This is a genomic window from Streptomyces lusitanus (assembly GCF_042647945.1).
Lineage (GTDB): Bacteria > Actinomycetota > Actinomycetes > Streptomycetales > Streptomycetaceae > Streptomyces > Streptomyces pseudogriseolus.
In genome coordinates this window covers 57550-171677 of the sequence record NZ_JBHRWL010000011.1, presented here as the reverse complement: position 1 = coordinate 171677, position 114128 = coordinate 57550, and the positions used below count along the sequence as shown (strand labels likewise).

At 72.2% G+C, this 114128-nt stretch carries 94 protein-coding genes, 3 tRNA genes and 3 pseudogenes (2 of these 100 only partly in view); 48 read left to right on the top strand and 52 right to left on the bottom strand.

Features of this window, described 5'->3' with window-relative positions; all coding sequences use genetic code 11:
• The 5 genes from ACFOSY_RS18725 to ACFOSY_RS18705 all read left to right on the top strand — a co-directional run.
• Nucleotides 1–571, top strand: the end of a protein-coding gene (locus ACFOSY_RS18725; protein WP_394308227.1) for a DUF6545 domain-containing protein. The gene continues 656 nt to the left of window position 1, outside the view; only the last 571 of its 1227 coding nucleotides appear in the window; its start codon lies beyond the left edge, outside the window; the stop codon is at nt 569–571.
• Between the two features lie 109 nt (nt 572–680).
• The gene (locus tag ACFOSY_RS18720) at nt 681–1181 is read left to right on the top strand and encodes a toxin (RefSeq protein WP_394308225.1); all 501 of its coding nucleotides are present in this window, start codon (nt 681–683) and stop codon (nt 1179–1181) included.
• On the top strand, nt 1178–2365 hold the full coding sequence (locus ACFOSY_RS18715) for an MAB_1171c family putative transporter (RefSeq protein ID WP_394308222.1): 1188 nt from the start codon (nt 1178–1180) through the stop codon (nt 2363–2365). The genes ACFOSY_RS18720 and ACFOSY_RS18715 overlap by 4 nt, the downstream gene beginning before the upstream one ends.
• Nucleotides 2366–2396: 31 nt before the next feature.
• Complete coding sequence (locus ACFOSY_RS18710; protein WP_394308220.1) at nt 2397–3596, top strand: MAB_1171c family putative transporter; 1200 nt, start codon at nt 2397–2399, stop codon at nt 3594–3596.
• Complete coding sequence (locus ACFOSY_RS18705) at nt 3586–4983, top strand: FAD-dependent monooxygenase (RefSeq protein ID WP_394308218.1); 1398 nt, start codon at nt 3586–3588, stop codon at nt 4981–4983. Before ACFOSY_RS18710 ends, ACFOSY_RS18705 begins: the two co-directional genes overlap by 11 nt.
• Before the next feature lie 255 nt (nt 4984–5238).
• On the opposite strand, the gene ACFOSY_RS18700 is transcribed toward ACFOSY_RS18705, so the two are convergent.
• Together ACFOSY_RS18700 and ACFOSY_RS18695 are read right to left on the bottom strand one after the other, a co-directional pair.
• Nucleotides 5239–6090: an SMP-30/gluconolactonase/LRE family protein gene (locus ACFOSY_RS18700; protein ID WP_394308216.1), complete on the bottom strand. Its 852-nt coding sequence runs from the start codon at nt 6088–6090 to the stop codon at nt 5239–5241.
• Nucleotides 6087–6860, bottom strand: coding sequence for an IclR family transcriptional regulator (locus tag ACFOSY_RS18695; RefSeq protein WP_031018777.1), 774 nt, complete (start codon nt 6858–6860; stop codon nt 6087–6089). Before ACFOSY_RS18695 ends, ACFOSY_RS18700 begins: the two co-directional genes overlap by 4 nt.
• Before the next feature lie 155 nt (nt 6861–7015).
• On the opposite strand from ACFOSY_RS18695, the gene ACFOSY_RS18690 reads away from it, so the two are divergent.
• On the top strand, nt 7016–7639 hold the full coding sequence (locus ACFOSY_RS18690) for a hypothetical protein (RefSeq protein WP_394308213.1): 624 nt from the start codon (nt 7016–7018) through the stop codon (nt 7637–7639).
• Here ACFOSY_RS18690 and ACFOSY_RS18685 read toward each other — a convergent pair.
• Together ACFOSY_RS18685 and ACFOSY_RS18680 are read right to left on the bottom strand one after the other, a co-directional pair.
• A complete protein-coding gene (locus tag ACFOSY_RS18685; RefSeq protein WP_394308211.1) occupies nt 7617–8492 on the bottom strand; it encodes an ATP-grasp domain-containing protein in 876 nt (291 codons plus the stop codon). The two genes, ACFOSY_RS18690 and ACFOSY_RS18685, sit on opposite strands and share 23 nt — an antisense overlap.
• A gap of 107 nt (nt 8493–8599) precedes the next feature.
• Nucleotides 8600–9307, bottom strand: a complete 708-nt coding sequence (locus ACFOSY_RS18680; RefSeq protein WP_394308209.1) for a FadR/GntR family transcriptional regulator — start codon at nt 9305–9307, stop codon at nt 8600–8602.
• A 179-nt stretch (nt 9308–9486) separates the two neighbouring features.
• Between ACFOSY_RS18680 and ACFOSY_RS18675 the strand changes: the two genes are divergently transcribed.
• The 6 genes from ACFOSY_RS18675 (at nt 9487) to ACFOSY_RS18650 (ending at nt 16122) form a co-directional block, all read left to right on the top strand.
• Nucleotides 9487–10887, top strand: coding sequence for an SLC13 family permease (locus tag ACFOSY_RS18675; protein WP_394308207.1), 1401 nt, complete (start codon nt 9487–9489; stop codon nt 10885–10887).
• Between the two features lie 74 nt (nt 10888–10961).
• Nucleotides 10962–12431, top strand: coding sequence for an acyl-CoA synthetase (locus ACFOSY_RS18670; RefSeq protein WP_394308206.1), 1470 nt, complete (start codon nt 10962–10964; stop codon nt 12429–12431).
• On the top strand, nt 12424–13770 hold the full coding sequence (locus tag ACFOSY_RS18665; RefSeq protein WP_394308203.1) for a carboxyl transferase domain-containing protein: 1347 nt from the start codon (nt 12424–12426) through the stop codon (nt 13768–13770). Before ACFOSY_RS18670 ends, ACFOSY_RS18665 begins: the two co-directional genes overlap by 8 nt.
• Before the next feature lie 235 nt (nt 13771–14005).
• Nucleotides 14006–15043, top strand: a complete 1038-nt coding sequence (locus ACFOSY_RS18660) for a rod shape-determining protein (RefSeq protein WP_394308200.1) — start codon at nt 14006–14008, stop codon at nt 15041–15043.
• A 171-nt stretch (nt 15044–15214) separates the two neighbouring features.
• Nucleotides 15215–15886, top strand: a complete 672-nt coding sequence (locus tag ACFOSY_RS18655) for an ANTAR domain-containing response regulator (protein ID WP_394308197.1) — start codon at nt 15215–15217, stop codon at nt 15884–15886.
• A gap of 65 nt (nt 15887–15951) precedes the next feature.
• Entirely contained in the window at nt 15952–16122 is a 171-nt protein-coding gene (locus ACFOSY_RS18650; protein ID WP_189408311.1) for a hypothetical protein, read from the top strand.
• A 40-nt stretch (nt 16123–16162) separates the two neighbouring features.
• Here the strand turns inward: ACFOSY_RS18650 and ACFOSY_RS18645 are convergent.
• From ACFOSY_RS18645 to ACFOSY_RS18635, 3 genes are all read right to left on the bottom strand, one after another.
• Nucleotides 16163–16239 (bottom strand) — tRNA-Ile (locus ACFOSY_RS18645).
• Nucleotides 16240–16428: 189 nt separating this feature from the next.
• Nucleotides 16429–16501 (bottom strand) — tRNA-Asn (locus ACFOSY_RS18640).
• Nucleotides 16502–16506: 5 nt separating this feature from the next.
• Nucleotides 16507–16579 (bottom strand) — tRNA-Asn (locus ACFOSY_RS18635).
• A 170-nt stretch (nt 16580–16749) separates the two neighbouring features.
• On the opposite strand from ACFOSY_RS18635, the gene ACFOSY_RS18630 reads away from it, so the two are divergent.
• The 4 genes from ACFOSY_RS18630 to ACFOSY_RS18615 all read left to right on the top strand — a co-directional run bounded on the left by ACFOSY_RS18630 (nt 16750) and on the right by ACFOSY_RS18615 (nt 22337).
• Nucleotides 16750–17055 (top strand): hypothetical protein, encoded by a 306-nt coding sequence (locus ACFOSY_RS18630; RefSeq protein ID WP_006129687.1) that lies wholly within the window; start codon nt 16750–16752, stop codon nt 17053–17055.
• Nucleotides 17056–17093: 38 nt separating this feature from the next.
• On the top strand, nt 17094–18545 hold the full coding sequence (locus tag ACFOSY_RS18625) for a xylulokinase (RefSeq protein ID WP_394308194.1): 1452 nt from the start codon (nt 17094–17096) through the stop codon (nt 18543–18545).
• A 130-nt stretch (nt 18546–18675) separates the two neighbouring features.
• A complete protein-coding gene (locus ACFOSY_RS18620) occupies nt 18676–20409 on the top strand; it encodes an ABC transporter ATP-binding protein (RefSeq protein ID WP_394308192.1) in 1734 nt (577 codons plus the stop codon).
• Complete coding sequence (locus tag ACFOSY_RS18615) at nt 20409–22337, top strand: ABC transporter ATP-binding protein (protein ID WP_394308190.1); 1929 nt, start codon at nt 20409–20411, stop codon at nt 22335–22337. Before ACFOSY_RS18620 ends, ACFOSY_RS18615 begins: the two co-directional genes overlap by 1 nt.
• A gap of 156 nt (nt 22338–22493) precedes the next feature.
• Here the strand turns inward: ACFOSY_RS18615 and ACFOSY_RS18610 are convergent, their stop codons facing one another.
• From ACFOSY_RS18610 to ACFOSY_RS18590, 5 genes are all read right to left on the bottom strand, one after another.
• Nucleotides 22494–23801 (bottom strand): RNA polymerase sigma factor, encoded by a 1308-nt coding sequence (locus ACFOSY_RS18610; RefSeq protein WP_394308188.1) that lies wholly within the window; start codon nt 23799–23801, stop codon nt 22494–22496.
• A gap of 138 nt (nt 23802–23939) precedes the next feature.
• Nucleotides 23940–25853, bottom strand: a complete 1914-nt coding sequence (gene dnaG, locus ACFOSY_RS18605; protein ID WP_394308186.1) for a DNA primase — start codon at nt 25851–25853, stop codon at nt 23940–23942.
• A 123-nt stretch (nt 25854–25976) separates the two neighbouring features.
• Nucleotides 25977–27242: an NAD(P)/FAD-dependent oxidoreductase gene (locus ACFOSY_RS18600; RefSeq protein WP_394308184.1), complete on the bottom strand. Its 1266-nt coding sequence runs from the start codon at nt 27240–27242 to the stop codon at nt 25977–25979.
• Nucleotides 27243–27355: 113 nt separating this feature from the next.
• The gene (locus ACFOSY_RS18595; protein WP_394308182.1) at nt 27356–28663 is read right to left on the bottom strand and encodes a deoxyguanosinetriphosphate triphosphohydrolase; all 1308 of its coding nucleotides are present in this window, start codon (nt 28661–28663) and stop codon (nt 27356–27358) included.
• A 176-nt stretch (nt 28664–28839) separates the two neighbouring features.
• Nucleotides 28840–29673: a sirohydrochlorin chelatase gene (locus ACFOSY_RS18590; protein WP_394308179.1), complete on the bottom strand. Its 834-nt coding sequence runs from the start codon at nt 29671–29673 to the stop codon at nt 28840–28842.
• A 160-nt stretch (nt 29674–29833) separates the two neighbouring features.
• Between ACFOSY_RS18590 and ACFOSY_RS18585 the strand changes: the two genes are divergently transcribed.
• From ACFOSY_RS18585 to ACFOSY_RS18575, 3 genes are all read left to right on the top strand, one after another.
• Nucleotides 29834–30574 carry a SanA/YdcF family protein gene (locus ACFOSY_RS18585; protein ID WP_394308175.1) on the top strand — a complete coding sequence of 247 codons (741 nt, stop codon included), beginning with the start codon at nt 29834–29836 and terminating at the stop codon, nt 30572–30574.
• A gap of 31 nt (nt 30575–30605) precedes the next feature.
• Complete coding sequence (locus ACFOSY_RS18580; protein ID WP_394308173.1) at nt 30606–30854, top strand: hypothetical protein; 249 nt, start codon at nt 30606–30608, stop codon at nt 30852–30854.
• Between the two features lie 152 nt (nt 30855–31006).
• Nucleotides 31007–33136, top strand: coding sequence for a molybdopterin oxidoreductase family protein (locus ACFOSY_RS18575; RefSeq protein ID WP_394308171.1), 2130 nt, complete (start codon nt 31007–31009; stop codon nt 33134–33136).
• A gap of 28 nt (nt 33137–33164) precedes the next feature.
• On the opposite strand, the gene ACFOSY_RS18570 is transcribed toward ACFOSY_RS18575, so the two are convergent.
• Nucleotides 33165–34811, bottom strand: a complete 1647-nt coding sequence (locus ACFOSY_RS18570; protein ID WP_394308169.1) for a M4 family metallopeptidase — start codon at nt 34809–34811, stop codon at nt 33165–33167.
• 198 nt (nt 34812–35009) lie between these two features.
• On the opposite strand from ACFOSY_RS18570, the gene ACFOSY_RS18565 reads away from it, so the two are divergent.
• The 5 genes from ACFOSY_RS18565 to ACFOSY_RS18545 all read left to right on the top strand — a co-directional run bounded on the left by ACFOSY_RS18565 (nt 35010) and on the right by ACFOSY_RS18545 (nt 39252).
• Complete coding sequence (locus ACFOSY_RS18565; RefSeq protein WP_394308964.1) at nt 35010–35423, top strand: gamma-glutamylcyclotransferase family protein; 414 nt, start codon at nt 35010–35012, stop codon at nt 35421–35423.
• 316 nt (nt 35424–35739) lie between these two features.
• On the top strand, nt 35740–36285 hold the full coding sequence (locus tag ACFOSY_RS18560; RefSeq protein ID WP_394308167.1) for a hypothetical protein: 546 nt from the start codon (nt 35740–35742) through the stop codon (nt 36283–36285).
• A 116-nt stretch (nt 36286–36401) separates the two neighbouring features.
• Entirely contained in the window at nt 36402–37049 is a 648-nt protein-coding gene (locus ACFOSY_RS18555) for a class F sortase (protein WP_394308164.1), read from the top strand.
• Between the two features lie 92 nt (nt 37050–37141).
• Nucleotides 37142–38278, top strand: a complete 1137-nt coding sequence (locus tag ACFOSY_RS18550; RefSeq protein ID WP_394308162.1) for a type IV toxin-antitoxin system AbiEi family antitoxin domain-containing protein — start codon at nt 37142–37144, stop codon at nt 38276–38278.
• Between the two features lie 53 nt (nt 38279–38331).
• On the top strand, nt 38332–39252 hold the full coding sequence (locus ACFOSY_RS18545) for a nucleotidyl transferase AbiEii/AbiGii toxin family protein (RefSeq protein WP_394308160.1): 921 nt from the start codon (nt 38332–38334) through the stop codon (nt 39250–39252).
• Between the two features lie 189 nt (nt 39253–39441).
• Here the strand turns inward: ACFOSY_RS18545 and ACFOSY_RS18540 are convergent, their stop codons facing one another.
• Nucleotides 39442–39681: a hypothetical protein gene (locus tag ACFOSY_RS18540; RefSeq protein WP_394308157.1), complete on the bottom strand. Its 240-nt coding sequence runs from the start codon at nt 39679–39681 to the stop codon at nt 39442–39444.
• Nucleotides 39682–40391: 710 nt separating this feature from the next.
• Here ACFOSY_RS18540 and ACFOSY_RS18535 point away from each other — a divergent pair.
• Nucleotides 40392–40556: a DUF397 domain-containing protein gene (locus ACFOSY_RS18535; protein ID WP_394308155.1), complete on the top strand. Its 165-nt coding sequence runs from the start codon at nt 40392–40394 to the stop codon at nt 40554–40556.
• An 11-nt stretch (nt 40557–40567) separates the two neighbouring features.
• Here the strand turns inward: ACFOSY_RS18535 and ACFOSY_RS18530 are convergent, their stop codons facing one another.
• From ACFOSY_RS18530 to ACFOSY_RS18520, 3 genes are all read right to left on the bottom strand, one after another.
• The gene (locus ACFOSY_RS18530; protein WP_394308153.1) at nt 40568–41428 is read right to left on the bottom strand and encodes a helix-turn-helix domain-containing protein; all 861 of its coding nucleotides are present in this window, start codon (nt 41426–41428) and stop codon (nt 40568–40570) included.
• 428 nt (nt 41429–41856) lie between these two features.
• On the bottom strand, nt 41857–42270 hold the full coding sequence (locus tag ACFOSY_RS18525) for a hypothetical protein (RefSeq protein ID WP_394308151.1): 414 nt from the start codon (nt 42268–42270) through the stop codon (nt 41857–41859).
• 54 nt (nt 42271–42324) lie between these two features.
• Nucleotides 42325–43107, bottom strand: a complete 783-nt coding sequence (locus tag ACFOSY_RS18520) for a sulfite exporter TauE/SafE family protein (RefSeq protein ID WP_006129669.1) — start codon at nt 43105–43107, stop codon at nt 42325–42327.
• A gap of 217 nt (nt 43108–43324) precedes the next feature.
• Here ACFOSY_RS18520 and ACFOSY_RS18515 point away from each other — a divergent pair, with 217 nt between their 5' ends.
• The 4 genes from ACFOSY_RS18515 to ACFOSY_RS18500 all read left to right on the top strand — a co-directional run bounded on the left by ACFOSY_RS18515 (nt 43325) and on the right by ACFOSY_RS18500 (nt 48138).
• Nucleotides 43325–44542 carry an NAD(P)/FAD-dependent oxidoreductase gene (locus tag ACFOSY_RS18515; protein WP_394308148.1) on the top strand — a complete coding sequence of 406 codons (1218 nt, stop codon included), beginning with the start codon at nt 43325–43327 and terminating at the stop codon, nt 44540–44542.
• On the top strand, nt 44542–47148 hold the full coding sequence (nirB, locus tag ACFOSY_RS18510; RefSeq protein ID WP_394308147.1) for a nitrite reductase large subunit NirB: 2607 nt from the start codon (nt 44542–44544) through the stop codon (nt 47146–47148). The genes ACFOSY_RS18515 and nirB overlap by 1 nt, the downstream gene beginning before the upstream one ends.
• Nucleotides 47145–47498 carry a nitrite reductase small subunit NirD gene (gene nirD, locus ACFOSY_RS18505; RefSeq protein WP_394308145.1) on the top strand — a complete coding sequence of 118 codons (354 nt, stop codon included), beginning with the start codon at nt 47145–47147 and terminating at the stop codon, nt 47496–47498. The genes nirB and nirD overlap by 4 nt, the downstream gene beginning before the upstream one ends.
• Nucleotides 47499–47715: 217 nt before the next feature.
• Nucleotides 47716–48138, top strand: coding sequence for an LAETG motif-containing sortase-dependent surface protein (locus ACFOSY_RS18500; protein ID WP_394308144.1), 423 nt, complete (start codon nt 47716–47718; stop codon nt 48136–48138).
• 49 nt (nt 48139–48187) lie between these two features.
• On the opposite strand, the gene ACFOSY_RS18495 is transcribed toward ACFOSY_RS18500, so the two are convergent.
• The gene (locus ACFOSY_RS18495) at nt 48188–48325 is read right to left on the bottom strand and encodes a hypothetical protein (protein ID WP_394308142.1); all 138 of its coding nucleotides are present in this window, start codon (nt 48323–48325) and stop codon (nt 48188–48190) included.
• A 336-nt stretch (nt 48326–48661) separates the two neighbouring features.
• Between ACFOSY_RS18495 and ACFOSY_RS18490 the strand changes: the two genes are divergently transcribed.
• Nucleotides 48662–49066 carry an excalibur calcium-binding domain-containing protein gene (locus ACFOSY_RS18490; protein ID WP_394308140.1) on the top strand — a complete coding sequence of 135 codons (405 nt, stop codon included), beginning with the start codon at nt 48662–48664 and terminating at the stop codon, nt 49064–49066.
• A gap of 169 nt (nt 49067–49235) precedes the next feature.
• Here ACFOSY_RS18490 and ppdK read toward each other — a convergent pair whose 3' ends face one another.
• Complete coding sequence (ppdK, locus tag ACFOSY_RS18485) at nt 49236–51983, bottom strand: pyruvate, phosphate dikinase (RefSeq protein WP_394308137.1); 2748 nt, start codon at nt 51981–51983, stop codon at nt 49236–49238.
• Nucleotides 51984–52520: 537 nt separating this feature from the next.
• On the opposite strand from ppdK, the gene ACFOSY_RS18480 reads away from it, so the two are divergent.
• Nucleotides 52521–54263, top strand: coding sequence for a CDP-alcohol phosphatidyltransferase (locus ACFOSY_RS18480; protein WP_394308135.1), 1743 nt, complete (start codon nt 52521–52523; stop codon nt 54261–54263).
• Here ACFOSY_RS18480 and dusB read toward each other — a convergent pair whose 3' ends face one another.
• Nucleotides 54264–55418, bottom strand: a complete 1155-nt coding sequence (dusB, locus tag ACFOSY_RS18475; protein ID WP_394308133.1) for a tRNA dihydrouridine synthase DusB — start codon at nt 55416–55418, stop codon at nt 54264–54266.
• 97 nt (nt 55419–55515) lie between these two features.
• On the opposite strand from dusB, the gene ACFOSY_RS18470 reads away from it, so the two are divergent.
• Both ACFOSY_RS18470 and ACFOSY_RS18465 read left to right on the top strand, forming a co-directional pair.
• On the top strand, nt 55516–56958 hold the full coding sequence (locus ACFOSY_RS18470; RefSeq protein ID WP_394308131.1) for an MFS transporter: 1443 nt from the start codon (nt 55516–55518) through the stop codon (nt 56956–56958).
• 336 nt (nt 56959–57294) lie between these two features.
• Nucleotides 57295–57501, top strand: coding sequence for a hypothetical protein (locus ACFOSY_RS18465; protein WP_394308128.1), 207 nt, complete (start codon nt 57295–57297; stop codon nt 57499–57501).
• Between the two features lie 15 nt (nt 57502–57516).
• On the opposite strand, the gene ACFOSY_RS18460 is transcribed toward ACFOSY_RS18465, so the two are convergent.
• From ACFOSY_RS18460 to ACFOSY_RS18450, 3 genes are all read right to left on the bottom strand, one after another.
• Nucleotides 57517–58104 (bottom strand): TetR family transcriptional regulator, encoded by a 588-nt coding sequence (locus tag ACFOSY_RS18460; protein WP_394308126.1) that lies wholly within the window; start codon nt 58102–58104, stop codon nt 57517–57519.
• A 25-nt stretch (nt 58105–58129) separates the two neighbouring features.
• Nucleotides 58130–59140, bottom strand: a complete 1011-nt coding sequence (locus tag ACFOSY_RS18455) for an aldo/keto reductase (protein ID WP_394308124.1) — start codon at nt 59138–59140, stop codon at nt 58130–58132.
• Between the two features lie 177 nt (nt 59141–59317).
• On the bottom strand, nt 59318–60700 hold the full coding sequence (locus ACFOSY_RS18450; protein WP_006129656.1) for a glycine--tRNA ligase: 1383 nt from the start codon (nt 60698–60700) through the stop codon (nt 59318–59320).
• A gap of 173 nt (nt 60701–60873) precedes the next feature.
• On the opposite strand from ACFOSY_RS18450, the gene ACFOSY_RS18445 reads away from it, so the two are divergent.
• The 4 genes from ACFOSY_RS18445 (at nt 60874) to ACFOSY_RS18430 (ending at nt 64044) form a co-directional block, all read left to right on the top strand.
• Nucleotides 60874–61860, top strand: a complete 987-nt coding sequence (locus ACFOSY_RS18445; protein ID WP_394308121.1) for a metal ABC transporter substrate-binding protein — start codon at nt 60874–60876, stop codon at nt 61858–61860.
• A 29-nt stretch (nt 61861–61889) separates the two neighbouring features.
• Nucleotides 61890–62660, top strand: coding sequence for a metal ABC transporter ATP-binding protein (locus ACFOSY_RS18440; RefSeq protein WP_394308119.1), 771 nt, complete (start codon nt 61890–61892; stop codon nt 62658–62660).
• Nucleotides 62660–63562 (top strand): metal ABC transporter permease, encoded by a 903-nt coding sequence (locus ACFOSY_RS18435; RefSeq protein ID WP_394308118.1) that lies wholly within the window; start codon nt 62660–62662, stop codon nt 63560–63562. Before ACFOSY_RS18440 ends, ACFOSY_RS18435 begins: the two co-directional genes overlap by 1 nt.
• Before the next feature lie 62 nt (nt 63563–63624).
• Nucleotides 63625–64044, top strand: a complete 420-nt coding sequence (locus tag ACFOSY_RS18430) for a Fur family transcriptional regulator (protein WP_006129652.1) — start codon at nt 63625–63627, stop codon at nt 64042–64044.
• A gap of 23 nt (nt 64045–64067) precedes the next feature.
• Here the strand turns inward: ACFOSY_RS18430 and ACFOSY_RS18425 are convergent, their stop codons facing one another.
• From ACFOSY_RS18425 to ACFOSY_RS18410, 4 genes are all read right to left on the bottom strand, one after another.
• On the bottom strand, nt 64068–64796 hold the full coding sequence (locus ACFOSY_RS18425; RefSeq protein WP_394308115.1) for a YoaK family protein: 729 nt from the start codon (nt 64794–64796) through the stop codon (nt 64068–64070).
• Nucleotides 64797–64919: 123 nt separating this feature from the next.
• The gene (locus ACFOSY_RS18420; RefSeq protein ID WP_394308113.1) at nt 64920–65753 is read right to left on the bottom strand and encodes an isoprenyl transferase; all 834 of its coding nucleotides are present in this window, start codon (nt 65751–65753) and stop codon (nt 64920–64922) included.
• A gap of 33 nt (nt 65754–65786) precedes the next feature.
• Nucleotides 65787–66536: a DNA repair protein RecO gene (gene recO / locus ACFOSY_RS18415; RefSeq protein ID WP_394308111.1), complete on the bottom strand. Its 750-nt coding sequence runs from the start codon at nt 66534–66536 to the stop codon at nt 65787–65789.
• A gap of 21 nt (nt 66537–66557) precedes the next feature.
• Entirely contained in the window at nt 66558–66773 is a 216-nt protein-coding gene (locus tag ACFOSY_RS18410) for a hypothetical protein (protein ID WP_369155888.1), read from the bottom strand.
• 690 nt (nt 66774–67463) lie between these two features.
• Here ACFOSY_RS18410 and ACFOSY_RS18405 point away from each other — a divergent pair.
• Both ACFOSY_RS18405 and ACFOSY_RS18400 read left to right on the top strand, forming a co-directional pair.
• Entirely contained in the window at nt 67464–68942 is a 1479-nt protein-coding gene (locus ACFOSY_RS18405) for an alpha/beta hydrolase (RefSeq protein ID WP_394308108.1), read from the top strand.
• A 156-nt stretch (nt 68943–69098) separates the two neighbouring features.
• Nucleotides 69099–69335 carry a hypothetical protein gene (locus tag ACFOSY_RS18400; protein WP_394308106.1) on the top strand — a complete coding sequence of 79 codons (237 nt, stop codon included), beginning with the start codon at nt 69099–69101 and terminating at the stop codon, nt 69333–69335.
• A gap of 39 nt (nt 69336–69374) precedes the next feature.
• Here ACFOSY_RS18400 and ACFOSY_RS18395 read toward each other — a convergent pair.
• From ACFOSY_RS18395 to ACFOSY_RS18365, 7 genes and pseudogenes are all read right to left on the bottom strand, one after another.
• Nucleotides 69375–69506, bottom strand: a pseudogene (locus tag ACFOSY_RS18395) (response regulator transcription factor); the annotation flags it as partial.
• 137 nt (nt 69507–69643) lie between these two features.
• A complete protein-coding gene (locus ACFOSY_RS18390; protein WP_394308105.1) occupies nt 69644–70807 on the bottom strand; it encodes a hypothetical protein in 1164 nt (387 codons plus the stop codon).
• Nucleotides 70808–70892: 85 nt separating this feature from the next.
• Nucleotides 70893–71930, bottom strand: a complete 1038-nt coding sequence (locus ACFOSY_RS18385; RefSeq protein WP_394308102.1) for an SCO2521 family protein — start codon at nt 71928–71930, stop codon at nt 70893–70895.
• 1 nt (nt 71931) lies between these two features.
• Entirely contained in the window at nt 71932–72894 is a 963-nt protein-coding gene (locus ACFOSY_RS18380; protein WP_394308099.1) for an SCO2522 family protein, read from the bottom strand.
• Nucleotides 72891–73808, bottom strand: coding sequence for an SCO2523 family variant P-loop protein (locus tag ACFOSY_RS18375; RefSeq protein ID WP_394308097.1), 918 nt, complete (start codon nt 73806–73808; stop codon nt 72891–72893). The genes ACFOSY_RS18380 and ACFOSY_RS18375 overlap by 4 nt, the downstream gene beginning before the upstream one ends.
• Nucleotides 73809–73811: 3 nt before the next feature.
• The gene (locus tag ACFOSY_RS18370; RefSeq protein WP_394308095.1) at nt 73812–75656 is read right to left on the bottom strand and encodes an SCO2524 family protein; all 1845 of its coding nucleotides are present in this window, start codon (nt 75654–75656) and stop codon (nt 73812–73814) included.
• 45 nt (nt 75657–75701) lie between these two features.
• Nucleotides 75702–76454, bottom strand: a complete 753-nt coding sequence (locus tag ACFOSY_RS18365) for an SCO2525 family SAM-dependent methyltransferase (RefSeq protein WP_394308092.1) — start codon at nt 76452–76454, stop codon at nt 75702–75704.
• Nucleotides 76455–76791: 337 nt separating this feature from the next.
• On the opposite strand from ACFOSY_RS18365, the gene ACFOSY_RS18360 reads away from it, so the two are divergent.
• A complete protein-coding gene (locus ACFOSY_RS18360) occupies nt 76792–77331 on the top strand; it encodes a GNAT family N-acetyltransferase (RefSeq protein ID WP_394308090.1) in 540 nt (179 codons plus the stop codon).
• Between the two features lie 118 nt (nt 77332–77449).
• Here ACFOSY_RS18360 and ACFOSY_RS18355 read toward each other — a convergent pair whose 3' ends face one another.
• Together ACFOSY_RS18355 and leuA are read right to left on the bottom strand one after the other, a co-directional pair.
• A complete protein-coding gene (locus ACFOSY_RS18355; protein ID WP_394308088.1) occupies nt 77450–78154 on the bottom strand; it encodes a TerB family tellurite resistance protein in 705 nt (234 codons plus the stop codon).
• Between the two features lie 190 nt (nt 78155–78344).
• A complete protein-coding gene (gene leuA / locus ACFOSY_RS18350; RefSeq protein ID WP_394308086.1) occupies nt 78345–80066 on the bottom strand; it encodes a 2-isopropylmalate synthase in 1722 nt (573 codons plus the stop codon).
• Nucleotides 80067–80395: 329 nt separating this feature from the next.
• On the opposite strand from leuA, the gene ACFOSY_RS18345 reads away from it, so the two are divergent.
• From ACFOSY_RS18345 to ACFOSY_RS18335, 3 genes are read left to right on the top strand one after another with little or no spacing between them, the layout of a single operon-like run.
• Nucleotides 80396–81466: a M4 family metallopeptidase gene (locus ACFOSY_RS18345; protein ID WP_394308084.1), complete on the top strand. Its 1071-nt coding sequence runs from the start codon at nt 80396–80398 to the stop codon at nt 81464–81466.
• 20 nt (nt 81467–81486) lie between these two features.
• The gene (locus ACFOSY_RS18340; protein WP_394308081.1) at nt 81487–81753 is read left to right on the top strand and encodes a protealysin inhibitor emfourin; all 267 of its coding nucleotides are present in this window, start codon (nt 81487–81489) and stop codon (nt 81751–81753) included.
• Between the two features lie 58 nt (nt 81754–81811).
• Nucleotides 81812–83122: a GH1 family beta-glucosidase gene (locus tag ACFOSY_RS18335; protein WP_394308078.1), complete on the top strand. Its 1311-nt coding sequence runs from the start codon at nt 81812–81814 to the stop codon at nt 83120–83122.
• Nucleotides 83123–83130: 8 nt separating this feature from the next.
• Here the strand turns inward: ACFOSY_RS18335 and era are convergent, their stop codons facing one another.
• Together era and ACFOSY_RS18325 are read right to left on the bottom strand one after the other, a co-directional pair.
• A complete protein-coding gene (gene era, locus ACFOSY_RS18330; protein ID WP_128126504.1) occupies nt 83131–84084 on the bottom strand; it encodes a GTPase Era in 954 nt (317 codons plus the stop codon).
• Nucleotides 84085–84184: 100 nt separating this feature from the next.
• A complete protein-coding gene (locus ACFOSY_RS18325; RefSeq protein ID WP_394308076.1) occupies nt 84185–87355 on the bottom strand; it encodes an FG-GAP-like repeat-containing protein in 3171 nt (1056 codons plus the stop codon).
• 372 nt (nt 87356–87727) lie between these two features.
• On the opposite strand from ACFOSY_RS18325, the gene ACFOSY_RS18320 reads away from it, so the two are divergent.
• Together ACFOSY_RS18320 and ACFOSY_RS18315 are read left to right on the top strand one after the other, a co-directional pair.
• Nucleotides 87728–95497: a ricin-type beta-trefoil lectin domain protein gene (locus ACFOSY_RS18320; protein ID WP_394308962.1), complete on the top strand. Its 7770-nt coding sequence runs from the start codon at nt 87728–87730 to the stop codon at nt 95495–95497.
• 27 nt (nt 95498–95524) lie between these two features.
• Nucleotides 95525–96205, top strand: coding sequence for a DUF6193 family natural product biosynthesis protein (locus ACFOSY_RS18315; RefSeq protein WP_394308074.1), 681 nt, complete (start codon nt 95525–95527; stop codon nt 96203–96205).
• Nucleotides 96206–96359: 154 nt separating this feature from the next.
• Here the strand turns inward: ACFOSY_RS18315 and ACFOSY_RS18310 are convergent.
• Nucleotides 96360–96882, bottom strand: a pseudogene (locus ACFOSY_RS18310) (site-specific integrase); the annotation flags it as partial.
• Nucleotides 96883–97116: 234 nt separating this feature from the next.
• On the opposite strand from ACFOSY_RS18310, the gene ACFOSY_RS18305 reads away from it, so the two are divergent.
• On the top strand, nt 97117–97617 hold the full coding sequence (locus tag ACFOSY_RS18305) for a hypothetical protein (RefSeq protein ID WP_394308072.1): 501 nt from the start codon (nt 97117–97119) through the stop codon (nt 97615–97617).
• A gap of 363 nt (nt 97618–97980) precedes the next feature.
• Here ACFOSY_RS18305 and ACFOSY_RS18300 read toward each other — a convergent pair whose 3' ends face one another.
• The 3 genes from ACFOSY_RS18300 to ACFOSY_RS18290 all read right to left on the bottom strand — a co-directional run bounded on the left by ACFOSY_RS18300 (nt 97981) and on the right by ACFOSY_RS18290 (nt 99897).
• Nucleotides 97981–98460: a hypothetical protein gene (locus ACFOSY_RS18300; protein WP_394308070.1), complete on the bottom strand. Its 480-nt coding sequence runs from the start codon at nt 98458–98460 to the stop codon at nt 97981–97983.
• 145 nt (nt 98461–98605) lie between these two features.
• The gene (locus ACFOSY_RS18295) at nt 98606–98959 is read right to left on the bottom strand and encodes a hypothetical protein (RefSeq protein WP_006129632.1); all 354 of its coding nucleotides are present in this window, start codon (nt 98957–98959) and stop codon (nt 98606–98608) included.
• Between the two features lie 38 nt (nt 98960–98997).
• Nucleotides 98998–99897, bottom strand: a complete 900-nt coding sequence (locus ACFOSY_RS18290; RefSeq protein ID WP_394308068.1) for a helix-turn-helix transcriptional regulator — start codon at nt 99895–99897, stop codon at nt 98998–99000.
• Nucleotides 99898–100007: 110 nt separating this feature from the next.
• Here ACFOSY_RS18290 and ACFOSY_RS18285 point away from each other — a divergent pair, with 110 nt between their 5' ends.
• On the top strand, nt 100008–101453 hold the full coding sequence (locus ACFOSY_RS18285) for an MFS transporter (protein ID WP_394308066.1): 1446 nt from the start codon (nt 100008–100010) through the stop codon (nt 101451–101453).
• Here ACFOSY_RS18285 and ACFOSY_RS18280 read toward each other — a convergent pair.
• The 6 genes from ACFOSY_RS18280 to ACFOSY_RS18255 all read right to left on the bottom strand — a co-directional run bounded on the left by ACFOSY_RS18280 (nt 101415) and on the right by ACFOSY_RS18255 (nt 107831).
• Nucleotides 101415–101783, bottom strand: coding sequence for an MmcQ/YjbR family DNA-binding protein (locus ACFOSY_RS18280; protein ID WP_394308063.1), 369 nt, complete (start codon nt 101781–101783; stop codon nt 101415–101417). The genes ACFOSY_RS18285 and ACFOSY_RS18280 overlap by 39 nt on opposite strands.
• A complete protein-coding gene (locus tag ACFOSY_RS18275) occupies nt 101780–103090 on the bottom strand; it encodes a hemolysin family protein (protein ID WP_394308060.1) in 1311 nt (436 codons plus the stop codon). The genes ACFOSY_RS18280 and ACFOSY_RS18275 overlap by 4 nt, the downstream gene beginning before the upstream one ends.
• The gene (gene ybeY / locus ACFOSY_RS18270; RefSeq protein WP_225655157.1) at nt 103087–103584 is read right to left on the bottom strand and encodes an rRNA maturation RNase YbeY; all 498 of its coding nucleotides are present in this window, start codon (nt 103582–103584) and stop codon (nt 103087–103089) included. The genes ACFOSY_RS18275 and ybeY overlap by 4 nt, the downstream gene beginning before the upstream one ends.
• 12 nt (nt 103585–103596) lie before the next feature.
• Complete coding sequence (locus tag ACFOSY_RS18265) at nt 103597–104667, bottom strand: PhoH family protein (RefSeq protein WP_031018859.1); 1071 nt, start codon at nt 104665–104667, stop codon at nt 103597–103599.
• A 592-nt stretch (nt 104668–105259) separates the two neighbouring features.
• Nucleotides 105260–106459 (bottom strand): carbohydrate kinase family protein, encoded by a 1200-nt coding sequence (locus ACFOSY_RS18260; RefSeq protein WP_394308055.1) that lies wholly within the window; start codon nt 106457–106459, stop codon nt 105260–105262.
• Nucleotides 106460–106523: 64 nt separating this feature from the next.
• Nucleotides 106524–107831, bottom strand: coding sequence for a glucarate dehydratase family protein (locus tag ACFOSY_RS18255; RefSeq protein WP_394308053.1), 1308 nt, complete (start codon nt 107829–107831; stop codon nt 106524–106526).
• A 395-nt stretch (nt 107832–108226) separates the two neighbouring features.
• Between ACFOSY_RS18255 and ACFOSY_RS18250 the strand changes: the two genes are divergently transcribed.
• Nucleotides 108227–109573, top strand: coding sequence for an MFS transporter (locus tag ACFOSY_RS18250; protein WP_394308051.1), 1347 nt, complete (start codon nt 108227–108229; stop codon nt 109571–109573).
• Between the two features lie 66 nt (nt 109574–109639).
• On the opposite strand, the pseudogene ACFOSY_RS18245 reads toward ACFOSY_RS18250, so the two are convergent.
• The 4 genes and pseudogenes from ACFOSY_RS18245 to ACFOSY_RS18230 all read right to left on the bottom strand — a co-directional run.
• Nucleotides 109640–109804 (bottom strand): annotated as a pseudogene (locus ACFOSY_RS18245) (AraC family transcriptional regulator); the annotation flags it as partial.
• A gap of 88 nt (nt 109805–109892) precedes the next feature.
• Nucleotides 109893–110798, bottom strand: a complete 906-nt coding sequence (locus tag ACFOSY_RS18240; RefSeq protein ID WP_394308049.1) for a ribonuclease Z — start codon at nt 110796–110798, stop codon at nt 109893–109895.
• 6 nt (nt 110799–110804) lie between these two features.
• A complete protein-coding gene (locus ACFOSY_RS18235; RefSeq protein WP_394308047.1) occupies nt 110805–111158 on the bottom strand; it encodes a histidine triad nucleotide-binding protein in 354 nt (117 codons plus the stop codon).
• 81 nt (nt 111159–111239) lie between these two features.
• Nucleotides 111240–114128 carry the 3' portion of a S41 family peptidase gene (locus ACFOSY_RS18230; RefSeq protein WP_394308960.1) on the bottom strand. The gene runs 255 nt beyond the window's last position, so only the last 2889 of its 3144 coding nucleotides appear in the window; its start codon lies beyond the right edge, outside the window — the gene reads right to left on this strand; the stop codon is at nt 111240–111242.

Here is a 114128-nt window from a genome sequence, read left to right as displayed (position 1 = left end):
CACCGCCGTGGGCGCCCGCTGGACCGGCAACGACCTGGACTGGCTCAGCCTGCACGTGGCCCCGGCGCTCGCCTGCCTGTCCGCCGTGTCCATCGCCGTCGGCTTCATCCTCCCGCACGCCGGCCAGTACCTGCACGAACGCTGGCGGATCCGTCTCGCCCACCACCGGTTGCGGCCGCTGTACCTGCTGATGTGCCAGGTGCACGGCGGCGGACTGCCCTTCGCGTGGCGGGCCAGCCCCGAACTGCGGCTCACCCGCCGGGAGACGTTCATCCGCGACGTGCTGCTGCCGCTGGCCCGCCGCACCGACGAGCGGCTGCGCGCGGACGCGTACGCCGCCGCCCTGGACCTGGGCTGCCCGCCGGAGCGGGCGCGGGCGGTGGCCGCGGCGGTGGCGATCCTCGACGCCGTCGAGGCGCCGCACGGCGCGGAGAGCGACCACGGCGCCGACACCACGGAGCTGCTCCGCGAGATCGCGGCCGTCTCGCGCACCCTGCGCCACCCCGAGCTGATCCGGGAGGTCCGCGCCCGCGCCGCGGCACCCGGGGACACCGTGGCGGTCACCGAGTGACCGCGGGAACCACGGAACTGGCCGAAACGGCCCGCGTCTTGGCATATTGCACAGGTGACCGAGCGACGCCCAGGGGAACAGGGAGACAGCGGTGCGTACCAGGAAGGAGATGCGTCGCCTCGCTGACGCCCTCATCGACCCCATCCGGGTGCGGGTCCCCGCGGACCCCGAGGTCCTGTTCGAGGCACTGGTCGCGTCCGTGAGCGCCTGGCGGGGACGCGAGGTGCACGTGCACCGGGCGGCCTTCCCGCCGCACACCGCGAGCGGCCTGTGGCTGGAGCGCGACACCCACGACGACGTGGTGGTGGACGAACGGGCCGCCGTGTGGCACCAGATCGTCATCCTCTGCCACGAGGTGTGGCACATGAACCGCCGCCCCGCCGACGCGCCCGCGCCCGCCGACGGCCGGCCCCGCCCGGTCGCAGCGCGCAGCGACTTCAGCCTCGCCGAGGAGCAGGAGGCGGACCGGTTCGGCATGCTGATGGGCCGCCGGCTGCGGACCTGGCTGGACACCTCGGCCGGCACCGCGCCCGCGGCCGAGCCGGGCGACCCGCAGGACCTGGCCGCACGCATCGGCGCCGCGCTCAACTACCGCGGGACCAAGAGATGACCGGCGGCCTGCTCAACTACGTGAGCTGCGGGGTGCTGTGGCTCGGACTGCTGGTCAAGGCGCCCGACCTGCTGCGGCACCGGCGCGACCCGTATCTGCGGGCCATCTGCGCGGTGCTGGGCCTGGCCGGGCTGTGCTTCTTCCTCGGCGCGCCGCCGACCGTCGGCGCCGTCAACCGGATCGGCGGGGTGCCCAACCTCGCGGCGCCCCTCACCTACGTGGCGATCACCGGATACTGCGCCGCCTCGCAGGTGCTGATCGTGCACTGGCGGGGCGGGCCCCGGGTGCGGCGCACCGCCCGCCGCTGGATCGTCGCCTACGCCGTGATCGTGGTGGGCATCACCGCCACGTTCGCCCTCGGCGAGGCGCCCGTGGAGCGCCGCACCGACCTGGACACCTACTACGCGACGACCCCGTACATCGCGCAGATGATCGTGCTGTACCTGCTCGCGCACCTCACCGCGGCCACCGTCACCACGGTGTCCTCGCTGCGCTGGGCGCGCCGGGTGGGCGGCGGGCTGCGGGCCGGGCTGCTGCTGCTCGGCGCGGGCGCGGGCTGCGGCGCCGGGTACAGCGTGTCGAAGCTGGTCGCGGTGGCCGCCCGCTGGACCGGGCGGGACTGGACGACGCTCGGCACCACCGTCTCGACGGCCGCCGCCGGACTCGGGGCGCTGCTCACGGTCGTCGGGGTGCTGGTGCCGCTGACCGTGCCCCGGGCGGCCGAGGCGCGGCGGGCCCGGCGGACCTACGCCCGGCTCGAGCCGCTGGAGCGGGCGCTGGACGACCTGCTGACCCGCCGCAGGCTGCGGCTGCCGCGGCCCCGCTTCGCCTCCCCGGCGACCCGGCTGATGTGGCGTCAGACCAGCATCCTCAACGCGCTCGGCCATCTCGACGCCTACTTCGACCGGGACCTGTTCGACCGCGCCCGCAGCGGCGCGCAGGCGGCGACGGACGACCCGGCGCGGGCCGAGGCCGCCGCCTGGGCCGCCGTGATCACCGCGGCGGTACGGCGCGAGGCCGACCCCGGCCTGCGCGTGCCGCCGTCGCGCGGCGCCGCCCGGCCGCCGGCGCCCGTGCCGGAGCCGGAGCTGCTGGTCCGCATCGCCGACGCGCTCGCCGGTCCCGCGCCCGCGCTCCCGGTGCCCGCCGTGCCCACCGGCACGCCGACGGCGGGCACCGCGTGAGCCGGGACGCGCGGGTGAGGAGGCGGCCCGTATGAGCCTCGTCGTGTATCTGGCGGCCTTCGTGTTCGGGATGACGTCGGTGCTGCTGCTGCGCCGGCCGCGCCGGGCGCTGCGCAACCCGCTGGCCGTCTCGACCTGCGTGTCGATCCTGCTCGGCGCGCTGGTCTTCGTGTGCGCCGCGCCGGCCACCCTGGCACGGGTCAACGCCCTCACCGGCGTCCCCAACTTCGGCGCCCCGCTGACCTACGGCATGATCTGCGCGTACAGCTGCGCGGTGCTGGTGCTGCTGATCAACTGGCGCGGCGGCCCGCGCGCGCTGGTACGGCGGCTGGTGCTGCGCTGCGTGGCCGTCTACGGGGTGCTGGTGGCCGCCGTGGTGGTGCTGTTCGCGCTGGCGGACGCGCGCACCGAGCGCCTCACCGACCTGGACACCTACTACGCGAGCACCCCGTTCATGCGGGAGATGATCCTGCTCTACCTGCTGGGGCACGCCGCCTCGATGCTGGTGATGTGCGCGGTCTGCGTGCGGTGGGCGCGGGAGGTGTCCGGGCCGCTGCGCACCGGGCTGCGGCTGATCATGGTGGGGGCGCTGGTCGACGTGGTGGGCTTCACGGCGGCCAAGTGCACCGCCGTGGCGGCCCGTTGGACCGGCCACGACCTGGACTTCCTGTCCACCACGGTGGCCCCGCCGATGGCGTCGCTGGCCGCGCTGCTGTGCTCCGCCGGGTATCTGCTGCCGTCCGCGGTCGCCCAGTGGCGGGCGTGGGGCGACCACCGGCGGCTGGCCCCGCTGTGGACCCTGGTGCGGTCGGTGTCCACCGCGCCCAAGCCGCCCACCGACTGGTGGCAGCTGCCGCTGGCGCGGCTCCAGTGGCGCGAGGTGTCCATCCACGACGCCCTGCTGGTCCTCGCCCCCTACTTCGACCACCGGGTCCGGACACGGGTCCGCGACGACGCCCTGCGCGCCGGGCAGCCGCCGCACCAGGCGCGGCTCGCGGCGGAGGCGGCGATGCTCGCCGACGCGGCGCGCCGGGCCGCCGCCCGCGAGGAGCCGCCCGAGAGCGCGGGCAGCTACCGGCTGCACGCCACCGAGGTGTCCGGCACCGGCGGGCTGGTGGAGCTGGCCCAGGCGCTGCACCCGCGGCCCGCCCGTACGTCCGCGCGCGACGGCGCGGCCCCGTCCTCCCTTTCCGGATCCGTGAGCGAACCCGAGGAGCCCCATGTCGCGTAGAGCTGTCGTCATCGGTGCCGGACTGTCCGGCATGCTGGCCGCGGCCGTCCTGTCCGCCGCGGGGGCGGACGAGGTGGTCGTGGTGGACCGGGACGAGCTGCCCGACGGTCCGGAGCACCGCAGGGGGCTGCCGCAGGGACGTCACGCGCATCTGCTGATGGCCGGCGGCCTGACGGCGATGGAGGAACTGCTGGAGGGCGCGGAGCTGCGCAAGCGGCTGCTGGCGGCCGGGGCCCACGAGATACCGCTGAACTCGGGCATGGTGGCGCTCACCCCCGAGGGCTGGCTGCGGCGCTGGCGGCGGGCCGGCCCGTCCATGCTGACCTGCACCCGGGCGCTGCTGGACTGGGTGGTGCGACAGGCGGTGCTGGAGCGGGCGCCGGTGCAGATCCGCAAGGCGGCCGTGGTGGGACTGACCGGCTCGGCGGGGCGGGTGCGCGGGGTGCGGCTGGCGGAGCCGGGCGGGGACACCGACCTGGACGCGGACCTGGTCGTCGACGCGAGCGGCCGCGGCACCCGGGTGGTGAGCTGGCTGGACGGCATCGGGGTGACCGGGGTGCGGGAACAGGCCGTTGACTCGGGCCTGGTGAACGCCTCCCGGCTCTACCGGGTCCCTGAGGGCGCGGAGGACTTCCCGCTGACGATCGTGCAGCCCAACCCGTACCTGGCCCGCGCCGGGCGCAGCGCGATGATCATGCCGGTCGAGGGCGGCCGCTGGCTGGTGAGCTGCGGCGGGACGCGCGGCGGGGAGCCGCCGGCCGACCCGGAGGGGTTCCTGCGGTACACGCTGGCGCTGCCCGACCCGATCGTGGGGCGGCTGATCTCGGGCGCGGAGCCGCTGGGCGACGTGCATCTGAGCCGCTCGACGAGCAATGTGCGCCGGTACCTGGAGAAGCTGCCGGCCTGGCCGGAGCGGTTCGTGGTGCTCGGCGACGCGCTGGCCACGTTCAACCCGGCGTACGGGCACGGGATGTCGGTCGCAGCGTTCGGGGCGCGGGTGCTGAGCCGGGAGCTGACCCGGGGCGGCATGACGGCGCCGGGACTGGCGCGGCGGGTGGTGCGGGGCGCGGCGCGGGCGGCGGAGCCGGCCTGGTCCATGGCCGTCAGCCAGGACCTGCTGTACCCGGAGGTGCGCGGCGGCGGGCGGCCGTCCCCGGCGGACCGGCTGGTGTCGGCGTACAGCCGCCGCATGATGCGGGCGGCGACCGGCTCGTTCACGGCCGCCTCGGTGATCTGGGACCTGATGAGCCTGCGCACACCCCCGACCCGCATGTTCCGCCCGACAGCGGCCCTGGCCGCCCTGGCGGGCCCCCCACTCCCCCCACTGACCGAACCCCCCCTGACGGAGCAGGAGCAAGCACTGGTCCGCCGCCTGGACCGCACCTAGCCGCGGGCAATCGTGCCGCCAAGGACGGCACGGGCGGCCGCGGCGGCACCCCGACGCACCCAGCCGCGGGCATACGTGCCGCCAAGGGCGGCACGGGTGGGCGCGGCGGCACCCCAGCAGCGCGGAGCACGCCACACGGCCCCCGCCCCGCGCCCACCCGCAGGCATGCGCGCCGCCAAGGGCGGCACGGGCGGCCGCGGCGGCACCCCAGCGGCGCCGAGCACGCCACACGGCCCCCGCCCCGCGCCCGCCCGCTCAGCCCGCGAACGCCGGCTGCGCCACCCCCTTGCCCGCCCCCGGCACCACCAGCAAAGACCCCGCGAGCGGAGGCGGCCCCGTGAGCCCCACCCGCGCCGTGGTGACGTAGAGATCGCTCAGCCCAGGCCCCCCGAACGCACAGCACGTCACCAGCGGAACGGGCAGCTCGATCACCCGGTCCAGCTCCCCGCCAGGGGTGTAGCGCCGCACCGCCGCCCCGTTCCACAGCGCCACCCAGACACAGCCGTCGGCGTCGACGGTGAGGCCGTCGGGGAAGCCCGCGCCCTCCTCGACGACCGCGAGCGGACGACGGCCGCCGATCGTGCCGTCCTCGCGGTGGTCGAACACGTCGATACGGCGGGTGGGCGTGTCGATGTAGTACATCAGCCGCCCGTCCGGGCTCCACCCCGTGCCGTTGCTCACCGTCACGTCGTCCAGCAGGACGCTCACCGCGCCGTCGCCGGTCACCCGGGACAACGTGCCGCCGCCGCGCGCCTCGTCGTAGCGCATGGTGCCCACGACGAGGCTGCCGTCGGGGGCGACGGCGGCGTCGTTGCCCCGGCGCCCGGGGACGGGCTCGCGGTGCAGCCAGCGGAAGGCGCCGTCGGGGTCGAGCAGGCCGACGCCGTCCCGCAGGTTCAGCACCAGACCGCCGCCCGCGCGCGGCTTGGCCGCTCCCACGTGCTGCTCGGTGCGGCGCACGGTGCGGCGGCCGGTGGCGGGGTCGTAGGTGTGCAGCCGCGCGCCGAGGATGTCGATCCACAGCAGCCGCCCGGTGGCCGGGTCCCAGGTGGCCCCCTCGCCCAGTTCCGCCTCCGCGCGGACCGCGACGTCGAACGCGAGTGTCATGCCATGCTCCTGTGGCCCAGCCGCTCGGAGAGTTCGGCGGCGCCCTTGACGGCGAGCTGCTCCAGCTCGCCCAGGCGCTCGTCGCTCCAGCGGATCATCGGTACGGAAATCGACAGCGCCGCGACCACCTGTCCGGTGCGGTCGCGCACGGGGGCGGCGACGCAGGACACGTCCGGGTTGGACTCACGGCTCTCCACGGCCACGCCCCGGGTGCGGATCCCGGCGAGGGTCTCGCGCAGGACGGCCGGGTCGGTGATGCTGTTCGGGGTCATCGCGGCCAGCTCCGCGCCGTCGGGGAAACGCGCGGCCAGTTCCTGCTCGGGGAGGGAGGCCAGCAGCATCTTGCCGACGGAGGTGCAGTGCGCGGGGAGCCGGCGGCCGGCGGCCGACACCATCCGCACGGCGTGCGTGGAGTCCACCTTGGCGATGTAGATGACGTCGGTGTCCTCCAGGATCGCCACGTGCACGGTCTCGTCGCAGGTCTCGGCGACGGACCGGGCGACCTGCTGGCCCTCGGCGGCGAGGTCCAGGTGCTCGGCGTAGCGGGCGCCCAGCTGGTACGGCCGTACGCCCAGCCGGTAGCGGCCGGGCTGGCCGGCGACCGGGACGATGTACTTGCGGGCGGCGAGCGTGGTGACCAGCTCGTGCACGGTGGTGCGCGGCAGCTGGAGCTTGCGCACGATGTCGGGGGCGGAGAGCGTGCCGTCCCCGTCGAGGAAGAGCTCGAGTATGTCGAGAGCCCGGGTCACGGCAGGTACGAGTCGTCCCACGACCGGCCCCCTCCTAGCTGTCTAGGCGCCTGCGTTCGATATACCAACAGACGATCGGCATGACGAACACAGGCTAGCCATAGCCGACCTCAGGGGGCAACGCCCCTCGAGGGGCCCGGACGGCCGCCGTACGCGGGAGCCTCCGGTGGGCGACGATGGGTCACGTGCCTTCCGGACGACGCCCACCCGAACCGTTCACCCCGTTCACCCCGTTCGATTTCCAGCTGGTGCTGCTGCGCCGCATGGCCGACCACAATCCCGGCCCGGTGGAGGACGCCCGGCGCACGCTGGGCGCGTCCCTCGCCGACATGCGGGAGGCCAACCGGCGCTGGCAGGCGATGGTCCGCTCGCCGCGCCCCCGCCCGGCGCTGTCCCGGTACCGCTCGGTGCTCGGCGAGCCGGAGTCACGCGTCCCGCGCCGGGTCGGCGACCTGGACTGCGAGGCGTGGCGGTGGCCGGTGCCGCTCTGGCCGGACCTGCGCTTCGAGGTGCTGACCCCGGCCGGCGGGGGCGCGGTGTGGAACGAGTGGCTGGTCCGCGCGCCGGACGCGCCCGCGCCCGCGCTGCGCACGCTGGAGGACCTCACGCCCTGGTCGTGCACGGTGGACGAGGCCGCCCGCGCCTTCGCCCCGGCCCGCCCGCTGGAGGGCTCGGCGCCCACCCGGTGGGGGCTGGCCTTCACCGCCCCGGACGCGCGGGGCCGGCGTCACGAGGTCGTCGCCGAGTTCACCTGGGGGCTGCTCCAGCGGACGGCCGTCAGCTCCCCGCCGCCTCGATGATCCGCTCCACGACGGCCGGGAGCGAGCCGGGGTGCAGCCACAGGAACAGGTTCGGCTCGACCAGCTCCAGCTCCATCACCCGGGGCCGCCCGTCGTCGCCGTCCACCAGGTCCACCCGCGCGTACAGCAGTTCCGGCGCGCCGGGCACGGCGGCCAACGCGGCTTCCGCGACGCCGAGTTCGTCGGCGGCAGGGGTCCAGGCGGTCAGCCCTGGGTGGGCCGTCTTCCGCCGGTCGTAGGGGGTGCCGGGGGCCAGGACCGGCCCCTTCCTGCTGGCGTGCAGCGGCGTCCCGCCGAAGAACTGGAGCGCCCGCTCCCCGCCGCTGTCGACGGCCCGCATGTACGGCTGCACCATCGCGGTGAACCCGTCGTCGTGCAGCCGCCGCACATGCCGTACGGCGGTGTCGTGCTCGTCGGGGGTGTAGCGGGCCGCGAACCGGGCGCCGGCGCCGGAGGCCGGCTTGACCACGAACTCGCCCGGACCGTCCGGGAGTTCCACCGCGTCCCCGGGCGCCAGATACCGCGTCTCCACCACGGGCACCCTGGCCGCGGCGAGGTCCGCGAGGTAGCGCTTGTCGGTGTTCCAGCGCACCACGTCCGCCGGATTGGCCAGCCGGGTCAGCGCGCCGCACCGCTCGGCCCACGCGGTGAACTCGGCCGCCCGCCAGCTGTAGTCCCAGGTGGAGCGGATCACGGCGAGGTCGAACCGGGCCCAGTCGACGCGGCCGTCGTCCCACACCTCGGCGGACGCCTGGGCCCCGGCCTCGTTCAACGCCCGCACCAGCACCGGGAGATCCCGGTCCTCGGCCACGTCGGGCCCGTCCGCACAGGTCACCAGCGCGACACGCACCACACCGCCTCACCCCTCCCTCGACTCGCCCGGCTCCCCCGACTTTCCCGGCCGTCCTGGCCGTCCCGGCTTCCGAGGAGGCTAACAACCCCCCGGCAGGGGGCGTGCGACTAGCGGTCCTCCTCCGGGTCCCAGTCGAGCAGGCGGACCTTGGCGACGGTGCGGACATGGCGGCGCATGGCGGCGGCGGCCTGGCGGGGGCGGCCCTCGGCGATCGCGTCGAGGATCGCCCGGTGCTGGGCCAGCGAGCGGTGGGGGCGGCCGGGCTGGCGCAGCGACTCGGTGCGGCTCTCGGCGATCTGCTCCGCGATGGAGCGCATGAACTCCGCGAGCAGGGCGCTGTGCGCGGCCGCCGTCACCGCCGCGTGGAACCGGCGGTCGCCCTCCACGCCCGCGCCGCCCGCGTCGATCTCCTCGGCCATGTGCGCGAGCGCGGACCGCATCGCGGACAGGTCGTCGTCCGTGCGCCGCTCGGCGGCCAGTTCGGCGAGCTTGGTCTCCAGGGCCTCCCGCGCCTCCAGCACGTCGGGCAGCCGGCGGCGCCGCTCCACCATCCGCTCGACCGGCTCGGCGTCGAGGCTGTCGCGGACCAGATAGGTGCCGCCGCCGTGCCGGGCCTCGACCAGCCCCTGCACCTCCAGCACGACGATCGCCTGCTTCACGGAGGCGCGGCTCACGCCGAGCCGCTGGGCCAGGTCGCGCTCCGGCGGGAGGCGGTCCCCGGCGCGCAGGCCGCCCTCGGCAACGTACTGGCGCAGCCGGTCCAGCACTTGCTCGTACAGCCGCTGTTTCGCCATCGGGCGCAGGGCGTCGGTCACGGCGGTCCCCCTCTCGCCGGGAGATTAGCACCGGGGCGCCCCGAGTGGCCGAGTGGCTGAGCCAATTCGTGCGCGACCCCTTGACGCGCCTCCGCGGGGGCCGCACGCTGTGCGACCGAACGGATTACGCCATTCCAGCGCCGCAAGTGGTTCAGCCACTCAGCCACTCGGGAGCCCGCATGTCCCCCGAACTCCTCTCCGTCCTCGTCCTCGCGGTGGTGTTCGTCATCGCCACCACCCGCTCCGTGAACATGGGGGCGCTCGCCTTCGCCGCCGCCTTCGGGGTCGGCACCCTCGTCGCCGACCTCGACGCGGACGGCGTCTTCGCCGGCTTCCCCGGTGACCTGTTCGTCGTCCTGGTCGGCGTCACCTACCTGTTCGCCCTGGCCCGCGCCAACGGCACCACCGACTGGCTGGTGCACGCGGCCGTACGGGCGGTGCGGGGGCGGGTCGCGCTGATCCCGTGGGTGATGTTCGCCCTGACCGGCGCGCTCACCGCGATCGGCGCGGTCAGCCCGGCCGCGGTCGCGATCGTCGCGCCGATCGCGCTGAGCTTCGCCTCCCGGTACGGCATCAGCCCGCTGCTGATGGGCGCGATGGTCGTGCACGGCGCCCAGGCCGGCGGTTTCTCGCCGATCAGCATCTACGGCTCGATCGTCAACGGCATCGTGGAGCGCGAGAAGCTCCCCGGCAGCGAGATCACCCTGTTCCTCGCCTCCCTGCTGGCGAACCTGGTCATCGCGGCGGTGGTGTTCGCCGTGTGCGGCGGCCCGAAGCTGTGGCGGCAGGGGGCGGTCGTCGAGACCGGGACCGCGGCGCCGAAGGGTGACGCGACGAAGGGTGACGCGACGAAGGGTGACGCCGGGACCGACAGCGACTCAGGGAGCGGTGCCGCCGGCAGCGGAACCGGCGGTGCGGGCACCCGTACCGCGCCCGCCGCCACGGTCACCCGCACCGACGCCGTCCCGGCCGCCGCCGTCCCGCTCACCGCCCCGGTCGTCGCCACCCTCGTCTGTCTGGTCGCCCTCGTCGTCGCCGTCCTCGGCTTCGACCTGGACGCGGGCCTCACCGCCATCACCCTCGCGGTCGTGCTCAGCACCGTCTGGCCGGACGACAGCCGCCGCGCCGTCACCGAGATCGCCTGGCCGACCGTCCTGCTGATCTGCGGCGTCCTCACCTACGTCGGCGTCCTGGATGAGATGGGCACCATCACCTGGGCCGGGGAGGGCGTGGGCGGCATCGGCGTCCCGCTGCTCGCCGCGGTGCTGCTCTGCTACATCGGCGCGATCGTGTCCGCGTTCGCCTCCTCCGTCGGCATCATGGGCGCGCTGATCCCGCTCGCCGTGCCCTTCCTGGCCCAGGGCGAGATCGGCGCGGTCGGCATGGTGGCCGCGCTGGCGGTGTCGGCGACGGTGGTGGACGTCAGCCCCTTCTCCACCAACGGCGCCCTGGTCCTCGCCGCCGCCCCGGACGTCGACCGCGAGCGGTTCTTCCGGCAGCTCATGGCGTACGGCGGGATCGTCGTCGCGGCGGTCCCGGCGGTGGTGTGGCTGGTGATGGTGGTACCCGGCTGGGGGTAGGACACCCTGGACCCGGCGGCCACCGGCCACGGCGACTGCAGCAACGTGACGACAGCGACCAAGGAGTACGACGCGTGTCCTCTCTCTTCCCGGCCCTCACCGACGGCCCGGCCGGCGCCCACGCCGGCCGTCCCGCCCTGCGCTTCGGCGAGCGCTCACTGACGTACGGGCAACTCGCCGCCGCGGCCGGCGCGGTGGCCGGGGACCTCAAGGGGGTGCGCCGGGCCGCCGTGTGGGCCACGCCGACCCTGGAGACGGCCGTCGCGGTCACCGCGGCCCTGCTCGCCGGGGTGGCCGTGGTCCCGCTCAACCCGAAGTCGGGCGAGCGGGAGCTGGGCCACATCCTCGGCGACAGCGCCCCCGACGTGCTCCTCGCCGCGCCCGGCGCACCGCTGCCCGACGCGTCGGCCGCCCTGCCCCGCGTCGACGTGGACCCGGCCCGCGGCGCCGACCCGGGTTCGGTGCCCGACGACCGGGAGCGCGACCCGGAGGACCCCGCCCTGATCGTCTACACCTCCGGCACCACCGGCCCGCCCAAGGGCGCGGTCATCCCCCGCCGTTCGCTCGCCTCGACGCTGGACGCCCTCGCCGACGCCTGGCGGTGGACCGACGCGGACGTGCTGGTGCACGGCCTGCCGCTGTTCCACGTGCACGGCCTGGTCCTCGGCACGCTGGGCCCGCTGCGCCGCGGCGGCGCGGTGCGCCATCTGGGCCGCTTCACCACCGAGGGCGTGGCCCGCGAGCTGAACGACGGCGCGACCATGCTGTTCGGCGTGCCGACGATGTACCACCGCATCGCGGAGGCGCTGCCCGCCGAACCGGACCTGGTGCGGGCGCTGTCCGGGGCCCGGCTGCTGGTGTCGGGCTCGGCCGCGCTGCCGGTGCACGACCACGAGCGGATCACGGCGGCGACCGGCGCCCGGGTCGTCGAGCGGTACGGCATGACGGAGACGCTGATGAACACCAGCGTCCGCGTCGACGCCGAGACCCGCCCCGGCTCGGTCGGCGTGCCGCTGCCCGGCGTCGAACTGCGGCTGGTCGAGGAGGACGGCACCCCGGTGACGTCGTACGACGGCGAGACGGTGGGCGAGATCCAGGTGCGCGGGCCGAACCTGTTCACCGAGTACCTCAACCGGCCCGACGCCACCGCCGAGGCGTTCACCGCCGACGGCTGGTTCCGCACCGGCGACATGGCGGTCCGCGACCCCGGCGGCGACGTCCGCATCGTCGGCCGCAAGGCCACCGACCTGATCAAGAGCGGCGGCTACAAGATCGGCGCGGGCGAGATCGAGAACGCGCTGCTGGAGCACCCGGGCGTCAAGGAGGCGGCCGTCACCGGGGAGCCGGACGCCGACCTCGGCGAGCGGATCGTGGCGTGGGTGGTGCCGGCCGACCCGCAGTCCCCGCCCGGCCTGGACGAGCTGGCGGACCATGTGGCCGCGCGCCTCGCCCCGCACAAGCGGCCCCGCGTCGTCCGCCATCTCGACGTGCTGCCCCGCAACGACATGGGGAAGATCATGAAGCGGGCGCTGACGCATGACTGACCGCGCCTCGGCGCGCGAGGCCCTCGCCCTGGTCACCGGCGGTTTCACCGAACTGCCGTACCCGGAGCGGGAGTCGGCGCCGGACGGCCCGCTCGGCTGGCCCGGCTACGACGCCGCCCGCGCCCGCGCGGCCGCACGCACCGGCGAGGACGAGTCCGTGGTCTGCGCGGTGGCGGACGTCGAAGGCACCCGGGCGGTGCTGATCGCGTTCGAGTTCGGCTTCCTCGGCGGCTCCCTCGGCGAGCGCACCGGCGACCGCCTGGAGGCCGCGTACGCGCACGCCGTGACGCACCGGCTGCCGCTGGTGTCCCTGGTCGCCACCGGCGGCAGCCGTATGCAGGAGGGCATGCTCGCCCTGACCCAGCTCCAGCGGGTGGCGCGTGCGTCGGCGCGCGCCCGGGAGGCCGGGCTGCCGCTGATCGCGGTGCTGCGGGACCCCACGACCGGCGGTGGCTGGGCCACCCTGGGCGCGGGCGCGGACGTCGTGCTCGCGCTGCCCGGCGCGCAGGTCGGCTTCGCCGGCTCCCGGGTCCGCCCGCCGGGCGCCGACCCCACGGCCTACACGGCGGAGGCGCAGGTCGCGGCGGGCGCGGCGGACGCGGTGGTCCGGCCGGAGGAGCTGCGCGCCACGCTCGGCCGCTGGCTGCGCCTGCTGACCCGCCCCTCCGCCGACCCGGCCCCGCCGCCGTTCGCCCTGGGCGCGGCGGACCTGCCGGCCACCGGCTGGGACGCGGTACGCCGCGCCCGCTCACCGCACCGCCCGCGCACCGCCGCCTATCTGGACGCGTACTTCACCTCACGCGTCACGCTCTCCGGCGACCGCTGCGGCGGCGCCGACCCCGACGGCATGCTCTGCGGCTTCGGCGACCACGAGGGCCGTACGGTCGCCTACGCGGCGCAGACCGGCACGGCCACCCGTCCCGCCGGCTACCGCACGGCCGCCCGCCTGGTCCGGCTGGCCGGCCGCCTCGGCATCCCGGTGCTGACCCTGGTGGACACCCCAGGGGCGGCCAACGACGCGGAGGCGGAACGGCAGGGCGCGGGCCCGGCCATCGCGGACCTGTTCGCCGCCGTCGCCGCCGCCCGCACCCCGCTGACCACCCTGGTCATCGGCGAGGGCGGCTCCGGCGGCGCACTCGCGCTCGCCGCGCCGCACAACACCTGGGCCACGCCGGACAGTTACTTCTCGGTGATCGCCCCGGAACTGGCGGCGGCCATCCTGAAGCGCCCCCCGTCGGAGGTCCGGCCCACGGCGGACGCCCTCCGCATCCGTCCGCAGGACCTGGTGGAGCTGGGGGTGGTACGGGGGATCGTGGGGCGGGGCCCCGAGAGTCCGTAGCCGGCCGACCGCCGCGCCGCCTGGAGACCCCTCGGTCCCGCCCGGCCCGAGACCATCTGTCACCTGGTCAGAAGGAGCTGCAAGGGCGTCAGCCCGTGCCCGTGGGCCCACGGCCCCCCGTTCGGCGGCCCCTCTCCCGGCCCCCCAGGAAAGGCGCCGCGCCCGCCCGGCGCGCACGATGCGAAGAGGCCCGCCGTCCGGCGGGCCTCCGGCCGCGCACTCGGGAGGAACTGCCGTGACCGCCAGTCTGGAGCAGCTGCGCCGCTGCCACTTCGCCGTCGACCTGGGCGCGGCCCGCACCCGGGTGTACGTGAAGGGCGCCGGCCTCGTCGTCGACCAGCCCTCCGTCGCCGCCGTGAACACCCGTACCGGAGCGCTGATCGCGGTCGGCGAGTTCGCGGAGAAGATGACGGGGCGCACCCCCGACTACATCCGCGTCGTCCGGCCCGTGACCGGCGGCACCGTCGTCGACATCGAGATGGCGCAGCGGATGCTGCGTCAGCTCATCGGCGACCGGACCCGCCGCGCCCTGCGCCGCAGGCCCCGGCTGCGGGCGGCGGCCTGCACCCCGCACGACGCCGACCCGCTCGCCCAGCGCGCCGCGATCGAGACGATGGTGGGTCTCGGCGCCCGCCGGGTGGAGCTGGTGGACACACTGATCGCGGCGGCCGTCGGCTGCGGGCTGCCGGTGGAGCGTCCCGAGGCCACCATGATCATGGTGTGCGGCGCGGCGGCCACCCAGGTGGCCGTGCTGTCGCTCGGCTCGATCGTGCGGGCCGAGCGCATCCCGGTGGGCGGCGAGGCGGTGGACGCGGCGATCGTGCAGCACCTGCGCCACCAGCACGAACTGATGCTGCCCAGCCAGTCCGTACGTCCGCTCCAGATCGCGCTGGAGGGGAACGGGCTGACCCCCGAGGGGCCGGAGGTCACGGAGATCCACGGCCGGGACGTCGCCACGGGGCTGGCCCGGTCGGTCAAGGTGGACACGGCGGCGGTGCGGCGCGCCATCCAGACGCCGCTGACCGCCGTGCTGGACGGCATCGGCAAGGTGCTGCGGGACTGCCCGCCCGACCTGGTCGCCGACCTGGCCGACCGGGGCATCATGATGGTCGGCGGCAGCGCCCTGCTGCCGGGCCTGGACCAGATGCTGCGTCAGGCGACCGGCATGCCGGTGCACATCGCGGAGCGCCCGGAGCTGTGCGCCGTGGAGGGGCTCGGCGCCATGCTGGAGGGCCGTATCGCCCCGATGGTCCTGGACCCCCTGGGCGCCTGAGACACATCTCCGTCGCCACAACGCACCTCCGGGCCTGCCCGCACCCCCACGGGCAGGCCCTCGTGCGTTCCCGGCCGTTCCCGCCGGGCGGTGTGTACCGCGGCTCAAGGTGGGCAGGCGCATCCGCAGCGCAGCACGCCGGCCACCCACGAGCACCGACAGGGCGGTGACATGACTTCCGCGGCTTCGTTCCCCCCGGGACGGCAGGACACCTTGGTCATCGGCGGTCGCATGGACGCGGACCGGGCGCTGCTCGCCCCGCGCGGGGAGCTGGTGCGCGGCTGCGCCCAGATGCTGGCCGAGAGACTGGCCGGGCTGCCCGCCGGCACGGCGCGGGTCGACCTGGACATGAGCGGTGTGCACTTCATGGACACCGCCGGTCTGGAGTTCCTGGAGGTGCTGCGCGAGCACGCGCGCCGGCGGTCCATGCCGGTCACGACGGCCCGCTGGAGCGGGCAGCCGCGCCGCATCCTGGAGCTGGCCGGGCTGGACACCACGGACCCGCTGCGCTCCCCCGCCCCGCGCCCGTCGCCCGCCGGGTCTGCGGTGGCGCTGGAGCGCCAGGAGCGGCTGCACCTGCTCCAGGAGGAGGTGGAGCAGCTGCGGCAGGCCATCGCCTCCCGCCCGGTCATCGACCAGGCGCGCGGCATCCTGATGGCGACGTACGGCTGCACCTCGGACGAGGCGTGGCACATCCTGCGGGAGGCGTCCCAGCTGTCCAACACCAAGCTGCGCGCCGTCGCCGAGTCGCTGACGGCCTGCGCGGAGGCGGAGGGCACTCCCCCGCCGCCGGAGGTGCGCACGGCCCTGGCCCGCGCCCTCGCCCGCCGCGCCGCGCGGTGACATCGCCGCGCGCGGGGTACTCGTAGTCGCCGTAACGACGGGCATCGCGACAGGGAGGCGGCACGATGAGCGAGCACACTCCGTCCCAGGCCGAGGGCGACCGGGACGACAGCGAATGGACCGTCCCCGACGTGGTGCACACGACGCCCTCGCAGGCGGAAGGGGAGCGCGACCCGTCGGACGCGCCGACGGCGTCCGACGACAACGCCGTACGGGGGACGCACGAGGGCGGGTGACCCCGGTGCGGCGAAGGCGGTTCCGCGGAACCTGACGTGGTGGTGGGGCGGGTGGGACTCGAACCCACGGCCGACGGATTATGAGTCCGCTGCTCTAACCGGCTGAGCTACCGCCCCATAGCGGCGTGTCGCGTACATGTGTGCGCGCCGTCTGCCGCAGCATAGCCGCTCATACGATCTCCTGCTTCGGATGGTCGGCTGCGTACGGGCCTGTTGACCATGAAGACAGCGCCGCGTCGCGCGCGGTTCCACCGGACTTGAAACCGGACATGAAAAAGGACCCCTTCGGGGTCCTCGTTCAGCATGCTCCCCCGACTGGACTCGAACCAGTAACCTGCCGGTTAACAGCCGGCTGCTCTGCCAATTGAGCTACGGAGGACCGAGCTCCCCCGACTGGACTCGAACCAGTAACCTGCCGGTTAACAGCCGGCTGCTCTGCCAATTGAGCTACGGAGGAATGCCTCGTTCTGCATCGAACGCACCCGCCTGGGTATCCGCCAGGGGGCGCGCGCTCGCTGCGACACATACATTAGCGCAAGCAGGGGGGTGCTCCGCCAATCGGTACTCCCCGGCCCGTCGCCGCGCCGGAGACCCACGCAGACTGGAACAACGGGAAGGGTGGCCGCCATGCGATACCGGCTCACGTTCGTCGCCGGAGTCGTCCTGGGTTACGTGCTGGGCACGAAAGCAGGGCGGGAGCGCTACGAGCAGATGAAGAGGTCAGCGCTTCAGCTGGCGCAGAACCCCGCGGTCCGCAACACGGCGGAGACCGCGGCCCAGCAGAGCCGTGACTTCGCCGACAAGGCGTACCACGCGGTGAGCGACAAGGTCGGCGACCGTATGCCCGACTCGGTCGCCCAGCGCGTGCACGCCCTGCGGGAGCGCACCGCCCACGGCCCGGCCGAGGACGACTGGGGCACGAGCAACACCTGACGGACACCGCATCTGTCCCCATGCGGCAAAATCGCCGTATGGGGATAGTCGCCGGGCTGGACAGTGCGCCCGATTTCACTCGCATCGTCGTCTGTGACACGGACACCGGGGGCGTGCTCAGGCAGGGGTACGCCCCGCACCCGGTGCAGGGTCCCGACGCCGGCCGCTCCTCGGACGTCGACCCGCAGGCCTGGCTGCTGTCCTTGGGCGAGGCCGCGAGCGGCGGACTGCTGGAGGGCGTGCAGGCCATCGGCGTGTCCGCGCAGGCGGGCGCGCTGGTGCCGCTGGACGCGCAGGGCAACACGGTCCGCCCGGCGATGACCGGGGGCGACAAGCGCGCGCAGGTCGCGGCGGCCGATCTGGTCGACGCGTTCGGCGGGCGTGAGTCGTGGGCGCAGGCCGTGGGCTGTGTGCCGGGCGCCGCGCAGCCGGTGACCAAGCTGCGCTGGATGGCCCGTACCGAACCGGAGAGCGCGGCGCGCACCGCCGTGCTGCTCCAGGCGCAGGACTGGCTGGTGTGGCAGCTGCTGGGCCGGCCGGTGCGCCGGACCACCGACCGGGGCGGCGCCTCCGGCACCGGCTACTGGGCGGCGGCCACCGGCGGTTACCGGCCCGACCTGGTGGAGCTGGCGCTCGGGCACCAGGCGATGCTGCCCGAGGTGATCGGCCCGGCCGACGCGGCCGGCACCACCCCCGAGGGGCTGATGATCTCCGCCGGCACGGCGGACACGATGGCGGCGGCGTTCGGGCTCGGCATCGGGCTCGGCGACGCGGTGGTGTCGCTGGGCGCGTCCGGCTCGGTGATGGCCGTGCACCCCGAGGCGCTCGTCGACCGCACCGGCATGATCACGTCGCTGGCCGACGCGACCGGCATGCACCTGCCCGTCGTCACCACGCTGAACGCGGTGCGGGCGCTGCGCGGCACCGCGGAACTGCTGGGGCTGCCGGACCTGGAGAGCCTGTCCGACCTTGCGATGAAGTCGACGCCGGGCGCGCACGGGCTGGTGCTGCTGCCGTACCTGGAGGGCGAGCGCACCCCGAACCTGCCGCACACCGCCGGGACCCTCGCGGGCCTGCGGCGGGAGTCGATGAAGCCGGAGCACCTGGCGCGGGCGGCGTTCGAGGGGATGCTGTGCGGGCTCGCCGACGCGCTGGACGTGCTGCGCGGCCGGGGCGTGGAGGTGCGGCGGGTGTTCCTGCTCGGTCCTGCGGCCGAGCTGCCCGCCGTACAGGCGGCGGCGCCCGCGCTGTTCGGGGCGCAGGTGGTCGTGCCGCAGCCCGCGGACTACGCGGCGACGGGCGCGGCCCGGCAGGCGGCCTGGGCGCTCGGCGTCTCGCAGGGCGTCCTCGATCCGCGGACCCCGCCGGTGTGGCCGGGTCCGGTGGCACAGGTGCTCGACCCGGGCGAGGAGCTGGCGGTCGGTCAGGCGGTGCGCCAGCAGTACGTGGCGGTGCGCGAGCAGATCCACCCCGGGGCGTTCCAGCAGTAGACGGAGGGCGTGCCAGCAGTAGGCCGCGGGCAAGGGCCCGTAAATGGGTTGAAGTAACGCGGGTGGAGTGTTCGACGATAGGGGCCAAGGGCAACCATTGGCCCCGCCAGTCCACTCCGAGAGATGCAGCGTGCTCATAAGACTTCTACGTGACCGCCTACGCCCCTACAAAAGACCCCTCGCCCTCCTGGTGGCCCTGCAGTTCCTCCAGACCTGCGCCACGCTCTACCTGCCCACGCTGAACGCGGACATCATCGACAACGGCGTCGTCCAGGGTGACACCGGTTACATCCTGGGTTACGGCGGTCTGATGATCGGCATCTCGCTGGCTCAGGTCGTCTGCAACGTCGGCGCCGTGTACTACGGGGCCCGGACCGCGGCCGCCCTGGGGCGGGACCTGCGCGCCGCGGTCTTCGACCGGGTGCAGTCCTTCTCCGCCCGTGAGATGGGCCACTTCGGCGCTCCGTCGCTGATCACGCGAACGACGAACGACGTCCAGCAGATCCAGATGCTCACCCTGATGGCGTTCACGCTGATGGTGTCGGCGCCGATCATGTGCGTGGGCGGTGTGGTGCTGGCGCTCGGCCTGGACGTGCCGCTGTCCGGGGTGCTGGTCGCGGTGGTGCCGGTGCTGGGCGTCTGCGTGACGCTGATCGTGCGCCGGCTGCGGCCGCTGTTCCGCGCCATGCAGAAGCGGCTGGACACGGTGAACCGGGTGCTGCGCGAGCAGATCACCGGCAACCGGGTCATCCGCGCGTTCGTGCGGGACGCCTACGAGCAGCGGCGGTTCCACGGGTCCAACACCGAGCTGACCGATGTGTCGCTGCGCGCCGGCAATCTGCTCGCGCTGATGTTCCCGGTGGTCATGACGGTGGTGAACCTGTCGTCGATCGCGGTGGTGTGGTTCGGCGCGCACCGCATCGACAGCGGCGGGATGCAGATCGGCGACCTGACGGCGTTCCTCGCCTATCTGATGCAGATCGTCATGTCGGTGATGATGGCCACCTTCATGTTCATGATGGTGCCGCGCGCCGAGGTGTGCGCCGAGCGCGTCCAGGAGGTGCTGGACACCTCCTCGAGCGTGGTGCCGCCCGCCGCGCCCGTCACCGAGCTGCGCCGGCACGGGCACCTGGAGCTGCGGGGCGCGGGCTTCCGCTACCCGGGCGCCGAGGAGCCGGTGCTGAAGGCCGTCGACCTGGTGGCGCGGCCCGGCGAGGTCACCGCCGTCATCGGCTCCACCGGCAGCGGCAAGTCCACGCTGCTGGGGCTGGTGCCGCGGCTGTTCGACGCGACCGAGGGCGAGGTGCTGGTCGACGGGGTGCCGGTGGCGGACGTCGACCCGGCGCTACTCGCCCGTACCGTCGGGCTGGTACCGCAGAAGCCGTACCTGTTCGCGGGCACGGTGGCGACCAATCTTCGCTACGGCAACCCGGACGCCACGGACGAGGAGCTGTGGCACGCGCTGGAGGTGGCGCAGGGCAAGGACTTCGTGGAGCGGCTGGAGGGCGGCCTGAACGCGCCGATCGCGCAGGGCGGGACGAACGTCTCCGGCGGTCAGCGCCAGCGCCTGGCGATCGCCCGGACGCTGGTGCAGCGCCCGGAGATCTACCTCTTCGACGACTCCTTCTCCGCGCTCGACTACGCCACCGACGCGGCCCTGCGCGCGGCGCTCGCGCGGGAGACGGCCGAGGCGACGGTGGTGATCGTCGCCCAGCGGGTGGCGACCATCCGGGACGCCGACCGGATCGTGGTGCTGGACGAGGGCCGGGTCGTCGGCACCGGACGGCACCACGAACTGATGGCGGACAACGAGACCTACCGGGAGATCGTGCTCTCCCAGCTGACGGAAGCGGAGGCGGCCTGATGGCGGGGCCTGGGGGCCGGATGACGGCCGGGGTCGCGCCCGGCCAGCGGTCGATCGACTTCAAGGGGTCCAGCAAGCGGCTGCTCGCCCGCTTCGCACCGGAACGGCTCACCATGTACGGGCTGCTGGCCTGTGTGGTGGTGAGCGTGGCGCTCAGCGTGGTCGGGCCGAAGATCCTCGGCCGGGCCACCGACCTGGTGTTCGCGGGCATCGTCGGCCGTGACATGCCGGAGGGCGCCACCAAGGAGCAGGTGCTGGAGTCGATGCGGGAGCGCGGCGACGGCCAGGTCGCCGACATGCTCCGCTCCACGGACTTCACGCCGGGTCAGGGCATCGACTTCACCGCGGTGGGACACGTCCTGCTGCTGGCGACGGCGGTGTTCGTGGCGGCCGGGCTGCTGATGGCGGCGGCGACGCGGCTGGTGAACCGGGCCGTGAACCGCACCGTGTTCCGGATGCGCGAGGACGTGCAGACGAAGCTGTCGCGGCTGCCGCTGTCGTACTTCGACAAGCGGCAGCGCGGTGAGGTGCTGAGCCGGGCCACCAACGACATCGACAACCTCGGCCAGACGCTCCAGCAGTCGCTGGGCCAGCTGATCAACTCGCTGCTCACCATCGTCGGCGTGCTCGCGATGATGTTCTACGTCTCCTGGATCCTCGCGCTGGTCGCGCTGGTGACGGTGCCGCTGTCGTTCGTCGTCGCCACCCGCGTCGGCAAGCGGTCGCAGCCGCACTTCGTGCAGCAGTGGCGCTCCACCGGCACGCTCAACGCGCACGTGGAGGAGATGTACACCGGGCACGCCCTGGTGAAGGTGTTCGGGCGGCAGGAGGAGTCGGCGCGGAAGTTCGCCGAGGAGAACGACGCGCTCTACGAGGCCGGATTCAAGGCGCAGTTCAACAGCGGTGTCATGCAGCCGCTGATGATGTTCGTGTCGAACCTCAACTACGTGCTGGTCGCGGTCGTCGGCGGTCTGCGGGTGGCCTCCGGGTCGCTGTCCATCGGTGACGTGCAGGCGTTCATCCAGTACTCGCGGCAGTTCTCGATGCCGCTGACGCAGGTCGCGTCGATGGCGAACCTGGTGCAGTCGGGCGTGGCCTCCGCGGAGCGGGTCTTCGAGATCCTCGACGCCGAGGAGCAGAAGGCCGACCCGTCGCCCGCCGAGCGGCCCGGACAGCTGCGCGGCCGGGTGGAGCTGGAGCACGTGTCGTTCCGCTACGACCCGGAGAAGCCGCTGATCGAGGACCTGTCGCTGACGGTCGAACCGGGCCGCACGGTCGCCATCGTCGGCCCCACCGGCGCCGGCAAGACCACGCTGGTCAACCTGCTGATGCGGTTCTACGAGGTGACCGGTGGACGGATCACCCTGGACGGCGTGGACATCGCGCGGATGTCCCGCGACGACCTGCGCTCCGGCATCGGCATGGTGCTCCAGGACACCTGGCTGTTCGGCGGCACCATCGCGGAGAACATCGCGTACGGCGCGTCCCGCGAGGTCACCCGGGAGGAGATCGAGGAGGCGGCCCGGGCCGCGCACGCCGACCGGTTCGTCCGCACCCTGCCCGACGGGTACGACACCGTCATCGACGACGAGGGCAGCGGGGTCAGCGCGGGCGAGAAGCAGCTGATCACCATCGCGCGGGCGTTCCTGTCGGACCCGGTGATCCTGGTGCTGGACGAGGCGACGAGCTCCGTCGACACGCGTACGGAGGTGCTGATCCAGAAGGCGATGGCCCGGCTGGCGCACGGCCGCACGTCGTTCGTCATCGCGCACCGGCTCTCCACGATCCGCGACGCGGACACCATCCTGGTGATGGAGAACGGCGCGATCGTCGAACAGGGCGCGCACGACAAGCTGCTGGCGGCGGACGGCGCGTACGCCCGCCTCTACAAGGCGCAGTTCGCGCAGGCGGTCACCGAGGTGGACTGACGCCTCTCGCCGGAGGGGCTGCGTCCAGCCCCTCCGGCGTTTGAGGAGCGGGGGTCCGGGGGCGGCGCCCCTTTCAGCCCCTCCGGCGCTCGAGGAGCGGGGGTCCGGGGGCGGCGCCCCCGGGACGGGACGGGAAGGGGCGGCGGCGAGGAAACCTCAGTCCAGATAGCCGCGCAACTGGTCCGCGTAAGCGTGATCGCGAAGCTTGTTCAGCGTCTTGGACTCGATCTGCCGTATCCGCTCACGCGTCACCCCGAACAGACGCCCGATCTCCTCCAGGGTGCGGGGCCGGCCGTCGACCAGCCCGTAGCGCAGCTGCACCACCTTGCGTTCGCGCTCCCCCAGCGTCGACAGCACCGCATCCAGATGCTGACGCAGCAGCAGGAACGCCGCCGACTCCACAGGGCTGGCGGCGTCGCCGTCCTCGATGAGGTCGCCGAGCGCGACGTCGTCCTCCTCGCCCACGGGCGCGTGCAGCGACACCGGCTCCTGGGCCAGCCGCAGCACCTCGCCCACCCGCTCGGGCGGCAGCTCCAGATGGGCGGCGACCTCCTGCGGCGTCGGCTCGTAGCCGCGCTCCTGGAGCATCCGCCGCTGGACGCGCACCACGCGGTTGATCAGCTCCACGACGTGCACCGGCACCCGGATGGTGCGGGCCTGGTCGGCGAGCGCCCGGGACATGGCCTGCCGGATCCACCAGGTCGCGTACGTGGAGAACTTGAAGCCGCGCGCGTAGTCGAACTTCTCCACGGCCCGGATCAGGCCGAGGTTGCCCTCCTGGACCAGGTCGAGCATGGTCAGCCCGCGCCCCACGTACCGCTTGGCCACGGACACGACCAGCCGCAGGTTCGCCTCGATGAGACGGCGCTTGGCCATGCGGCCCATGACGACGAGCCGGTCCAGGTCGTGCGCGAGCCGGCTGTCCAGGTCGGGGGTGAGGCGGAGCTTCTCCTCGGCGAACAGGCCGGCCTCGACCCGGCGGGCCAGCTCCACCTCCTCGGCGGCGGTGAGCAGCGGGATGCGGCCGATCTCCCGCAGGTACTGGCGGAACAGGTCGGAGGTGGGACCGCCGGTCTCCGGCCGCACCCGCGGGTCGACGGGCTCGGCCGGCTCCACGGCGTCCGGCGGCCCGGCCTCGACGGGGTCCTCTCCGTCCGGCGCGGGCGGCTCGGAACCGGTTCCGGTCCCGGTCCCGGGGCGCTGTCCGACGCGGCTCTGCGCGGGCATCGCCACCAGCAGATCCGCGTCCGGCTGTGCGCCGACGACGTCGGTGTCGGTCTGGGTGAGGGTCTGGGTCTGCACGGGGGCGACCTCCAGGATGATCGCTGCCTGGGGGTGGGGCAGCGGTACTTCAGGGGCGGAGTCGACGGCCTCGCCGCTGTCCGTCCCGTACGCGATGAGCGGAACCGCGGGGGTGTGCGACCCGTCGCCGACGGGCCGGCCGCGCTCCGAGGACTCAGGCACCGCCCCCAGTGTGGGGTACGACACATCGTCACCACGAGGGGCGTGCGATGACTTTTTGCGTCCGGCCCGTCACCGCCCGGTCATCCGGACGGCCCGGCGCCCGCGTGGGACACGGCGTGTGCGCGGGACGACGGGTGCCTACAGGGCCGCCGCGCCGTGTTCGCGCAGTGCCTGGTCGTACTGCTGGAGGACCCACAACTCGTTCTGCACGGCGGACTGTTCGGCCTGGTCGGCGTGGTTCGACAGGCGGGCGAGCTTGCCGTTGACCTCGCGGACCCGGCGCTCGACGGCCCGGCGCCGCACCCGGACCAGCACCTCGCCCGCGTACACCTCGTCGACCGCCCGGCGCATGATCGCCTCGACCGCCAGCTCCGTGACCATCGCGCGGACCGTGTCGTCGGGGGCCGCGTCGCGGACGCGGATCAGGTACTCCTGCGGGTCCTGGACGCCGTACTCGGCGCCGCCCGCGTCCAGGATCGCCTGGCGCACCGCCGCGTAGGGCGGGGCGGTGAACTCGTCGACGCCGTACGCGTCGAAGGCCGGCGAGACCAGCTCCGGCCGCTGGAGGGCGAGCTTGAGCAGCTCGCGCTCGGTGGCGAAGACCGGGTTGCGCAGGTTCAGGGCGGGGCCGCGGGGGGCGGCCGGGGCGGCGGCGTACTGCTGGGGGCCGCCGGCGCCGGGCCTGCCGCGCTCGGGGGCCGGGCCCTTGCCGCCGCGGTCGCGGGCCCAGCGGGCGAGCTGGGCGACCCGCTTGACCACGAACTGCGTGTCCAGGATGCCGAGCATCCCGGCGAGCTGGACGGCGACCTCGTGCTGGGCGCCGCTGTTCTTGATCCGGGCGACGACCGGCGCGGCCTCGTCCAGGGCGGCGGCGCGTCCGGCCGGGGTGTCCAGGTCGTAGCGGCTCACGATCTGGCGGAGCGCGAACTCGAACAGCGGGGTGCGCGGCTCGGCCAGGTCGGCGACCGCCTCGTCGCCCTTGGCCAGGCGCAGGTCGCAGGGGTCCATGCCGTCGGGCGCGATGGCGATGTACGTCTCGGCGGCGAACTTCTGGTCGTCCTCGAAGGCGCGCAGGGCGGCCTTCTGCCCGGCCGCGTCCCCGTCGAAGGTGAAGATCACGCGCGCCGAGCCGTTGTCCATCAGCAGGCGGCGCAGGATCTTGATGTGGTCGGAGCCGAAGGCGGTGCCGCAGGTGGCGATGGCGGTGGTGACGCCCGCGAGGTGGCAGGCCATGACGTCGGTGTAGCCCTCGACGACCACCGCGCGGGAGGACTTCGCGATGTCCTTCTTCGCCAGGTCGATGCCGTAGAGGACCTGGGACTTGCGGTAGATCGCCGTGTCGGGCGTGTTGAGGTACTTCGGGCCGTTGTCCGCCTCGTAGAGCTTGCGGGCGCCGAAGCCGACGACGTCCCCGCCGATGTCCCGGATGGGCCACATGAGCCGGCCGCGGAAGCGGTCGATGGGGCCGCGGCGGCCCTCCTGGGCGAGCCCGGAGAGCACCAGCTCCTTGTCGCTGAAGCCCTTGCCGCGCAGGAAGCGGGTGAGGTGGTCCCAGCCCTGGGGGCTGTAGCCGACGCCGAAGTGCACGGCGGCGGCCTGGTCGAAGCCGCGCTCGGCGAGGAAGACCCGGCCGGTCTCCGCCTCGGGGGCGGTCGCCAGCTGTTCCGCGTACCACTCGGCGGCCAGCTTGTGCGCCTCGACCAGGCGGATGCGCTCCCCGCGCTGGTGGGTCGGGTTGTACCCGCCCTCCTCGTAGCGCAGGGTGATGCCGGCCTGTCCGGCCAGGCGCTCGACCGCCTCCGAGAAGGAGAGGTGGTCGATCTTCATCACGAACGTGATGGTGTCGCCGCCCTCCTGGCAGCCGAAGCAGTGGAAGAGTCCCTTGCTCGGGCTGACCTGGAAGGACGGCGACTTCTCGTCGTGGAACGGACAGAGGCCCTTGAGGTTGCCGCCGCCCGCGTTGCGCAGCTGGAGGTACTCGGACACCACGGCGTCGATCGGGACCGCGTCCCGAACCGCCTTCACGTCCTCGTCGTTGATCCTCCCGGCCACGCGTGAATTCTACGGGGCTCCTGTGACATCTCCGGTCCGGGCAGCGCCCCCTCAGGGGCGCGGGGAGCGGCGCGACCAGCCACAACGAAGCCGCACCCGCGACGAAACAGCCCCCGGCACCCCCTAGGCGACCAGACTCTCCAACGGCACATGCGGATCCGCCAACGCCTCCGTGTCCACCGCCTCCCGCGACCGAATCAACCGCTGGATCGGATCCGTGACATCCCACACATTCACGTTCATCCCGGCCAGCACCCTCCCCTCCCGCACCCAGAACGCGATGAACTCCCGCTTCCCCGCATCGCCCCGGATGACCACCTGGTCGTAGGACCCGGGCGGCGCCCACCCCGAGTACTCCATGCCCAGGTCGTACTGGTCGGTGAAGAAGTACGGGACGCGGTCGTAGACCTCGTCCCGCCCGAGCATCGCCCGCGCCGCCGCCGGCCCGCCGTTCAGCGCGTTGGCCCAGTGCTCCACCCGCAGCCGGGTCGAGAACAGGCCGTGCGGGAAGGACGCGACGTCTCCGGCCGCGTAGATGTCCGGGTCGGACGTGCGCAGCCGCTCGTCGACGAGGACGCCCCCGCCGGACGCGGGGTCCGCCAGCTCCAGGCCCGCCGCCTCCGCGAGGGCGGTCCGCGGGGCGGCGCCGATCGCGGCGAGCACCGCGTGCGCCGGGTGCTCCTCACCGTCGTCGGTGCGGGCGGCGAGGACCATGCCGTCCTGGCCGGTGATCTCGGTGAGCGTGGCGCCGAAGTGGAACCGCACGCCGTGCTCGCGGTGCAGTTCGGCGAAGAGCATGCCGAGCTCGGGGCCGAGCACCGAATGCAGCGGGGTCTGCCCCCGGTGGACGACGGTGACCTCCGCGCCGTAGTGCCGTGCGGCGGCGGCGATCTCCAGGCCGATCCAGCCCGCGCCGGCGATCACCAGGTGGCCGTTGTCCCGGCCGAGGGTGGAGAGGACGCCCTTGAGGCGCTCGGAGTGGGCGAGGCGGCGCAGATGGTGGACGCCGACGAGGTCGGTGCCGGGGATGTCGAGCCGGCGGGGTTCGGCGCCGGTGGCGAGGAGGAGCTTGTCGTAGCGGACGGTGGTGCCGTCCTCGCCGAAGCGGACGGTCTTCGCGGCGCGGTCCACGGCGGCGACGGTCGCCCCCAGGTGCAGTTCGACGTCGTGCCGCGCGTACCAGCCGGGCTCGTGCACGAAGACGCTGTCGCGCTCCGCCGAGCCGAGGAGGTAGCCCTTGGACAGCGGCGGACGCTCGTAGGGGTGGTCGCGTTCGTCGCAGATCAGTATCACGCGGCCGGTGAAGCCCTCCGCTCTCAGCGTCTCGGCCGCCTTCGCGCCGGCCAGGCCGCCTCCGACGATGACGAAAGTCTGATCCGCGTCGACCACGTGATGCCTCCTTCGAGGGTTGCCACCAGCGAGCCTCCCGCACCGGGAAGGCCGCGGGAAGGGGGAGTGACCCGATCAGGCCACCTGTCTCATGTTCCGTCTCACGTCCTGTCTCACGTACGGGCGGTGAGCCGGGCGTGCAGCGAGCGGGCCGAGGCGTCCGTCAGGGACGCGATCTGGTCCACGACGACCCGCTTGCGGGCGCGGTCGTCGGGCGCCCGGTCGAACAGCGTGCGGAACTGCGGGTCCAGTCCGTCGGGCGCGCGGGCGGTCAGCGCCTGAGCCAGCTCCAGCACGACGACGCGCTGGTCGGCGCGGAGCCGCTCCTGCTCGGCGCGCTGCATGACGTACCGGTCGGCGACCGCCTTGAGGACCGCGCACTCCATGCGGGTGGGGCGCGGGACGACCAGCTCGGCCGCGTACCGGGTGAGGCGGCCGGCGCCCCACGCCTGCCGGGTGGCCGTCTCGGCGGCCAGGCAGAAGCGGCCGATGAGCTGGCTGGTGGCGTCCTTGAGGCGGGCCTGGGCGACGGCGGTGCCGTCGTAGCCGTGCGGCCACCACTCCTGGGCGAGCAGCCGGTCGAGGGCCTCGGCCAGCTCGGCGGGGTCGGTGTCCGCCGGGACGTACCGGCCGACGGCGACCGCGAAGACCGCGTCCCGCTCCGGGTCGGCGTGCAGGCAGTTGGGGTCGATGTGGCCCGCGTGCAGCCCGTCCTCCACGTCGTGGACCGAGTACGCCACGTCGTCCGCCCAGTCCATGACCTGCGCCTCGAAGCAGGTGCGGGTGCCGGGGGCGTCCTCGCGGAGCCACTCGAAGACGGGGCGGTCGTCGTCGTAGACGCCGAACTTCACCGACGCCGGGTCGGTGGGGTGGGCGCCGCGCGGCCACGGGTACTTGGTGGCCGCGTCGAGGGCGGCCCGGGTGAGGTTGAGGCCGACGGAGCCCTCGGGGGTGAACCGCTTGGGCTCGATGCGGGTGAGCAGCCGCAGCGACTGGGCGTTGCCCTCGAAGCCGCCGCAGTCCCGGGCGAACTCGTTCAGCGCCTGTTCGCCGTTGTGCCCGAACGGCGGGTGGCCGAGGTCGTGGGAGAGGCAGGCGGCCTCCACCAGGTCGGGGTCGCAGCCGAGGGCGGCGCCCAGCTCCCGGCCGACCTGGGCGCACTCCAGGGAGTGGGTGAGGCGGGTGCGAGGGCTGGCGTCCCACACCTGGGCCTGCTCGCCGGGGGTGACGACCTGCGTCTTGCCGGCGAGGCGGCGCAGCGCCCCGGAGTGCAGCACGCGCGCCCGGTCGCGCTGGAAGGCGGTGCGGCCCGGACGCTTGTCGGGCTCGGCGGCCCAGCGCTCGACGGCCGACGGGTCGTACCCGGCGGGCGGGAGGTGGTTCGCGGACGGGGCGGTCGTGCCGGTCGTGATGCCTTCCATGACCCGACAGTAGCCCCGGCCGGTGACATCCCGGACACCGGTGGCCGGGTCGGGCCGTCCGTCAGGCCGTCAGGGTCGGGCCGTCACGTCAGCGCCACGTCAGGCCGTCGCGTCGGGCCGTCAGGTCGGGCCGTCGCGTCGGGCCGTCGCGTCGGGCCGTCAGGTCGGACCGTCGGTCAGGCCGTCGCGAGGGCGGCCGTCCCGGCGACAGGGGCGGCCGTCCCGGCGACGGGGGCGGGCGTCCGCAGTGCCTGGTCGTAGCGGTGGAGCAGCAGGCGAGCCATCGCGGGGTGGGTGCCCAGCGGGTCGGAGACGGTGCCGGGCGCCGCGTCCGCGCACTCGGCGGCGAACCGTCCGGGCGCGGTGAAGCAGGAGGCGACGGCGACCCGGGTGCGTCCGCGGGCGGCGAGGGCGCGGACCGCATCGGTGACGGTGGGCGCGGCGGCGGAGGCGTAGGCGGGGACGACGGGCACGCCGAGCCGGGCGGCGAGCAGCGCGGCGATGCGCCCGGTGTCGGCGCGGGACGCGGGGGCGCGGGACCCCGCGGCGGCCAGCACCACGGCGCTCCGGCGGCGGTCGTCCGCGTCCCGGGGCGCCTGCCATCCCGCCTCGGTGAGCCGGGCGTGCAGGGCGTCGACGAGCAGGGGGTGCGGGCCGAGCGGGTCGGCGACGCGGGCGGGCAGGGGGGCCGCGGCGGCGGCGTCGGGGATGTCCCGGGTGACGTGGTGGCCGCGGCCGAACAGCAGCGGGACGAGCACGGCGGACCCGGCGCCGGACGCGGCCAGGGCGTCGAGGGTGCCGGGGAGCAGCGGGGCGTTCAGCTCGATGTGGCCCAGGTGCACCGGCAGACCGGGCCGCAGCGCGCGGACCCGCTCCAGCAGCCGCAGCGCGGTGGCCAGGGCGCGCGGGTCGCGGCTGCCGTGGGCCACCACGACGAGGGCGGGGGGCGGGGCGGCCGGGCGGTGCCGGGCGCCGGGGTGCGGGGGGTACTGCGTGGGATACGCCGTCATGCAGCGAGCGTGACCGGACGAGGTTGCCCTGCCGTTGCGCCGGGGTCACGCGTGTTTGCGGGGTGTTCACGCGGGGGCGGGGGGCGGTGTGAGGCGGCGACGCCCGTGAGCCCGGTCACAGGGCGCGAACCAGGGGCCCCGGCCGGGCGTCTACGGGGTCATGGACCGACCCGAGGAAGGCCGTCCGATTTCTCCGCTGCACCGCTTCGCCCTCCGGCGTCCGCGGCTGCCGCGCACCCGCGCGGGACGGCGGCGGCTGCTGCGAGGCGTGGTGGCGGTGTGCGTGCTGGCGCTGCTGCCGGCGACCTGGCTGCGGCTGAGCACGGGCGACCGGCTGCGCACCGTCGCCGACGTGCCGCGCACCGAGGTGGCCGTGGTGTTCGGCGCGGGCCTGTGGGACGGGGAGCCGTCGCCGTACCTCGCGCACCGGCTGGACGCGGCGGCGGAGCTGTACCGCGCGGGGCGGATCCGGGTGGTGCTGGTCACCGGCGACAACAGCCGGAAGGACTACGACGAGCCGGACGCGATGCGCGCCTATCTGACCCGGCACGGGGTGCCCGGCACACGGATCGTCAGCGACTACGCGGGCTTCGACACCTGGGACTCCTGCGTCCGCGCCCGGAAGATCTTCGGGGTGGACCGCGCGGTCCTGATCAGCCAGGGCTTCCACATCCGCCGCGCGGTGGCCCTGTGCGAGGCGGCCGGGGTCACGTCGTACGGCGTCGGGGTGGACGACCGCCACGACGTCACCTGGTACTACGGCGCCGCCCGCGAGGTGCTGGCGGCGGGCAAGGCGGCGTGGGACGCGGCGTTCCGCCCGGACCCGCACTTCCTCGGCCCGAAGGAGCGGGGGGTGGAGCGGGCCCTCGCCGACGCCCGGGACCCGGGGACGCCGGACTGACGACGGCGCGTGCTCCAGTACGTTCGGCGTCATGGCGGACACGACGCGCATCACGGTGACCCTCCCGACAAAGCTGGTCGCCGAGCTGAGGAAGCTCACCGACGACGTCTCCGGCTACGCCGCCGAAGCGGTGGGGCGCCGGCTGCGGCACCAGTTGCTCGGCGCTGATCTTCGGCGCCACCAGGAGGAGTACGGCGCCTTCACCGAAGAGGAGCTCGCGGAGGCCCGTTCCCGGATCCACGGCCACGCCGAGGCAGGCGACTCGGCGAGCACGGCGTGAGCGGGCGCGTCGAGACGGTCGCCTGGGACGCCGAGGGCCTGCCCGCCTCGACCGCGCCTCACCGGGCTTGCCCGGCGGCGGAGAGGGCACCGTGTCGCGGGTGTAACAGCGGTCGGCGTGGTGCGTAACACCGGCACCGCAGCCTGGGCCGTATGCGAAACACCGTGACGTCCACGCACTGCCCCTACTGCGCGCTGCAGTGCGGCATGAACCTGACGCCGGCCGCCGACGGGCGGGGCGTCGAGGTGAGCGAGCGCGCGGACTTCCCGGTGAACCGGGGGGCGCTGTGCGTGAAGGGGCGGACCGCGCCGGCGGTGCTGTCCTCGGCGGTGCGGCTGACCTCGCCGCTGGTGCGGTCGGCGGCGGGCACGCTGGAGCCGGCCTCCTGGGAGGAGGCGCTGGACCGGGTCGCCGAGGGGATCGGCGGCGCCCGCGCGCACCACGGCGCGGACGCGGTGGGGGTGTTCGGCGGCGGCGGACTCACCAACGAGAAGGCGTACGCGCTGGGGAAGTTCGCGCGGGTGGTGCTGGGCACCTCGCAGATCGACTACAACGGGCGGTTCTGCATGTCGTCGGCCGCCGCGGCGGGCAACCTCGCCTTCGGGCTCGACCGTGGGCTGCCGTTCCCGCTGGAGGACGTCCCGAGGACCGGCTGTGTGATCCTCGTCGGCTCCAACCCGGCCGAGACCATGCCCCCGGCGCTGCGCTACTTCACCGAGCTGAAGGAGAACGGCGGCACCCTGATCGTCGTCGACCCGCGCCGCACCCGCACCGCCGAGCAGGCCGACCTGCACCTCGCGCCGCGCCCCGGCACCGACCTCGCACTGGCCCTGGGCCTGCTGCACCTGGTCGTCGCCGAGGGGCGCACCGACGAGGCGTACATCCGGGAGCGCACGACGGGCTGGCAGGACACCCGGGCGGCGGCGATGGCGCACTGGCCGGAGTACGTGGAGCGCATCACCGGCGTCCCCGTTCCCCAACTGCGCGAGGCGGTACGGCTGTTCTGCGCGCCGGAGCACGCGATGGTGCTCACCGCACGGGGTCCGGAGCAGCAGGCCAAGGGCACCGACACGGTGAGCGCCTGGATCAACCTGGCCCTGGCGACCGGCCGCCCCGGACGCCCGCTGTCCGGGTACGGCTGTCTGACCGGGCAGGGCAACGGACAGGGCGGGCGCGAACACGGCCAGAAGGCCGACCAGTTGCCCGGCTACCGCAAGCTGACCGACCCGGCCGCGCGGGCGCACGTGGCGGAGGTGTGGGGCGTGGACCCGGACAGCCTGCCCGGGCCGGGCCGCAGCGCCTACGAACTGCTGGACGCGATGGGCACGGACATCCGCGCCCTGCTGCTGATGGGCTCCAACCCGGTGGTGTCGGCGCCGCGCGCCGCGCACATCGAGGAGCGGATCCGCTCGCTGGACTTCCTCGCGGTGTGCGACGTGGTGCTGTCGGAGACGGCCGCGCTCGCCGACGTGGTGCTGCCGGTCACGCAGTGGGCCGAGGAGACGGGCACCACCACCAACCTGGAGGGCAGGGTGCTGCTGCGCCGCCGTGCGGTGACGCCGCCGCCGGACGTGCGGAGCGACCTGGAGGTGCTGCACGAACTCGCGGCGCGGCTGGGCGGCGAGGGCAGCCCGGAGAAGCGTTTCCCGACCGACCCCGAGGAGGTCTTCGAGGAGCTGCGGCGGGCGAGCGCGGGCGGCCCGGCGGACTACTCGGGGATCACCTACCGGCGGCTGGCCGAGGAGAACGGGGTGTTCTGGCCGTGCCCCGCCCCCGAGGCGCCCGCCGAACCCGGTGAGCCCGCCGCCGAAGAGGCCCATCCGGGCACGCCCCGTCTCTTCCTCGACCGGTTCGCCACGGCGGACGGGCGGGCACGGTTCGTGCCTGTGTCGCACCGGGCTGCGGCGGAGGAGCCCGACGAGGAGTACCCGGTGCTGCTCACCACCGGGCGGGTCGTGGCGCAGTACCAGTCCGGCGCCCAGACGCGGCGGGTGGACGAGCTGAACGCCGCCGCGCCCGGCCCGTTCGTGGAGCTGCATCCCCGGCTCGCGCAACGGATCGGCGCCGCCGAGGGCGACCCGGTGGCCGTGGTGTCCCGGCGCGGGCGGGCGGTGGCCCCGGCCCGGATCACCACGGCGATCCGGGCGGACACGGTGTTCATGCCGTTCCACTGGGCCGGTGAGGGGCGCGCCAACACCCTCACCAACCCCGCGCTCGACCCGACGTCCCGGATGCCGGAGTTCAAGGCGTGCGCGGTACGCCTGGAGGCGGTACGCCCGTGAGCGCACCGCCTCTCGGACCGCCGGCGGGTCAGCCCACGCCCACCGCGCTCCAGGCCGCGGCGACCGCGTCGTACTCGGCGCCGCCCTCGCCGTAGAGGTCCGCCGCCGCCTTCAGGGTGGCGGTGCGGGCGCCGGCGTAGTCGGTCGACGAGGTCATGTGGACCGTCAGGGCCCGGTACCAGATCTTCCCGAGCTTGGCGCGGCCGATGCCGGTGACCGTGGAGCCGTCGCAGGTCGGGGAGTTGTGGGCGACGCCGCCCAGGGTCTTCGCGCCGCTGCCCTCGGCGAGCAGGTAGGCGAAGTGGTTGGCGACGCCGGAGGAGTGGTGGACGTCGAGGTCCTTGACGGAGGTGTCCCAGCAGTCCGCCGACAGCCCGTCCTTGGACGGCTCGTCCATGTACCGCAGGGCGTCCCGGCCGAAGCCGTCGCGGACGACCTCCTCGCCGATCAGCCAGTCGCCCGGGTCCTCGGGGTTGGCCGCGTGGAACTCCACCAGCGTGCCGAAGATGTCGGAGGTGGCCTCGTTGAGTCCGCCGGACTCGCCCGAGTAGGTCAGCCCGGCCGTCTTCGAGGTCACGCCGTGGGTCATCTCGTGCCCGGCGACGTCCAGGGCGACCAGCGGTCCCATCTGGGTGCCGTCGCCGTCGCCGTAGGTCATGCAGAAGCAGCGGTCGTCCCAGAAGGCGTTGTTGTAGGCGTTGCCGTAGTGGACGCGGTTGTACGAGCCCTTGCCGTCGCCGGCGATGCCCCGGCGGCCGTGCTCGTCCTCGTAGTAGTCCCAGGTGACGTTCGTGCCGTACTGGGCGTCCACGGCGACCGTGGCGCGGTCGGCGGTGGTGCCGGTGCCCCAGTGGTTGTCGGCGTCGGTGACGACGGGGGCGGGGGCGCGGATGACGCAGACGACGAGGACGCACAGGTCGGTGCCGTTGCCGGCGTCGCCGGTGTAGGTGCCGCCGCGGGTGGGGTCCTTCAGCTCGTACCCGGACGCGGTTCGCGTGGTCTCCAGGGGGACCGTGCCGCCGTAGAGGGACCTGCCGTCGCCGGTGGCGCTCTCCAGACGGTCCCAGGCGTCGATGCGGGCGCCGGTGTGCGCGTCGGTGAGGACGGTGCGGGCGACCGGGTTGCCGGCGGAGTCCTGGGCGGCGGCGTCGGTGCGCCAGGCGAGGCGGGGGGCGCCGTGCAGGGCGTCGACCACCAGCCGCGGGCGGGCGGTGAGCCGCTCGAGCGTCTCGCCGAGGTGGGCGGCGCGCAGCAGGTTCGCGGCGAGGTCGGCTGCGCGGGGCGCGGCGAGGCGCGGGGAGACGGTGGGCAGGTCGATCGCGGCGCGGGTGGCGCGGGTGACGTCGCGGTAGGACCCGTCGGGCGCGAGGTGCAGCACGAAGTCGCCGCCCAGCACGGGCAGTCCGCGGTAGGTGCGGTCGTAGCGGACGTGGCGGCTGCCGTCCTCGTCGACGACGACGTCCCGGACCTTGGTGTCCTGGGCGGCGGTGAGGCCGAGGGCGTCGGCGCGGTCGGCCAGGACGGAGGCGGCGGCGTCGATCGCGGCGGCACGGGTGGGGCGGTCGGCCGCGCCGGCGGTGGTGGGGGTGAGGGCGGCGGCCAGCAGGACGGCGCCGGTGACGGCGGCTCCTGCCGTGGCGGGACGGGGACGTCGGGCATGCCGTATCGGGCTCAAGCGGTCTCCTGGAACGGGCGCCCCGACGCGGTGGGGGGCGGGGCGGGGCGTGTGGTGCCCGCGATTCAAGTGGCGGCCCGAGTGTCATGTCCATAGCGCGAATGTGGGGGTGTGTGAGGGGAGAGAATCGTTCCCGCAAGGCTCCGGTGGCACTTCGGTGCAGAGGGGCTCCGCCGACCGTCCGCGCAGGTGAAGCGAGTGAACCTCCCCTTCTTCGTCTACGGCACCCTCCGCCCCGGCGAGGTCAACCACGACCGCTTCCTGCGCGGCCGCACGGCACACGAGGAGCCGGGCCTGCTGCGGGGCGCGGTGCTGTACGAGGGGCCCGGCTACCCGTACGCCGTCGAGGCGCCGGAGGGCGAGGTACGCGGCGAACTGGTCACCGCCCGGCCGGAGTCGTACGAGGAGCTGCTGGCGCTGCTGGACCGCCTGGAGGAGTACGTCCCGGGCGACCCGCGCAATCTGTACGACCGGGTGGAGCGGACGGTGGTGCGGGAGGCCGACGGCACGGCGGTCCGGGCGTGGGTGTACGTCGCCGCCCCGTCCGTGGCCGCCCGTCTGCGGGCGCGGGGGACGCGGGTGGAGGGCGGGGAGTGGAGGGGGGCGGCCTGAGGCGGTGCGGGTGCGTGTCCCCAGGGGTGGCCGCGTCGAGGGGCGGCTCGCCCGGTCAGCCCTTCGCCGCCCCGCCCGGCCCAATCCGCCCGCACGCCGCCCGGACGCCCGCTTCTAAGCCTCTGACCTGCGGAAATCCAGCGTCACGCACCGGCCCTCCGACTCGCCTGACACCCGTTCAGCCGCCGCCCTGACGCCCCCTCAGGGAGCGGTGACGGCGCGGGGGCACTTACCTCGGAGGGGCAGGGACGCGGTCGACGGCGGCACATGGGGGTGCCGCGGGCCGGGTCACCTCCGTGAGCTCGAGGGAGCATCGATGCGACGTACCGCCCGGCTGCTGACCGGCACGACCGGCGCCGCACTCGCCGTGGCCACCGCGGGGCTGCTCGCCGCCCCCGCGTACGCCGGGGAGGCCCCCGGCCCGTCGACCGCCGGTCTGCGGATGTACCCGTCGTCCGTCGCCCCGGGCGCGCAGGTCTCGGCGAACACCGCGGCGTGCGACGAGGAGGACACGGCGGCGGGTGACGCCACCGCCGTCGGGGCGGGCCGGTTCGCGCTGGCGCCGAGCACGCACGAGGGTGACGCGATCGGGCAGTTCCAGGTGCCGCCGAGCGCGCAGCCGGGGACGTACGAGATCGTCGTCGCGTGCGCCGGGAACGGGCGCCGGGTGACCGGGGACCTCGTGGTGACGCTGACCCCGGACGCGGAACAGGTGGTTCCCCGAGGAAGCGTGAAGACGGGGGTCGGTGGCGCGCTGGGCACCGACCCCGTACAGACCGCGGCAGGCGTGACGGCCCTCGCCGTCGCCGCCGCGGGCGGTACCTGGCTCCTGCATCGCCGGGCGAGAGGCGACGGGATCTGACGGGCATCCTCCGCTGCCCGTCCCGCAGGTACCGCAGGTCCCCTCCCCCTCCGGGTCCGACGCCCCTCGCGGCCCGGAGGGGGGCACGGGGACACGACTCGAGGTGAGGTCACCGCATGGGCGACAGGCTCCGCCGGACCGGGAGTCCGGGCAACGCGGCGATAGCCGCGGTCACGGTGTGCGCCCTGTGCGCGGGGGCCGTGCTGCTGCGGGACGGGCGGGGCGACGCCCCACCGCAGCCGTCCGCCGCGCAGGCCCACTCGGAACTCGACGCGCACGGCCCCGCGCGGTCCTCGGCGCCCGCGCTGCCGCCGTCGCCGCCCGACCGGGTGCGCATCCCCGCGATCGGCGTGGACGCGCCGCTGACCGGGCTGGGGCTGACCCCGGCCGGCTCCCTCGACGTGCCGCCCGCCGACCGCCCCGACCTGGCCGGCTGGTACGAGGCCGGCACCACCCCCGGCGAACGGGGCACCGCCATCGTCGCGGGCCACGTCGACAACGCCGACGGCCCGGCCGTCTTCTACTCCCTCGGCGCCCTGCGCAAGGGCAGCACGATCGAGGTGGACCGCCGCGACGGCACGGTCGCCGTGTTCACGGTGGACGCCGTCGAGGCGTACGACGCCCGCGACTTCCCCGACGCCAAGGTCTACGGCGCCGCGGCCCGCCCCGAACTCCGCGTCATCACCTGCGGCGCGGGCTACTCCCCCGCGACGGGGTACCGGGGCAACGTGGTGGTGTACGCCCACCTGACGGGGACGCGGTGACGGGGCCGGGACTCGGCCCGGTTTCCATGCGGCGCAGATTTTGTTACCTCCAGGATGCAACAAACTCTGCAAGATTATGTAATCTTCCTCGTATGGAGCGTGCTGAGCAGCTGGCGATCCTGTCCGGTGTGGCAGCCGATCAATGGGGCTTGGTGACCGCCGCCCAGGCCAAAGCACACGGCTTGAGCGCTGTGCAGCTCAAGCGCATGACAGAGGCCGGCTTGCTGGAGAACGTCGGCCGGGGCGTCTACGCCCTGTCGGCCGCAGGGCCGCCTCATCACCTGGAGATCAAGGTGGCCTGGCTCCGTCTGCAACCCACCGTACCGGCATGGGAGCGCCCCATCGGAGGCCCGGACTCGGGAGTCGTCTCCCACGCCTCCGCGTGCCAGCTGCACTCCCTCGGTGACATTCCCGCCCCGGACGTAGAGATCAGCGTGCCCCGCAGACGCACCACCACAGAGCCCTTCGTCCGACTGCGCACCGCCGACCTGCCCACCACGGACATCACCATGGTTGACGGTCTGCCGGTCACCACCCCGGCGCGCACCATCGTCGACCTCCTGCACGCCAAGGCTGACGGCGGTCACGTCGGCGGGGTGATCGCAGATGCGGAACGCCGTGACCTTGTCGACATCGACGAGCTGGCACAAGCCGTCCAGCCATACGCGCGCAAGTACGGCCTTCGCCGTGCGGCCACGGGATACGAGCTCATCGAGCACCTGGTGGGCCAAGCCGGCCGAATCCTGCACGCCCAGGAGGTGGCCCGCGCCGGTGAGGAGGGTCTTGCCGTCGGCATGGAACTCGGCGCGCGCGGGAGCGCTGCGGCCCTGGCGCCTTACCTCAACACGGAAGCCAATGCCGCCGAGGTCGTCAAGGCCGTCCTCGCAGGCCGGCCGCATGCTACGCGCAGCAACGCCCCGCTGCTCCACACCTTGGCGGAACGGCAGGGAGCGATCCGGGCGGCGCTCGACGCCGCCATGCCCGGCGTCCTCGGCAGTGGCGCGTTGCCGGCGGTGCAAGCCTTGAGGATGACGTCGGTGTTGTCGCCCGAAACTCGGCGCGTCTTGGGGCACTTGCTCACGTCTGGCCCGGCTACCGCTCAAGCGGTCCGTCCCCCGCAGCATCTGGACACCACGTCATCCGACGACAGTGGCGATGTCCCGGAGAGCGACTGCGAGCCGAAGGGAGAAGATCCGATCAAGTCGAACGACGAGCCCACCCCCCGCTAGAGTCAACGGCCCAGCACATCGGGTACCGCGAGGCCGGAGGAAGCGAGCCGCACGTGGGCAAGAACTACGCGAGTCCGTCAGCGTTCCGAGCGGCCCTGACCCAAGCCGCGAAGAACATGTCGAAGAAGACCGGCATGAGCGTCTCGGACCTCATGAAGATCTTCTACTTCAACCGTCTCGCCGCCCGGGTGTTCACCAAGGACCCGGTCGGCTGGCTCATCAAGGGCGGCCAGGCGCTCCTCGTCCGCTACCGCGGAGCCGCCCGACTCAGCCAGGACATCGACCTTCAGTGCGCTCACCCCGAGCGCACCGCGGAGGAGGCCAGGGAACTCGTCATCGACGCGGCCTCCCTCGACCTCGGCGACTACCTGCGGTTCGTACCCGGCAGGTTCCTGGGACACAGCGATGAAGGCCGAGGCGGCGCCCAGTACTTCACTGTCTTCCTCGGGCAGACCAACGTTGCCACCATCAAGGTCGACCTCGTCGTCGGCCGCACCCTGGCAGGCACCCCTGAGGTCCGCACCCTGCAGTCCGCCGTCGACATCGCCTGGCCCGTCGACTGGCCCGAAGTCCGCCTGTACCCCGTCATCGACCACATCGCTGACAAGATCTGCGCCATGTACGAGCGCCACGGGCAAAACGGCGAGCACGGATCCAATCGCTACCGTGACCTGGCTGACCTTCTCCTGATCAGCCAGCAGGAAACGGTGTCCGGCCAAGCTGTCTGCCAGGCTCTCCAACGGGAAGCAGAGCGTCGGCGCAACCTCGGAACCAAGGTCGTGCTCCCTGCCGCATTCGAGGCCCCCGGCACCGACTGGCACGACGGATACCCCGAGCAAGCGGCCATCGTCCTCGGTCTGCAAGGTTGCGGCACTTTCGACGCAGCGGCAACGGCAGCCGAGGCCTTCATCAACCCCATGCTCAACGGCACGGCACACGGTATGTGGGACCCGCACCGAGGGGCGTGGTCCTGAGCCCTCGGTCACCCTGAGCGCTGACCTGCTGGTGAAGAGCACATTGCCGCTGCAGCCTGCCGCCGACAGCACGACAGGCCGCGGAAGCCACGCAGGCAGCAATTGTGCGCGACGGACGGGCACGAGGTCGAAGTACGCGGCAGACGACTTCAGGGGCAGCGCGACTCACCTGCCCCCGAAGAAGAGACCTCAGCTGCGGCAGATGATGGCGGCGCCCGCCGTCATGCCGGAACTGGCTATCACGCCGGCCGTGGCTGCTGTCGCCGGGTCACCCGGCGCGATCACCACGGTCAGCAGGGCACAGGAAAGCGCCCCGATGACGATGACAAGAGCAACTGCGATCGCACCCCAGGAAGGGCGGCAGCCTCCGGTGGAATGATCGTGGTCCGGGCCGCGGACAAGGTCGGGTGATGTGGATTGCGTGTCCACGTACGCCTCCTGACGAACGGGGGGAGAAGTGGGACTCCCCAGTGACGAGGAAAGCACCGGTGGCAGCCGGCTTACTCTCAGATTCCCCGTGACTCCGGCGAAGGAATCGCTTCCGCTTTTTTCAAGTTCCCCCGGCATGGAGTTTATGTTCATCCATGCACTGACGTTCGTATTTGCATGCCCGGATGGAGGCCAGAGGTACAGAAGTATGCTAGACATGCGCGCGTGGCCCCGTATCACGCGCTCGGGGCCACGCCAGGTTATCCACTTGCCGGCGGCCTGCTGCCACAGGGAGTTCCACCAGTGCTTCCCTCACTCATCGGTCACAGTTGCCCTCATTCGGGCAACGACCGTTCGCGCTACGGTTCTCCCCCACATTGCCATGTGGCAAACCGGCTCATGCGGTTTGCGATCAGCGCAATGGTTTCGGCTGCCTTCGGCCACCTGCCACATCGCCGTCCGAGGTTCCGTCCGCCTTGCTTCCTTCACCATCCAGGAAGCGCTGCTACCGCCTGACACCCCGCAAGCACCGGTGCGACCTCCGCGTCCGGTAGCTCCGCGACGCCTCTCGCACGGTACGGCGCACACCCGATGCCATCATGCTCATCCCAAGCCGCGGAAGCGGTTGCCGCACAGCCAACCGATCGATCATACTTCCCCCACAGTCACAAGAAAAAGGAACAACAATGCTTCGTGTCAACGATTCTTGGGTGAAGAGCTCGTACAGTGAAAGCGGCGCCTGCGTCGAGGTGAAACTCGCCGCGGAGTTGCTCGTTCGCGATTCCAAAGTGCCCGCAATCGGCGCTCTCTCCTTCCCTGCGGACGCGTGGCAGAAGTTCCTCACCATTTTGCGGGAAGACACTCCCTCGTCGTGACGGCACACCTTTTATCCAGTCACTCCGCGTTCGCCGAACAGCACTTCTTCCGTTAACCTCTGCGCCAATCCTCGTTCTACAGACAGGAAAGCGTCCAGGTAGTCGGAAGGCTCCCGCCTGTCGATGCCCGGCACCCGCTCGTGTAGGAGCACCTCCCCCTCCGTGGTCTCCAGATATGCGACCGGGTCGCCGGTGTCGAAGGTGAACACTTGGTATGGCGTACGGAAGAAGGAGTACGCCCCCGCTGCGAAGGGCACGTAGTACACGGTCACGTTGGGCAGCTCATTCATCCTGAGCAGCGTCTCGCACTGCTGTCGCATGACATCTACCCCACCGATCGCTCGACGCAGCACCGCTTCGTCCAGGATGAAGAAGAAGCGCGCTTCCTCGGACGTGAGAATTTGTTGACGCCTCATGCGCAGCTCCACCCGCATCTCAGCCATCTCCACACTGTCTCCGTCGATGGCCTGAAGAATGGATCTCGCATACTCCTCAGTCTGCAGAAGGCCCGGCATCACGTTCCGTTCGAAGGCCCGGACGACCACGGCGGACTCCTCATAGGCGATGTACGCCTCGAGTTCCGGTGACATCACTCCTTTGTAAGGCGCGAACCACGGTGGCTGACGAGCGGCTCGAGCCAATTCGACCAGCTCCCGTCGCTCCTCCTCGGCCAAGCCGTAGCGATCCGCCAACGCCATGGCATCCGTGATGCTCACACCGATCTTGCCGTTCTCGATGCGGATCACTTTGGACGGCGACCAGCCAAATGTGTCAGCGACCTGCTGCTGTGTAAGTGCTGCCGACTCCCTGGCCCTCCGCAACCGGTCCCTCAGCATCTGGCGCAGAAACATCGGGTTTCTCGACACAGCCACGGTGAAAGCCCCCTCCGCCCATCCACCGCCTGACGCGGCAGCCGCCCCGTAACACGCGACATGACCCCTTCCACGCATGCGCCGGACCGCGTCCGGTCAGAGTGCGAACCGACACTCGGCCGCGCGTACGAAGCTGGTGTGGCGAGCCGTCACCCTCCCGACTGCGAGGTTGACCAACCGGCCATGGCCTTCGTCCACACGTCGACATGCTATGTAGCAGAGTCCTGGGACAACCCGCCGACGGCAAGATGGCGCAGGCATCACCCAGCCAACGTGAACGGCCGAGTGACGCCCCGCAGGGGCCCTCTCAGGCCCCTGTAGCCCAGGCGCTCCCCCTCCCCCACACTGCGGCGTATCGCGGTCGGACTTCCGCCGGCGCGTCCCCCGGCCTCCGACTGACCCTCACGGGTCCTGTGGCTGCCCATGCCTCAGCCCGACGCCCCACCCGGGCAGGACTCCGTGTCCGGGACCACCAGAAGGACCACCGGGTACGACGTGATCTGCTGGTTCGCCCCCGGCCTGCTGTCGCAGATGCGCCACGCCTGTGGGTCCACCACCTCGCGGTCCTTCCCGCTCGCGTCCTCGAAGCGGACCTGCGAGCCGTCCATCTGCTCCTGCGCCCGCAGCGCGTTGCCGCCGACGACGTCGGGCATCACGGCGGTGACGGGCCGGGCGGCGTCCGAGGCGGGCGCGGACGTCGGCGGTGTCGCCACCCGGTCCGGCTCGACGTTCGTCCCGCAGGCGGCGGCAGCCGCGCAGACGGCCGCGGCGGCGAGGAAGGCTCTCAGCGGTGCGGTGACCGTGGGTCTGGTGATGGCCGTGCCCCTCGTTGAGGTGATCATGTCCGGCTCAGTATCCCCACCCCGACGACCCCGCGCCTAGCCCCAGCCCCAGCCCTACCCCACCCACTGCTCGTACGCCATGTTCGCCACCAACGCGAACACCACCGTCAGCAGAACCACCCGCACGAAGCCGCTGCCCCGCTTCAGGGCGGTGCGGGCGCCCAGCATGCCGCCCGCGAGGTTGAACACCGCCATCAGCGCCCCGAGCTGCCACAGCACCGCGCCCTGCCAGGCGAACATGGCCAGCGCGCCGGCGTTGGTGCAGCAGTTGACGATCTTGGCGGTGGCGGAGGCGGTGACCAGGTCGAGGTGGAGCAGGGCGGTGAGCGCCAGGACGAGGAACGTGCCGGTGCCGGGGCCGATCAGGCCGTCGTAGAAGCCGATGCCCAGGCCGGCCAGGCCGATCGCGGCGAGGATCTGCCGGCGGGTCGCCGGGCCGGGCGCGGGCGCGGCGCCGAAGGCGGGCCGCAGGATGACGAAGGCGGCCACCGCCAGCAGCACCACCATGATCACCGGCTTGAGCACCTCGGTGCTCATCCCGGCCGCGAGGAACGCCCCGCCCGACGACCCGGCGAGGGCGGCCAGCCCGATCCGCACCGCCGTCCGCACGTCCACCGGCGCCTTGCGCGCGTACGTCACCGCCGCGCCCGTGGTGCCGACGATCGCGACCGCCTTGTTGGTGCCGAGCGCGTGCGCGGCCGGGGTGCCGGCGGGCAGGCCGAGCAGCAGGGCGGGGAGGAGCAGCAGCCCGCCCCCGCCCACCACGGCGTCGATCCAGCCGGCGGCGAGCGCGGCCACGCAGAGCAGGACGACCGTGGTCAGCGATATGTCGGGCATGGCCGTGAGCCTATGAAGGCGGTAGATGCTACGTCCATCAAGATGAGCGTTTGTTGAGGTTAGGCTCATCGAGCTCGCCTCACAACCTCACCTCACACCCGCCCCGCGACCGCCTCCGGAAGCCTCACATCCCGCGCCCACGGCCGCTGAGGGCAGCGTTCCGCGCGGGAAACAGAGGGGATGCCACCGGGTAACACCCGCCCCGCACGCTCAGGACATGACCTCGAACGAGCGTGTGGTGGTGATCGGCTCCGGCCTCGCGGGCGTACGTCTCGCCCGGCGGCTCGGCGAGCTGGGCACGCCCGTGACGCTGATCGGCGAGGAGGAGCACCCGCCGTACAACCGGGTGCTGCTCGCCGAGGTGCTCGCCGGGCGCTACCGGCCCGAGGTGATCGCCCTGCCCGCCCCCGCGGAGCTGGTCCGCGCCCGGGTCACCGGCATCGACCGGGACCGGCGGACCGTGACCTGCGCGGACGGTTCGGAGATCGCCTACGGGCGGCTGGTGCTGGCCACCGGTTCCAACCCCGTCCTGCCGCCGCTGCGCGGCCTGTTCACCGCGGACCACGAGCTGCCCGAGGGCGTGCACGCGTTCCGCACCCTGGACGACTGCCTGGGCCTGTCCGCCGCGGTGCGGCCGGGTGTGCGGGCCGTGGTCGTCGGCGGAGGGCTGCTCGGCGTGTCCGCGGCCCGCGCGCTGGCCGTGCGCGGCGCGCAGGTGGTCCTCGCCCAGCAGTCCGAGCGGCTGATGGAGCGCCAGCTCGACCCGGCCGCCTCCGCGCTGGTCCGGCGCCATCTGGAAGGGCTCGGCGTGGAGGTGCACACGGAGTGCCGGGTGCGGGACGTGCGCTGCGTCGGCGGCGCGGTCCGCTCGGTGGAGATGGCCGACGGCTACGCCCTGGACGCCGAGCTGGTGGTGCTCGCCTGCGGGGTGCACCCGAGGGTGTCCCTCGCGCAGGCGGCCGGCCTGGACGTGGCCAAGGGCGTCGTCGTCGACGACGAGCTGCGCACCTCCGACCCGTACATCCACGCGGTCGGCGACTGCGTCCAGCACGCCGGCACCGTGTACGGGCTGGCCACCCCGGCGCTGGAACAGGCCGACGCGCTCGCCGCCCTGCTCGCCGGGGACACCGCCGCCCGCTACACCGGCACCCGCTCGCTCACCCGGCTCACCCTGACCGGCCCGGACAGCCCCTTCGACCTGGCCGCGTTCGGCGAGACCGAGGTGCTGCCGGGCGACGACGTGGTGCAGCTCGCCGACGCCACCCGCGGCACCTACCGCAAGGTCGTGGTGCGCGACGACCGCCTGGTCGGCGGCGTGCTGGTCGGCGAACTCGGCACCGTCGGCGCGCTGGCGCGCGCCTGGGAGGGAGCAGAGCCGCTCCCGTCCGACGGCGGGCCCCTGCTCCACCTGCTCACCAACGACGGAGGCTCCTGATGCCCGCGGACACCTCGACCACCTCGACCATCGTGCTCGTCGGCCACGGCATGGTCGGCCAGCGCTTCCTGGAGGCGCTCGCCGAGCGCGGCCTGACCGCCACGCACCGCGTGGTCGTGCTGTGCGAGGAGCCGCGTCCCGCCTACGACCGCGTGCAGCTCACCTCGTACTTCTCCGGGCGGACGCCCGAGGAGCTGTCGCTGACGGACCTGGCGTTCCTCGAGGACCACGGCATCGAGCTGCGCCTCGGCGACCCGGCGGAGAGCGTCGACCGCGAGGCGCGCACGGTGACCGCCCGCTCGGGCCTGGTCGTCGGCTACGACGTGCTGGTGCTGGCGACCGGCTCCTACCCGTTCGTGCCGCCGGTGCCGAACAAGGACGCCGAAGGCTGCTTCGTCTACCGCACCATCGAGGACCTGCTCGCGATCGAGGAGTACGCGCGGAGGTCGACGACCGGCGCCGTGGTGGGCGGCGGTCTGCTCGGCCTGGAGGCGGCGGGCGCGCTCAAGGGTCTCGGACTCACCTCCCACATCGTGGAGTTCGCGCCGCGCCTGATGCCGGTGCAGGTGGACGAGGGCGGCGGCGCCGCGCTGCTGCGCACCATCGAGGGGATGGGGCTGAGCGTCCACACGGGTGTGGGCACGCAGGAGATCGTGGTCGGCGACGACGGCGCGGTCAGCGGCATGAAGCTGTCGGACGGCTCCGAACTCGCCACCGACCTGGTGGTGTTCTCCGCCGGTGTCCGCCCCCGCGACCAGCTGGCCCGCGACTGCGGCCTGGCGGTCGGCGAGCGCGGCGGCATCACCGTCGACGAGCAGTGCCGCACGGTCACCGACCCGCACGTCTTCGCGATCGGCGAGTGCGCGCTGGCCGCCGACGGCCGGGTGTACGGCCTGGTCGCGCCGGGCTACGAGCAGGCGGAGACGGCCGCGGCGGCCATCGCCGGGGACGCGTCCGCGTTCACCGGTGCCGACCTGTCGACCAAGCTGAAGCTGCTCGGCGTGGACGTGGCGTCCTTCGGCGACGCGCACGGCGCCGCCGAGGACTGCCTGGACGTCGTCTACTCCGACTCCCGCGCGGGCCTGTACAAGAAGCTGGTGATCGGCCGGGACGGCACGCTGCTCGGCGGCATCCTGGTCGGCGACGCGGAGGCGTACGGCACGCTGAAGGCCTTCACCGGCTCCGTCCCGCCGGTCTCACCGGAGTCGCTGGTGCTGCCGGCCGGCGCCGGGGCGCCCGTGCAGCTCGGCCCGTCCGCGCTGCCGGACGACGCGATCATCTGCTCCTGCAACAACGTCCGCAAGGGCACGATCCGCGAGGCCGTCACCGAGCACAGCTGCACCACGGTGCCCGAGGTGAAGAAGTGCACCAAGGCCGGTACGACGTGCGGCAGCTGCGTCAAGGTCCTCGGCCAGCTGATCAACGCCGAGCTTGAGGCGAGCGGCGTCGAGGTCGACAAGGGCCTGTGCGCCTGCTTCTCCCAGACCCGCGAGGAGCTGTACGAGATCGTCCTCGCCCTGCGCATCGCCTCCCACCGGGAGCTGCTGGACCGCTACGGCCGCGAGGAGGCGCGCGGTGGCGACGGCTGCGAGGTGTGCAAGCCGACGGTCGGCTCGATCGTCGCGTCCCTGGCGCCCGCGATCGGCGCGAGCACGTACGTCCTGGACGGTGAGCAGGCGGCCCTCCAGGACACCAACGACCACTTCCTGGCGAACCTGCAGAAGAACGGCTCGTACTCGGTGGTGCCGCGGATCCCCGGCGGGGAGATCGCGCCCGAGAAACTGATCGTGATCGGTGAGATCGCCCGTGACTTCGGCCTCTACACGAAGATCACCGGCGGCCAGCGGATCGACATGTTCGGCGCGCGGGTCGAGCAGTTGCCGCTGATCTGGGCCCGCCTGGTGGACGCCGGCTTCGAGTCGGGCCACGCGTACGGCAAGTCGCTGCGCACGGTGAAGTCCTGCGTGGGGCAGACCTGGTGCCGCTACGGCGTGCAGGACTCCGTCCGGATGGCGATCGACCTGGAGCTGCGCTACCGGGGGCTGCGCTCCCCGCACAAGCTGAAGTCGGCGGTCTCCGGCTGCCAGCGCGAGTGCGCGGAGGCCCAGTCGAAGGACTTCGGCGTCATCGCCACCGCGAGCGGCTGGAACCTGTACGTCGGCGGCAACGGCGGCGCCACCCCGCGCCACGCCGATCTGCTGGCGCAGGACCTCTCCGACGCCGAACTGGTCCGCCTGATCGACCGGTTCCTGATGTTCTACATCCGCACCGCCGACCGGCTGGAGCGCACCTCCACCTGGCTGGAGCGCGTCCCCGGCGGCCTGGACCACGTACGGGACGTGGTCGTCCACGACTCGCTCGGCATCTGCGACGAGCTGGAGTCGCTGATGGCCGCCCATGTCTCCCACTACCGCGACGAGTGGGCCGAGACGATCAACGACCCGGAGAAGCTGGCCCGGTTCGTGTCCTTCGTCAACGCCCCGGACACCCCCGACCCGGTGGTCGCCTTCGTCCCCGAACGCGACCAGATCAAGCCGGACCTGCCCCTGCTGAGCATCGGCCTGCGTCCCGCCGACGACGTCCTGGAAGGAAGCGCACAGCGATGACCCTGGCACTCGAGACGACCACCGGCCTGACCGTCCAACTCCGCCTGAGCGACGACTGGTTCGAGGTCTGCGGCCTGGACCGGATGATCCCGGGACGGGGCGTGGCCGCCCTGCTGCCCGACGGCCGGCAGGCCGCGGTGTTCACGGACCGCGCGGGCCGCCTGTACGCCATCGACAACCGCGACCCGTTCACGGGCGCGGCGGTCCTCTCCCGCGGCCTGACCGGCACCCACCGGGGCCGCCCCTTCGTCGCCTCCCCGCTCCTGAAGCAGCGCTTCGACCTGGAGACGGGCCGCTGCCTGGACGACGACACGGTCCACGTGGAGACGTACGAGGTCAAGGCGGCCTGAGCGGGCGGGCCGAGCGCACCGCCGGCCGTGCGGCACCCGGGTGGGGGACGGGAGCCGCACGGCCGGCGGCATTTCCCTGTAGCGGAGAGCTACCTTCCGGTCACGTCACGTTCGCATCACGGGAACTCCATATCCCCGACACAACTCCCACGCCCCAGTAACTTCGTCAGCCTCGCACCGTGCACACGCTTTCGTCCGTCCTGGGGGGCTCCTCACCATGATCCCGTTCCGTACCTCTGCCGCCGCGCTGCTCACCGCCGTCGCCCTGGCCGCCGTGCCGGCCACCGCCGTTGCCCACAGCGGCAGCCACCCGTTCGAGAACTGCACCGAGGCGTACGAGAACGGGTACAGCAACATCCCCGAGGGCGACAAGCACTACGGCGAGCACCTCGACCGGGACGGCGACGGCGTGGGCTGCGACCAGCCGCCCGCGGACTTCGTGCCGCACGAGGAGAGCGACGACGACGGCGGCGCGGGCGCCGGGGCCGGCGGCGGCGCGGAGGAGAACGGCGGCGGCGCCGACCTCGCCGAGACCGGCGGCAGCGACACGACCCCGTACATCGCGGCGGGCGGCGCGGCCGTCGTACTGCTCGGCGGCGGCCTGATGATCGCCGCCCGCAAGCGCCGCGAGAACCGCTGACCCACCCCAGAGGGGGCCGGACGCCCGGGCGTCCGGCCCCCTCTGGCTTTCAGCGACAGCAGCAGGGGCCCCGGTTGCCCTTGCGGCGCCGCACACGGCCGCGCCACCCGGCCGGGGTCGTCAGCAGCGTCCAGCCGGGCGCCCCCGGCCCCGAGGCGTCCACCTCGTCCGCGCGCTCCATGGACACCACGCCCTCCCGCGTCCCGGCACTTCCAGCGCCAGTTGGGCGCGTACCGCACGGCTCCGACGAGGGACGCCACCGCCCCGCCCCTCGCTCCCCGCCGCGGTGTTCCGCGCCCCGCTCCGGAACCGACCGAGCCCCGTACGGCCGCCCTGACCTGGCCTGCCCGGCCCAACGGCGGGAAGAAGCCCCTCCGTTCGTGGCCTTGCGCCACGGTTCCGTCACATCACGTTCACATCACAGGTCGCTCGTGACCCTCCGCAGCGCACCCGAACCGCCAGTAACTTCGTCACGCCACATCCGGCCATCGGCAACCCGCACTCGGACTTGGGGGCATTTGCCATGCACCTGACACGGATTTCTCTCACCATCCTCGCCGCCCTCACCCTGGCCGCCCTTCCCGCCACCGCGTCGGCCCACGACGGGAACCACCCGTTCAAGACCTGCGCGGAGGCGTACGACCACGGCTACGCGAAGATCTCCAGCGGGGACGACCACTACGGTCCCGCCCTGGACCCTGACGGTGACGGCGTCGCCTGCGACGAGCCGCCCGCCGGCTTCATCCCCCGCGACGACACCGAGGTCGACGGGACCACGACTCCCGTCGCCGACACCACCCCGGCCGCCACGAGCGACGCCGCCGGGTCGGACGACGGCGTCACGACCTACGTGATCATCGGCGTCTCCGCCGTGGTCCTCCTCGGAGGCGCCGTGCTCGTCTCCGCCCGCCGCCGCCGCGACACCTGACCGCCCCACAGGGCGCGTCGCGCGTACGACGGAACACGACGTGACACGACGGAAGGGGCGGCACCCCCGCACGGGTGCCGCCCCTCCTTCGTGATCCGGAGCCGTCGCCGATCGGTGAGGGTGGTCGGGTGACAGACGACGGCTCCGGGGTACGCGCGCCCCGGAGGGCTCAGCGGTGGTCGCTGCCCGCCGCGGTGACGGCCGCGCGGCCGGCCTCCAGGCGGGCCACCGGGATGCGGAACGGGGAGCAGGAGACGTAGTCCAGTCCGACCTCGTGGAAGAAGTGGACCGACTCCGGGTCGCCGCCGTGCTCGCCGCAGACGCCGAGCTTCAGGTCGGGCCGGGTGGCGCGGCCCGCCTTAGCCGCGGACTTCACCAGGGAGCCCACGCCGTCCTTGTCGATCGTCTCGAACGGCGACACCCCGAAGATGCCCTTCTCCAGGTAGGCCGTGAAGAAGCTGGCCTCCACGTCGTCCCGGGAGAAGCCCCACACCGTCTGGGTGAGGTCGTTGGTGCCGAAGGAGAAGAACTCGGCGGCCTCCGCGATCTGACCGGCGGTCAGCGCGGCGCGCGGCAGCTCGATCATCGTGCCGATGGCGAGCTTCAGCGTGGTGCCGGTGGCCTCCTCGACCTCCGCGACGACCTTGTCGGCCTCCTCGCGGACGATCTCCAGTTCCTGCACCGTGCCGACCAGCGGGATCATGATCTCCGCGCGCGGATCGCCCTTGGCCGCCTTGCGTTCGGCCGCCGCCTCGGCGATCGCGCGCACCTGCATGGTGAACAGGCCCGGGATGACCAGGCCGAGGCGCACACCGCGCAGGCCCAGCATCGGGTTCTGCTCGTGGAGGCGGTGCACGGCCTGGAGCAGCCGCAGCTCGTTCTCGTGCGGCTCCTGCCGGGACTCGGCGAGGGCGACGCGGACCGACAGCTCGGTGATGTCGGGCAGGAACTCGTGCAGCGGCGGGTCGAGCAGGCGGATGGTGACGGGCAGGCCGTCCATCGCCTCGAACAGCTCGACGAAGTCCTTCTTCTGGAGCGGCAGGAGGGCCTTCAGCGACTCCTCGCGCTCCTCCTGCGTGTCGGCCAGGATCAGCCGCTCCACCAGCTCGCGCCGGTCGCCGAGGAACATGTGCTCGGTGCGGCACAGGCCGATGCCCTGGGCGCCGAACCGGCGGGCGCGCAGCGCGTCCTCGGCGTTGTCGGCGTTGGCCCGTACCCGCAGCCGGCGCTTGCGGTCGGCGAAGGCCATCATCCGGTGCACGGCCTCGACCAGCTCGTCGGCGTCGTCGGCGCCCGGGTGCATCCGGCCCTCGAAGTACTCCACGACCGGCGAGGGCACGACCGGGACCTCACCCAGGTAGACCTTGCCGCTGGAGCCGTCGATGGAGACGACGTCGCCCTCCTCGACGACGTGCCCGCCGGGGACGGTCATCCGGCGGCGCTTGGTGTCGACCTCCAGCTCCTCGGCGCCGCAGACGCAGGTCTTGCCCATGCCGCGGGCGACGACGGCCGCGTGGGAGGTCTTGCCGCCGCGCGAGGTGAGGATGCCCTCGGCGGCGATCATGCCGTCCAGGTCGTCGGGGTTGGTCTCGCGGCGGATCAGGATGACCTTCTCGCCGGAGCGGGACCACTTCACGGCGGTGTAGGAGTCGAAGACGGCCTTGCCGACCGCGGCGCCCGGGGAGGCGGCGATGCCCCGCCCGACCTGCTCGACCTTGGCGCTCTCGTCGAAGCGCGGGAACATCAGCTGGGCGAGCTGGGCGCCGTTGACCCGGCACAGGGCCTCGGCCTCGTCGATCAGGCCCTGGTCCACCAGCTGCGTGGCGATGCGGAAGGCCGCGCCCGCGGTGCGCTTGCCGACGCGGGTCTGGAGCATCCACAGCCGGCCGCGCTCGATGGTGAACTCGATGTCGCAGAGATCCTTGTAGTGGTTCTCCAGGGTCTCCATGATCTGCATGAGCTGGTCGTACGACTTCTTGTCGATCCGCTCCAGCTCGGCGAGCGGGACCGTGTTGCGGATGCCCGCGACGACGTCCTCGCCCTGCGCGTTCTGCAGGTAGTCGCCGTAGACGCCCTGGTGGCCGGAGGCGGGGTCGCGGGTGAAGGCGACGCCGGTGCCGGAGTCGGGGCCGAGGTTGCCGAAGACCATGGAGCAGACGTTGACGGCGGTGCCCAGGTCGTGCGGGATGCGCTCCTGGCGGCGGTAGAGCTTGGCCCGGTCGCCGTTCCAGGAGTCGAAGACCGCCTTGATGGCGAGGTCCATCTGCTCGCGCGGGTCCTGCGGGAAGTCCCGGCCGCACTCGGTCTTGACGATCTTCTTGAACTTGGTGACGAGCTTCTTGAGGTCGGCGGCCTCCAGCTCGGTGTCCACCGTGACCTTCTTGGCCGTCTTGGCCGCCTCGAGCGCGTCCTCGAACAGCTCGCCGTCCACGCCGAGGACGGTCTTGCCGAACATCTGGATGAGGCGCCGGTAGGAGTCCCACGCGAACCGGTCGTCGCCGGCCTGCTTGGCCAGGCCCTGCACGGACTTGTCGGAGAGGCCGATGTTGAGGACGGTGTCCATCATGCCGGGCATGGAGAACTTGGCGCCGGAGCGGACCGACACGAGGAGGGGGTCGTCGGCCTGGCCGAGCTTCTTGCCCATCCGCTGCTCGAGCGCCTCGAGGTGCGCACTCACCTCGTCACGCAGTGCCGCCGGTTCCTCGCCACTGTCGAGGTAGGTCTTGCAGGCCTCGGTGGTGATGGTGAAGCCGGGTGGCACGGGGAGACCGAGGTTGGTCATCTCGGCGAGGTTGGCGCCCTTGCCGCCGAGCAGGTCCTTGAGGTCCTTGTTGCCCTCGGTGAAGTCGTAGACGAACTTCACGCTCTCAACGCTCGTGCCCGGCTGAGCTACGTGGGGATCTTTGTTTTCCGACACGGGTCTCGACTCCTCGAGGACGCGGTGGCTGCCCTGACGGCGAGGAATGTACCCAGATCAAAGGCGTCTGGGTACGTCCACTTGTGCGTCGTGCGCCTGTCATCGGCCGAGCGCCAGCGGATCGAAAGTCAAAGCTTGGCAAGCCGTCGGCGCCCGGTGTTTTCACTTCTTGAACGCGGAGCACCTCCCGTAACCGCTTGAGGTGCTCATGTGAGCGTCTTGAACCACGTTTGATTTCGCCCGATGAACGATCATCGGGTGGCACTGAGTGCCATCCTTAGAGTAGTGCAGCCTCCCAAGATCCGCTCATCTGAGCGCAACTCCTATCAGGGGTGGCGAGAATCACGCTGCCACACGACGCCCGGTTCCACCATGCGGACCCGGGCAACGAACCCTCCGACCCGGCGGACACACGCTCCGGGCCCGGCAGGATGAACGCTCCGGCCCGCCGGCCCGTACCGACTGGAGGCGGATCCGGACCCCCACGCCGGATCCGCCTCCCGCCTCACCGGTTTCGGTACGGAAGGAACCTCCGGGTTGCCTGTCTTCACTCGCGTCCTCACGCGCCTGCGCGCCCTCCGTGTTCCCACGCGCCTGCGGGACACACGTCTCCTCACCCGCCTGCGCCACGCACGCGACGCACATCCCTCCGCCGACCGCGCCCTGACTCTGACGGGGCACGTCCTCGCCGCCGTCCTGGTGCTCGGCGCCCTGCTGATGCCGAACACCGCGCCGGGCCTGCGCCCCGACCGCTTCACCCGGATCCCCGCCGAGGCGATCGTCGGGGCGGTCCTGCTGCTCGCCCTGCCGCGCCGGCCGCGCGTGATCTTCGCCGCGCTCTACGGGGCGGCCCTCGGCATGCTCACCGTGCTCAACCTGCTGGACATCGGCTTCACCGAGTACCTGGGGCGCGGCTTCAACCTGGTCCTCGACTGGGGCCTGCTGGACGACGCCCTGTCCTACGTGCGGGACTCCATGGGCGGCTTCGTCGCCGACGCCGCCGCCGTCGGCGCGGTGCTGCTCGCGCTGCTCCTGGTGGTCGTCATGGCGCTGGCCACGGTGCGGCTCGGCAACGTGCTGGCCCGGCACCGCTCCCGCGCCGGCCAGGGCGCCCTGGTCGCGGGCACCGTATGGATCACGTGCGCCTCGCTGGGCCTCCAGATCTCGGGGCTGCCGGTCGCCTCCGACCGCGCCGCGGACACCGTGCGCGGGCAGGCGCGGCGGGTGGTGGACACCCTGCGCGACGAGGCGGCCTTCGCGAAGGAGGCCCGGACCGACCCCTTCGGCGCCACCCCGCCGAACCTCCTCCTGCCGGACCTGCGCGGCAAGGACGTCGTCATCGCGTTCATCGAGAGCTACGGCCGGGTGGCCGTGGACGACCCGCTGATCGAGCCCGGCGTCACCCGCACCCTCGACTCCCGGGGCGCCGCGCTCGCCGCGGCCGGTTACCAGGCGCGCAGCGGATGGCTGACCTCGGCGACGTACGGCGGGAGCAGCTGGCTCGGGCACTCCACCAGCCTGTCCGGCCTGTGGATCGACAACCAGCAGCGGTACCGCACCGCCACCAACAGCGACCGGCTGACCCTCACCGCCGCCTTCCGCAAGTCCGGCGCGTGGGACACCGTCGGCATCATGCCGGGCGTGCAGAAGACCTGGCCGGAGGCGGAGTGGTACGGCCTGGACACGGTGTACGACTCCTCCGAGATGGGCTACAAGGGCCCGAAGTTCAGCTGGTCCACGATGCCGGACCAGTACGCCCTGGAGGCGTTCGAGCGTCTGGAGCACGGCAAGAAGCGGAAGCGGCCGCTGATGTCGGAGGTCATCCTCACCTCCAGCCACCAGCCGTGGGCGCCGGTCCCGGAGATGATCGACTGGGAGGACCTGGGCGACGGCTCGGTCTTCGACGCGATCGAGGAGGACGGCCGGGACGCGTCCGAGGTGATGGCCGACTCCACCGAGTCCCGCAAGGAGTACGGCAAGTCCATCTCGTACTCGGTGACCGCCCTCACCGAGTGGCTGGAGCGCTACGGCACCGACGACACCGTGGTGGTGTTCCTCGGCGACCACCAGCCGATCGCCCGCGTCACCGGGCACACCAAGAACCGGGACGTGCCGGTGACGATCGTCGCCAAGGACCCGAAGGTGCTGCGGGCGATCGACGGCTGGCGGTGGACGCCCGGCCTCAAGCCCGCCGACGACGCCCCCGTGTGGAAGATGGACGCCTTCCGCGACCGCTTCCTGACCGCCTACGGATCGGTGCCCCGCCCCACCAAGGGCTGATCAGCCGCCGGAGGTGTCCAGCTCGGCGTCCTCGCCGACGCCCGCGCAGTCGTAGGGGTCCTTCAGCCAGCCGTCCGGCAGCACCACACGGTTGTTGCCGGACGTCCGGCCGCGCGGGCCGTCGGCGCCGGCCGGCCAGGGCTGGTCCAGGTCCAGCTCGTCGAGCCCGGCGCGCAGCTCCTCCAGCGTGGAGGTGACCGCGAGCCGCCGGCGCATCTCGGAGCCGACGGCGAAGCCCTTCAGGTACCAGGCGACGTGCTTGCGGAAGTCGATGACCCCGCGCGACTCGTCGCCGATCCACTCCCCGAGCAGCGTGGCGTGCCGCGCCATCACGTCGGCGACCTCGCGCAGGGTGGGCCGCACGAAGTCCTCCGTGCGGCCCTCGAAGGCCGCGACCAGGTCGGCGAAGAGCCACGGCCGGCCGAGGCAGCCGCGCCCGACGACCACGCCGTCGCAGCCGGTCTCCCGGACCATGCGCAGCGCGTCGGCGGCGGACCAGATGTCGCCGTTGCCGAGCACCGGGATCTCCGGGACGTGCTCCTTGAGGCGGGCGATGGCGTCCCAGTCGGCGGTGCCGCCGTAGTGCTGGGAGGCGGTGCGGCCGTGCAGCGCGATCGCGGTGACGCCCTCCTCGACGGCGATGCGGCCGGCGTCCAGGTAGGTCAGGTGGTCGTCGTCGATGCCCTTGCGCATCTTCATCGTGACCGGCAGGTCGCCGGCGCCGGCGACGGCCTCGCGCAGGATGGCGCGCAGCAGGTTCCGCTTGTAGGGCAGGGCGGAGCCGCCGCCCTTGCGGGTCACCTTGGGCACCGGGCAGCCGAAGTTGAGGTCGATGTGGTCGGCGAGGCCCTCCTCCGCGATCATGCGGACGGCCTTGCCGACGGTCGCCGGGTCGACGCCGTAGAGCTGGATGGAGCGCGGCTGCTCGGACGCGTCGAACCGGATGAGCTGCATGGTCTTCTCGTTGCGCTCGACCAGCGCCCGGGTGGTGATCATCTCGCTGACGAACAGGCCCTTGCCCCCGCTGAACTCTCGGCACAGGGTGCGGAAGGGCGCGTTGGTGATCCCGGCCATGGGGGCGAGCACGACGGGCGGTTGCACGGCGTGCGGGCCGATGGACAGCGTCGTGTTCACGGTCGGCGAGGCAGTGGGCATTCCCCCATTGTCCCGCATGCCGCGGGGCGCTCGGCACAATGATCGTGTATCGGTCATTAGTTAGCCGCACTATCGACACGGGCGTACGATGGCGCACATGCCCGAGCTCAGCCATGGCCGCCGCATGCTGGTGCTCGCGATCTGCTGCATGAGCCTGCTGATCGTGAGCCTGGACAACACGGTCCTGAACGTCGCCCTTCCCTCCCTCCAGCGGGAGCTGGACGCGAGCACCTCGGGACTTCAGTGGACCATCGACGCGTACACGCTCGTGCTGGCCTCGCTGCTGATGCTGGCCGGCTCGACCGCCGACCGGATCGGCCGCAGACGGGTCTTCATGGCCGGCCTGGTGGTCTTCACCCTGGGCTCGCTGCTGTGCTCGCTCGCCCCCGACCTGAACTGGCTCGTCGTGTTCCGCATGGTGCAGGCGGTGGGCGGTTCGATGCTCAACCCGGTCGCCATGTCGATCATCACCAACACCTTCACGAACCCTCGTGAGCGCGCCCGCGCGATCGGGGTGTGGGGCGCGGTGGTCGGCCTGTCGATGGCCGCGGGGCCGCTGGTCGGCGGGGTGCTGGTGGACTCGGTCGGCTGGCGCTCCATCTTCTGGGTCAACCTGCCGGTCGGCCTCGCCGCCCTGCTGCTGACCTGGCGTTTCGTCCCCGAGTCGCGCGCTCCCCGGGCCCGCAGGCCCGACCCGGTGGGCCAGGTCCTGGTCATCGCCCTGTTCAGCTCCCTCACCTACGCGATCATCGAGGCCCCGCACGGCACGTGGCGCTCCACGGCGCCCTTCGCCGCGCTCGCGCTGATCGCCCTGCTGGCCCTCCTCCGCTACGAGCCGCGCCGCCCGGAACCTCTGATCGACCTGCGCTTCTTCCGCTCGGCGCCGTTCAGCGGGGCCACGGTGATCGCGGTGAGCGCCTTCGCGGCGCTGGGCGGGTTCCTGTTCCTGTCCACGCTGTACCTCCAGAACGTGCGAGGGCTGAGCGCGCTGGAGGCGGGGCTGTGGATGCTGCCGATGGCCGTCCCGACGTTCCTGTGCGCCCCGCTGTCCGGCCGGCTCGTCGGCAGCCGGGGGCCGCGGCTGCCGCTGCTGTTCGCGGGCGGCGCGATGACGGTCAGCGGGCTGCTGTTCGCCCTCTTCGAGGCGGAGACGTCCAACGCGACGCTGCTCGTGGGCTACGTCCTCTTCGGGGTCGGCTTCGGCCTCGTCAACGCGCCGATCACCAACACGGCTGTCTCGGGCATGCCCACCGACCAGGCCGGGGTCGCCTCGGCGGTGGCCTCCACCAGCCGGCAGCTGGGGCAGACGCTGGGGGTGGCGGTGCTGGGTGCCGTGCTGGCGGCGGGGGTGGGGGCGTCCTCGTACGCCGATACGTTCGTGACGGCGTCCCGCCCGGGGTGGTGGATTCTCGCCGCGTGCGGTGCGGTGGTTCTGATGCTCGGGGCGTTGACGACGGGGCCGTGGGCCCGGGGGACGGCGGAGCGGGCGGCGGCTCGCCTGACGGCGGAGGAGCGGCCTCGCGCGGGGGTGGGGGCCTGAGGGCAGCGCCGGGGCGATTCCAGGTCGCGCGCCCTGTACCCCCGTTCGCGCAGTTCCCCGCGCCCCTGAAGGGCGCTTCGCGGCGCTGCGGGCAGTCGTGCCGCTGGGGCGATGGGGGTACCTCCCGCTCGAGCGAAGCCGAGAGTGGGGGAGGGTGGGCGCAGCGGCACCACAGCGGCGGGCCACTGTGCCCACGCACCCCACGCCGTAAGCGACACCCCGGTGCGACTCGCGCAAACCCCCACCTGTTGATGTTGCTTTTGCTGCACACTCCTTCTCGTCCCCCGACAGGGACACGAGCACGGCGACATCCATCCGCCGACCGCCGGAGGCACCATGCCCCAGATCGACTCGAGCAAGGTCAGCCGCTGGGACCTGCACGGACGTGAGCACACCGTGCGGGTCCAGCGCACCGGGGTGCAGCGGACGATCCGGTGTGAGACGTGCGGCTGGCGCCGGGGCGCCCAGTTCCTGCCGTGGCTGAAGGCGCAGGAACATCTGGAGCAGGCGCACCAGGCGACCGTGGACCCGACCGCGGCCTGACAAGGCCCTCGGCAGTCAGGCCCGCAGCCCCCGCAGCAGCAGGTCCACGGCCGCCTCGAAGTCGGCGTCCGCCTCGGGGGTGTCCCACTCCCCCGCGTGGACGGGGTCGTGGAAGCGGCCGGTGGCCTGGAACACGGCGCGGGCGCTGACCCCGGGGTCGTCGCTGCGGAAGAGCCCGGAGGCCACCCCGTCGGCGACGATCCGCGTCAACTGCTCGGTCAGCTCGTCGATGTGCTCGGCGACCGCCCCGACCTGCTCGGCGGCCAGCACGCTGTAGGTGGCGAACAGTTCGGGGTCGTCGCCCGCCTTGCGCCGCTTGGCGGTGAAGAGGGCGGCGAGCCAGTCCCGCAGCCGGGTCTCGGCGTCCCGGGACGCGTCGCCCGCGATCCCGCCCAGCGCCTCGGACGTACGGTCGAGCCACCGCTTGGTGACCGCCTCGCGCAGCGCCGCCTTGGTGCGGAAGTGCCGGTAGACGCTGCCGTGGCTGACGCCGAGGGCGCGGGCCACGTCCACCACGGTGGCCTTCGCCGGGCCGTGCCGGCGCAGCACCTCCTCGGTCGCCTCCAGGATGCGCTCGGCGGTCAGGGTCTCGGTCGCTGCCATGCCTAGACCGTACCCGGCGCCGGAATCACTCCTTGGTGCCGAGGTGGGACATCATCGGCTCCGGGTAGCGGGCGCCCGCGGCCGCGCCGGGCGGCACCGCCCGCTCGATCGCCGCGAGGTCGTCCGCGTCCAGCGTGACGTCCAGCGCGCCCAGCGACTCCGTCAGCCGCTCCCGGGTGCGGGCGCCGACCAGCGGCACGATGTCCTCGCCGCGCGACAGCACCCAGGCGACGGCGATCTGCGCGACCGTGACGCCCTTGCGCTCCGCGATCTCGCGCAACGCGTCGACGAGGCTCAGGTTGTGCCGGAGGTTGTCGCCCTGGAAGCGGGGCGAGTGGGCGCGGAAGTCGTCCGCGGACAGCTGCCGGTCGGCGGTGAAGTGACCGGAGATCAGGCCGCGCGCGAGCACCCCGTACGCCGTGACGGAGATGCCCAGTTCACGGGTGGTGGGCAGGATCTGGTCCTCGACGGCGCGGGAGATCAGCGAGTACTCGATCTGGAGGTCGGAGATCGGCGCGGTGGCGGCGGCCCGCCGGATGGCGTCGGCGCCGACCTCGCTGAGGCCGATGTGCCGCACGTGCCCCTTCTCCACGAGCTCCGCGATGGCGCCGACGGTCTCCTCGATCGGCACGTCGGGGTCGGCGCGGGAGATGCGGTAGACGTCGATGTGGTCGACGCCCAGCCGCTGGAGGGAGTACGCGGCGAAGTTGCGCACCGCGGCCGGGCGGCCGTCGGTGGGACCCCAGCCGCCGTCCGGGTCGCGCAGGGCGCCGAACTTGACGCTGGTGAGGGCCTGTTCGCGCAGGGCGGCGGGGGCCGTGCGCAGCGCCTCGCCGATCAGCAGCTCGTTGTGGCCCATGCCGTAGAAGTCGCCGGTGTCGAGCAGGGTGACGCCGGCGTCCAGGGCGGCGTGGATCGTGGCGATCGCCTCGGTCCGGTCCGCCGCGCCGTACAGCGCGGACATGCCCATGCAGCCGAGCCCCAGGGCGGACACCTGGGGGCCGGTCTTTCCGAGAGGTCGTGTGTGCATCGTCATGCCTCCACGATGCCATGACGAATGACAGATTTCAATATCTGTCATTCGTATAGCTGTCACCCGGGTCGGGGACCGCACGCACCCGCGGAGCCGGAAACGCGCGAACGCCGGGCCCCGGAGATCCGGGACCCGGCGTTCGCGCCGGTCGTGAAGAGCGGTGCCGGTCGAGACGAGCGGTCAGCAGCCGACCAGGCGGGCGGCCAGGTAGCCCTCGATCTGGTCGAGGGAGACCCGCTCCTGCTTCATGGTGTCGCGCTCGCGCACGGTCACCGCGTTGTCGTCCAGGGTGTCGAAGTCGACGGTCACGCAGAACGGCGTGCCGATCTCGTCCTGGCGGCGGTAGCGGCGGCCGATGGCGCCGGCGTCGTCGAACTCGATGTTCCAGTTCTGCCGCAGCGTCTGGGCGAGGCCCTTGGCCTTCGGGGACAGCTCCGGGTTGCGGGACAGCGGCAGCACCGCGACCTTCACCGGCGCGAGGCGGTGGTCGAGCCGCAGCACGGTCCGCTTCTCCATCTTGCCCTTGGCGTTGGGCGCCTCGTCCTCGACGTAGGCGTCGAGCAGGAAGGCGAGCATCGCCCGGCCGACACCGGCCGCCGGCTCGATGACGTACGGCGTCCAGCGCTCGCCGGCCTCCTGGTCGAAGTAGGAGAGGTCCTGGCCGGAGGCCTTGGAGTGCGCGCCGAGGTCGTAGTCGGTGCGGTTGGCGACGCCCTCCAGCTCGCCCCACTCGCTGCCGCCGAACTGGAAGCGGTACTCGATGTCAGCGGTGCGCTTGGAGTAGTGGGAGAGCTTCTCCTTCGGGTGCTCGTACCACCGCATGTTCTCCTCGCGCAGGCCCAGGCCGGTGTACCAGTTCCAGCGCTGCTCCATCCAGTACTCCTGCCACTTCTCGTCCTCGCCCGGCTTGACGAAGAACTCCATCTCCATCTGCTCGAACTCGCGGGTGCGGAAGATGAAGTTGCCGGGCGTGATCTCGTTGCGGAAGGACTTGCCCATCTGCGCGATGCCGAACGGCGGCTTGCGGCGCGACGTGGTCTGCACCTGGGCGAAGTTGGTGAAGATGCCCTGGGCGGTCTCGGGGCGCAGGTAGGCGATGGAGCCGGAGTCCTGCGTGGGGCCGAGGTGGGTGGAGAGCAGACCCGAGAACTGCTTGGGCTCGGTGAAGGTGCCCTTGTTGCCGCAGTTGGGGCAGTTGAGGTCGGCGAGGCCGTTCTCGGGGGCGTGCCCCTTCTTCTCCTCGTACGCCTCCTCCAGGTGGTCCGCGCGGAACCGCTTGTGGCAGGAGGTGCACTCGGTCAGCGGGTCCGTGAACGTGGCGACGTGACCGGAGGCGACCCACACCTCCGGGGCCAGGATCACGGACGAGTCGATACCGACCACGTCCTCGCGCGAGGTGACCATGTAGCGCCACCACTGACGCTTCAGGTTCTCCTTGAGCTCGACACCCAGCGGTCCGTAGTCCCAGGCGGCCTTCGTGCCGCCGTAGATCTCACTACTGGGGAATACGAAGCCACGGCGCTTGCTCAGGCTGACGATGGTGTCGATCTTGTCGGCGGCCACGGTGCTCTCTTCATTACGACGACGGGCGACGAAGCGGAGATGCTTCCAGCGAATGCCTCAGGTTACCGGCGGGGGCGGCCCCTCGACCAAATCGGTCCCCCCGAGCGGGCCTCCGCGGGGGCCGCCAGGAGGTTTGTTGACAACGGTTTCCATCTTCGTTGAAAATGACTGTCATGAACGTACGACGACGTCACATATCCGCGGTCGCGCTCACGGCCGTCACCGCCCTCGGGCTCGGCACCCTCACCGCCTGCTCGTCCGACAGCGCCGCGGCGGGGAACACCGGCGCGTTCGACGTCGTCGCGTCGTTCTACCCGATGGCCTTCCTCGCCGAGCGGATCGGCGGCGAACACGTCCACGTCACCAGTCTCACCCAGCCCGGTCAGGAGCCGCACGACCTGGAGATCAGCGCCCGGCAGACCGCGCAGCTCGAGGAGGCCGACGCGGCCCTCTACCTCAAGGGCCTCCAGCCCTCGGTCGACGAGGCCATCGGCCAGTCCCCCGTCGCCACGAAGATCGACGCGGCCGAGCTGACCACGCTGGAGGAGCACGGCACCGAGGCCGGCCACGGCGACGAGCACGCCCACGAGGACGAGCACGCGCACGAGGACGAGCACGGCCACGATCACGACCACGAGGGCGGCGACCCCCACATCTGGCTCGACCCGGTCAAGTACGCCGAGGTCGCCGAGGGCGTCGGCAAGGCCTTCCAGAAGGCCGACCCGGACCACGCCGCCGACTACCGCGCCAACACCGCGGCCCTGGTCAAGGACCTCAAGGCGCTCGACGGGAAGTTCCGCACCGGCCTCGCGAACCGCACGAGCGACGTCTTCGTCACCACCCACGCCGCCTTCGGCTACCTCGCCGAGCGCTACGGGCTGACCGAGGAGGCCATCAGCGGCCTGGACCCCGACTCCGAGCCCAGCGGGGCGCGCGTGAAGGAACTCCAGCGGATCGCGAAGGAGGACGGCGTCACCACCGTCTTCCACGAGACCCTCGTCAGCGACAAGACCGCGAAGACCCTCGCCGGTGACACCGGGCTGAGGACCGACGTCCTCGACCCGGTCGAGGGCATCACCGACCACTCCCGCGGCGAGGACTACTTCCAGGTCATGGAGGCCAACCTCACGGCCCTGCGCACCGCGCTGGGCGCCCGGTGAACCCCGACCACGCGACCCCGGAGGACGGCATGACAGGCGAACCCGTCATCACTCTGCGGGGGGTGCGCGCCGAGCTGGGCTCGCGCCCCGTGCTGCGGGGCATCGACCTCACCGTGCGCCGCGGCGAGGTCGTCGCCCTGCTCGGCGCCAACGGCTCCGGCAAGTCCACCGCCGTGCGCACCGTGATCGGCCAGGTGCCGGTCAGCGCCGGGGAGATCGAGCTGTTCGGCACCGAGCGGCGCCGGTTCCGCGACTGGGCGCGGGTGGGCTACGTGCCGCAGCGCACCACGGCCGCCGGCGGGGTGCCCGCCACGGTCACCGAGGTCGTCTCCTCGGGGCGGCTCGCCCGCACCCGTTTCGGCCTGTTCCGCAAGGCCGACCGGGAGGCGGTCCGCCGGGCCCTGGACCTGGTCGGCATGGCGGACCGCGCCGGGGACTCCGTCGACGCCCTGTCCGGCGGCCAGCACCAGCGGGTCCTGATCGCCCGCGCGCTCGCCGCCGAACCGGACCTGCTGATCATGGACGAGCCGATGGCGGGCGTGGACCTGGCCAGCCAGGAGGTCCTCGCCGAGACCCTGCGCACCCAGGTCGGCCGGGGCACCACGGTCCTCCTCGTCCTGCACGAACTGGGCCCGCTGGAACCCCTGATCGACCGGGCGGTCGTGCTCCGCGACGGCTGCGTGCTGCACGACGGCCCGCCGCCGCAGGCGGTCGGCCAGCACGCCCTGCCCGGCCACGACCACGTACACCCGCACGCACCGGCGGACGCCGGTCCGATCCGCACGGGACTGCTGAGCTGATGGAGATCCTCGACTACGCCTTCATGCAGCGGGCGCTGCTCGCCGCCGTCCTGGTCGGCGTCACCGCCCCCGCGGTCGGCATCTACCTCGTCCAGCGCCGCCAGGCGCTCATGGGCGACGGCATCGGCCATGTCGCCATGACCGGCGTGGGCCTCGGGTTCCTGCTGTCCTGGTCCCCGGTGTGGATGGCCGCCGTGGTCTCCGTCCTCGGCGCCGTCTTCATGGAACTGGTCCGCTGGTACGCCCGGACCCGCGGCGACATCGCCCTCGCCATGCTCTTCTACGGCGGCATGGCCGGCGGCGTCATGTTCATCAACCTCGCGCCCGGCGGCTCCACCTCGAACCTCTCGTCGTTCCTGTTCGGCTCGCTGTCCACGGTCTCCCCGTCCGACGTGACCGCGATCTGCGTGCTGGCCGCGTTCGTGGTGCTGGTCACCGTGGGCCTGCGGCGGCAGCTCTTCGCGGTCAGCCAGGACGAGGAGTTCGCGCGGGTGACGGGCCTGCCGGTGCGGTTGTTGAACCTGCTCACCGCGGTCACGGCCGCCGTCACGGTGTCCGTGGCGATGCGGGTGGTGGGCCTGCTGCTGGTCAGCGCGCTCATGGTGGTGCCGGTCGCGGCGGCCCAGCAGCTCACCCGGAGCTTCGCCGCCACGTTCGCCGTCGCCGTCGCGATCGGCGTCAGCGTGGCCGTCGGCGGCACCGTCACGTCGTACTACCAGGACGTCCCGCCCGGCGCGACGATCGTGCTGCTGACCATCGGCGCCTTCATCCTGCTGACCGCCCTGGCCGCCCCGCTGGCCCGGCGCCGCGCCCGGGCGCAGGCCGCCGCACGGCCTGGAGCCGACCCCGCGGAGTGCTCGATTCCGGCCAGTCGTCCGGCGGACGGCAAGGTCGGCGCCTGACCGGCCGGGACCCGGACTGGCACAATGGCCCGGGCAGCAGTCAGACGTGAGGAGGCATTCCGGTGACGACCGCAGGACCGCCCGTGAAGGGCCGCGCCACCCGGCAGCGTGCCGCCGTGGCGGCTTGCCTTCAGGAGGTCGACGAGTTCCGCAGCGCGCAGGAACTGCACGACATGCTCAAGCACAAGGGCGACTCGGTCGGGCTCACCACGGTCTACCGCACGCTTCAGTCCCTCGCCGACGCCGGTGAGGTCGACGTCCTGCGCACCGCCGACGGCGAGTCCGTCTACCGTCGCTGCTCCACCGGCGACCATCACCACCACCTGGTGTGCCGCAGCTGCGGCAAGGCGGTGGAGGTGGAGGGCCCGGCGGTGGAGAAGTGGGCCGAGGCCATCGCGGCCGAGCACGGCTACGTCAACGTGGCCCACACGGTGGAGATCTTCGGCACCTGCGCGGACTGCGCGGGCTGCCCGGACGCCTGACGCCCAGGACGCACCGGGGGCTTTCAGCCCCGTGCGCCCGCGTCCTCCCGCCGCACCCCGGCGGCATGGGACGCGGCGGCGCACACCAGCACCGCCGCGCCGATCACGATCAGCGCCCGTCCCGGTCCCAGCGGCACCAGCAGCCAGGTGCCCAGCACGCCCCCGACGAAGATCCCGCACACGGTCGCCGCCCACCGGGCCCGCGCCAGTGTCCGGCGCGACGGCGCCCCGGACGCCGTGCGCGGCCGGTCCAGCAGGTCGTCGACGAGTTCCGCCATGGCGGTCTGGCTCAGCAGCGTCGGCATGCCCGGTACATGCATGCGCAGCGCGGTGGACGCCCGCAGCCCCATCGCGAGGGCCACCCCGCCGATCACCACGTAGTCGGTGTGGTCGACGGCCTTCGCGAGCCCGTACCGGCCGAGCGCCACCGCCCCCGAGGCGACGAGCAGCAGCCCCTCCCCGGCCAGCCCCGCCACGAACCAGGCGCGGCCCCGCGCGGCGAGCGAGGTGAGCGCCGGCACCCCGATCACGCAGCCGGCCACGAACGCCCCGACGGCCGCGGCGGGCCGCGCCACCGGCACGTCCCCCTCGCCCGCCAGCCCGAACGACAGGAACAGCACGTTGCCCGTCGCCAGCGCGCAGAACACCTTGCCCAGGGTCAGGAAACTCACCGCGTCCACGGCGCCCGCGATCACCGTGAGCACGGTCATGACGGCGGTGCGCCGCACCTCGGACGGGGGGACGTCGGACATACCGCCAGCATGGCCAGGGGCGGGCCCGCTCCACCGGCAGCGGCCGTCCGACACGCGGCCGAAGACCACGCCCGGCGCAGGCCCGCACAGGCGCGGACCGCCCCGGCGCAGGCCCGCCCGTACTCAGGCCTGGCGGCCCTCCATCGCCAGCAGCTCCTCGTTCGGGATCGCGCCGCCGAACCGCCGGTCGCGCGAGGCGAACTCCAGGCACGCCCGCCACAGGTCGCGGCGGTCGAAGTCCGGCCACAGCACGTCCTGGAAGACCATCTCGGCGTAGGCGCTCTGCCACAGCAGGTAGTTGGACGTGCGCTGCTCGCCGCTCGGCCGCAGGAACAGGTCCACGTCCGGCATGTCCGGGTAGTACATGTACCGCTGGAGCGTCTTCTCGTTGACCTTCGACGGGTCGAGCCGGCCCGCCTTCACGTCCTCGGCGAGCGCCTGCGCGGCGTCGGCGATCTCCGCGCGGCCGCCGTAGTTCATGCAGAAGTACAGCGTCAGCCCGTCGTTGTCCTTGGTCTGCTCCTGGGCGATCTGGAGCTCCTTGGCGACGGACTTCCACAGCTTGGGCATACGGCCCACCCAGCGGACCCGGATGCCCAGCTCGTCGAGCTGGTCCCGGGTCTTGCGGATGAAGTCCCGGTTGAAGTTCATCAGGAAGCGCACCTCGTCCGGCGACCGCTTCCAGTTCTCGGTGGAGAAGGCGTACAGCGAGATCGCGCCCACGCCCATCTCGATGCCGCCCTGGAGCACGTCCAGCACCCGCTCGGCGCCGACCTTGTGCCCCTCGGTGCGCGGCAGGCCCCGTTCCTTCGCCCAGCGCCCGTTGCCGTCCATGACGATCGCCACATGCTTCGGGACGAGTTCCCCGGGGATCTTCGGGGGCCGCGCGCCGGAGGGGTGCGGTTCCGGGGTCCTGTACTCCCGGCGCTGCCGCCCCAGGAATCCGCGTACGGCCATGTGTCTCTCGTCTCCTCGTGCTGACGGGCGTTCTTACTGCTTCTCGACGTACCGGAGCGAGCGCAGCCCGCGCTCCAGATGCCAGTGGAGGTAGGCGGACACCAGCCCGCTCCCCTCCCGGACGTGCCGTGCCTCGCACGCGTCCGCGGTGTCCCAGTCTCCCGTAAGCAGCGCGCCCAGGAGTTCCAGGGCCTGCGGGGAGGGTACGACGCTGCCGGGGACGCGGCAGTCGGCGCACACGGTTCCGCCGGACGCGACCGAGAAGAACCGGTTCGGCCCGGGCATGCCGCACTTCGCGCAGTCGGTGAAGCTGGGCGCGTAGCCGTTGACCGCGAGGGAGCGCAGCAGGAACGCGTCGAGCACCAGGTGCGGGGCGTGCTCGCCGCGGGCGAGGGTGCGCAGGGCCCCGACCAGCAGCAGGTACTGCTGCACCGCCGGCTCGCCCTCGTGGTCGGTGAACCGCTCGGCGGTCTCCAGCATGGCCGTGCCGGCGGTGTAGCGCGCGTAGTCGGTGACGATGCCGCCGCCGTACGGCGCGATCGTCTCGCTCTGCGTGCACAGCGGCAGGCCGCGTCCGACCAGCTCGCTGCCCTTGGAGAAGAACTGCACGTCCACGTGCGAGAAGGGTTCCAGGCGCGCGCCGAACTTCGACTTCGTCCGGCGCACGCCCCTCGCCACGGCCCGTACCCGCCCGTGACCGCGGGTGAGCAGGGTGATGATCCGGTCCGCCTCACCCAGCTTCTGGGTGCGCAGCACGATGCCGTCGTCGCGGAACAGACTCATGGCATCCATTGTCGCCCACGTTCACGGCACCTCCCCCCGGCTCCGGGCATTGGCGTACGCGGTGGCCGCGCGCAGCCGCTCCTCGGGCGTCGCATGCCGCACGGCCCGGGGGTCGGCGTCCCACTCCCGGCCGCCGCCGAACGGTCTCAGCTGGACGTAGGGCCCCTCATGCCCCATGACGACGCCGATCCGCTCGGTCCTGGTGTCCACGACATACGCGCCGACGGGCGGCTTCACCGCATCACCGCCGCCGTGATCCGCCGCGCGGTCCCCACCGGACACCGTCCCGGTTCGATGAGCGGACAGGGCGCCTCCCGCGCAAGACTCACCGGGTCCATCCCCAGTGACGGCAGGGAAATTCCGGCCTTCGCGAGTGCCGCCCGCAATTCTTTCACCACTTCCTCCGCTTCTTCGACGCAGAGCGCCGAGTGTCGTGCCTCCACGGTGATCCCCTCGCTTTTCCGTTTTCACTCTTCGCGCCCTCAGATTGCCGTGCCGCACCTATACTTGACGGGAGGCTGTGCGCCGCAAGCGCGGGTCGGTACACGGGGGTTGGCCATGGCCAACGGTTCGCGTACCGGGTTCACGCAGGTGGAGCCGGGTGCGGGGAATCGCTTCCGGCGGATACCTCGACCAGTTCGCACAGGCGCCGTGCAATGCGCAATTCAATGCGGCGCAAGCGCATCAAGGGCCAGACATATACCGAGTACTTTGCCGACGCGGTCGAACGGGAAGGACCGGCGGCGGATATTCGCGAGTCCGCGCCGACTGTGGCCGACGTGGGTAAGCCGTGGGCGACTTCGGCGCATTCCTCGCCACCACTGCCGCCGCCGATGCACGCACCCATCCCTCAGGGGGTAACCCCCAGCAGAAATTCGGGTGTTGCCCGGATGTGAGCGAGGCCGCGCCGCGACGAAGCTCATACGCATGCCGTCGACCACGCGCACCCTCGCCCTCACCGCCGTACCCGCCGCTCTCCTCGTCGCCCTGCTCCCGCCCCTGACCGCCCGGGCCGTCGTACCCACGTCGCCCCTCGACTGGGGTCCCTGCGCGGCCGGAGCCGACCCCCGCCAGGAATGCGCCACCCTCCAGGTGCCCATGGACCACGCGGACCCCGACGGGCCGCGGATCTCCCTCGCCGTCTCCCGTATCCCCGCCGAGAGCCCCGCGTCCCGCCGTGGCGCCCTCTTCCTCATCCCCGGCGGACCGGGGGGCTCCAGCCTCGACGACCCTTCCGGCAAGGGACAGAAGCTGCCGCAGGACGTACGCGACCAGTACGACCTGATCGGCTTCGCGCCCCGTGGCCTCTCCCCCTCCACCTCCGTCGACTGCGGGCTGGACCGTGCCGACCTCGCCACCTCCCAGCTGCGCCCCTGGCCCGCGCCCGACGGCTCGATCGGCGGGAACATCGCCACCGCCGAGCGCGTCTCGGCCGCCTGCGTCCGCAACGGCGGTGAGCTGATCCGCCACATGAGCACCCGCGACAACGCCCGCGACCTCGACCGCCTCCGGGCCGCGCTGGGCGAGCGGAAGATCTCCGCGTGGGGTGTCTCGTACGGGACGTACGTCGGTGCCGTCTACAGCCAGATGTTCCCGCACCGGACGGACCGGATCGTGCTGGACAGCAACGACGACCCCGACCCCACCCGGGTGGCCCGCGCCTGGCTCGCCGGGCACGAGCAGGGGGTGGAGGACACGTTCCCGCACTTCGCGGCGTGGGCGTCGGCACCCGGCAACCCGGACCGCGTCGCGGACACGGCCGCCGAGGTGCGTCCGCTGTTCCTGCGGCTCGCCGCCCGCCTCGACCGTGCGCCGATCCCCTGGCCCGGCGCCAACCCGGAGGAGCTGAACGGCAACGTCCTGCGCCAGACCATGCTGGACAGCTTCTACCGGCCCAGCCGTTACCCGGCCCTCGCCGAGCTGATGCTGGCCGCCCGGCAGGGCACCGTCCCGCCCGCGCCGTCCGCCCCGCCGGAGAAGGTGCTGCAGAACGTGACCGCCGTCGGCGTGGGGACGCTCTGCAACGACGTGGCCTGGCCCCGGTCGGGCGCCGTCTACGAGAAGGACGTCGCGAAGAGCCGGGCCGCGTACCCGCTCACCGCCGGGATGCCGCGCAACGCGATGCCGTGCGCCGCCTGGCCCTACCCGCCGCGCGAGGCTCCCGTGCGGATCACCGGCCGGGGGCCGTCCAACGTCCTCCTGGTCCAGAACGAACGGGATGTCGCCACCCCCCTCAGCGGCGCGCTGAAGCTCCGTGAGGCGTTCGGCCGGCGGGCGGTCATGGTCACCGTGAACTCCACCGGCCACGACGCCTACCTCGCCAACGGCAACGAGTGCGGCGACCGCACGGTCTCCCGCTTCCTCGCCACCGGCGAGCGCCCCGCCCGGGACGTGTACTGCCGTTGAGGACAGGCGTTCCCCGGGCCGCTCGTCCGACCGTACGACCGGACGACGAACTGCCGATGACGCCGTCGGCGTGACGTTTCGCCTCGTGTGCAACCGGGGCTCGGGCAGCCGGCCTCCTGTCCTGCAGTACCGACACCTCTCGGTGAGGAGACCGACATGACCGCGACCGCGTTCACGCCGGAGGGCGACTACCTGCTGCCCCCGCCGCGCCCGGCCGACCGGATCGGCACCGCCATCGACCCGCGCGACCGGCGCCGGCTGGAGCTGCACGCCGCCCTGACCGCCGCCGGCATCCCGCCCCGGCCCGAGGACCGTGAGGCCATCGAGAGCCTGAGCGCCCTGTCCGGCAGCATCAACAGCACCATCCAGCGGTGGCTGCACCACACCCTGTGAAACAGGCCGGCTCACGGCCTCCCCGGTGCCACCAGCCGGCCCCGACTCGTAGGCCACGATGACGAGCTGGGCCCGGTCCCGCGCCCCGAGCTTGCCCATGGTCCGGCTGACGTGGGTCTTCGCGGTGAGCGGGCCCAGGCCCAGCAAGTCGGCGATCTCGGCGTTGTTCAGGCGCGTGTGCGTTCACGTGCGCCTGTCGGGCGCGGGCGGAACATGCCCCGAAGGGGCGCGGGGAACTGCGCAAACGGGAGTCCAACAGGCGGAGCCTACGAAGCACACGGCGGCCGCCGTCCCCAACCGCCCGGAGGTCATCCCCGGTCGACCATCCAGGTGCCGTCCTCCTCGTCGTCGACCCGGACCTCCAGCTCGCGCAGGCTCATGCCGGCGTCCCACAGCTCACGGAAGCGCTTCATCCGGTCGTGCACATGGTCCTGACGGGCGATCAGCCGGGTCCGGATGTTGACGTCGCGCAGGTCCTGGTCGATCTCGAAGGACACCGCCTCGTCGTACACGATGAAGTCATTGGTGGTGCCGCGCAGCAGATGCGGCGGCAGCTCCGGCAGGACGGCCACGCGCACCTCGATGTGCAGCACCTGCTGCTCCTCGCACAGCCGCAGCAGCCGGTCGTCCAGCTCCCGCGCGCTCTCCAGCAGGAACAGCCGGCGCACCGGGACGCCCTGCTCGATCGCCTCCGCCTGGGCGTGCAGGTAACGGCTGGCGGGCTCGCTGTTCCAGAACGTCCGGTCGACGGAGGTGCTGGTGGCGCAGATCGACTTCTCCGCGGCCCGGGTCAGGGTGAGCATCCAGTCGTGGTTCTCGCCCGGGCACTCCGCGGTGAGGGTGGTGAGGTCGCTCAGATGTCCGATCACCCGCTGCATCTCCAGCCGGACGAAGGTGGAGAGGATCGGCAGGCCGGGTGAGAGGACGTCCGCGAAGTTGGCGGCCAGGTCGGACACGGACTCGATGCGCACCAGAGGCTGTGCCGGCGGTTCGGGCTCGGCCGGGCGGGGCGGGGGCACCAGCCGCGTCTCGACGAGCTGCTTCATGTCCTCGGTGTGCCGGGTCAGCCCGTGCTGGAGTTCGTCGTAGCGCCGTAAGCCGCCGCGCACGGTGGCGGCGGTCTCGGCCAGCAGGCTCTCGGCGCGCCGAGCCCGCTCCTCGGCCGCCCGGTCGGGGACCAGCACGAGGTGCTGGACGGCGACGGCGGCCACGGCGCACAGGGCGGCGGCGCCGAGCTGGCGTGCCGCGCCGTCCTCCGGGCTGAGCAGCGCGGCCACGCCCCAGGCCAGCAGTCCGGCGACCAGGCCGACCAGCAGCCTGCGCCGCCACGGGACGGGGTCGGGGCGCTCGGCCGCGGGCGTGTCCGGGGCGCCGGGCGTCTCCGGCGTCCGGTCCGCGGGGTGTTCGGGTGTGCCCACCGCGCCCGGCGGGCCGGCCGTGTCGTCGGGCTGAGGTGTCTGTGCCGTGCTCATCTCGCTTCTCCCCCCGTTGGGAAACACGTCGGTTCGGGATGCGGAATGTGCGTGGGGGCGCGTTCGGGGCGCGTCGGGGACGCGTTCAGGGCGCGGGCTCCACCTCCCGGTGCACGGGCGGGATCGCGTGCAGGGTGAGCTGGTCGCGGACGCGCTGCACCAGGGCGAGCCACTGCCGGGTGAACCCGGGCCGCTCCTCCAGCGCCTCCCACAGCGGGGCCAGCTCCCCGGACACCCGGGCCCGCGGCATCCACAGGTGCAGCAGATGGTCGACGGCCGGCCGCAACGCCCGCACCACCGGCGGGAGTTCACCGTCCGGTGCGGATCGGGGCCAGGTTCCGGGCGCGGTGGGGCCGAGGCGGATGCCGTCGAGGACGCGGACCACGGTGGTCAGCAGCCAGTCGTGCAGGGCCAGGTCGTCGCAGAGCCCGGCCAGGTCGGCGGCGGGAATGTCCTCCGGGACCCGGAGCCGTACGGTCCGCAGGTCGTCCTCGGCGAGGGTGAACCGCTCCAGGGACGGCTCCTCGCCCGCCGGCACGGTCAGCGCCACCCAGCGCAGCCGGGTCTGCCGGGACCTGAGCGGCGGCCGCTGGTCGAGCAGCGGGTACCGCAGCAGCCGGGTGAGCAGTCCTCCCGCGATCAGTCCCACGTCGAGGTCGCCGTGGCGTCCGCCGTCGAGCAGTCCGGCGGCGACCGCGTCGTACGGCAGTTTCCCCAGCGGCTCGACCACTGCGGGCCGCACCAGGTAGTCGCCCCAGGGGCGGCGGTGGTCGGGGCCGGAGGCGGGGACGGTGAAGTACGCCGAGGTCTGGAGCACGCGCCCCTCGGTGAGCGCGGCCCGCGCGGCGACCGTGCCGACGGCGCGGACGCGGGCGCCGCCGGCGCTGGGCAGGGGGCAGTCGACGCCGGTGAGGGTGTCCGGGGAGCGCCCGTAGAGGTTGGGGCGCTCGGACACCAGGACCCGCTCGTCGGCGCGCAGCCGCAGCAGCTGTGCGGCGGCGCGGCTGTCGAGGGCCTGCCCGGCGGGCAGCAGGCAGGTGCGGACCTCGCCGCAGGCCAGCACGGTGCGGGGCGCGGCGGCGTCCTGCCGTGCGCCGGGGGCTGCCCTGGTCGTGGCCGGCATCTCAGGTCTCCTCGCAGAAGACGTAGGAGACGCGGTCGGCGACCGGCCCGGGGACGGGCACGCCCTCGTTCGCGGAGCGCTCGGCGACCTGGCGCAGGGCGTCCCGGTCCACGTCCGTCTGGTCGAGGACGACCCGCACGGCGTGTTCGACGGGCAGGAAGCGGCTCGGCAGCACCGAGCAGGTGCGGTAGGCGGCGAACGGGTCGGCCCGCGGGTTGAGCCGCACCAGCGGCGGCAGGTCGTCCCACTCGTCGGGGAACGCCCCGGTGTGCGGCCGCGGGTCGAAGACGGCCTCGCCCTGGTGGCGCAGCAGCCCGAGCCGGGCGAGCTGCCACACGGCGGCCAGGAAGGGGCAGGACCACAGGCGCTCCCCGTCGGGCGTCTCGTTCCACAGCTCGACGTCCAGGAACACGGAGTGGCGGCGGGCGGCGGTCTCCCGGGGCGGCTCCCAGGCGGCGGCCTTCCGCATCGCCTGCGGGGCGCGGGCGGCGGGGCTGCGCACGCCGTTGGCCAGCCAGCCGGTCTGCGCGGCCGGCGGCCGGTGTCCGTGGCTGCCCGGCGGCGGCTCCTCGACGATCCGCCCGGCCACCGCCTCCGCGACGGGCACAGTGCCGCTGACGGCGCAGCCGGACTCGCGGGCCAGGTAGTCGACGGCCAGCCCGGCGCGCTCGGCCTCCGCGAGCAGCATCGGCACGACCTCGGCGGGGCTCGCGAAGCGGGTGAAGTAGTCGTCGATCAGGAAGCAGGTGCTGACGCGGGCGCGCCGCCCGCCGGCCCGGTCGGCGGCGAAGGCGCGGGCGGCCTCCGCCCAGGGCCGGACCCGGGCGAAGTGCCGGCGCAGATGCTCCGGCCCGGCCTCGAAGTCCTCCATGTACAGGTGCCCCAGCTCGAGGGAGAGGTGGGACAGGGGGACCGCCTGGGTGCGCGGTTCGGCGGTGGTCTCACGGAACACCGCTTCGGTCATGGGAGCCCCCAGTGCGCGTCGTCGGTGAGCCGCCGGGCGATCTCCTCCAGCGACTCCAGCGTCTCCTTGTTGGCGATCTGGGTGGCGAGGACGTCCTCCTCGGTGATCAGCTGCTCCCGCCACTGGAGGATCGGCTCCAGCGGTACGGTGCCGAGGACCACGCTGTCGCCGATGTGCTGGTCGGAGGCGAGCCGGCGGAGCGCCTTGTTGCAGGACTGCATCCAGGCCGCCTGGGCGGGCGAGCCCTGCGCCCACATGGCCGACTCCGGGTCGGGCACGGCGGCCCGCACGAAGCGGATGTTGCCCTGGAGGGTCTCCTCGTCGTGCCCGCGGTCGACGCCGCTGCGGAGGATGCCGTTCTCCTTGTGGACGAGTCCCGCGGCGGCGATGACGTGCTGCCGGGTCCAGCGGTGGAACACCAGCCAGCGGTAGGCGACATGGCGCATCCGGGGGTGGGCGGTGGCCGCGAGGACCAGGTCGACGGCGTAGCTGCGGCCGGCGCTGAGGTCCACCATGACCAGGTCGAACTCGCTGTTGAGCCGCAGCAGCAGGTCGATGCAGCGCTCCAGGGACTCCTCGCCGGTGGCGAACTCGCCGCCGCCCGCGTCGCCGGGGTAGAGGACGAGCCGCCCGGACTGGTTCTGCCGGGCGCGCAGCACCGGGTGCTCGGTCTGCCGCCAGATGTCGATGCTGGCCGGTTCGGTGACCTCGCCCTCCAGGTAGGAGTGCAGGCCCCGCTCCTCGGTGCCGCGCAGGGCGCTGGGCACGTCGAACACGGCGGCGGCGGTGGGCGAGCCGAAGTCGAAGTCGACGTAGGCGACGTGGTCGCCGGTGAGGGCGCGCTGGTAGGCCAGGTTGGCGCTGGTGACCGAGCGGCCCGTGCCTCCCTTGTCGGAGGCCGCGAAGACGAGCACCGCTCAGCCCTCCTGCGCGGCGGCGTCCCGGGCCTGGGCCAGGGTGTCGAGTTCCCGCAGGACGGGCAGGGCGAGCGCGAAGGCGGTGGCGGGCCGCTCGTCGACCAGGCCGCGGGCGTGGTCGAGACGGTTCTCTATGCTCCGCATCGCGCGGGCGCGGCTGCCGTCGTCGCCGGTGGACGCCTCCAGCTGCTCCCTGCCGAACAGGTGCGTGGCCTCGCTGAGCAGGTCCCGGGCCAGGTCGGCCAGTTCCGGGCTGCGGATGGGCTCCTGCTCGTAGAGGTTGCGGGCGGCGACCAGGCACTCGGTGACGCGTTCGGTGACGCTCCAGGACATGCGGCGGTTGACGCCCTTGGCGTCCGGGAAGACGGTGCGCACGTCGTCCCAGAGTCCGGCGCCGTGGCCGTCCTCGATCCTGCGGCTCCACAGATGCTCGAAGGTCTGCTCGGCGAGGCGCAGCAGCCGGTCCTGCGCCTCGATGTTCCGGGACAGCTCGGCGAGCTGCACGGTCCGCTTGAGCAGCTGGGCGGAGAAGTCGGTCATCCGCCACTGGAGCAGCGACCCGGAGCGCTCGGACCCGGCGAGCGGCATCAGCACGCCCGGGTCGTGCAGCCGGACGACCGGGTCGTTCCTGGTCATGCGGCTGGTGACGCGGCCGCGGTCGGCGAGCCGCTCCATGATGGAGACGGTGCGGGTCAGGTCGTCGTCGGTGGCGCGGCGGCGCACCAGGTCGTGGACGAGGATGGCCGCGACGGTGAGGGAGAAGTACTCGGACTCCAGGCGCAGTCCGGTGGTCTGCCAGGGCAGGTCCTCCAGGGGCCAGCGCTCGCTGCCGAAGCGGGCGACGGCCGACCAGTACTGCTGGCTCAGCTCCCAGCGCAGCCGCAGCGCCTCGGCGAGTTTCTGCTGGTCGGCGTCGAGCAGTCCGAGGGTGAGGGTGCGCTCCGAGAACAGGTCCTGGATGCCGTCGAGGGCGACGACGGTGAAGTACACGTACGGCAGCCGGTCGGCGATGCCGTCGGGCTGGCCGGGTACCTGGGTGTCCAGGTCGGTGACCTTGGGGGCGTCCTTGACGACGCCCCAGGCCCAGCCGCACTCGAAGAGCTGGCTCTCGTCGCGGATGGACTCGTCGACCTGGATGCCGCGGCTGAGGCTTTCGATGATGGTGGCGCGCAGCGGCCGGAAGCGGCGGGCGAACTGCTGGAGGACGGCCCGGTCGGAGTGCCGGTTCTGGCCGATGACCTGGATCAGCCGCCGGCCCTGTTCGGACTCGGCGTCGAAGACGTTGACGGTGAAGGAGCGCAGCAGGCTGATCATGGCGGCGGTGAGCCGCGTGTTGGTGGCCTCGCGGAGTTCGCCGAGGGCGCGGCGCACCTCGGGGCGGGTGGTGCTGTTCTCGTAGACCTTGAGGAAGCCGAGGGTCGCCAGGCAGAGCGTGACGGACATCGAGTAGGAGTCGACGACGCCTAACTTGCCCTGCTCGTAGGTGAGTTCCGCGTTGGGGTCGACGGGTTTGAAGTACGGTCCGCCGGCGAAGGTGGGGGCGTCGTCGGGGCCGGTGTGGGTGCGCATGAACTGGGTCAGCGCGGTGATCAGGTTCGGCGGGATCTCCAGTCGGCTGCCGACGCGCTCCAGCGCCTGGAGCACGTCCCGCTCCGTGGTGTCGGGCTGGTCCAGGCGGAACGCGGGGATCTCGGTGGCGGGGTACAGCAGGCAGAGCAGCCGCTCGGCGTCCGCGACACTGCTCAGCCCGTCGGTGTCCCCCCACACGAGCTTGCCGTCGTCGAACGAGTGGCGGGCCGCGGCCCGCCAGATGTCCAGCAGATGCTGGCGAGGCTTGATCTGCATCCCCCTACCCCTCGTACAGACCGTGTGCAGACATGGTCCCCGTTCCTACGTGTCCGCAATCGCCGAATTTCTCCGTCCGAGGGCGAGAATGATGCCCTCGTGCCCCTCGCGCACCATGTGGTGCAGATCGTGGATCTCGAGGTCGTCGGCCCAGTCGGCGAGGCTCTCGCGGACCCGCTCCTCGTTGACCCGGTAGGCCGGATAGCGGTGGTCGCCGACCTGGTAGCCGACGGACTCCTTCATGAAGGCGGTGGCGAACGGCGCGCCCTCGTTCAGCGCGCCCATGAAGCAGGTGACGCCGCGGCGGAACTCGTCGGGGCACTCGGACATGGAGTCGGCGACGAAGAACATGGTCCCGATGTCCCAGCGGCGCTGGCCGTCGAGGTCGAGGAGGTTGGCCCGCTCGACGCGGACGATCTCGCCGAACCGGCCGCGGGGCTCGACGGCCGCGTAGGCGGGGTGCTCGCGCAGCTGGTCCCAGAAGGGGTCCCAGACGGTGTCGAACCCGGCGGGGGACGCCTGCTTCTCCAAATACTCGACGTTGGGCTGCGCGTATTCCAGCAGCAGGACCTTCTCGCACCAGGGCAGCATGGACAGCGCCGGGTAGAGGTTGGCGCCGGCGCCGACGTCGACCCCGCGGCCCGGGCGCCGGTCGCCGTCCGCGAAGCACGTGCCGAAGTAGTCGCGCATCAGCCGCACGATCAGGAGATCGACCTCGAGGGGGCTGCGGTAGTTGGCGTCGACGTAGGCCTCGGGATCGAACTTCGACCACGGGGCGTCGGCGTTACGGTCCATCATCACCCTGCCGCGTTCCATTCAGTGTCGGACAAGACCGTGTGCCCTGTCTGCGCCGTTCCGCTGAACGTCGGCAGGTGAAGCAGCATCTCCGGTTCTCGCACGGTAGGCCGAAGGGGCACGCGCAGACAGCCAGGAACACGCCGTTTCTCGTCGACGGGCGCACGGAAGGCGCACGCCGGTTGTCCGTGCACCCCTGAACTCGCCCTTGCACGCGGTGAGTTGACGGCTCACTCTAGCCAGAAGACGCCACCGGCCGCCACCGGAAGCAGCATCTCCTTCCGGGTGAACGCCGGTGTCTTCGCGTTGACGACATCCGCATTCCCGACTGGGGGGTGGCATGACCGCCGAACCGCTGGAGCGCACCCTGGACCGGCACGGGCGACTCGCGGGACCCAACGGGTTCCCGGAGCCCGGGCATCTGGTCCTGCGGGGGGTCCGCGAGTCCGATCTGCCCGAGCTGCGCCGGCTCGACGAAGAGGTGTTCCAGGAGGTGGCGTACCCCGCCTTCCTGCTGCGCCAGCTGTTCGACGTGTACGCCGAGCACTTCCTGGTGCTGGACGACGGGGCGGGCGGACTGCGCGGCTACGTCCTCGCCGCGACCACCGCGTTCAGCCGGGACAGCTGGATCCTCGGCCTGTGCGTGACCGAGGGGGACCGCCGGCACGGACTGGGCCGGGAGCTGATGACGGAGATCCTCCAGCGGCTGAGCCGGGACGGGATCGAGACGGTACGGCTGACCGTGGAGCCCGCCAACCGGGCCGCGATCCTGCTCTACCGCTCCCTGGGCTTCAGCCCCGAGGAGCCGGACGGGGGTCTGCGCCGGGACTACTTCGGCCCGGGCGAGCACCGGCGGATCATGCGGCTGGAGCTCTGCTAGGGCCTGTCCGGCGGACCGTGCCGGAGGCCGGGACCGTCCGGCGGACCGTGCCGGAGGCGGGGACCTGTCCGGCGGATCGCGTCCCTCACGCCGGACGCGCCCCGGAGAGCCCGTAGGTTCAGGACGGCGTCCGCGCCGCGGCGAGCAGGCGGCCGACGTCGTCGGAGCAGATGGTCAGGGCCGCGCCCACCGTGGCGAGGACGTCCCGTTCCGCGGGGGTGTACGGGCCGTCGGCCAGGGCGATCCGGGCGCCCTGGAGCAGGATCGACTCACGGCCGGGTCCGGCCAGGTGCGGGGCCAGCGGGTCCAGGGCCTCGTGCAGTTCGATGGACAGCCCCGCCGCGCAGGGCTCGCCGGTGAACCGGCCGGTGTCCGCCTCCAGCGCCTCGACCAGCGCGGCCAGCTGCTCCTCCGTGCAGTCCTCGACGCCGGCCGCGCGCACCCCGGCGGCGGCGGTCTCCAGGGCGGCGCGGGAGCAGGTGCCGCCGGCGGCGAGCACGGCGAGGGCGACGGTGTGGACGGCGTCCCGCAGCATCGCGGAGAAGCGGGTGGTGGTGGGGTGGTCCAGCACGTCGGTGCCGAAGTGGCCGCGGCAGGCGGCGCACTCCACGGTCGGGGCGCACACCCCGCGCGGCAGCACGGGCAGGCCCAGCACGGTGAACCGGCGGCGTCCGGTGAGCCGCTGGTAGTTGCGGTCGCCGCCGCAGTTCGGGCAGAAGAACTCCCCGTCGCCGACGGCGGTCCACGCGGTGCGGGTGCCGACCAGGCGGCGCGCACGCCGGGCGGCAGCGGTACGGCCGTCGGGTCCCCGTTCTGGCAGCACGTCGCACCTCCATCAACGCCACACAGCTCCGTCGCCGCGCTTGCGTGATGTTAGCCACATGTTGGAGGCGGAGTCAGTACCCGGGACGAGACCTTTCCGTGACCTCCACAGCGATTGGCCGGTAACCGACGCCGGGGCCCCGCCCGCCGGTGTCGGCGGACAGGGCCCCGGATTCACCCTGACCGGCTGTTCAGCGTGCCGCGCGGTTGACCGCGGAGACGACGGCCTTCAGCGACGCGCGGGTGGTGTTCGCGTCGATTCCGATGCCCCACAGCACCTTGTCGCCGATGGCGCACTCGATGTACGAGGCGGCCTGCGCGGAGGCGCCCTCGCTCATCGTGTGCTCCTGGTAGTCCAGCAGGCGGACGTCGACGCCGATGCCCTGGAGGGCGTGGAAGAAGGCCGAGATCGGGCCGTTGCCGGTGCCGACCAGGGTGGTCTCCTGGCCGTCGACCGTGGCCTGGACGGTGAGGGTGTCCACGCCGTCGTGGTCGGTGGTGCTCTGGCCGCCGGCGACCTGGATGCGGCCCCACGGGTTGTCCGGGTTGGGCAGGTACTCGTCCTGGAAGACGGCCCAGATGTCGGCCGGGGTGATCTCGCCGCCCTCGGCGTCCGTCTTGGCCTGGATGATCTTCGAGAACTCGATCTGCATCCGGCGCGGCAGTTCCAGCTTGTGGTCGTTCTTCAGGACGTACGCCACACCGCCCTTGCCGGACTGCGAGTTGACCCGGATGACCGCCTCGTAGGAGCGGCCGACGTCCTTGGGGTCGATCGGCAGGTACGGCACGGCCCACTCGAGGTCGTCGACGGTGACGCCCTTGGCCTTCGCGTCGGCCTCCATGGCGTCGAAGCCCTTCTTGATGGCGTCCTGGTGGGAGCCGGAGAAGGACGTGTAGACCAGGTCGCCCACGTACGGGTGGCGCGGGTGGACCTCCATCTGGTTGCAGTACTCCCACGTACGGCGGATCTCGTCGATGTCGGAGAAGTCGATCTGCGGGTCGACGCCCTGCGAGAACAGGTTCATGCCCAGGGTGACCAGGTCGACGTTGCCGGTGCGCTCGCCCTGGCCGAACAGGCAGCCCTCGACGCGGTCGGCGCCGGCCATCAGCGCCAGCTCGGCGGCGGCGACGGCGGTGCCGCGGTCGTTGTGCGGGTGCACGGACAGGCAGACGTACTCGCGGCGGGAGAGGTTGCGGTGCATCCACTCGAAGCGGTCGGCGTGCGTGGACGGCGTCGAACGCTCCACGGTGGCGGGCAGGTTGAGGATGATCTCGCGGCCGGGACCGGGCTGGTAGGTGTCCATCACCGCCTCGCAGACCTCCAGGGCGAAGTCCAGCTCGGTGTCGGTGAAGATCTCCGGCGAGTACTGGTAGCCGAACTCGGTCTCCGGGCCCAGCAGCTTCTCGGCGTACTCCATGACCAGCCGGGTGCCGTCGACGGCGATCTGCTTGATGTCGTCCTTGGAGCCGCGGAAGACCACGCGGCGGAAGACGGGCGCGGTGGCGTTGTACAGGTGGACGGTGGCCCGCTTGGCGCCCTTCAGGGACTCCACCGTGCGCTCGATCAGGTCCTCGCGGGCCTGGGTCAGCACGGAGATGGTCACGTCGTCCGGGACGGCGTCCGGGTCCTCGATGATGGACCGTACGAAATCGAAGTCGGTCTGGCCGGAGGCCGGGAAGCCGACCTCGATCTCCTTGTAGCCCATCCGTACCAGCAGGTCGAACATCGCGCGCTTGCGCACGGGCGACATGGGGTCGATCAGGGCCTGGTTGCCGTCGCGCAGGTCGGTGGAGAGCCAGCGGGGCGCGGTGGTGACCCGCTTCTCGGGCCAGGTGCGGTCGGGGATGTCGACCTGCTCGTACCGGCCGTACTTGTGGATCGGCATGGGGCTGGGCTGCTGGCGGTTCGCCATGATGCGGGGGCTCCTCGATGGTCCGCGGGGTGTCCTGGGGGACGGCCGACGGCGCAGCGCCAGACTCCGCGGGGAGGGGGTCGGCCTCTAACGCAGACCCTCACCGCGGCAGCTAAGGAGAAGCAGCCCGAAGTTCATGATGCTCCGCAGCTTAACCGAGTCGCCCACCGTGCGGGGTTGCGTATCAGTATGCGGGATCGGTGGGACGAACGGGACAAGTAGTGCCGTATACCACTACTGAAGCGGGCGGCGGGCGGTTATCGCGGGGCAATTCATCCATCACGGTCGCGCATGGTGACATTCCTGTCACTCAGTGCAATGGTTCCTGCATGACGACGAACGGGGGCTTCCAGCCCGTCTTCTGCACCATCGTCCCGCCGCACGTCCTCGACCGGCTCTCCCAGGCGGAGGACCCACTGGTCCACGGCCCCGCGCGCCGCACCCTGCGCCGCGACGCCTACGAGCGCACCCAGCGCCGGCTGACCACGGTGGTCGGCGCACCCGCCGTCGCCACGCTCGCGGACGCCGAGCCCGGCAAGCCCCGGCGCACCGTGTACAACGCGGGGCACGGCACCGACCTGCCCGGCGAGAAGGCCCGCGGCGAGGGCGAGGAGCCCGGCCAGGACGCGACCGTGAACCGCGCCTACGCCGGACTCGGCGCCACCTTCGACCTGTTCCTGAAGGAGTTCGGCCGGGACTCGATCGACGGGAGCGGACTGCCACTGGACGCCAGCGTCCACTACGACCACGACTACAACAACGCGTTCTGGAACGGCGAGCAGATGGTGTTCGGCGACGGGGACGGCGAAATCTTCCTCGACTTCACCATCGCCGTCGACGTCATCGGCCACGAACTCGCCCACGGCGTCACGCAGTACACCGCGAACCTCGACTACTTCGGCCAGTCGGGCGCGCTCAACGAGTCGGTGTCGGACGTCTTCGGCGCGCTCATCAAGCAGTACACACTGGGCCAGACCGCCGAGGAGGCGGACTGGCTGATCGGCGCGGGCCTGCTCGCCCCGCGCGTCACCGGCAAGGCGCTGCGCTCGATGAAGGAGCCCGGGACGGCGTACGACGACGACGTGCTCGGCAAGGACCCGCAGCCGGCGACGATGGACGACTACGTCCGCACCGGCCGGGACAACGGCGGCGTGCACATCAACTCCGGCATCCCCAACCACGCGTTCTACCTGGCGGCCACCACCCTCGGCGGGCACGCCTGGGAGCGCGCCGGGCAGATCTGGTACGACGTGCTGACCGGCGGGGAGCTGGACCAGGACGCGCAGTTCACGGACTTCGCGACGCTCACCGTGAAGGCGGCGCGCGCCCGGTACGGGGAGGGCGCGGAGCTGGTGGCGGTGACGAAGGCGTGGGAGCGGGTGGGGGTGCGCACGCTGTAGTTCCGTACTAGACACGGACCATGCGTATTCGAGTGCGGCGCACGGGCGGTTTCGCGGGCATCGAACGGCAGGCCGAAGTGGACACCTCGGGCCGGGCCGACGCCCACGAGTGGCACGCGCTGGCGGAACGGGCCGTGGCGGCCGGCGCACCCACCCCGCCGGCCGGCGTCCCGGACGGCTTCAGCTACACGATCACGGTGGACGGCACAACGGTCCACTGTGCGGACCCGGGGCTGACGGAGGGGCAGCGGACGTTGATCAGGAGGGTGCTGAAGGAGGGGGCGTAACCAGCTGGTGCCGCAGGGGCGTTGACGTCGTTCGGGCGGGGTGCGGATGATCCGGGGCATGGTGACGACGAACCCGATGCCCCGTTTCCCGGCCGGCTTCCTGTGGGGTGTGTCGACCTCGGCGCATCAGATCGAGGGGGCGGCCGACGAGCGCGGGCCGTCGGTGTGGGACGTGTTCACGGCCCAGCCGGGGCGGGTGCGGGACGGTTCGACGGCGGCGGTGGCCTGCGACCACGTCCACCGCCACCGTGAGGACGTGGCGTTGCTCGCGGACCTGGGCGTGGACGCGTACCGCTTCTCGGTGTCCTGGCCGCGGGTGCGGGCCGAGGGCGGACTGGACTTCTACGACCGGCTGGTCGACGACCTGCTGGCGGCGGGGGTGCGGCCGGTGCCGACGCTGTTCCACTGGGACCTGCCGGCGGACCTGGACTGGCTGGAGCGGGACACGGCGGAGCGGTTCGCGGAGCACGTGGAGCGGGTCGTCGCGCGGCTCGGCGACCGGTTGACGAAGTGGATCACGCTCAACGAGCCCGCCGAGCACACCCTGCTGGGCCACGCGCTGGGCGTGCACGCCCCCGGCCGGACGCTGCTGTTCGACGCGCTGCCGGTGGCGCACCACCAACTGCTGGCGCACGGCCTGGCGGTACGGGCGCTACGCGCGGCCGGGACCTTCGACATCGGCATCGCGAACTCCCACGGGCCGACGTGGCCGGCCTCGGACGACGAGGCGGACGTGGCGGCGGCCGGCTTCTACGACACGCTGCTGAACCGGCTGTTCGCCGACCCGGTGCTGCTCGGCCGCTACCCGGAGGGCATCGATGAGCTGATGCCGGGCGACGTCGAGGCGGACCTGAAGATCATCGCCGAGCCGATCGACTGGTACGGGATCAACTACTACGCGCCGACGCGGGTGGGCGCGCCCCAGGGCGGCGAGATCGAGTTCGGCGGCGTCCGCATGCCGGCCGAACTGCCCTTCTCCGTACGGGAGATCGAGGGTCACCCGGTGACGGACTTCGGCTGGCCGGTGGTGCCGGAGGCGCTCACGGAGCTGCTCGAGGCGTTCCACGGGCGCTACGGCGACCGCCTCCCCCCGGTGGTCATCACGGAGAACGGCTGCGCGTACGAGGGCCTGGACGACACCGACCGCATCACCTACCTGGACGGCCATGTCCGCGCGCTGCACCGGGCGATGGAGGCCGGGGTGGACGTCCGCGGCTACTTCGTGTGGTCGCTGCTGGACAACTTCGAGTGGGCGGAGGGGTACGGCCGCCGCTTCGGCCTGGTCCACGTGGACTTCGACACGCAGCGGCGGACGCCGAAGGCGTCGTACGGCTGGTACCGCGCGCTACTGCGGGAGCAGCGCGGCTGACGCGACTGTCAGAAGCCCAGCCGCCGCAGCTGCTTCGGATCCCGCTGCCAGTCCTTGGCGACCTTGACGTGCAGGTCGAGGAAGACCGGGGTCCCGAGGAGCGCCTCGATCTGCTTGCGGGACTTGATGCCGACGTCCTTCAGGCGCTTGCCCTTGGGGCCGATGACGATGCCCTTCTGGCTGGAGCGCTCGATGTAGAGGTTGGCGTGGATGTCGAGCAGCGGCTTGTCGGCGGGGCGGTCCTCGCGCGGCAGCATCTCCTCGACGACCACGGCGATGGAGTGCGGCAGCTCGTCGCGCACGCCCTCCAGGGCGGCCTCGCGGATCAGCTCGGCGACCATGACCTGCTCGGGCTCGTCGGTGAGGTCGCCCTCGGGGTAGAGGGCGGGGCCCTCCGGCATGAGCGGGATCAGCAGGTCGGCGAGGAGGTCGACCTGCCGGCCGGCGGTGGCCGACACGGGGACGATCTCCTGCCAGGTGATGCCCAGCTCCTTGCCGAGCTGGTCGACGGCGATCAGCTGCTCGGCGAGCGCCTTGCTGTCCACCAGGTCGGTCTTGGTGACGACGGCGATCTTGGGAGTTTTCTTGATCCCGGCGAGTTCCTTGGCGATGAAGCGGTCGCCGGGGCCGATCTTCTGGTCGGCGGGCAGACAGAACCCGATCACGTCGACCTCGGCCCAGGTGGTCCGTACGACGTCGTTCAGACGCTCCCCGAGCAGGGTGCGCGGCTTGTGCAGCCCGGGGGTGTCCACCAGCACGAGCTGCGCGTCCGGCCGGTGCACGATGCCGCGCACGGTGTGCCGGGTGGTCTGCGGCCGGTTCGAGGTGATCGCCACCTTCTGCCCGACCAGAGCGTTCGTGAGGGTGGACTTGCCCGCGTTGGGCCGGCCCACGAAGCAGGCGAAACCGGCCCGGTGAACGGCGTCGGCCGGCTGCTCGGATGACTGGGTACGAACACTCATGCCGCCCATTCTCCCTGATCGCCGGTGCGGGTCCGACCAGGGCGGGCCCGGGCCGCCCGCGAAGGGAGACCCGGGCCCGCCGGCAACGTCGCCGTGGCCGTCAGCCGAAGGCCTTGATCTGGTTCCAGTCCACGCTCAGGACCACCTTCACCGGGGATCCGGTGTTGGTCCGAGACGGGTTGTAGATCCGGGTCGCGCCGTCGGTCCGCAGGCGCGCCCAGATGTCCGGGATGCCGTCTCCACTGACGTCGGGGATACCGAGGGCGGTCGGCACGTTGGTGTCGGTCCAGCTGGTGCCGTAGGCCACGTCACCGTTGAGCGCGTTGGCTGCCAGCTTCAGCGAGTCAAGATCCACGCTGCCGCTGACGGGCCCGGGCCGCCCGTGCCGGACGTACATGTTGCCGTTGTCCAGGTTGCGCCACAGCAGGTCGGGCGTCTTGTCGCCGTTGATGTCGGCGACGTTGACGATCTCGCGGCGCGTCCAGGCGTCGGAGTTCATCAGCGTGGCCTCCCGGAACGTGCCGCCGGTGTAACCGGACAGCGTCCAGAACTCGGCGCCGGCCCGCAGGACCAGGTCAGGGTGGCCGTCGCCGGTGATGTCGCCGACCGCTCTGATCTGGGTCCACGTCGAAGGGGCGGGGGCGTTCGACGGCAGCCGGATCGCGAGGCGCCGGCCGATGTCGAAGCTGCCGTACCCGTCGCCGGGGTACAGCCACGCCTTGCCGTCCGGGGTGACCGCGAACAGGTCGGTGGCGCCGTCACCAGGGAAGGCATCCGCCCAGTGGGTGATCAGTGCCGCCTTGCCGGTGGCCGGGTCGAACCAGTGGTTCTCCGGATGCAGCTTCGTCTCCCCGGTCCTGCTGTCCTTGGTGTACGCGGCGCCGAGGCAGCCGTACAGCTCGCCGCCCTCGCTGCCGACGCAGTTCATCAGTTTGCCGGCCGCGTCCACGATCAGCAGGTCGGGGATGCCGTCGCCGCCGGTGTCCCAGGGCACGTCGGCCGCTTCCCTGGGCGGGACGTAGAAGGCGTAGTCGGTGCGCACGCTCTGATTGCCCGTGGCGTCGTAGGCGTATACCAGCAGCCAGTTGGGGCCCGCGTGGGCGGGTGCCAGAGTGATGGTCGCGCGGCCGCTGGAGGCCGGCGCCTCGAGCCACGTCAGGCCCTCGATGGCGTAGCGGAACCTCGTCGCGCCCGACGAGATCAAGGTCACCTTTCCGCTCGTGCCGAAGGGCGCCTTCGCCCAGGTCAGGCCGTCGGACGTGGCCTCAGGGAAGTCTTCGCTCTCGATCTCGGGCTGTGGCGGGGCGGTGGCGTCGACGGTGATGCGGCAGGGCTCGCTGCCCGGAGGGTAGTAGGAGGACGCCGCGTTCTCGGTGTCCACCGCGCGTACGTCCCACGAGTACGTCGTCTTGTCTTCCAGAGGGAAGGTGACAGGAATCTGCACCGTGGCGGTGCCGCTGGAATTCGGCTTGCCGATCTTGGCCGCCGGAACCGTTCCGCCGTTCTTCCAGAAGCGGAACTGCAGCTCCCGCAGATTGCCGTCGGCGTCCTTGGCGTTGGCCGACAGGGTGATGTTCGTCTTGCCGATGGTCACGCCCGCGCCCGGACCGGGCTTGCAGGTTCCGCCGGGCGTGGACCTGCCGCCGGTGGGCTCCCCCGGCTTCCGGTTGTGGGTCACGCTCAGCGTCGCGGAGCTCGCCTTGAACTTGCGCCAGGTGTGGGTGTCGGACTCGCTGGTGGCACGCATGCCGAAGGTGATGGTGGACCAGCCGGCGTTCGCACCCTTCTGGGCGGCCGACGTCACGTCGAAGGACTCGTACGCATCGGGGCAGGAGCTGGAGTAGCCGTGCGCGAAGTCCAGCACGTCGACCTTGCTGCTCCAGCTCGGCTGCTTGTTCCACGTCGTGCCCGAGGAGATCGCCCCGGTCAGCCAGAACTGGAACTCCCGCTTGTTGCAGGACCAGGAGTGATTGTTGAGCACCTTGAACTTCGCACTGGAGACCGTCGTGCCCTTGATGGTGCTGTCGAACTTCATGCGCCAGAAGGAGCGGGCGGTGCCGTTCGTGTCGTCCTCGTGGCCGACGCGGGCGTCGGAGGTGCCGGAGCTGAAGTTGGTGCCGTTCCAGAAGCTGCTGTTCGGGTAGGGCTTGTACGCCACCGTCCAGGCCTGCCACGGCGGGTTGATGGTGGGGTCGACGAACACCGGGAAGCGGGTGTCCGAGTCGGTCAGCAGATCGATCTCACCCAGACCGAGGTCGATACGGGCCTCACCGGTGCCGTCACCGAGAAGCTGCATCGGCATCCGGTCCTGGCGCGCGCCCGGCTCGATGCCGCTGAGGCCGGACAGCCTCAGCACGTCGGCCGGCGTGGCGACGGAGGTGCGCGGCGCCTCCCCGGGTTCGGCTTCGGGGTCCCGGCCGGAGGAGTCCCAGCCGAAGGGCGTGGGGACGGCGCCCACCTCGCGGCCCGCCGCGTCGAGGATCGAGACATGGCTGGAGCCGTCGCTGTAGTGGAACGTGACGGTCTCGGACCGCAGGCCGTAGGACACCTTGGCCAGCGCCTCGCTCCGTGCCGCCTCGGGCGTCTTGACGATCAGCAGTTGGGCGAACCCGCCCTCCTCCCGGACGACCAGCAGCAGGTCGACGCCCGGCAGCACCTCCGGGTACAGCGCCCGGGACCCGTCGAGCACCGGCTCGGGCAGCTGACCCGGCCAGGTGTAGGAGACGGTGTGCCCGTCCAGCTCGGTCTCGGCCAGCACCGTCTCCCCGGCTACCGGGCCGTCAACCAGCGGGAGGCGGGCGTAGGAGCGGTGGGCCCGCTTCTTCGCGCCTGCGGTGCCACTGGAGAAGCGCACCGGCACCACGGGGTTGACCGGACGGACGCCCAGGCCGTCACCGGTGCGCCGGAGCCGGTTGTCGACCGGGGCCCACTTCCCCTCGGCGTTCTTCGCCCGCTTGGGGAACGCGGTCATGTCGGTGCGCAGCTTGCCGTCCGGCAGGGCCCAGGTCTGCGAGGTGGCAGTGGTCGCCGTGTCGACGAGGACCGGCTTGCGACTGCTGCGCGCCTCGTCGAAGGCGGCGGCCTCGTCGCGGGGGCCGGTGGCGGCCGGCTTGGCGTCCGCCGTCCCGTTCGCGCGGGGTACGGACGTGTCGTCGGGGAGCCACCACGGCAGCAGGGCCGCGGTCAGGGCGGCCAGGACGAGGCCGAGGGTGAGGCTCAGCCGGGTGCGCGTGCGCACGAACGGGCTGAGGAGGCGAGGCGGCGCGGACACGGCGGCGGTCACTCCCGTGTGGACCAGGCGGACAGGGCAGCACGGACAGCCCCGGGACGCAGGTCACGGGGCAGGGGCGCGCAAACGATCACACGATGTGCACGGAACGTCCACCTGTGAAGAAGTTATGACTTTGTGATGACCCTTCTGTGAGGGCGCAAGATCGACTGGCGCAGGGTCAGGAGTGCGGCTTTTGATCACCGCTTGTGCGCCGATGCGTGGAGGTTCCTTGGCATTCGCCCGGAGCTCGCGGTTGGGGCGCGTCTGACACCATCTCACCCGTGGTGCAGACGCCCGGCCTCGACGGAGTCACAGCGACGGCGTCGACGGCAAGGCCGTGCGACGACTGTCCTCTTGCTGTCCTCGACGCTGATGGTCACCAGCCTCAGCGCGGAGGCATGGGCCGTCCCCGACCCGGGCATGAGCCGCGGGTCGGTCGACCTTCCCGAGCTGCCCGAGATCACCCCGGTCGACGGTGACGAAGAGGCCGAGAAGAACCTCACCACCGCTCCCGAGGTCCCCGTCGACCCCTACGAGCCGACCGCAGTCACCCCCTGGAAGGGCGACACCGGCACGGCGACCCTGGCCGAGGACGCCGAGCCGGGCAGCACGGTCGCGGTCACCAACGGCCTGCCCGTGGCGCTCGGAGTGCCCGAGGGCACCGACCCCTCCGCGATCGCCGGTGAGTGGACGGTCGACCTCGCCGGGCCGTCCGTGTCCCAGGAGGCCGGTGTGGCAGGCCTCATCATGGAGGTCACCCCGCCGGCCACGGCCGACCCGGACGCGCAGGTCGCGATCGCGGTCGACACCACCTCCTTCGCAGACCTCTACGGCCCCCAGGCGGCCGACCGCTTCGGCCTGGTTCTCCTGCCCAACTGCGTCCTTGCCCCGGACGAGGGCGAGTGCGCCGCCGACAGCGGGGCGCGGACCATGTCGGCCCAGGCGGACGCGGCGGGCCCCGAGCAACTGCGCAGCAGGGTCGAGGAGGTGCCCGCCAAGGCGGCGCCCACCAACGCCGAGGCGCCGAAGAACGCAGCCACCCACACGATCGTGACCGGCTCCGTCCCGGTCTCCGAGCTGCTCGACGACACAACGGCCGGCCCCACGACCGCGTCCGGCGTCTCGGCCCGCACCGCGTCCGCCCGCACCGGCATCGTGCAGGCGGCCGACTCCGCCGGCTCCCGGGTCATCGGCGCCATGGACACCGGCGCCTCGGCCGCCGGCGACTTCACGGCGACGCCGCTGCTGTCCGCCGGCTCCTGGTCGGCCGGCGCCTCCTCGGGCGCCTTCACCTACGCCTACCAGGTACAGGTCCCGGAGACCGCGGGCGGCCCCATGCCGCGGATCGCCCTCAACTACTCCTCGCAGACCGTCGACGGACGCACCTCCGCCACCAACAACCAGGCGTCCTGGATCGGCGACGGCTGGGACTACAACCCGGGCTCCATCACCCGCACGTACGCCAACTGCCGTCAGGACTCCAAGAAGGCCGGGTCGAACAACGCCACCCACCGCACGGCGGACCTGTGCTGGGGTTCCGAGAACGCCACCCTCTCGCTCGGCGGCATGACCACCGAGCTGGTGTGGGACAAGAACCAGGGCACATGGTTCACCGCCAACGGTGACGGCTCCAAGATCGAGCGCATCGAGGACCCCGCGACCGAGAACGGCGCCAGGAACGGCGAGTACTGGGTCGTCACCACCCGCGACGGCACCCGCTACCACTTCGGGCTGAACCAGCTGCCCGGTCACACCACGGGCAAGCCGGTCACCGACTCGGTGCTGACCGTCCCGGTGTACGGCAACCACCCGGGTGAGGACTGCTACAAGGCCGGTGACTGGGCCGGCTCCTGGTGCACGCAGGCCTGGCGCTGGAACCTCGACTACGTCGAGGACGTCCACGGCAACGCCATGTCCCTGTGGTGGAAGAGCGAGCAGAACTACTACGCCCGCAACTTCAACTTCAAGGCCCCTGTCGTCTACGACCGCGACGGCTACCTGACCCACATCGACTACGGCCAGCGCAGGGAGAGCATCTTCTCCGAGCCCGCCCCGGCCCGCGTCGACTTCCACGTCGACGACCGGTGTTTCGCCGAGGGCTCGCTGACCTGCTCCGAGGAGAACTTCACCGACAAGGACCCGGGCAAGTACCGCATCTGGTACGACACCCCGGCCGACCTTCGGTGCTCCTCGGGCAAGACCTGCTGGAACGCCGGCCCCACCTTCTGGAGCCGGGTGCGCCTGGAAGGGATCGAGACCTCCGCCCAGCGGCGTACCGACACCGACGCCCGTCAGACGGTGGACCGGTACACGCTCGAGCAGAGTTTTCCCGTCCTGAAGACCGGCCCCAACACGGCCCTGTGGCTGGAGTCGATCCAGCGCACCGGTTTCGGCCGCAGCGGGTCCACGAACGACAGCATCGCCCTGAACGCGGTGCGGTTCGAGCCGAACATGGACGACATGCCCAACCGGGTCATGCGTCCCGACGACCCGCGTCCCGGCTTCTCCCGCCTGCGCGTCGCACGCGTCATCAACGAGTACGGCGGCGAGACCGTCGTCACCTACAAGGCCCCCACCGGCGACTGCGCCGCCGGCACCGGACTGCCCGGCAAGACGGACACCGCCGCGTTGAAGTCCAACTCCCGGCTCTGCTATCCGCAGTTCTGGCACCCCGATCCCGAGGTCGAGGACATCGACTGGTTCCACAAGTACGTCGTGGAGTCCATCGAGGAACTGCCCAACGTCGACGGCGCCTTCAGCACCCGCACCGCGTACTCGTACAAGAACGCGGGCTGGAAGCTCGCCGAGGCGGAGTTCACCAAGAAGTCCACCCGCACCTGGTCGCAGTTCGCGGGCTTCGAGCAGACCACCGTCATCACCGGCACGGACGAGCCGGCCGTCGGCAGCAAGCGCTCCAAGGCCGTCACCCGTTACTTCCGGGGTATGGGCGACGACGTGCCGGTGAAGGACATCACCGGCACCGAGATCGCCAAGGACCGTGAGGCGTTCGCCGGCCGTATCGCCGAGGAACTGACCTACACCAGCGCCACCGACGCCGACTGGCTGTCCCGCAGCGTCACCGTGCCCGCCGCCACCGAGCTCGGCCGACGCGACCGCGGCGACGGGCTGAGCCCGCTGATCGCCTGGCGGGTCACCGAGCCCGAGGAGATCGCGTACACCAAGTCCTCCGGCACCGGTGACGACACTCGCACCCAGCGCGTCGTCCGGACGAAGACCACATTCGAACCGACCCACGGTCTGCCCACTCTCGTGGAGTCGCTGGGCGACACAGGCCGGTCGGGCGACGAGTCCTGCACCAAGCTGGAGTACCTGCACCACACCGGCAAGAACCTCATAGGCCTGACCAAGCAGGTCCTGGTCTCGCCCACCACCTGCGCGGACGCCGACTTCGGCGACCTGTCCACACTGAGCGGCGGCACCCGGACCGCCTACGACCACGCGTCCTACGGCGCCGCACTCGGCGACTCGACCCGCGGTCTGGCCACCAAGACCTGGTCCCTCAACGGTGACGGGACCGGCTTCCAGCTCGACGGCGGTTCGAAGTTCGACGCGGTCGGCCGCGTGGTCGAGCAGACCGACGCCGACGGCAACGCGGGCACCATCGAGTACTTCCCGGCCTCCGGCCAGGTGTTCAGGGTCACCGAGACCAATGCCAAGGGCCACAAGCAGACGCAGGAACTGGAGCCCGGCCGCGCGACGGCCCTGAAGACGACGGACGCCAACGGGCATGTCAGCCAGGCGACGTACGACCCGCTGGGCCGGCTCGTCGAGGCATGGGGCCCCGGCCGCACGCCGTCCGCCTCTGCCGTCCCGGACTTCCGGGCCGTCTACACGATCCCCGAGTACGACCCGGACGAGACGGACCGCAAGCCCCCGTACGTCACCACCTACACCCGCTCCAAGGACGACCGCGTCGAGACGTCCGTGGTCCTCTACGACGGCCTCGGCCGTGAGCGGCAGACGCAGGAAGAGGCCGACGGCGGCGGACACCTGATCACCGACACGCTGTACAACAGCTCGGGCGAGGTCTGGCAGACCAACAACGCCTACCTCACCCATGAGGCCAGGACCGGCGAGCTGTTCACCCCCCTCGCCGACACGACGGTCCCCAACATCACCCGGTACACCTACGACGGCCTGGGCCGCGTGGTGCAGGAGATGCCGTACCTGAAAGTCGAGGACCCGGAGACCGGCGAGTCCACCTCCGAGCCGGTGCCCGCCCGCGCCGTCCACTACGAGTACGGCGCCGACTGGTCGAAGGTGAACCAGCCCTCCGGCGCTTCCTCGTACCGCGTCTACACCGACGCGCTCGGCCGCACCTCCCGAGTCGACACCTTCAACTCCGAGGCCCCCGGCGGCTTCACGTCGATGCGCTACACCTACGACGGACACGGTCAGCTGGTGAAGGCGGTCAACTCCGCGGACACCGCCCATCCGTGGACGTGGACGTACGACCACCGCGGCCGGCAGGTGACCGCCACCGACCCGGACGCGGGCACCACGCGGACCACGTACGACCACCGCGACCGCGTCCTGACCACGAGGAACGCCCGCGGCATCACCCTGTGGAACGGCTACGACGTACTGTCCCGGCCGGCCGAGCAGCGCCTCGACGGTCCCGAGGGCAAGCTGCTGGCCACCTTCGGCTACGACACGTCCCCGGGCGGCACGGGCATGCCCGCGACCGCCACCCGCTACACCGACGGCGCCGCCTACACACAGACCGTCGACGGCTACACGAAGGACTACCAGCCGACCTCCACCACGCTGACCCTTCCGGAGTCGCTGGCCGACACGTGGGGCTTCAAGACCTCCTACACGTACGCCTACGCGTACGACGACACCGGCGCCCTCGAGGAAGCCTCGCTGCCGGCGGTCGGCCGGTTCGACGCGGAGAAACTCGTCGTCCGCTACAACAAGGACGGCAAGCCCCTGTCGGTCTCCGGCAAGGACTGGTACGGCGCCGACACGGTCTACGACGCCTACGGACAGGTGCTGCGCTCCGCGCTGGGCGCCCACCCGTACCGGGTCTGGACGACGGCCTCGTTCGACGAGGGCAGCGGCGAGCTGAAGAGCCACTCCGTCCACCGCGAGCAGGCCGGTGACAAGACGCTCGTGGGCGGCCACCTCGTGTCCGAGCGGTCGTACACCTACGACCCGGCAGGCAACGTCACCTCCATCCGTGAGCACTCGGACGGCATCGCCGAGCGGCAGTGCTTCACCTATGACGCCCTGGGCCAGCTCAAGACGGCCTGGACCGCCAAGGACCAGACCTCCTGTGCCGGCCCGAAGACCGGCGACGGCACACCGAACGTGGCGGCCGGCGAGGACAACTCCGGTTACTGGCATGAGTACGAGTACGACCTGCTCGGCAACCGCACCAAGCTGACCGAGAAGGACCTGGCGGGCGACACCGCAAAGGACGCCACGACCACGTACTCCTACGGCAAGGCCGACGGCACCCAGCCGCACACGCTGACCAAGGTGTCGAAGACCTACACCACGCCGGAGGGCGCCCAGGTCAAGGCCGAGGCCGAGCGGCTCTACGAGCTGACCGGCGAGACGAAATCCGTCACCTCCCTCGGGAACGGTGACAAGCAGGAACTGAGCTGGACCTACGACGGCAAGATCGATCGCATCAAGGGCCAGGGCACCGGCGGCAGGACCCCGTACGTGGGACTGGCCGACAAGTGCCTGGACCTGAAGAGCGGTCACGCGGTCGCCGGCCAGCCGATCCAGCTGTACGCCTGCAACACGTCCGTGGCCCAGAGCTGGAAGTTCGCCGTCGCTCCGGGAGCGGCGCAGACTGACCCCGACCGGGGCACGCTGACCGTGTACGACAACTGGTGCGTGCAGCCCGCCTCCAACACGACCGGCGCGGCGGTCCAGCTGCAGAAGTGCGACGGGTCGCCGGCGCAGGAACTGAAGCGGAACGCCTCCGCCCAGCTCATCCACGTCGCCTCCGGCCTATGCCTGGCGGTCCAGGGCGGCAACTCCGCCAGCGCCACCCCGGTCGTGCTCGCCACCTGTGACGCGAGCAAGGCCGAGCAGCAGTGGTCGCCGCAGAACGACACCCGCTACATCTACGGCCCCGACGGCGCGCAGCTGCTGACCATCAAGGGCAAGCAGGCCACCCTGTACCTGGGCGAGGCCGAGGTCACCTTCCAGCGCGGCGGTGTCCTGATCAACACCCAGCGGACCTACTCCGCCCCGGGCGGCGCGGTCATGCGCTACGCGTACGGCAACGGGTCCGACCAGTTGGTCGCCCTCGCCGGCGATCACCAGGGCAGCACCTACGCGGAGGTCGTGCTCGGCGGCACCATGTCGGTGCGGATCCGCAAGCAGGACCCGTTCGGGAACCAGCGCGGTACGGGCGAGACCGGTGTCAACATGCAGGCCCACACGGGCTTCCTGGGCGCCATCCGCGACGACTCCTCCGGCTACCAGCCGCTGGGGGCCCGTCTGTACGACCCGGTGGTCGGGCGTTTCCTGTCCGCCGACCCGGTGCTGGACCTGAACGACCCGCTCCAGTCGAACGGCTACGCCTACGCGCACAACAACCCGGTGACGATGGCCGACCCGACGGGCCTGGCCATCTCCCTGACCGCTTCCGAACGGGCCGCGGCCCTGGCCGGCGCGGGCTTGTCCGCGGCGCAGGTCGCGCAGGCGCAGTCCACCATGGGCAGGTCGCTGTCCTCGGTGATCATGGGGGCGGCGTGGAGCACCCTGAAGGACTTCATCGGCATCAACGACGCGATGGCCTGCTTCGGCGGTGACATGTGGTCGTGCGCCGGCATGGTCCTGGGCGCGATCCCGTGGTTCAAAGCGGGCAAGATCCCCGGTGTCCTGAAGGCCATCGACCGCACGATCGACGCGATCCAGGCCTTCCGCAAGGCGAAGAAGGCGGCCGAGGCGGTTCTGAAGGCCGCGAAGGCGGCCGAGGCGGCGGCGCTGAGAGCCAAGAAGGCCGCCATCGAGAAGGCGAAGAAGGAAGCCGCGCAACGCGCCAAGAAGAAGGCGGCGGAGCAGGCGAAACGAACGTCCGACAAGGCGGTCGCACAGACCAAGAAGACGGGTAACCCCGTCCAGAAACAGGCCCAGGCCAAGGCGGCCCCGAAGGCGTCCTCGGTGAGCAAGGGCTCCGGAGGCGGCAAGGGCGGCGGCTCCAAGCCGGGCGGCGACTCAGGCGGCTCCTCCCGCAGCAAGGGCGGCAGCAGCGGAAGCGGCGACTCCGGCAAGGCCGACGGAGGCGACGGCGGCTCCTGCCCGGTCGGCAACAGCTTCGTCCCCGGCACCAAGGTGCTGATGGCGGACGGGTCGTCCAAGCCGATCGAGGAAGTCGAAGTCGGCGACAAGGTCCTCGCCACCGACCCCGAGACCGGCGAGACCCGCATCGAGACCGTCACCGCCGAGATCAAGGGTGAAGGCCTTAAGCACCTGGTCAAGGTCGTCATCGACACCGACGGCGCCAAGGGCGAGGAAACGGCCCAGGTCACCGCCACCGACGGCCACCCCTTCTGGGTCCCCGAACTCGGCAAGTGGCTCGACGCCACCGACCTCCAGCCCGGCCAGTGGCTCCGCACCAGCGCCGGCACACACGTCCAGATCACCGCGATCGAACGCTGGACGACACCGGGCACGACAGTCCACAACCTCACCGTCAGTGACACCCACACGTACTATGTGCTGGCGGGCGCTACCCCGGTCCTTGTCCACAACTGCAACGTGGCGCTGGGACAGAAGGCGGAAGGCACCTATTCGTGGGCGGACAAAATGGGGTTCAAGCACTTTGGCGGCTATGCCCCTGACGCATGGCAGGGCCCAGTGGAAAACGCGATCCGGGACTCGTCGGTGACGCTTCACGTGAATCTCCGCGGCTTGGGCAACTTCACTGAATCGGCGAAGGCCGGGCTTCAGCCAGGAGCGTACGCCACTGATATGGAGATGGGCTGGATCGCAAGAGCTGTCGCCAATGGCGAACGGTCATGGTCCTCCATCAACTTCTATCGACCGAACGCGAAGGGAGCTCTTGAAAGAGTGGATGTCGCGGAACCAGATTGGGCGAGCTTCGGTAGGCTCCGGCCCTTCATATCGGATGCAGGGAAGGTCTGTGGCTGCTAGCAAGCGAACCGAAGGGGATTCACGAGCATGGATGCGCTTGACCCTTGTCTCTACCCTGACCTCTTCGCTGCGGGCGGCCTTATCTCGGCGATGGAGCTCGCGGCGGCAAAGAAGAATCTCGACCTGGGGCGACTCTACAGTCACTACGCGTCGGGACCTGGCCTGCTAGCCACGGCTGAGCTGGATTCGAGTCACGGAAGGGCTTCTATTCAGCTCGGTAGCCAAAGCAGGACCTTCTACGTAGCAATCCAGGGGCAGGGATTCGCATGGGCTGAGGGTGCTACTGATGATCTGGACGATCTGATTGAGGCATTGACTGCGTGGCGGGAAGGTATTTCGGTGGATGACTTCGCTGGAAGGTTCCCATTCATGATGCCGGGGCGGCTAGCGAGAGCCAACGAGTCGGGAGACTCGGTACCCGCTCAGTGGAATTGGTTGCGGACTGCTGAGGAGTTCTCCGAGGAGCGCCCGCTAGTGGAAGCGGCCTACGCAGATGGCCGGTTCGGCCATTTCTTCCCAACTCTCAGCCATGGAACGCTACGACTTAGATCGGTGCGCCGAGAGCAAGGGTCCCAGGAAGTGAGCATTACTCCACTTTCTGAAGGTTCCTACCGTGTGGAGAATCCTCGATTGCTCGACCCGACGGTTGTAGATTCTTTGAGGGAGGCCCTTACTGTGGCTTCTGAAGCTCTCGCGAGTAACGAATGACACGCTCGCTTCAGTAAGAACCCCGCCGACCTTGGTCCGGCGGGGCCCCTGCGTTAGGTGACGGCAGTAGTTGACGGCAACGTCAGCGCACGAGGGCGGGGCAGGGCGGCGGTTCGTCGTCGTTTGCTGTTGAGCATCTTGGCGATCTCCGGGGTCCGAGGAGTTCCTTGATCACGACAAGCTCGACGCCCTGTTCCAGGAGCAGCGTGGCGGTCGAATGGCGGAGGTCGTGGAAGCGGATGCGGCGGAGGCCGGCCTTGCGGAGGAGCGTGGTGAAGGTGCGAGTGAGGTTGGTCGGGTCGATGGGTCGGCCCTGCGCGGTGGTGAACACGTGCCCGTCGTGCAGCCAAGAGGAGCCCGCAGTTTCCTGCTCGTGCTGCTGCTCCTGATGGAGCTTCAGGGACTGGACGGTTGGGGAGGGCGATGCGGCGTTCGGAGGCCCGCGTCTTGGTGGGCAGCGTGGTGAGCCCCCCGGTGCTGGTGCGCTGCAAGGTTTGGCGGATTGCGGCGGTGCCCGCGTCTAGGTCGAGGTCTTCTCAGCGCAGGCCGAGGAGTTCGCCCTCGCGGAGTCCAGTGTGAAGAGCGAGTTCGGACAGAGCGTGCAACCGGTGTCCGCGCGTGGCCGCGAGGAACTGGCGGGCTTCGTCGGTGGTGAGGGGTTCGAAGCGCCGGGGCCGGATGTAGGCCGGCGTCAGTGGTGACAGCAGTTTGCGGCAGCACTGCCCGACGGCACAGCAACGGGGCCACGGGCTCAGGGCGGTGTGGCCGCGTACCTGACGTATTGGCTGGACGCCGCTGGGGCACTTCTATCCGCAGTCCGGGTAGTTGAACGAAAGTAGTGGGGTGGGCGCAGTTGCGCGTGACGCCAACGGCGCCCACTTTCCGGGAACAGTGCTGACTCAGGGAGCAAGATGACTGGCCATGACACGGTTGACCGGTTTGATCGCTACTGTGAGCTGCTCGATTCGCTCACCGGTGTGAAGCCTGTCATCAGCGACGTTGAACCACGGGTGGCGAAGGATGGGCCAGTTCGTGCCATCTCGTACATCGGAACACCGAAATCTGGATATATTACGGGTTTCACCTATGGGCTGTCCCTGTCCAGCCGTCCAGATTGGGGGTCGAAGGGGCGCGAATTATCCATCACCATTCGTTCTGGTGATGTCAAATGGTCCCAGGTTCCCGCACGGGTGGCTGCCGCCTTGCGAGGTATCTGCCCCTTTGATCCGGGACAAGTCCTTGGGTATAAAGTGCCGTATGTGCAAGGTTCTTCCATGAATAGCATCGCCTTGGCCAAGCCTGTCCTTGATCTTGGATCGGAGTTGCTCGATCTAGGCGGTGTTGAGGGTGGCGCGAAAGTGCTGGATCTGATCGAGATCATCGGCGCTTATCCGATTCATTCATCGGAGTGAGAGTTCGCGTACTCGCATGGATTTGATGCGCTTTGGAGCTTGGCGTGGGATCGATTCGACCCCATGCGCGCGCCGGTAGCATAATCATTTTGACTAATGTCGCAGAGGCCTCGCTGAAATTTCCGGCGGGGCCTCTGCGGTGCTTGACGGCAACCGTGACGGCAACGTCAGCGGACGACGGCTGCGGTTGAAGGCGGAGTCGGACGTGGGCGTGGACGCCGGCGGTGACGCCGATGTGGGCGTGACCCATCAACTCCTCGAGTACGACGAGGTGCTGAGCTGCAGGCAGCCCCGTAAGTTGTCCGACGGGGCTGCCATACCGCTACATCCGCTGCCTCGCAGTTGCAGGCGACGGGCCGGAGATCAGTCGAACACGAACGGCCCCGGCGCCTGCGGTCCCGTTGCCGTGCAGGTGATCGTGATGAAGCCGAAGGCCGTCACCTTGAGAGTGCCGCCGTAGGCCTCCAGGCTGTCGCCGGAGGCGACCGTGCCGGAGAGGGGGCCGACCTCGAGGGCGTCGCCCGTGGACATCGCCGGGTTCTTCGTGCCCTTGAAGACGACGGTGCCGCCGCCCTCCTTGACCATCGTCAGCTCCGAGACCAGGGAGTCCTGGCTGATGGAGAGGGGTGCGGTGACCGAGGAGGTCGTGAGCGTGATCGTGGCGGACGTGCCGCTCTGGGTGGCCGTGAGGGTGGCGTCACCGCCGCCGTAGCTGCCGCAGTCGGCGTTGACGGTCGCCGTACCGGGGGCCACGGCGGCCGCGGTGGGGGCGAACGCCAGGCCGCAGACGGCCAGTGCGCCCGCGGCCAGGGACAGACCTGTTCCGAATCGCTTGCCTCTCATTGGATTCCGGCTCCCTTTCGGTGTGGGGGGCAGATGGGGGTCCGGACCCGCTGCGTGTCCATTGATGCGCGGGAGGCGTCGCGCGACAAGGTTGAGATCTGGCCTAATTACCGGAGGTAACAGCCGGGGGGTGCGAGCGGGTTCCTCAGCCCGCCGTGACCGTCTCCCGGACCGTGCCGTCCGGCCCGGCCACCAGCACCGGCGTCTCCGCCCCGCCCAGGTCACGCACGGCCGCGCGGTCCTCGTCGGAGGCCGACTCCGCCTCCGTCACCACCGCCGCCGCCTCCAGCGAGGTCGCGCCGGACGCCACCGCCATCGCCACCGCCGTGCGCAGGGCGCTGAGCTTCAGCGAGTCCAGGGCGACGGTGCCGGCGACGTACGTACGGCCGGTCTCGTCGCGTACGGCCGCGCCCTCGGGCACACCGTTGCGGGCCCGTGCGGAACGGGCCAGGGTGACGATCTTGCGGTCCTCGGGGTCGAGGTCGGGAGTCTCGGTCATGATCCGAGCATACGGAGCCCCGCCCGGCGCCGACCCGCTCACCCCGCCACCGGGTACATCGCCCCCCGCCGGCCCTCCGGCGAGGCCAGCCACTCCAGCTTCGCCGCGGTGTTCGCCTCGTCGAGCGGGGTGTGCAGCACGATGGTCAGATCGGGGCGGGCCGGCACCTGCAGGGCCGTCGACTCCAGGCTGAGCAGGCCGACCAGCGGATGGTCCAACTCCTTGCGGAGCTGCCCGGCGTCCTCGATGTCCCGCTCCTCCCACAGCGCCGCGAACTCCGCACTGGCCTTCTTCAGGTCCGCCAGCACCTGCTGGAAACCCTCGTCGTCCGGGTTGGCCGCACAGGTGGCGCGGAACTGGGCGACGACCGTGCGCGCGTTGTGCTCCCAGGTACGGGCGCGTGAGCGGTACAGCGGGTCGGTGAAGAAGTCGATGATGCAGTTCCACGTCGTCTCGGGCCGCATGCCCAGCACCGCCGCCGCCGCGTCGTTGTACAGCACGCAGTTGTAGTACCGGTCCATGATGTGCGCCGGATACGGCATCCACGTGTCGATCAGCCGCCGCAGCCCCTCGCACATGTCCCGGTTCGCCGGCTCCACCTCGGCGGCGGGCGGGTTCAGCCCGGCCAGCGCGTACAGGTGGCGGCGCTCGGCGTTGCTGAGCCGCAGCACCCGGCCGACCGAGTCCAGGACCTGCGGGGAGACGGAGATGTCGCGGCCCTGCTCCAGCCACTGGTACCAGGACGCGCCCACCCCGGCGAGCACGGCCACCTCCTCGCGGCGCAGTCCCGGCGTCCGGCGCCGCGCCCCGCCGTCCGGCAGGCCGACGTCGGCCGGGGAGACCCGGGCGCGCCGGCTCATCAGGAACTCCCGCAGCTCACTGCGGCGCCGGTCCCGGCCCGACGACTCGCTCTGTGCCTTCACGATCACATCCGGCACGTACGCACTCCCCCCATGGCGAATCCGCTGACGCACTGTGCCTGGTGGTGGCACCACCAGAACAATCCGTGTCTCCCCACAACTATTCCGGGGGCCCGAGGCTCCTGTCCATGGCGATCGACACCACCCCGACCTCCGTGGCCGGGCAGCGGACCGCTGCCCGGCTCTCGACGCGCGACCGGCTCGTCCTGTTCGTGCTCTGCGCGGCCCAGTTCATGGTCGCGCTCGACTTCTCCGTCCTGAACGTCGCCCTGCCTGTGCTCGGCGCGGACCTCGGCATGAGCACCTCCGCCCTCCAGTGGGCGGTCACCGCGTTCGCACTGCCGTCCGGCGGATTCCTGCTGCTCTTCGGCCGCACGGGCGACCTCTACGGCCGCCGCCGGCTCTTCCTCGCCGGCCTCGCCCTCTTCGGCGCCGCCTCCCTCCTCGCCACCCTCGCCTGGGACCCGGCCTCCTTCCTCACCGGACGCGCCCTGCAAGGGCTCGGCGCGGCGGCCATCGTCCCGACCGGCATGTCCCTGCTGACGACGACCTTCCCGGAGGGCCCCGCCCGCGACCGCGCCCTCGGCATCTCCGGCACGCTGCTCTCGCTCGGCTTCACCGTCGGCATGGTGGCCGGCGGCGTGCTGACCGACCTGCTGAGCTGGCGCTCCACGATGGGCCTGCTCGCCCTGTTCGCCCTGATCGTGCTGCCGTTGGCCCCGCGCCTGCTGCCCGAGTCGCGGACTCCGGAGCGGCCCCGGCTCGACGTCCCCGGCGCCGGCACTGTCACCGGTGGCCTGCTCGCCCTCATCTACGCCCTGACCACGGCCGCCGAGCACGGCTTCGGCCGCGCCGACGTGCTCGTCGCCCTTGTCGCGGGCCTGTTGCTCCTGGCCGCCTTCGCGGCCGTCGAGTCCCGCAGCGCGGCGCCGCTCGTCTCGCTGCCGATGCTGCGCCGGCGCACGGTGGCATGGGGCAACCTGGGCGGTCTTGTCACCTTCTCGATGATGTCGACGGTGGTCTTCGTCCTGACCCTGTATCTCCAGGAGGTCCTGCGTCTGGGCGCCTTCGAGACCGGTCTGGTCTTCGGGGTGCAGGGCGTGCTGTCGGTGGTGGCCGGTTCCTGCGCGCCCCGCGTCATCGGCCGCTTCGGCGCCCGCCGTACCCTCGTCGGCGCGCTCGCCGGGCAGGGGGCCGTCGGGCTGTCCCTGCTGGCGCTGGGGGAAGGCGGCTGGTCGGTGGTCCTCGCCACCGCCGCCGTGTCCCTGGCCAGCATGTGCCACCTCGGCGCGATCATCTCCTACGGCCTGACCGTCACCTCCGGCGTCGCCGACGAGGAGCAGGGTCTGGCCACCGGCCTGGTCACCTCCACCCAGCAGGTCGGCATCACCGTCGGCATCCCGCTGCTCGGCGTGCTGGCCACCACCGCGACCGACCTGCGGTCCGGCGTCCATCTGGTGCTGGTCCTGGACGCGGCGATCGTGCTGGTCGCCGCCGTGCTGGTCGCGGTGGGACTGCGGGTGGCCCGGGCGGGTTCAGGGGCGGTCGAGGCGGAGACGGTCGGCGCGCGGTAGGCCGGCCACGACCAGGTCGTACGAGTCCTCCACGAGCTCCCGGACGAGGCGGTCCGGGAGCTCGCCGGGTCCGCCGTCCACCGTCACCGTGTTCCAGTGCCGCTTGTTCATGTGCCAGCCCGGGGCGATGAGGTCCGGGTGGTCCGCGCGGAGGCGGAGGGCGTCCTGGGGGTCGCACTTGAGGTTGACCTTCAGCGGGCGCGCGTCCAGGTCCGTGAGGGCGAACATCTTGCCCAGGACCTTGAAGACCGAGGTCTCCGGGTTGAAGGGGAACTCCTCCACCGCCGCGTTGAAGGACAGGCAGAGGGTCCGCAGCCGCTCCGGGGTCACTCCGTCGACTCCTCCTCGCCGGACGGCGCCCGCGCCGGTCCCACCGGCTCCACCAGCACCGTCACGATCTTGTTCCTGCGCCCTGCCGCCGCCTCCGCCGTCAGCCGCAGCTCGCGGCCGTCCGGCAGCTCCACCAGTGACGACGCGCCTGCGATCGGCACCCGGCCCAGCCGCTTGGCGAGCAGTCCGCCGACGGTCTCGACGTCCTCGTCGTCGAACTCCTCCAGGCCGTACAGCTCACCCAGGTCGGTGATGTCGAGGCGGGCGGTGACCCGGTGGCGGCCCTCGCCGAGGTCCTCCACCGGGGGCAGCTCACGGTCGTACTCGTCGGTGATCTCGCCGACGATCTCCTCGAGGATGTCCTCGATGGTGACGATGCCCGCCGTGCCGCCGTACTCGTCGACCGCGACGGCGACGTGGTTGCGCTCCTTCTGCATCTCGCGCAGCAGGTCGCCGGCGTTCTTGGTGTCGGGCACGAAGAACACGGGCCGCATCGCCGTCGACACCAGGTCGCTCTCGGCGTCCCGGCTGATGTGCGTCTTGCGGGCCAGGTCCTTCAGATAGACGATCCCGACGATGTCGTCCTCGCTCTCGCCGGTCACCGGGATGCGGGAGAACCCGGAGCGCAGGGCGAGGGTGAGGGCCTGCCGGATGGTCTTGTACCGTTCGATGACCACCAGGTCGGTGCGCGGCACCATGACCTCCCGCACCAGCGTGTCGCCCAGCTCGAAGACCGAGTGCACCATGCGGCGCTCCTCGTCCTCGATCAGCGACTCGGCCTCCGCGAGGTCCACCAGCGCGCGCAGCTCCGCCTCGGAGGCGAACGGGCCGTGCCGGAAGCCCTTGCCGGGCGTGAGGGCGTTGCCGATGAGGATCAGCAGCGAGGGGATCGGGCCCATGATCCGCGCGAGCGGCACCAGCACGTACGCGGCGACGGTGGCCGTGTTCAGCGGGTGCTGGCGGCCGATGGTGCGCGGGGAGACGCCGACCGCGACGTACGACACGAGGACCATGATGGCGATGGCGATCAGCAGCGCCTCGGCCGTGCCGTCGAACTCGCGCAGGCTGCCGTAGGTGATCAGCGAGGCGGCGGACATCTCGCAGATGATGCGGACCAGCAGCGCCACGTTGAGGTAGCGGGTGGGGTCGGCGGCGATCCGGGCGAGCTTGGCGCTCCCCCGGCGGCCCGACCGTACGGCCTCCTCGGCGCGGAAGCTGGAGACGCGCGCGATGCCGGCCTCCGCGCAGGCGGCGAGCCAGGCGACGACGACGAGCGCGAGCGCCCCCAGGACGAGGGCGGCGCTCATGACACGGTCGGGGCCGGGGACGGGCCGGTGAGACCCTTCTCCGCGCGCCAGCCGTCCACGATGGCCGCCTGGAGGCCGAACATCTCGGCCTTCTCGTCCGCCTCCTCGTGGTCGTAGCCGAGCAGGTGCAGCACACCGTGGACGGTGAGCAGCTGGAGCTCCTCGTCCATGGTGTGCCGCGTCGGCGCCTCGGCGCCCTGCTTGGCGGCGACCTCGGGACAGAGCACGATGTCGCCGAGCAGCCCCTGCGGGGGCTCCTCCTCGTCCTTGGACGGGGGCCGCAGCTCGTCCATGGGGAAGGACATGACGTCCGTGGGCCCGGGCAGGTCCATCCACTGGATGTGCAGCTGCTCCATGGCTCCCGCGTCCACCACGATCACCGAGAGCTCGGAGAGCGGGTGGATGCGCATCCGGGCCAGTGCGTAGCGGGCGATGTCGAGAATCGCCTGCTCGTCGACCTCGGTGCCGGACTCGTTGTTGACGTCGATCGACATCTGGTGCTCGGTCTACTTCCCCTTGTGCCCGGACCGGCCGCGGCCGCCCTTGTGGGTGCCGTTCTCGGTGCCGTGCTGGCTGTCGTACTTCTCGTACGCGTCGACGATACGGCCCACCAGCTTGTGCCGGACGACGTCGTGGGACGACAGCCGGGAGAAGTGGACGTCCTCCACGCCGTCCAGGATGTCCTGGATCTGGCGCAGGCCCGACTTGGTGCCGTCGGGCAGGTCCACCTGCGTCACGTCACCGGTGATCACGATCTTCGAGTCGAAGCCGAGACGGGTGAGGAACATCTTCATCTGCTCGGGGCTCGTGTTCTGGGCCTCGTCCAGGATGATGAACGCGTCGTTGAGCGTGCGGCCGCGCATGTACGCCAGCGGCGCGACCTCGATGGTGCCCGCGGCCATCAGCCGGGGGATCGAGTCGGGGTCGAGCATGTCGTGCAGCGCGTCGTACAGCGGGCGCAGGTACGGGTCGATCTTCTCGTAGAGCGTGCCCGGCAGGAAGCCCAGCCGCTCGCCCGCCTCGACCGCGGGCCGGGTCAGGATGATGCGGTTGACCTGCTTGGACTGCAGGGCCTGCACCGCCTTGGCCATGGCCAGATACGTCTTGCCGGTACCGGCCGGGCCGATGCCGAAGACGATGGTGTGCTTGTCGATCGCGTCCACGTAACGCTTCTGGTTGAGCGTCTTGGGTCGGATCGTGCGGCCGCGCGAGGACAGGATGTTCTGCGTGAGCACCTGGGCCGGGGTCTCCTGGCCGTCGCTCTCCCCGTTCTCGCTCGCCTTGAGCATGGCGATCGAGCGTTCCACTGCGTCCTCCGTCATCGGCTGCCCGGTGCGGAGCACCAGCATCATCTCGTCGAACACGCGCGAAATCAGGGCCACGTCCGTGGCGTCGCCGACCGCGCTGATCTCATTTCCCCGGACGTGGATGTCGGCCCCCGGGAAGGCTTTCTCGATCACACGCAGGAGCGAGTCGCCGGACCCCAGCACGGTCACCATGGGGTGCTGGGCGGGGACGGTGAACTGCACTCTCGCCTGCCCCTGCGCGGGGGTGTGAGCTGTGGGTGTCTGAGTCATGGGCCGGCCAGAAGGCCTGCGGATCCTCCTCGTCACGGCCGCGTAGCTGAGGGCGGCCTCGCGACTCCCAGGGTACGACGGAGGGGTGACAAGGCCGTAGGCCTTTTGTGCGACCGCCCGGCCGGACTTGTCCGACCGGGCGGTCGGGCGGGGTCGCCACCCCGCGGCCCGGCCGACGCGGGGCGTCGCCGGAGCGCGGGGCGGTGGGCGCCGGACGGCAGAAGGTGGGGCGCCGTTTGGCGGCGCGCCGACCGACGAGGCGCTGGGCGGCGGAGCGCCGGGACGCGGGTGGCGGGGCGCGGGGCGGTGGAGCGCCGTCAGGCGGGGCGCGGGCTTGGGACGCGGGTGGCGGAGCGTCGGACGGCGGGATGGCGGGACGCCGTCGGCCGGGACGCAGGGCGCGGGACGCCAGAGGGCGGGGCGGGGGCGGGACACGGGACGGCGGGGCGCCGTGCGGGCCGACCTGCGAAACACAGGCCGGGTGGCGGGGCTTCTGTCGGTCCGGAGTCCTGTGCCGACCCTGGGATTCTCAGGCCGACCCCGGTTCCTTGGCCAACCGGCCGAACACCCACGCCCGGCCCCGGCGGGGCCCTCACGCCGAGCGGCCGAAGCCGATGGTGGGGACTGCTCGGCGTAGGGGCCAGGGGCGGGCTGCTTTTTTGGGGACCAGGTCGGTCAGGAAGGCGTAGCGGTGCAGGGCGGAGGGGTTCTGGCTTTCGACCGACTGGACCTTGCGCCACCAGCCGGCGATCTCCGCCCAGCCGGGTGCGGACAGGGAGCCGCCGAACTCCTGGACGGACAGTGCCGCCGTGAGTCCGGCGAAAGCGAGCCGGTCGGCCAGTGGCCAGCCCGCCAGGGAGCCGGTGACGAAGCCGGCGACGAAGACGTCCCCCGCCCCCGTCGGGTCCAGCGCCTCCACCTCGATGGCCGGGACCGACGCAGTCTCCCCCGTGCGCCGGTCCACCGCGTACGCGCCCTCCGCGCCGAGCGTGACCACCACGACCGGGACGTGCTCGGCGAGCGCGTGGGCGGCGGCGCGCGGGGTGTCGGTGCCGGTGTAGCGCATGGCCTCCGCCGCGTTCGGCAGGAACGCCTCGCAGTGGCGCAGGTCGTGCAGGCCGGCCAGGTCCCACGCGCCGGTGTCGTCCCAGCCGACGTCGCCGAAGACGCGGGTGCCGTTGCGGGCGGCCTGGGCGATCCAGGGGGCGCTGCGGCCGGGGGTGAGGGAGGCGACGGCGGCCCGCGCGGGGGGCGGGCACGGGGGCAGGTCCGCGCCCGGAGGGCGTTGCTTGAGGGACGTGGCGGGCGAAGGGTGGGCGGGCTGCTCCTCGGGGGGCGGCTCGTGGCCGTGGGAGACCATCGTGCGCTCGCCCTCGTACGCCATGGAGACGGTGACCGGGGAGTGCCAGCCGGGGATCGTGCGGGACGGGGAGAGGTCGATGCCCTCGCCCTGTTCCAGCGCGTCCCAGCAGTACTCGCCGTAGTGGTCGTCGCCGAAGGCCGCCGCGAGGGACGTGCGCAGGCCGAGCCGGGCCAGGGCGGTGGCCATGTTGGCCACGCCGCCCGGGCTCGACCCCATGCCGCGCGCCCAGGACTCGGTGCCGCGCACGGGGGCGGAGTCGAGCCCGGTGAAGACGATGTCGAGGAAGACGGTGCCGGTCAGGTAGACGTCCCAGGCCGGGTCGTCCGGGCCGCGCAGGGCGGCCAGCGGGTCGATCCGGGTCGGGCAGGACGGTCCCGCGACGCGTTCCTTGCCGGCTCCCCTGCCGTTCCTCTTCCCGGTGGACGCCATCACGGTGCGCTCCCTGACGTGGTGCGGTTTCAGCCAGTGTGCACCACCGCACCGACAGGGGGAGTCACCAACGGGGCACGGCCGGCTGCGTCCAGGCCGGGTCGGCGATCCGCATGGCCGCCGCGTCGTCGCGGTCGCGCAGCGTGCCGTCGTCGTCCAGCCACCGCCGGTGCAGGAACGCCAGCCGGTCGCGGTCGAGTTCCACGCCCAGGCCCGGCGCGTCGGACACCCGTACGGTGCCGCCCTCGAAGGCGGTCCGTTCGGTGAGGACGTCCTCGGACTGCCAGGGGTAGTGGGAGTCGCAGGCGTGGTGCAGGTTGGGCACGGTGGACGCGACATGCGTCATCGCGGCGAGGCTGATGCCGAGGTGGGTGTTGGAGTGCATGGAGACGCCCACGCCGAAGGTGCGGCAGATCGCCGCGAGGTGCCGGGTGTTGCGCAGTCCGCCCCAGTAGTGGTGGTCGGAGAGCACCACCTGCACGGCGTCCCGGGTGAACGCCTCCTTGATCTCGGCGAACGTCGTCACGCACATGTTGGTGGCGAGCGGCACCTCGGTGCCGGCGGAGACCTCGGCCATGGCGGGCGTGCCGAGCGTGGGGTCCTCCAGGTACTCCAGGACGTCGGCGAGCTCCCGCGCCACCTTCAGCGAGGTCTCGACCGACCAGGCGCCGTTGGGGTCGAGGCGCAGCGGGTGGCCGGGGAAGGCGGCGGCGAGCGCGCGGACGGCGGCGATCTCCTCCTCGGGCGGGAAGACGCCGCCCTTGAGCTTGAACGAGGTGAAGCCGTACCGCTCCGTGAAGCGGCGGGCCTGCTCGACGACGCCCGCCGGGTCGAGGGCCGCGCCCCAGTCGTCCTTCTCCGCCGGCACGCCCTCGGGGTGCTCGGCCCACTTGTAGAACAGGTACGCGCTGTACTCGACGGCGTCGCGCACCTTGCCGCCGAGCAGGGCGTGCACGGGCAGGCCGAGGCTCTTGCCGAGGGCGTCCAGGCAGGCGACCTCCAGGGCGGAGAGCACGGACAGCCGCAGCTTGTCGGCGGTCTGCACGCCGCGCAGTCCGCCGACGTCGACCTGCCCGGAGACGCGGGCGGCGTCGACGGCGACCTGGTCGGCCTCGGCGAACAGCCGGTTCAGGTCGTCGACGCGGTGTCCGACGAGCCGGTCGGCGAGCGGGCGGGCCAGCTCCAGGTACTTGGTGTCGCCGTACGTCTCGCCGAGCCCGGTGACGCCGTCGGCGGTGACCACCTCCACGATCAGCCGGGGGGTGTACGGCTGGTGCACGCCCTGGGTGTTGAGCAGGGGCGGGTCGGCGACCAGGACCGGGGTGAGGCGGACCTCGGTGACGGTCAGGCCGTGGGAGGTGGATGCGGTCACAGGGCGGCTCCTACGAGGTCGGGTCCGGGCGCGCAGTTCGAGGAACGGCACGTGGAAGCCGCGCGGCGGCCGGTCGGAGGTGTCCCCGTCGCCGTAGCTCGTTCATCTCCCTATGTAAACGGCATCCACGTATGAGAACGAAGGCTAGAGGGGTGAACCAGGAGCGTCAATGGGGTCGGCCGGGGGTGTCCGTGGCCCGTCGGGGGGCGAAAAGTGCGCTGCTACCCGCCCCGCGAACCCACCAAACACAAGAGTGACTTAGATCACACCTTCCCCGCTCCCGTTGCCCTGCCCCCGCTTGATACAAATTGCCCGCGCGTTCTCGTCCGTCGACGGCCGTCGCCCCCACCACCTCCTTTTTCGCACCGTCCCTTTCGCACGCCCTGGGAACGCCCGTGTACGCCCCTCGCACCACCCCCTGGCCCCTCGTCGCCCTTTTCACGGCCGGGTACCTCGCCCCGTATCTGCTGCCGACCACCGTCGGCCGGCTGGAACGCGGCCTGGATCTGACGGCCACCCAGGCGGGGGCCGTCGGCAGTCTGCTGCTGCTCAGCTCGGCCACGGCCGGGTTCCTGCTGGCCTCCCGCGTCGAGCGGACCGGGGCGCGGACGCTGGCCCGGCTGGGTCTCGTCCTCGCCGCGGTCGGCTACGGCGGGGCCGCCCTCACCACCTCCGTCCCGGCCGTCCTCGCCGGCGCCGTCGTCGGCGGCTTCGGCTCGGGCACGGCCACCACGGTCGCCGCGACCCGGATCGCCGCCGAGAAGGACCCGCACCGGGCCTCCACCCTGGGCCTGCTGAGCGTGTCCGCGCTGGCCGGCGCCGTCTATCTGACGGTGCCGCACCTGCCCGGGCACGGGCTCACCCTCGCCGCCATCGCCCTGACCGCGCTCGCGGTGTGGCCGCTGACCTCCCGGCTGCCGGGCGGCACGTCCGGGCCGGCGGCGGAGGCGGCGGAGACAACTGAGGCCCACGGCATCGGCGGCCGACTGCCGCACCGGCGTTCCGGCATGGTGCTGGCCGGGGCGATGCTGCTGTGGTCCCTGGCGCAGAACGCGCTGTGGGGGGTCAGCGGCCGCATCGGCGTCGGCCAGGCGCAGCTGTCCGAGCCGACCGTAGGTGTGGTCTTCGCGGTCGCGCTGGGCGCGGGGCTGCTGGGCGTGCTGGGCGCGGGCGCGCTCGGCTCGCGGCTCGGGCGGGCGCTGCCCATCGGCGGCGGCACGGTCCTCATCGCCGGCTGCATCGCGCTGAGCGCCTCCGCGACCGGGCTGGGGAGTTTCGCGGGCGGCGAGATCGCCTGGAACACGTTCTACCCGGTGGTGCTGTCGTACCTGATCGGGCTGGCCGCGTCGCTGGACCCGCGGGGCCGGTGGGCGGTGCTGGTGGGGTCGGCCTCGTCGCTCGGGACCGCGGCGGGGCCGCTCACCGGGAGCGTGCTGTCGGCGCAGGCCGGGTTCCCCGTGATGGGGGCGGTGCTCGCGGTGGGGCTGCTGCTCGTCGCGGTGCCGATGACCGGGGTCGCGCTGCACACGGGCGGACGGCCGCTGCTGCCGGGGGCCGTACGGCGGCGGGGCGGACACCCGGCGGCCGTCGTCGCGGCGACGACGGGAACGCCGTCCGGTGCCGTACCGGAGGTCGGCGCGCCCGAGCAGTCGGTCGTCGAGATCCCGCTCGACGGCACGCCGGCCGCCGCACAGGGGGCGTACGACACGGCCGCGGCCACGCGGGCGCCGGGCGGGATGTGACACGCGGGCGCCGGGCGGGGTGCGAGGGGCGCGGTCACGGAGATCCCCGCCGGAAGCCGCGCTCCGTCAGCTCGCCTCCGGCCCGAACCGGCGCCGGTACGCCGACGGCGTGATGCCCGTCTCGCGGCGCATCAGCGTGCGCAGGCCGGCGGCGGTGCCGAGCCCGCTGCGTCGCGCGACCATCTCGAAGCGGGACTCCCCTCGCTCGATCAGCCGGCACGCCAGAGCGACGAGACGCGGACCACGTCCACGCGACCACCGGCCACGCACTCCACACCTGACCCGACGGGCGCGACCGCCCCGGCGGGAGCCAGTCGCGTCAGCGGCGTTTCGGGAGGGGCACGCGGTCCAGGTCGCGGGCCACCGTCAGCTCGGCCTCGTAGCCTGCCGCGCGGGCCTGGCGTTCGAATTCCTCCGGGTCCGGGTAACGCTGGCTGAAGTGGGTGAGGACCAGGTGGCGGACGCCCGCCTCGCGGGCGACCCTCGCCGCCTGGCCCGCGGTCAGGTGCCCGAACTCGACCGCCAGTTCCTCGTCCTCGTCCAGGAAGGTCGACTCGATCACCAGCATGTCGCAGCCCTCGGCCAGCGCGTACACGCCGTCGCAGAGCCGGGTGTCCATGACGAACGCGAACCGCTGTCCGCGCCGGACCTCGCTGACGTCCTCCAGGGCGATGCCGTTCAGGGAGCCCTCGCGCTGGAGGCGGCCGACGTCCGGCCCCTTGATGCCGTGCGCGGCGAGCCGGTCGGGCAGCATGCGGCGGCCGTCGGGCTCGACCAGCCGGTAGCCGTACGCCTCGACGGGGTGGGAGAGCCGGCGCGCCTCCAGCGTGTAGCCGGCGGTGCGCACGAGCGGGCCGTCGGTGTCGACGGGGGCCTCGAGGAGGGCGACGGTCTCCCGGTAGGCGGTCGCGTACCGCAGCCGGTCGAAGAACCGCTGCCCGGAGCGCGGGTAGTGCGCGCTCACCGGGTGCGGCACCTTGTCGAGGTTGATCCGCTGGATCACCCCGGCGAGCCCCAGGGAGTGGTCGCCGTGGAAGTGGGTGACGCAGATCCGGCCGATGTCGTGGGCGGCGACCCCGGCGCGCAGCATCTGCCGCTGGGTGCCCTCGCCGGGGTCGAACAGGATGCCCTCGCCGTCCCAGCGCAGCAGGTAGCCGTTGTGGTTGCGGTGCCGGGTCGGGACCTGGCTGGCGGTGCCGAGCACCACCAGTTCACGGACGGACAACGCGGCCTATCCGGGGGGCCACTCGAGACCGCGCCCGCCCAGCACGTGGGCGTGCGCGTGCCACACGGTCTGGCCGGCGCCGCTGCCCGTGTTGAACACGATGCGGTAGCTCTCCAGCTTCTCCTGGTCGGCGACGGCCTGGGTCTCGCGCAGCACGTCCGCGGCGAGTGCGGGCGCCTCGGCGGCGAGGGCGGCGGCGTCCTTGTGGTGTGCCTTCGGGATCACCAGGACGTGGGTGGGCGCCTGGGGGTTGATGTCACGGAACGCGACGGTCGTGTCCGTCTCCCGCACGATCGTCGCCGGGATGGTGCCCGCGACGATCTTGCAGAACAGACAGTCGTCCTGAGGTTCCCCTGCCATACGCCCTCCTCGACCCGGTGATCTTCACTACAGGGGCATGCTACCGATCGGCCAGCGGGCCGTCGTGCCGCCCGCCCGCGGTCACGACAGCGCCGGCGGCGTCTTCGCCGGGGCCGTCTCCAGCGCCTCGAGCGCCAGCCGCACCGCCTCGTCGAGCTGGACGTCACGCCCGGCTGCGTGGTCCTGCGGGCGCTGGACGACCTCGACGTCCGGGTCGACCCCGTGGTTCTCGACGTCCCAGCCGTAGCCCTCCAGCCAGAAGGCGTACTTGGGCTGGGTGACCAGCGTGCCGTCGACGAGCCGGTAGCGGCTGTCGATGCCGATGACGCCGCCCCAGGTGCGGGTGCCGACGACGGGGCCGATGCCGAGCGCCTTGATCGCCGCGTTGACGATGTCGCCGTCGGATCCGGAGAACTCGTTGGCGACGGCGACGACGGGTCCCCGGGGCGCGTCGCGCGGGTAACTCTCGGCGCGCATGCCGCGCGGCAGGTCCCAGCCGACGATGCGCCGGGCCAGCTTCTCCACCACGAGCTGCGAGGTGTGGCCGCCGCGGTTCTCCCGCACGTCCACGACCAGGCCCTCGCGCAGCACCTCCACCCGCAGGTCGCGGTGGATCTGCGCCCAGCCGGGCGCCTGCATGTCGGGGACGTGGATGTAGCCGAGCCGGCCGCCGGACTTCTCAAGGACGTACGCCCGCCGGTCGGCGACCCAGGCGTGGTAGCGCAGCGGCTCCTCGTCGGCGAGCGGTACGACGACGGCGTGCCGCGGCTCTCCCCCGCCGGCCGGTGACACGGTCAGCTCGACGGGCTTGCCCGCCGTGCCGACCAGCAGCGGCCCGGGTCCGGTCACCGGGTCGACGGGCTGTCCGGCGACGGCGACGATCGCGTCGCCGGGCCGGATCGCGACACCGGGCGCGGCGAGCGGTGAGCGGGCCTCCGGGTCGGAGGTCTCGGCGGGCAGGATGCGGTCCACCCGCCAGCTGCCGTCCTCGTGCCGGGAGATGTCCGCGCCGAGGAGTCCCTGCCGGGCACCGCCGCCGAAGCCGCCGCGGGGGGTGACGTAGGCGTGCGAGGTGCCGAGTTCGCCGTGCACCTCCCACAGCAGGTCCACCAGGTCGTCGTGGGTGGCGAGCCGGTCGAGCACGGGCCGGTAGCGGTCCAGGACCCCGTCCCAGTCGACGCCGCTCATGTCGGGACGCCAGAAGTTGTCCCGCATGATGCGGCCGTTCTCGTCGAACATCTGCCGCCACTCGGCGGCCGGGTCGACGAACTGCCGGACCCGGCCCAGGTCGACGGTGATGTTGCTGTCGCTGTCGTCGTCGGAGGAGGCGCGCCGGTCGCTGGGCACGACCTTCAGCCGCCCGTCGGTCCACAGCAGCACCCGCTTGCCGTCGCCGCTGACCTCGAAGTGGTCGGCGTCCACGGCGAGGTGCTCGATGCGCTGCTGGGCTAGGTCGTAGCGCTCCAGGTCGGTCTTGGGGTCCGGGTCGTCGGGCGTGGCCCGGGACGCGCCGAGCACGCCGCGCACCGGGTGGCGCAGCCACAGCACGCCGTCCTTGGCGGCGCGCAGGTTGCTGTAGCGGGCGGCCTCGACCGGGAACGGCACGATGCGGTCGGCCAGCCCGTCGAGGTCGATGCGGGTGGTGGGGGTGCCCTCGCTGTCGGGGGTCTCCTCCCGGTCCGGCGTCTCGAAGGGCCGGCCGTGCCGCTGCGGCCCGAACGGCGACGGGGTGGTCGCCGCGAGCGTGATCAGGTACGGCCGGACGCCCTCGACGAAGGCCAGGTCGAAGACGTGCTCGTCGTAGACCGGGTCGAAGGAGCGGGTGGACAGGAACGCGAGGTGCTTGCCGTCGAGGGTGAAGGCGGGCGCGTAGTCCTGGAAGCGCAGCGGGGTCGCCTCGGTGACCGACAGGTCGGTGGTGTTGGCGAGCTTGATCTGGCTGAGCGGGCGCGGGCCGGGGTGGGACCAGGCGAGCCAGCCGGAGTCGGGCGAGAAGACCAGCCCGGAGACGTCGCCGTCCTCGCTGCGGTCGATCTCGCGGACCTCGCCGGTCTCCCGCTCGACGAGCAGGACGCGGCCGTCGTGCGAGGCGATCGCGGCGCGGCTGCCGTCGGGGGCCATCGCCAGCTCCACGACCCGGCCGAGCTGCCCGGCGGCCAGGCGGCGCGGGGTGGCGCCGGGGGCCGGTCCGGTGGCGGGGGCGAACTCCAGGGCGTCGTCGCCCTCGGCGTCCGTCACCCACACCACCCATTCCTCGCCGTCCGCGCGGAAGGTGCGCGGGCGCCGGGCCCGGACGCCGGGGGTGGCGGCGAGGGCGCGGGCGGGGCCGGAGCGGTGGGTGACCCAGTGGACGGTGCCGCGCACGCAGACGGCGCTGCCGCGCGCGGTGTGGTCGGGGGACGCGGAGCCGAACCAGCGGGCCGCGTTCACCGGGAACGGCTGGAGGTCGACACGCTGCCCGCCGAGCCGGACGTCGAGGCGGCGCGGCTCGGCGCCGTCGAGGTCGTCGAGGATCCACAGCTCGCCCGCGCTGGACCAGACGACGCGGGAGCCGTCGGTGGCCGCGTGCCGGGCGTAGAACCCCTCGAGCGGTGTGTGGCGGCGCAGGTCGGAGCCGTCGGCGAAGGAGGAGTACAGGGCTCCGGTGCCCTCGTGGTCGGAGAGGAACGCGATCCTGTCCCCCACCCACAACGGGTACTCGATGTTCCCGTCGAGGTCCTCGTGCAGCCGGACGAACTCGCCGTCGCCCTCGCGGTCGATCCACAACTTGCCCGCGGTGCCGCCCCGGTAGCGCTTCCAAGCGGCGGCCTCGCGGCCCATCGTCGCGGACAGCAGCACCGTGTGCGGGCCCGCGGCGACGTCGCCGACCGGCCCGTACGGCAGGGTGTCGGCGGGTCCGCCGTCGAGCGGTACGGCGCGCGCCCAGGTGCGGCGCAGGCTGGCCTGGCCGTACGTGCTCAGGGCGAGGAC

What these genes read in the sequence shown, in the direction of transcription:
- ACFOSY_RS18585 (WP_394308175.1), top strand. Translation starts at nt 29,834, where the DNA reads ATGGACCGACCCGAGGAAGGCCGTCCGATTTCTCCGCTGCACCGCTTC.
- ACFOSY_RS18285 (WP_394308066.1), top strand. Translation starts at nt 100,008, where the DNA reads ATGGCGATCGACACCACCCCGACCTCCGTGGCCGGGCAGCGGACCGCT.
- ACFOSY_RS18560 (WP_394308167.1), top strand. Translation starts at nt 35,740, where the DNA reads ATGCGACGTACCGCCCGGCTGCTGACCGGCACGACCGGCGCCGCACTC.
- leuA (WP_394308086.1), bottom strand. Translation starts at nt 80,066, where the DNA reads ATGGCGAACCGCCAGCAGCCCAGCCCCATGCCGATCCACAAGTACGGC.
- ACFOSY_RS18440 (WP_394308119.1), top strand. Translation starts at nt 61,890, where the DNA reads ATGACAGGCGAACCCGTCATCACTCTGCGGGGGGTGCGCGCCGAGCTG.
- ACFOSY_RS18320 (WP_394308962.1), top strand. Translation starts at nt 87,728, where the DNA reads ATGGTCACCAGCCTCAGCGCGGAGGCATGGGCCGTCCCCGACCCGGGC.
- ACFOSY_RS18445 (WP_394308121.1), top strand. Translation starts at nt 60,874, where the DNA reads ATGAACGTACGACGACGTCACATATCCGCGGTCGCGCTCACGGCCGTC.
- dusB (WP_394308133.1), bottom strand. Translation starts at nt 55,418, where the DNA reads ATGCCCACTGCCTCGCCGACCGTGAACACGACGCTGTCCATCGGCCCG.
- ACFOSY_RS18235 (WP_394308047.1), bottom strand. Translation starts at nt 111,158, where the DNA reads ATGGCAGGGGAACCTCAGGACGACTGTCTGTTCTGCAAGATCGTCGCG.
- nirB (WP_394308147.1), top strand. Translation starts at nt 44,542, where the DNA reads ATGCCCGCGGACACCTCGACCACCTCGACCATCGTGCTCGTCGGCCAC.
- ACFOSY_RS18595 (WP_394308182.1), bottom strand. Translation starts at nt 28,663, where the DNA reads ATGGAAGGCATCACGACCGGCACGACCGCCCCGTCCGCGAACCACCTC.
- ACFOSY_RS18380 (WP_394308099.1), bottom strand. Translation starts at nt 72,894, where the DNA reads ATGACCGAAGCGGTGTTCCGTGAGACCACCGCCGAACCGCGCACCCAG.
- ACFOSY_RS18260 (WP_394308055.1), bottom strand. Translation starts at nt 106,459, where the DNA reads ATGGCGTCCACCGGGAAGAGGAACGGCAGGGGAGCCGGCAAGGAACGC.
- ACFOSY_RS18700 (WP_394308216.1), bottom strand. Translation starts at nt 6,090, where the DNA reads ATGACACTCGCGTTCGACGTCGCGGTCCGCGCGGAGGCGGAACTGGGC.
- ACFOSY_RS18490 (WP_394308140.1), top strand. Translation starts at nt 48,662, where the DNA reads ATGCACCTGACACGGATTTCTCTCACCATCCTCGCCGCCCTCACCCTG.
- ACFOSY_RS18710 (WP_394308220.1), top strand. Translation starts at nt 2,397, where the DNA reads ATGAGCCTCGTCGTGTATCTGGCGGCCTTCGTGTTCGGGATGACGTCG.
- ACFOSY_RS18630 (WP_006129687.1), top strand. Translation starts at nt 16,750, where the DNA reads ATGCGATACCGGCTCACGTTCGTCGCCGGAGTCGTCCTGGGTTACGTG.
- ACFOSY_RS18385 (WP_394308102.1), bottom strand. Translation starts at nt 71,930, where the DNA reads ATGCCGGCCACGACCAGGGCAGCCCCCGGCGCACGGCAGGACGCCGCC.
- ACFOSY_RS18370 (WP_394308095.1), bottom strand. Translation starts at nt 75,656, where the DNA reads ATGCAGATCAAGCCTCGCCAGCATCTGCTGGACATCTGGCGGGCCGCG.
- ACFOSY_RS18555 (WP_394308164.1), top strand. Translation starts at nt 36,402, where the DNA reads ATGGGCGACAGGCTCCGCCGGACCGGGAGTCCGGGCAACGCGGCGATA.
- ACFOSY_RS18340 (WP_394308081.1), top strand. Translation starts at nt 81,487, where the DNA reads ATGCGTATTCGAGTGCGGCGCACGGGCGGTTTCGCGGGCATCGAACGG.
- ACFOSY_RS18655 (WP_394308197.1), top strand. Translation starts at nt 15,215, where the DNA reads ATGACTTCCGCGGCTTCGTTCCCCCCGGGACGGCAGGACACCTTGGTC.
- ACFOSY_RS18580 (WP_394308173.1), top strand. Translation starts at nt 30,606, where the DNA reads ATGGCGGACACGACGCGCATCACGGTGACCCTCCCGACAAAGCTGGTC.
- ACFOSY_RS18625 (WP_394308194.1), top strand. Translation starts at nt 17,094, where the DNA reads ATGGGGATAGTCGCCGGGCTGGACAGTGCGCCCGATTTCACTCGCATC.
- ACFOSY_RS18435 (WP_394308118.1), top strand. Translation starts at nt 62,660, where the DNA reads ATGGAGATCCTCGACTACGCCTTCATGCAGCGGGCGCTGCTCGCCGCC.
- ACFOSY_RS18425 (WP_394308115.1), bottom strand. Translation starts at nt 64,796, where the DNA reads ATGTCCGACGTCCCCCCGTCCGAGGTGCGGCGCACCGCCGTCATGACC.
- ACFOSY_RS18690 (WP_394308213.1), top strand. Translation starts at nt 7,016, where the DNA reads ATGGGTCACGTGCCTTCCGGACGACGCCCACCCGAACCGTTCACCCCG.
- ACFOSY_RS18275 (WP_394308060.1), bottom strand. Translation starts at nt 103,090, where the DNA reads ATGAGCGCCGCCCTCGTCCTGGGGGCGCTCGCGCTCGTCGTCGTCGCC.
- ACFOSY_RS18515 (WP_394308148.1), top strand. Translation starts at nt 43,325, where the DNA reads ATGACCTCGAACGAGCGTGTGGTGGTGATCGGCTCCGGCCTCGCGGGC.
- ACFOSY_RS18470 (WP_394308131.1), top strand. Translation starts at nt 55,516, where the DNA reads ATGCCCGAGCTCAGCCATGGCCGCCGCATGCTGGTGCTCGCGATCTGC.
- ACFOSY_RS18390 (WP_394308105.1), bottom strand. Translation starts at nt 70,807, where the DNA reads ATGAGCACGGCACAGACACCTCAGCCCGACGACACGGCCGGCCCGCCG.
- ACFOSY_RS18665 (WP_394308203.1), top strand. Translation starts at nt 12,424, where the DNA reads ATGACTGACCGCGCCTCGGCGCGCGAGGCCCTCGCCCTGGTCACCGGC.
- ACFOSY_RS18360 (WP_394308090.1), top strand. Translation starts at nt 76,792, where the DNA reads ATGACCGCCGAACCGCTGGAGCGCACCCTGGACCGGCACGGGCGACTC.
- ACFOSY_RS18400 (WP_394308106.1), top strand. Translation starts at nt 69,099, where the DNA reads ATGACCGCGACCGCGTTCACGCCGGAGGGCGACTACCTGCTGCCCCCG.
- ACFOSY_RS18335 (WP_394308078.1), top strand. Translation starts at nt 81,812, where the DNA reads ATGGTGACGACGAACCCGATGCCCCGTTTCCCGGCCGGCTTCCTGTGG.
- ACFOSY_RS18365 (WP_394308092.1), bottom strand. Translation starts at nt 76,454, where the DNA reads ATGATGGACCGTAACGCCGACGCCCCGTGGTCGAAGTTCGATCCCGAG.
- ACFOSY_RS18500 (WP_394308144.1), top strand. Translation starts at nt 47,716, where the DNA reads ATGATCCCGTTCCGTACCTCTGCCGCCGCGCTGCTCACCGCCGTCGCC.
- ACFOSY_RS18265 (WP_031018859.1), bottom strand. Translation starts at nt 104,667, where the DNA reads ATGACTCAGACACCCACAGCTCACACCCCCGCGCAGGGGCAGGCGAGA.
- ACFOSY_RS18420 (WP_394308113.1), bottom strand. Translation starts at nt 65,753, where the DNA reads ATGGCCGTACGCGGATTCCTGGGGCGGCAGCGCCGGGAGTACAGGACC.
- era (WP_128126504.1), bottom strand. Translation starts at nt 84,084, where the DNA reads ATGAGTGTTCGTACCCAGTCATCCGAGCAGCCGGCCGACGCCGTTCAC.
- ACFOSY_RS18715 (WP_394308222.1), top strand. Translation starts at nt 1,178, where the DNA reads ATGACCGGCGGCCTGCTCAACTACGTGAGCTGCGGGGTGCTGTGGCTC.
- ACFOSY_RS18550 (WP_394308162.1), top strand. Translation starts at nt 37,142, where the DNA reads ATGGAGCGTGCTGAGCAGCTGGCGATCCTGTCCGGTGTGGCAGCCGAT.
- ACFOSY_RS18300 (WP_394308070.1), bottom strand. Translation starts at nt 98,460, where the DNA reads ATGAGAGGCAAGCGATTCGGAACAGGTCTGTCCCTGGCCGCGGGCGCA.
- ACFOSY_RS18345 (WP_394308084.1), top strand. Translation starts at nt 80,396, where the DNA reads ATGACGACGAACGGGGGCTTCCAGCCCGTCTTCTGCACCATCGTCCCG.
- ACFOSY_RS18465 (WP_394308128.1), top strand. Translation starts at nt 57,295, where the DNA reads ATGCCCCAGATCGACTCGAGCAAGGTCAGCCGCTGGGACCTGCACGGA.
- ACFOSY_RS18295 (WP_006129632.1), bottom strand. Translation starts at nt 98,959, where the DNA reads ATGACCGAGACTCCCGACCTCGACCCCGAGGACCGCAAGATCGTCACC.
- ACFOSY_RS18650 (WP_189408311.1), top strand. Translation starts at nt 15,952, where the DNA reads ATGAGCGAGCACACTCCGTCCCAGGCCGAGGGCGACCGGGACGACAGC.
- nirD (WP_394308145.1), top strand. Translation starts at nt 47,145, where the DNA reads ATGACCCTGGCACTCGAGACGACCACCGGCCTGACCGTCCAACTCCGC.
- ACFOSY_RS18720 (WP_394308225.1), top strand. Translation starts at nt 681, where the DNA reads ATGCGTCGCCTCGCTGACGCCCTCATCGACCCCATCCGGGTGCGGGTC.
- recO (WP_394308111.1), bottom strand. Translation starts at nt 66,536, where the DNA reads ATGAGTCTGTTCCGCGACGACGGCATCGTGCTGCGCACCCAGAAGCTG.
- ACFOSY_RS18675 (WP_394308207.1), top strand. Translation starts at nt 9,487, where the DNA reads ATGTCCCCCGAACTCCTCTCCGTCCTCGTCCTCGCGGTGGTGTTCGTC.
- ybeY (WP_225655157.1), bottom strand. Translation starts at nt 103,584, where the DNA reads ATGTCGATCGACGTCAACAACGAGTCCGGCACCGAGGTCGACGAGCAG.
- ACFOSY_RS18520 (WP_006129669.1), bottom strand. Translation starts at nt 43,107, where the DNA reads ATGCCCGACATATCGCTGACCACGGTCGTCCTGCTCTGCGTGGCCGCG.
- ACFOSY_RS18455 (WP_394308124.1), bottom strand. Translation starts at nt 59,140, where the DNA reads ATGACGATGCACACACGACCTCTCGGAAAGACCGGCCCCCAGGTGTCC.
- ACFOSY_RS18525 (WP_394308151.1), bottom strand. Translation starts at nt 42,270, where the DNA reads ATGATCACCTCAACGAGGGGCACGGCCATCACCAGACCCACGGTCACC.
- ACFOSY_RS18460 (WP_394308126.1), bottom strand. Translation starts at nt 58,104, where the DNA reads ATGGCAGCGACCGAGACCCTGACCGCCGAGCGCATCCTGGAGGCGACC.
- ACFOSY_RS18705 (WP_394308218.1), top strand. Translation starts at nt 3,586, where the DNA reads ATGTCGCGTAGAGCTGTCGTCATCGGTGCCGGACTGTCCGGCATGCTG.
- ACFOSY_RS18590 (WP_394308179.1), bottom strand. Translation starts at nt 29,673, where the DNA reads ATGACGGCGTATCCCACGCAGTACCCCCCGCACCCCGGCGCCCGGCAC.
- ACFOSY_RS18575 (WP_394308171.1), top strand. Translation starts at nt 31,007, where the DNA reads ATGCGAAACACCGTGACGTCCACGCACTGCCCCTACTGCGCGCTGCAG.
- ACFOSY_RS18315 (WP_394308074.1), top strand. Translation starts at nt 95,525, where the DNA reads ATGGATGCGCTTGACCCTTGTCTCTACCCTGACCTCTTCGCTGCGGGC.
- ACFOSY_RS18405 (WP_394308108.1), top strand. Translation starts at nt 67,464, where the DNA reads ATGCCGTCGACCACGCGCACCCTCGCCCTCACCGCCGTACCCGCCGCT.
- ACFOSY_RS18615 (WP_394308190.1), top strand. Translation starts at nt 20,409, where the DNA reads ATGGCGGGGCCTGGGGGCCGGATGACGGCCGGGGTCGCGCCCGGCCAG.
- ACFOSY_RS18305 (WP_394308072.1), top strand. Translation starts at nt 97,117, where the DNA reads ATGACTGGCCATGACACGGTTGACCGGTTTGATCGCTACTGTGAGCTG.